At 61.5% G+C, this 103,912-nt stretch carries 163 protein-coding genes and 7 tRNA genes (2 of these 170 running past the window's edge); 111 read left to right on the top strand and 59 right to left on the bottom strand.

Features of this window, described 5'->3' with window-relative positions; all coding sequences use genetic code 11:
• The 52 genes from QW863_RS20005 to QW863_RS20260 form a co-directional block, all read right to left on the bottom strand.
• On the bottom strand, nt 1-1,268 hold the 5' portion of the coding sequence (locus tag QW863_RS20005; protein WP_315768353.1) for a phage tail sheath subtilisin-like domain-containing protein. 166 nt of this gene lie to the left of the window's left edge; only the first 1,268 of its 1,434 coding nucleotides appear in the window; the start codon lies at nt 1,266-1,268; the stop codon falls past the left edge of the window.
• 81 nt (nt 1,269-1,349) lie between these two features.
• Nucleotides 1,350-2,093 carry a hypothetical protein gene (locus QW863_RS20010; RefSeq protein WP_315768355.1) on the bottom strand — a complete coding sequence of 248 codons (744 nt, stop codon included), beginning with the start codon at nt 2,091-2,093 and terminating at the stop codon, nt 1,350-1,352.
• A complete protein-coding gene (locus QW863_RS20015; RefSeq protein ID WP_315768357.1) occupies nt 2,077-3,336 on the bottom strand; it encodes a radical SAM/SPASM domain-containing protein in 1,260 nt (419 codons plus the stop codon). The genes QW863_RS20010 and QW863_RS20015 overlap by 17 nt, the downstream gene beginning before the upstream one ends.
• A gap of 35 nt (nt 3,337-3,371) precedes the next feature.
• Nucleotides 3,372-3,980, bottom strand: coding sequence for a hypothetical protein (locus QW863_RS20020; RefSeq protein ID WP_315768359.1), 609 nt, complete (start codon nt 3,978-3,980; stop codon nt 3,372-3,374).
• A 10-nt stretch (nt 3,981-3,990) separates the two neighbouring features.
• Nucleotides 3,991-4,536 (bottom strand): hypothetical protein, encoded by a 546-nt coding sequence (locus tag QW863_RS20025; RefSeq protein WP_315768361.1) that lies wholly within the window; start codon nt 4,534-4,536, stop codon nt 3,991-3,993.
• A 2-nt stretch (nt 4,537-4,538) separates the two neighbouring features.
• Nucleotides 4,539-4,916, bottom strand: a complete 378-nt coding sequence (locus QW863_RS20030; protein ID WP_315768363.1) for a hypothetical protein — start codon at nt 4,914-4,916, stop codon at nt 4,539-4,541.
• Nucleotides 4,917-5,087: 171 nt separating this feature from the next.
• The gene (locus QW863_RS20035) at nt 5,088-6,854 is read right to left on the bottom strand and encodes a tail fiber domain-containing protein (protein WP_315768364.1); all 1,767 of its coding nucleotides are present in this window, start codon (nt 6,852-6,854) and stop codon (nt 5,088-5,090) included.
• A 5-nt stretch (nt 6,855-6,859) separates the two neighbouring features.
• Complete coding sequence (locus QW863_RS20040) at nt 6,860-7,090, bottom strand: hypothetical protein (protein ID WP_315740132.1); 231 nt, start codon at nt 7,088-7,090, stop codon at nt 6,860-6,862.
• 12 nt (nt 7,091-7,102) lie between these two features.
• Nucleotides 7,103-9,376 (bottom strand): hypothetical protein, encoded by a 2,274-nt coding sequence (locus QW863_RS20045; protein ID WP_315768366.1) that lies wholly within the window; start codon nt 9,374-9,376, stop codon nt 7,103-7,105.
• A gap of 76 nt (nt 9,377-9,452) precedes the next feature.
• Entirely contained in the window at nt 9,453-10,664 is a 1,212-nt protein-coding gene (locus QW863_RS20050; RefSeq protein WP_315768368.1) for a phage tail protein I, read from the bottom strand.
• 3 nt (nt 10,665-10,667) lie between these two features.
• Complete coding sequence (locus QW863_RS20055) at nt 10,668-11,543, bottom strand: baseplate J/gp47 family protein (protein WP_315768370.1); 876 nt, start codon at nt 11,541-11,543, stop codon at nt 10,668-10,670.
• A gap of 10 nt (nt 11,544-11,553) precedes the next feature.
• The gene (locus QW863_RS20060; RefSeq protein WP_315768372.1) at nt 11,554-11,913 is read right to left on the bottom strand and encodes a GPW/gp25 family protein; all 360 of its coding nucleotides are present in this window, start codon (nt 11,911-11,913) and stop codon (nt 11,554-11,556) included.
• Nucleotides 11,894-12,151: a hypothetical protein gene (locus tag QW863_RS20065; RefSeq protein WP_315768374.1), complete on the bottom strand. Its 258-nt coding sequence runs from the start codon at nt 12,149-12,151 to the stop codon at nt 11,894-11,896. Before QW863_RS20065 ends, QW863_RS20060 begins: the two co-directional genes overlap by 20 nt.
• A 15-nt stretch (nt 12,152-12,166) precedes the next feature.
• Complete coding sequence (locus tag QW863_RS20070; protein ID WP_315768376.1) at nt 12,167-13,615, bottom strand: hypothetical protein; 1,449 nt, start codon at nt 13,613-13,615, stop codon at nt 12,167-12,169.
• On the bottom strand, nt 13,615-14,199 hold the full coding sequence (locus tag QW863_RS20075) for a hypothetical protein (RefSeq protein WP_315768378.1): 585 nt from the start codon (nt 14,197-14,199) through the stop codon (nt 13,615-13,617). Before QW863_RS20075 ends, QW863_RS20070 begins: the two co-directional genes overlap by 1 nt.
• Nucleotides 14,200-14,201: 2 nt before the next feature.
• A complete protein-coding gene (locus QW863_RS20080) occupies nt 14,202-14,690 on the bottom strand; it encodes a phage virion morphogenesis protein (protein WP_315768380.1) in 489 nt (162 codons plus the stop codon).
• Nucleotides 14,690-15,130, bottom strand: a complete 441-nt coding sequence (locus QW863_RS20085; RefSeq protein WP_315740123.1) for a DUF1320 domain-containing protein — start codon at nt 15,128-15,130, stop codon at nt 14,690-14,692. Before QW863_RS20085 ends, QW863_RS20080 begins: the two co-directional genes overlap by 1 nt.
• Nucleotides 15,131-15,147: 17 nt before the next feature.
• Nucleotides 15,148-15,444: a hypothetical protein gene (locus tag QW863_RS20090; protein ID WP_315740122.1), complete on the bottom strand. Its 297-nt coding sequence runs from the start codon at nt 15,442-15,444 to the stop codon at nt 15,148-15,150.
• Nucleotides 15,445-15,528: 84 nt separating this feature from the next.
• Entirely contained in the window at nt 15,529-16,509 is a 981-nt protein-coding gene (locus tag QW863_RS20095; protein WP_315740121.1) for a major capsid protein, read from the bottom strand.
• A 105-nt stretch (nt 16,510-16,614) separates the two neighbouring features.
• Entirely contained in the window at nt 16,615-17,679 is a 1,065-nt protein-coding gene (locus QW863_RS20100) for a hypothetical protein (RefSeq protein WP_315768382.1), read from the bottom strand.
• Nucleotides 17,670-17,745, bottom strand: a tRNA-Asn gene (locus tag QW863_RS20105). Before QW863_RS20105 ends, QW863_RS20100 begins: the two co-directional genes overlap by 10 nt.
• 262 nt (nt 17,746-18,007) lie before the next feature.
• A complete protein-coding gene (locus QW863_RS20110; protein WP_315740119.1) occupies nt 18,008-18,289 on the bottom strand; it encodes a hypothetical protein in 282 nt (93 codons plus the stop codon).
• Nucleotides 18,290-18,522: 233 nt separating this feature from the next.
• On the bottom strand, nt 18,523-18,846 hold the full coding sequence (locus tag QW863_RS20115) for a hypothetical protein (RefSeq protein ID WP_315768384.1): 324 nt from the start codon (nt 18,844-18,846) through the stop codon (nt 18,523-18,525).
• A gap of 38 nt (nt 18,847-18,884) precedes the next feature.
• A complete protein-coding gene (locus tag QW863_RS20120; RefSeq protein WP_315768386.1) occupies nt 18,885-20,501 on the bottom strand; it encodes a DUF4055 domain-containing protein in 1,617 nt (538 codons plus the stop codon).
• Nucleotides 20,502-20,521: 20 nt separating this feature from the next.
• Entirely contained in the window at nt 20,522-21,988 is a 1,467-nt protein-coding gene (terL, locus tag QW863_RS20125; protein ID WP_315768388.1) for a phage terminase large subunit, read from the bottom strand.
• A 12-nt stretch (nt 21,989-22,000) separates the two neighbouring features.
• The gene (locus QW863_RS20130) at nt 22,001-22,222 is read right to left on the bottom strand and encodes a hypothetical protein (protein ID WP_315768390.1); all 222 of its coding nucleotides are present in this window, start codon (nt 22,220-22,222) and stop codon (nt 22,001-22,003) included.
• A gap of 69 nt (nt 22,223-22,291) precedes the next feature.
• Nucleotides 22,292-22,798 carry a hypothetical protein gene (locus tag QW863_RS20135; RefSeq protein WP_315768392.1) on the bottom strand — a complete coding sequence of 169 codons (507 nt, stop codon included), beginning with the start codon at nt 22,796-22,798 and terminating at the stop codon, nt 22,292-22,294.
• Between the two features lie 74 nt (nt 22,799-22,872).
• Entirely contained in the window at nt 22,873-23,568 is a 696-nt protein-coding gene (locus QW863_RS20140) for a hypothetical protein (protein WP_315768394.1), read from the bottom strand.
• Nucleotides 23,569-23,858: 290 nt separating this feature from the next.
• Entirely contained in the window at nt 23,859-24,398 is a 540-nt protein-coding gene (locus QW863_RS20145; protein WP_315740113.1) for a hypothetical protein, read from the bottom strand.
• A 15-nt stretch (nt 24,399-24,413) separates the two neighbouring features.
• On the bottom strand, nt 24,414-24,668 hold the full coding sequence (locus QW863_RS20150; protein ID WP_315768625.1) for a hypothetical protein: 255 nt from the start codon (nt 24,666-24,668) through the stop codon (nt 24,414-24,416).
• Nucleotides 24,632-24,961 carry a thioredoxin family protein gene (locus QW863_RS20155; protein WP_315768396.1) on the bottom strand — a complete coding sequence of 110 codons (330 nt, stop codon included), beginning with the start codon at nt 24,959-24,961 and terminating at the stop codon, nt 24,632-24,634. Before QW863_RS20155 ends, QW863_RS20150 begins: the two co-directional genes overlap by 37 nt.
• Complete coding sequence (locus QW863_RS20160) at nt 24,958-25,368, bottom strand: hypothetical protein (RefSeq protein ID WP_315768398.1); 411 nt, start codon at nt 25,366-25,368, stop codon at nt 24,958-24,960. Before QW863_RS20160 ends, QW863_RS20155 begins: the two co-directional genes overlap by 4 nt.
• 5 nt (nt 25,369-25,373) lie before the next feature.
• A complete protein-coding gene (locus QW863_RS20165; protein ID WP_315768400.1) occupies nt 25,374-27,743 on the bottom strand; it encodes a tail fiber domain-containing protein in 2,370 nt (789 codons plus the stop codon).
• Nucleotides 27,744-27,758: 15 nt separating this feature from the next.
• Nucleotides 27,759-27,832: transfer RNA gene (locus tag QW863_RS20170), tRNA-Trp, on the bottom strand.
• Nucleotides 27,833-28,131: 299 nt separating this feature from the next.
• Nucleotides 28,132-28,206 (bottom strand) — tRNA-Met (locus QW863_RS20175).
• A gap of 125 nt (nt 28,207-28,331) precedes the next feature.
• On the bottom strand, nt 28,332-28,472 hold the full coding sequence (locus QW863_RS20180) for a hypothetical protein (RefSeq protein WP_315768402.1): 141 nt from the start codon (nt 28,470-28,472) through the stop codon (nt 28,332-28,334).
• A 240-nt stretch (nt 28,473-28,712) separates the two neighbouring features.
• Nucleotides 28,713-28,916 carry a hypothetical protein gene (locus QW863_RS20185; protein WP_315740106.1) on the bottom strand — a complete coding sequence of 68 codons (204 nt, stop codon included), beginning with the start codon at nt 28,914-28,916 and terminating at the stop codon, nt 28,713-28,715.
• 330 nt (nt 28,917-29,246) lie between these two features.
• Complete coding sequence (locus QW863_RS20190) at nt 29,247-29,510, bottom strand: hypothetical protein (protein WP_315740105.1); 264 nt, start codon at nt 29,508-29,510, stop codon at nt 29,247-29,249.
• A 2-nt stretch (nt 29,511-29,512) separates the two neighbouring features.
• Nucleotides 29,513-29,866 carry a hypothetical protein gene (locus QW863_RS20195; protein ID WP_315740104.1) on the bottom strand — a complete coding sequence of 118 codons (354 nt, stop codon included), beginning with the start codon at nt 29,864-29,866 and terminating at the stop codon, nt 29,513-29,515.
• The gene (locus QW863_RS20200) at nt 29,863-30,342 is read right to left on the bottom strand and encodes a hypothetical protein (protein WP_315768404.1); all 480 of its coding nucleotides are present in this window, start codon (nt 30,340-30,342) and stop codon (nt 29,863-29,865) included. The genes QW863_RS20195 and QW863_RS20200 overlap by 4 nt, the downstream gene beginning before the upstream one ends.
• Nucleotides 30,343-30,477: 135 nt before the next feature.
• Entirely contained in the window at nt 30,478-30,648 is a 171-nt protein-coding gene (locus QW863_RS20205) for a hypothetical protein (RefSeq protein WP_315740102.1), read from the bottom strand.
• Entirely contained in the window at nt 30,645-30,782 is a 138-nt protein-coding gene (locus QW863_RS20210; protein ID WP_315768407.1) for a hypothetical protein, read from the bottom strand. The genes QW863_RS20205 and QW863_RS20210 overlap by 4 nt, the downstream gene beginning before the upstream one ends.
• Nucleotides 30,783-30,785: 3 nt before the next feature.
• Entirely contained in the window at nt 30,786-31,031 is a 246-nt protein-coding gene (locus tag QW863_RS20215) for a hypothetical protein (protein ID WP_315768409.1), read from the bottom strand.
• A gap of 16 nt (nt 31,032-31,047) precedes the next feature.
• Nucleotides 31,048-31,122, bottom strand: a tRNA-Gly gene (locus QW863_RS20220).
• A complete protein-coding gene (locus tag QW863_RS20225; protein WP_315768411.1) occupies nt 31,102-31,248 on the bottom strand; it encodes a hypothetical protein in 147 nt (48 codons plus the stop codon). The genes QW863_RS20220 and QW863_RS20225 overlap by 21 nt, the downstream gene beginning before the upstream one ends.
• 13 nt (nt 31,249-31,261) lie before the next feature.
• Nucleotides 31,262-31,447, bottom strand: a complete 186-nt coding sequence (locus QW863_RS20230; protein WP_315740098.1) for a hypothetical protein — start codon at nt 31,445-31,447, stop codon at nt 31,262-31,264.
• 19 nt (nt 31,448-31,466) lie between these two features.
• Nucleotides 31,467-31,530, bottom strand: a tRNA-OTHER gene (locus QW863_RS20235).
• A complete protein-coding gene (locus QW863_RS20240; protein WP_315768413.1) occupies nt 31,521-31,775 on the bottom strand; it encodes a hypothetical protein in 255 nt (84 codons plus the stop codon). Before QW863_RS20240 ends, QW863_RS20235 begins: the two co-directional genes overlap by 10 nt.
• Nucleotides 31,762-32,193 carry a hypothetical protein gene (locus QW863_RS20245; RefSeq protein ID WP_315768415.1) on the bottom strand — a complete coding sequence of 144 codons (432 nt, stop codon included), beginning with the start codon at nt 32,191-32,193 and terminating at the stop codon, nt 31,762-31,764. The genes QW863_RS20240 and QW863_RS20245 overlap by 14 nt, the downstream gene beginning before the upstream one ends.
• A complete protein-coding gene (locus tag QW863_RS20250) occupies nt 32,190-32,504 on the bottom strand; it encodes a hypothetical protein (RefSeq protein ID WP_315768417.1) in 315 nt (104 codons plus the stop codon). Before QW863_RS20250 ends, QW863_RS20245 begins: the two co-directional genes overlap by 4 nt.
• Before the next feature lie 97 nt (nt 32,505-32,601).
• On the bottom strand, nt 32,602-32,922 hold the full coding sequence (locus tag QW863_RS20255) for a hypothetical protein (protein ID WP_315768419.1): 321 nt from the start codon (nt 32,920-32,922) through the stop codon (nt 32,602-32,604).
• A gap of 109 nt (nt 32,923-33,031) precedes the next feature.
• Nucleotides 33,032-33,205, bottom strand: coding sequence for a hypothetical protein (locus QW863_RS20260; RefSeq protein WP_315768421.1), 174 nt, complete (start codon nt 33,203-33,205; stop codon nt 33,032-33,034).
• 609 nt (nt 33,206-33,814) lie between these two features.
• Between QW863_RS20260 and QW863_RS20265 the strand changes: the two genes are divergently transcribed.
• From QW863_RS20265 to QW863_RS20480, 44 genes are all read left to right on the top strand, one after another.
• A complete protein-coding gene (locus QW863_RS20265) occupies nt 33,815-34,255 on the top strand; it encodes a hypothetical protein (RefSeq protein ID WP_315768423.1) in 441 nt (146 codons plus the stop codon).
• On the top strand, nt 34,252-34,521 hold the full coding sequence (locus QW863_RS20270) for a hypothetical protein (RefSeq protein WP_315768425.1): 270 nt from the start codon (nt 34,252-34,254) through the stop codon (nt 34,519-34,521). The genes QW863_RS20265 and QW863_RS20270 overlap by 4 nt, the downstream gene beginning before the upstream one ends.
• A 677-nt stretch (nt 34,522-35,198) precedes the next feature.
• Entirely contained in the window at nt 35,199-35,474 is a 276-nt protein-coding gene (locus tag QW863_RS20275) for a hypothetical protein (RefSeq protein WP_315768427.1), read from the top strand.
• Between the two features lie 58 nt (nt 35,475-35,532).
• Entirely contained in the window at nt 35,533-35,772 is a 240-nt protein-coding gene (locus tag QW863_RS20280; RefSeq protein ID WP_315768429.1) for a hypothetical protein, read from the top strand.
• 131 nt (nt 35,773-35,903) lie between these two features.
• Nucleotides 35,904-36,146, top strand: coding sequence for a hypothetical protein (locus QW863_RS20285; protein WP_315768431.1), 243 nt, complete (start codon nt 35,904-35,906; stop codon nt 36,144-36,146).
• Nucleotides 36,143-36,367 (top strand): hypothetical protein, encoded by a 225-nt coding sequence (locus QW863_RS20290; RefSeq protein ID WP_315768433.1) that lies wholly within the window; start codon nt 36,143-36,145, stop codon nt 36,365-36,367. The genes QW863_RS20285 and QW863_RS20290 overlap by 4 nt, the downstream gene beginning before the upstream one ends.
• Complete coding sequence (locus QW863_RS20295) at nt 36,364-36,870, top strand: hypothetical protein (protein ID WP_315768435.1); 507 nt, start codon at nt 36,364-36,366, stop codon at nt 36,868-36,870. The genes QW863_RS20290 and QW863_RS20295 overlap by 4 nt, the downstream gene beginning before the upstream one ends.
• On the top strand, nt 36,867-37,028 hold the full coding sequence (locus tag QW863_RS20300) for a hypothetical protein (protein WP_315768437.1): 162 nt from the start codon (nt 36,867-36,869) through the stop codon (nt 37,026-37,028). The genes QW863_RS20295 and QW863_RS20300 overlap by 4 nt, the downstream gene beginning before the upstream one ends.
• Nucleotides 37,022-37,171 carry a hypothetical protein gene (locus QW863_RS20305; RefSeq protein WP_315768439.1) on the top strand — a complete coding sequence of 50 codons (150 nt, stop codon included), beginning with the start codon at nt 37,022-37,024 and terminating at the stop codon, nt 37,169-37,171. The genes QW863_RS20300 and QW863_RS20305 overlap by 7 nt, the downstream gene beginning before the upstream one ends.
• Nucleotides 37,165-37,362: a hypothetical protein gene (locus QW863_RS20310; RefSeq protein ID WP_315768441.1), complete on the top strand. Its 198-nt coding sequence runs from the start codon at nt 37,165-37,167 to the stop codon at nt 37,360-37,362. The genes QW863_RS20305 and QW863_RS20310 overlap by 7 nt, the downstream gene beginning before the upstream one ends.
• A gap of 90 nt (nt 37,363-37,452) precedes the next feature.
• The gene (locus tag QW863_RS20315; protein ID WP_315768443.1) at nt 37,453-38,358 is read left to right on the top strand and encodes a hypothetical protein; all 906 of its coding nucleotides are present in this window, start codon (nt 37,453-37,455) and stop codon (nt 38,356-38,358) included.
• A gap of 174 nt (nt 38,359-38,532) precedes the next feature.
• The gene (locus tag QW863_RS20320; protein WP_315768445.1) at nt 38,533-38,880 is read left to right on the top strand and encodes a hypothetical protein; all 348 of its coding nucleotides are present in this window, start codon (nt 38,533-38,535) and stop codon (nt 38,878-38,880) included.
• A 754-nt stretch (nt 38,881-39,634) separates the two neighbouring features.
• A complete protein-coding gene (locus tag QW863_RS20325; protein WP_315768446.1) occupies nt 39,635-40,414 on the top strand; it encodes a hypothetical protein in 780 nt (259 codons plus the stop codon).
• 196 nt (nt 40,415-40,610) lie between these two features.
• Nucleotides 40,611-41,087, top strand: coding sequence for a hypothetical protein (locus QW863_RS20330; RefSeq protein ID WP_315768448.1), 477 nt, complete (start codon nt 40,611-40,613; stop codon nt 41,085-41,087).
• Nucleotides 41,084-41,281, top strand: coding sequence for a hypothetical protein (locus QW863_RS20335; RefSeq protein ID WP_315768450.1), 198 nt, complete (start codon nt 41,084-41,086; stop codon nt 41,279-41,281). The genes QW863_RS20330 and QW863_RS20335 overlap by 4 nt, the downstream gene beginning before the upstream one ends.
• A 15-nt stretch (nt 41,282-41,296) precedes the next feature.
• Nucleotides 41,297-41,560 carry a hypothetical protein gene (locus QW863_RS20340; RefSeq protein ID WP_315768452.1) on the top strand — a complete coding sequence of 88 codons (264 nt, stop codon included), beginning with the start codon at nt 41,297-41,299 and terminating at the stop codon, nt 41,558-41,560.
• A 110-nt stretch (nt 41,561-41,670) separates the two neighbouring features.
• On the top strand, nt 41,671-41,955 hold the full coding sequence (locus QW863_RS20345; protein ID WP_315768454.1) for a hypothetical protein: 285 nt from the start codon (nt 41,671-41,673) through the stop codon (nt 41,953-41,955).
• Between the two features lie 516 nt (nt 41,956-42,471).
• Nucleotides 42,472-42,642, top strand: a complete 171-nt coding sequence (locus tag QW863_RS20350; protein ID WP_315768456.1) for a hypothetical protein — start codon at nt 42,472-42,474, stop codon at nt 42,640-42,642.
• A gap of 178 nt (nt 42,643-42,820) precedes the next feature.
• On the top strand, nt 42,821-43,018 hold the full coding sequence (locus tag QW863_RS20355) for a hypothetical protein (protein ID WP_315768458.1): 198 nt from the start codon (nt 42,821-42,823) through the stop codon (nt 43,016-43,018).
• A 91-nt stretch (nt 43,019-43,109) separates the two neighbouring features.
• Nucleotides 43,110-43,235 (top strand): hypothetical protein, encoded by a 126-nt coding sequence (locus tag QW863_RS20360; protein ID WP_315768460.1) that lies wholly within the window; start codon nt 43,110-43,112, stop codon nt 43,233-43,235.
• Nucleotides 43,232-43,567 carry a hypothetical protein gene (locus QW863_RS20365; protein WP_315768462.1) on the top strand — a complete coding sequence of 112 codons (336 nt, stop codon included), beginning with the start codon at nt 43,232-43,234 and terminating at the stop codon, nt 43,565-43,567. Before QW863_RS20360 ends, QW863_RS20365 begins: the two co-directional genes overlap by 4 nt.
• Nucleotides 43,564-43,773 carry a hypothetical protein gene (locus QW863_RS20370; protein WP_315768464.1) on the top strand — a complete coding sequence of 70 codons (210 nt, stop codon included), beginning with the start codon at nt 43,564-43,566 and terminating at the stop codon, nt 43,771-43,773. The genes QW863_RS20365 and QW863_RS20370 overlap by 4 nt, the downstream gene beginning before the upstream one ends.
• Nucleotides 43,766-43,942, top strand: coding sequence for a hypothetical protein (locus QW863_RS20375; RefSeq protein ID WP_315768466.1), 177 nt, complete (start codon nt 43,766-43,768; stop codon nt 43,940-43,942). Before QW863_RS20370 ends, QW863_RS20375 begins: the two co-directional genes overlap by 8 nt.
• A gap of 8 nt (nt 43,943-43,950) precedes the next feature.
• Entirely contained in the window at nt 43,951-44,160 is a 210-nt protein-coding gene (locus tag QW863_RS20380; RefSeq protein ID WP_315768468.1) for a hypothetical protein, read from the top strand.
• Nucleotides 44,161-44,370: 210 nt separating this feature from the next.
• Nucleotides 44,371-44,556, top strand: coding sequence for a hypothetical protein (locus QW863_RS20385; protein ID WP_315768469.1), 186 nt, complete (start codon nt 44,371-44,373; stop codon nt 44,554-44,556).
• 705 nt (nt 44,557-45,261) lie between these two features.
• Complete coding sequence (locus QW863_RS20390; protein ID WP_315768471.1) at nt 45,262-45,552, top strand: hypothetical protein; 291 nt, start codon at nt 45,262-45,264, stop codon at nt 45,550-45,552.
• Between the two features lie 124 nt (nt 45,553-45,676).
• Entirely contained in the window at nt 45,677-45,874 is a 198-nt protein-coding gene (locus QW863_RS20395; protein ID WP_315768473.1) for a hypothetical protein, read from the top strand.
• Nucleotides 45,874-46,023 (top strand): hypothetical protein, encoded by a 150-nt coding sequence (locus QW863_RS20400; protein WP_315768475.1) that lies wholly within the window; start codon nt 45,874-45,876, stop codon nt 46,021-46,023. Before QW863_RS20395 ends, QW863_RS20400 begins: the two co-directional genes overlap by 1 nt.
• Nucleotide 46,024: 1 nt before the next feature.
• Complete coding sequence (locus QW863_RS20405; protein WP_315768477.1) at nt 46,025-46,351, top strand: hypothetical protein; 327 nt, start codon at nt 46,025-46,027, stop codon at nt 46,349-46,351.
• A 4-nt stretch (nt 46,352-46,355) separates the two neighbouring features.
• Nucleotides 46,356-46,571, top strand: a complete 216-nt coding sequence (locus tag QW863_RS20410) for a hypothetical protein (protein WP_315768479.1) — start codon at nt 46,356-46,358, stop codon at nt 46,569-46,571.
• On the top strand, nt 46,571-46,831 hold the full coding sequence (locus tag QW863_RS20415; protein WP_315768480.1) for a hypothetical protein: 261 nt from the start codon (nt 46,571-46,573) through the stop codon (nt 46,829-46,831). The genes QW863_RS20410 and QW863_RS20415 overlap by 1 nt, the downstream gene beginning before the upstream one ends.
• On the top strand, nt 46,824-47,039 hold the full coding sequence (locus tag QW863_RS20420) for a hypothetical protein (protein ID WP_315768481.1): 216 nt from the start codon (nt 46,824-46,826) through the stop codon (nt 47,037-47,039). Before QW863_RS20415 ends, QW863_RS20420 begins: the two co-directional genes overlap by 8 nt.
• The gene (locus QW863_RS20425; protein WP_315768482.1) at nt 47,036-47,638 is read left to right on the top strand and encodes a DUF7007 domain-containing protein; all 603 of its coding nucleotides are present in this window, start codon (nt 47,036-47,038) and stop codon (nt 47,636-47,638) included. Before QW863_RS20420 ends, QW863_RS20425 begins: the two co-directional genes overlap by 4 nt.
• On the top strand, nt 47,638-47,928 hold the full coding sequence (locus tag QW863_RS20430; protein ID WP_315768483.1) for a hypothetical protein: 291 nt from the start codon (nt 47,638-47,640) through the stop codon (nt 47,926-47,928). The genes QW863_RS20425 and QW863_RS20430 overlap by 1 nt, the downstream gene beginning before the upstream one ends.
• Entirely contained in the window at nt 47,925-48,251 is a 327-nt protein-coding gene (locus QW863_RS20435; RefSeq protein ID WP_315768484.1) for a hypothetical protein, read from the top strand. The genes QW863_RS20430 and QW863_RS20435 overlap by 4 nt, the downstream gene beginning before the upstream one ends.
• On the top strand, nt 48,244-48,615 hold the full coding sequence (locus QW863_RS20440; protein WP_315768487.1) for a hypothetical protein: 372 nt from the start codon (nt 48,244-48,246) through the stop codon (nt 48,613-48,615). Before QW863_RS20435 ends, QW863_RS20440 begins: the two co-directional genes overlap by 8 nt.
• Before the next feature lie 55 nt (nt 48,616-48,670).
• Nucleotides 48,671-49,258 (top strand): hypothetical protein, encoded by a 588-nt coding sequence (locus tag QW863_RS20445; RefSeq protein ID WP_315740065.1) that lies wholly within the window; start codon nt 48,671-48,673, stop codon nt 49,256-49,258.
• Nucleotides 49,259-49,492: 234 nt separating this feature from the next.
• A tRNA-Glu gene (locus tag QW863_RS20450) sits at nt 49,493-49,567 on the top strand.
• Between the two features lie 243 nt (nt 49,568-49,810).
• Entirely contained in the window at nt 49,811-50,125 is a 315-nt protein-coding gene (locus QW863_RS20455) for a hypothetical protein (protein ID WP_315740064.1), read from the top strand.
• A 106-nt stretch (nt 50,126-50,231) separates the two neighbouring features.
• Complete coding sequence (locus tag QW863_RS20460) at nt 50,232-50,429, top strand: hypothetical protein (RefSeq protein WP_315740063.1); 198 nt, start codon at nt 50,232-50,234, stop codon at nt 50,427-50,429.
• The gene (locus tag QW863_RS20465) at nt 50,429-50,971 is read left to right on the top strand and encodes an HD domain-containing protein (protein WP_315768489.1); all 543 of its coding nucleotides are present in this window, start codon (nt 50,429-50,431) and stop codon (nt 50,969-50,971) included. Before QW863_RS20460 ends, QW863_RS20465 begins: the two co-directional genes overlap by 1 nt.
• Nucleotides 50,972-51,752: 781 nt before the next feature.
• Nucleotides 51,753-52,199: a hypothetical protein gene (locus tag QW863_RS20470; protein WP_315768491.1), complete on the top strand. Its 447-nt coding sequence runs from the start codon at nt 51,753-51,755 to the stop codon at nt 52,197-52,199.
• 24 nt (nt 52,200-52,223) lie between these two features.
• Complete coding sequence (locus tag QW863_RS20475; RefSeq protein ID WP_315768493.1) at nt 52,224-52,415, top strand: hypothetical protein; 192 nt, start codon at nt 52,224-52,226, stop codon at nt 52,413-52,415.
• Nucleotides 52,415-52,846, top strand: coding sequence for a hypothetical protein (locus QW863_RS20480; protein WP_315768495.1), 432 nt, complete (start codon nt 52,415-52,417; stop codon nt 52,844-52,846). Before QW863_RS20475 ends, QW863_RS20480 begins: the two co-directional genes overlap by 1 nt.
• Here QW863_RS20480 and QW863_RS20485 read toward each other — a convergent pair.
• Nucleotides 52,830-53,489 (bottom strand): hypothetical protein, encoded by a 660-nt coding sequence (locus tag QW863_RS20485; protein ID WP_315768497.1) that lies wholly within the window; start codon nt 53,487-53,489, stop codon nt 52,830-52,832. The two genes, QW863_RS20480 and QW863_RS20485, sit on opposite strands and share 17 nt — an antisense overlap.
• A gap of 3 nt (nt 53,490-53,492) precedes the next feature.
• On the opposite strand from QW863_RS20485, the gene QW863_RS20490 reads away from it, so the two are divergent.
• The 25 genes from QW863_RS20490 to QW863_RS20610 all read left to right on the top strand — a co-directional run bounded on the left by QW863_RS20490 (nt 53,493) and on the right by QW863_RS20610 (nt 71,045).
• Entirely contained in the window at nt 53,493-53,828 is a 336-nt protein-coding gene (locus QW863_RS20490) for a hypothetical protein (RefSeq protein ID WP_315740056.1), read from the top strand.
• Entirely contained in the window at nt 53,821-54,213 is a 393-nt protein-coding gene (locus QW863_RS20495; RefSeq protein ID WP_315768499.1) for a hypothetical protein, read from the top strand. Before QW863_RS20490 ends, QW863_RS20495 begins: the two co-directional genes overlap by 8 nt.
• Nucleotides 54,214-54,299: 86 nt before the next feature.
• On the top strand, nt 54,300-55,055 hold the full coding sequence (locus QW863_RS20500; protein ID WP_315768501.1) for a hypothetical protein: 756 nt from the start codon (nt 54,300-54,302) through the stop codon (nt 55,053-55,055).
• A gap of 74 nt (nt 55,056-55,129) precedes the next feature.
• Complete coding sequence (locus tag QW863_RS20505) at nt 55,130-55,504, top strand: hypothetical protein (protein WP_315768503.1); 375 nt, start codon at nt 55,130-55,132, stop codon at nt 55,502-55,504.
• Entirely contained in the window at nt 55,501-55,794 is a 294-nt protein-coding gene (locus tag QW863_RS20510; RefSeq protein WP_315768505.1) for a hypothetical protein, read from the top strand. The genes QW863_RS20505 and QW863_RS20510 overlap by 4 nt, the downstream gene beginning before the upstream one ends.
• Nucleotides 55,795-55,943: 149 nt before the next feature.
• Nucleotides 55,944-56,474, top strand: coding sequence for a hypothetical protein (locus tag QW863_RS20515; protein ID WP_315768506.1), 531 nt, complete (start codon nt 55,944-55,946; stop codon nt 56,472-56,474).
• Between the two features lie 484 nt (nt 56,475-56,958).
• Nucleotides 56,959-58,440, top strand: a complete 1,482-nt coding sequence (locus QW863_RS20520) for a hypothetical protein (protein ID WP_315768508.1) — start codon at nt 56,959-56,961, stop codon at nt 58,438-58,440.
• A gap of 18 nt (nt 58,441-58,458) precedes the next feature.
• A complete protein-coding gene (locus QW863_RS20525; protein ID WP_315768510.1) occupies nt 58,459-59,469 on the top strand; it encodes a M28 family peptidase in 1,011 nt (336 codons plus the stop codon).
• A gap of 39 nt (nt 59,470-59,508) precedes the next feature.
• The gene (locus QW863_RS20530; protein WP_315768512.1) at nt 59,509-61,656 is read left to right on the top strand and encodes an ATP-binding protein; all 2,148 of its coding nucleotides are present in this window, start codon (nt 59,509-59,511) and stop codon (nt 61,654-61,656) included.
• A 17-nt stretch (nt 61,657-61,673) separates the two neighbouring features.
• The gene (locus QW863_RS20535; RefSeq protein ID WP_315768514.1) at nt 61,674-62,138 is read left to right on the top strand and encodes a hypothetical protein; all 465 of its coding nucleotides are present in this window, start codon (nt 61,674-61,676) and stop codon (nt 62,136-62,138) included.
• A gap of 8 nt (nt 62,139-62,146) precedes the next feature.
• Nucleotides 62,147-64,159 carry a hypothetical protein gene (locus tag QW863_RS20540; protein WP_315768516.1) on the top strand — a complete coding sequence of 671 codons (2,013 nt, stop codon included), beginning with the start codon at nt 62,147-62,149 and terminating at the stop codon, nt 64,157-64,159.
• An 11-nt stretch (nt 64,160-64,170) separates the two neighbouring features.
• On the top strand, nt 64,171-64,587 hold the full coding sequence (locus QW863_RS20545) for a hypothetical protein (protein ID WP_315740045.1): 417 nt from the start codon (nt 64,171-64,173) through the stop codon (nt 64,585-64,587).
• Nucleotides 64,587-65,075 (top strand): hypothetical protein, encoded by a 489-nt coding sequence (locus QW863_RS20550; protein ID WP_315768518.1) that lies wholly within the window; start codon nt 64,587-64,589, stop codon nt 65,073-65,075. Before QW863_RS20545 ends, QW863_RS20550 begins: the two co-directional genes overlap by 1 nt.
• A 148-nt stretch (nt 65,076-65,223) precedes the next feature.
• Complete coding sequence (locus QW863_RS20555) at nt 65,224-65,595, top strand: hypothetical protein (RefSeq protein WP_315768520.1); 372 nt, start codon at nt 65,224-65,226, stop codon at nt 65,593-65,595.
• Complete coding sequence (locus tag QW863_RS20560; RefSeq protein ID WP_315768522.1) at nt 65,595-65,819, top strand: hypothetical protein; 225 nt, start codon at nt 65,595-65,597, stop codon at nt 65,817-65,819. Before QW863_RS20555 ends, QW863_RS20560 begins: the two co-directional genes overlap by 1 nt.
• Nucleotides 65,819-66,190, top strand: a complete 372-nt coding sequence (locus QW863_RS20565) for a hypothetical protein (RefSeq protein WP_315768524.1) — start codon at nt 65,819-65,821, stop codon at nt 66,188-66,190. The genes QW863_RS20560 and QW863_RS20565 overlap by 1 nt, the downstream gene beginning before the upstream one ends.
• A gap of 68 nt (nt 66,191-66,258) precedes the next feature.
• Nucleotides 66,259-67,875, top strand: coding sequence for an ATP-dependent helicase (locus QW863_RS20570; RefSeq protein ID WP_315768525.1), 1,617 nt, complete (start codon nt 66,259-66,261; stop codon nt 67,873-67,875).
• Entirely contained in the window at nt 67,875-68,243 is a 369-nt protein-coding gene (locus QW863_RS20575; RefSeq protein ID WP_315768527.1) for a hypothetical protein, read from the top strand. The genes QW863_RS20570 and QW863_RS20575 overlap by 1 nt, the downstream gene beginning before the upstream one ends.
• A gap of 20 nt (nt 68,244-68,263) precedes the next feature.
• The gene (locus QW863_RS20580) at nt 68,264-69,022 is read left to right on the top strand and encodes a hypothetical protein (RefSeq protein ID WP_315768529.1); all 759 of its coding nucleotides are present in this window, start codon (nt 68,264-68,266) and stop codon (nt 69,020-69,022) included.
• Entirely contained in the window at nt 69,022-69,207 is a 186-nt protein-coding gene (locus tag QW863_RS20585; protein WP_315768531.1) for a hypothetical protein, read from the top strand. The genes QW863_RS20580 and QW863_RS20585 overlap by 1 nt, the downstream gene beginning before the upstream one ends.
• A 9-nt stretch (nt 69,208-69,216) precedes the next feature.
• Complete coding sequence (locus QW863_RS20590) at nt 69,217-69,540, top strand: hypothetical protein (RefSeq protein WP_315768533.1); 324 nt, start codon at nt 69,217-69,219, stop codon at nt 69,538-69,540.
• Nucleotides 69,524-69,793, top strand: a complete 270-nt coding sequence (locus QW863_RS20595; protein ID WP_315740036.1) for a hypothetical protein — start codon at nt 69,524-69,526, stop codon at nt 69,791-69,793. Before QW863_RS20590 ends, QW863_RS20595 begins: the two co-directional genes overlap by 17 nt.
• Nucleotides 69,790-70,062 carry a hypothetical protein gene (locus tag QW863_RS20600; protein WP_315768536.1) on the top strand — a complete coding sequence of 91 codons (273 nt, stop codon included), beginning with the start codon at nt 69,790-69,792 and terminating at the stop codon, nt 70,060-70,062. Before QW863_RS20595 ends, QW863_RS20600 begins: the two co-directional genes overlap by 4 nt.
• A gap of 336 nt (nt 70,063-70,398) precedes the next feature.
• Nucleotides 70,399-70,656, top strand: a complete 258-nt coding sequence (locus QW863_RS20605; protein ID WP_315740033.1) for a hypothetical protein — start codon at nt 70,399-70,401, stop codon at nt 70,654-70,656.
• Nucleotides 70,653-71,045, top strand: coding sequence for a hypothetical protein (locus tag QW863_RS20610; RefSeq protein ID WP_315768538.1), 393 nt, complete (start codon nt 70,653-70,655; stop codon nt 71,043-71,045). Before QW863_RS20605 ends, QW863_RS20610 begins: the two co-directional genes overlap by 4 nt.
• A 1-nt stretch (nt 71,046) precedes the next feature.
• On the opposite strand, the gene QW863_RS20615 is transcribed toward QW863_RS20610, so the two are convergent.
• Together QW863_RS20615 and QW863_RS20620 are read right to left on the bottom strand one after the other, a co-directional pair.
• Nucleotides 71,047-71,772, bottom strand: coding sequence for a helix-turn-helix transcriptional regulator (locus QW863_RS20615; RefSeq protein WP_315740031.1), 726 nt, complete (start codon nt 71,770-71,772; stop codon nt 71,047-71,049).
• Between the two features lie 230 nt (nt 71,773-72,002).
• The gene (locus QW863_RS20620) at nt 72,003-72,626 is read right to left on the bottom strand and encodes a hypothetical protein (RefSeq protein ID WP_315768540.1); all 624 of its coding nucleotides are present in this window, start codon (nt 72,624-72,626) and stop codon (nt 72,003-72,005) included.
• Nucleotides 72,627-72,648: 22 nt separating this feature from the next.
• Between QW863_RS20620 and QW863_RS20625 the strand changes: the two genes are divergently transcribed.
• From QW863_RS20625 to QW863_RS20785, 33 genes are all read left to right on the top strand, one after another.
• On the top strand, nt 72,649-73,581 hold the full coding sequence (locus QW863_RS20625; protein WP_315768542.1) for a helix-turn-helix domain-containing protein: 933 nt from the start codon (nt 72,649-72,651) through the stop codon (nt 73,579-73,581).
• Nucleotides 73,582-73,785: 204 nt separating this feature from the next.
• Complete coding sequence (locus QW863_RS20630) at nt 73,786-75,363, top strand: DnaB-like helicase C-terminal domain-containing protein (RefSeq protein ID WP_315768544.1); 1,578 nt, start codon at nt 73,786-73,788, stop codon at nt 75,361-75,363.
• Between the two features lie 61 nt (nt 75,364-75,424).
• A complete protein-coding gene (locus QW863_RS20635) occupies nt 75,425-76,039 on the top strand; it encodes a single-stranded DNA-binding protein (protein ID WP_315768545.1) in 615 nt (204 codons plus the stop codon).
• A 169-nt stretch (nt 76,040-76,208) separates the two neighbouring features.
• On the top strand, nt 76,209-76,598 hold the full coding sequence (locus QW863_RS20640; RefSeq protein WP_315768547.1) for a hypothetical protein: 390 nt from the start codon (nt 76,209-76,211) through the stop codon (nt 76,596-76,598).
• A gap of 3 nt (nt 76,599-76,601) precedes the next feature.
• Entirely contained in the window at nt 76,602-76,958 is a 357-nt protein-coding gene (locus QW863_RS20645; RefSeq protein ID WP_315740025.1) for a hypothetical protein, read from the top strand.
• Nucleotides 76,939-77,529, top strand: a complete 591-nt coding sequence (locus QW863_RS20650; RefSeq protein ID WP_315768549.1) for a hypothetical protein — start codon at nt 76,939-76,941, stop codon at nt 77,527-77,529. The genes QW863_RS20645 and QW863_RS20650 overlap by 20 nt, the downstream gene beginning before the upstream one ends.
• Nucleotides 77,519-78,160: a hypothetical protein gene (locus QW863_RS20655; RefSeq protein WP_315768551.1), complete on the top strand. Its 642-nt coding sequence runs from the start codon at nt 77,519-77,521 to the stop codon at nt 78,158-78,160. The genes QW863_RS20650 and QW863_RS20655 overlap by 11 nt, the downstream gene beginning before the upstream one ends.
• Before the next feature lie 15 nt (nt 78,161-78,175).
• Nucleotides 78,176-78,874 (top strand): DNA polymerase III subunit epsilon, encoded by a 699-nt coding sequence (dnaQ, locus tag QW863_RS20660; protein WP_315768553.1) that lies wholly within the window; start codon nt 78,176-78,178, stop codon nt 78,872-78,874.
• A 17-nt stretch (nt 78,875-78,891) separates the two neighbouring features.
• Nucleotides 78,892-79,860: a YqaJ viral recombinase family protein gene (locus tag QW863_RS20665; protein ID WP_315768555.1), complete on the top strand. Its 969-nt coding sequence runs from the start codon at nt 78,892-78,894 to the stop codon at nt 79,858-79,860.
• A 36-nt stretch (nt 79,861-79,896) separates the two neighbouring features.
• A complete protein-coding gene (locus QW863_RS20670) occupies nt 79,897-80,691 on the top strand; it encodes a hypothetical protein (RefSeq protein ID WP_315768556.1) in 795 nt (264 codons plus the stop codon).
• Nucleotides 80,681-80,881: a hypothetical protein gene (locus QW863_RS20675; RefSeq protein WP_315740018.1), complete on the top strand. Its 201-nt coding sequence runs from the start codon at nt 80,681-80,683 to the stop codon at nt 80,879-80,881. Before QW863_RS20670 ends, QW863_RS20675 begins: the two co-directional genes overlap by 11 nt.
• A gap of 4 nt (nt 80,882-80,885) precedes the next feature.
• Nucleotides 80,886-81,392 (top strand): hypothetical protein, encoded by a 507-nt coding sequence (locus tag QW863_RS20680; RefSeq protein WP_315768559.1) that lies wholly within the window; start codon nt 80,886-80,888, stop codon nt 81,390-81,392.
• The gene (locus QW863_RS20685; protein WP_315768561.1) at nt 81,392-81,796 is read left to right on the top strand and encodes a hypothetical protein; all 405 of its coding nucleotides are present in this window, start codon (nt 81,392-81,394) and stop codon (nt 81,794-81,796) included. Before QW863_RS20680 ends, QW863_RS20685 begins: the two co-directional genes overlap by 1 nt.
• Nucleotides 81,793-81,945: a hypothetical protein gene (locus QW863_RS20690; RefSeq protein ID WP_315768563.1), complete on the top strand. Its 153-nt coding sequence runs from the start codon at nt 81,793-81,795 to the stop codon at nt 81,943-81,945. The genes QW863_RS20685 and QW863_RS20690 overlap by 4 nt, the downstream gene beginning before the upstream one ends.
• Entirely contained in the window at nt 81,932-82,198 is a 267-nt protein-coding gene (locus tag QW863_RS20695; RefSeq protein WP_315768565.1) for a hypothetical protein, read from the top strand. Before QW863_RS20690 ends, QW863_RS20695 begins: the two co-directional genes overlap by 14 nt.
• Nucleotides 82,199-82,280: 82 nt before the next feature.
• Nucleotides 82,281-82,460, top strand: a complete 180-nt coding sequence (locus tag QW863_RS20700) for a hypothetical protein (RefSeq protein WP_315768567.1) — start codon at nt 82,281-82,283, stop codon at nt 82,458-82,460.
• Nucleotides 82,453-83,001, top strand: coding sequence for a hypothetical protein (locus QW863_RS20705; protein WP_315768569.1), 549 nt, complete (start codon nt 82,453-82,455; stop codon nt 82,999-83,001). The genes QW863_RS20700 and QW863_RS20705 overlap by 8 nt, the downstream gene beginning before the upstream one ends.
• Before the next feature lie 196 nt (nt 83,002-83,197).
• A complete protein-coding gene (locus tag QW863_RS20710) occupies nt 83,198-83,539 on the top strand; it encodes a hypothetical protein (RefSeq protein ID WP_315768571.1) in 342 nt (113 codons plus the stop codon).
• The gene (locus QW863_RS20715) at nt 83,536-83,814 is read left to right on the top strand and encodes a hypothetical protein (RefSeq protein WP_315768573.1); all 279 of its coding nucleotides are present in this window, start codon (nt 83,536-83,538) and stop codon (nt 83,812-83,814) included. The genes QW863_RS20710 and QW863_RS20715 overlap by 4 nt, the downstream gene beginning before the upstream one ends.
• The gene (locus QW863_RS20720) at nt 83,811-87,248 is read left to right on the top strand and encodes an adenosylcobalamin-dependent ribonucleoside-diphosphate reductase (protein ID WP_315768574.1); all 3,438 of its coding nucleotides are present in this window, start codon (nt 83,811-83,813) and stop codon (nt 87,246-87,248) included. Before QW863_RS20715 ends, QW863_RS20720 begins: the two co-directional genes overlap by 4 nt.
• A complete protein-coding gene (locus tag QW863_RS20725; protein WP_315768576.1) occupies nt 87,245-87,379 on the top strand; it encodes a hypothetical protein in 135 nt (44 codons plus the stop codon). Before QW863_RS20720 ends, QW863_RS20725 begins: the two co-directional genes overlap by 4 nt.
• A gap of 127 nt (nt 87,380-87,506) precedes the next feature.
• Entirely contained in the window at nt 87,507-87,944 is a 438-nt protein-coding gene (locus tag QW863_RS20730; protein WP_315768578.1) for a Tellurite resistance protein TerB, read from the top strand.
• 65 nt (nt 87,945-88,009) lie between these two features.
• A complete protein-coding gene (locus QW863_RS20735) occupies nt 88,010-88,666 on the top strand; it encodes a TerC family protein (RefSeq protein WP_315768580.1) in 657 nt (218 codons plus the stop codon).
• Nucleotides 88,666-88,995, top strand: coding sequence for a hypothetical protein (locus QW863_RS20740; RefSeq protein ID WP_315768582.1), 330 nt, complete (start codon nt 88,666-88,668; stop codon nt 88,993-88,995). Before QW863_RS20735 ends, QW863_RS20740 begins: the two co-directional genes overlap by 1 nt.
• A complete protein-coding gene (locus tag QW863_RS20745) occupies nt 88,992-89,498 on the top strand; it encodes a hypothetical protein (RefSeq protein WP_315768584.1) in 507 nt (168 codons plus the stop codon). The genes QW863_RS20740 and QW863_RS20745 overlap by 4 nt, the downstream gene beginning before the upstream one ends.
• A 64-nt stretch (nt 89,499-89,562) precedes the next feature.
• Complete coding sequence (locus tag QW863_RS20750; RefSeq protein WP_315768586.1) at nt 89,563-89,928, top strand: hypothetical protein; 366 nt, start codon at nt 89,563-89,565, stop codon at nt 89,926-89,928.
• 164 nt (nt 89,929-90,092) lie between these two features.
• Nucleotides 90,093-90,974 (top strand): TAXI family TRAP transporter solute-binding subunit, encoded by an 882-nt coding sequence (locus QW863_RS20755; protein ID WP_315768587.1) that lies wholly within the window; start codon nt 90,093-90,095, stop codon nt 90,972-90,974.
• A 149-nt stretch (nt 90,975-91,123) separates the two neighbouring features.
• Nucleotides 91,124-91,516 (top strand): hypothetical protein, encoded by a 393-nt coding sequence (locus QW863_RS20760; RefSeq protein ID WP_315768589.1) that lies wholly within the window; start codon nt 91,124-91,126, stop codon nt 91,514-91,516.
• Nucleotides 91,510-91,713, top strand: coding sequence for a hypothetical protein (locus QW863_RS20765; protein WP_315768591.1), 204 nt, complete (start codon nt 91,510-91,512; stop codon nt 91,711-91,713). The genes QW863_RS20760 and QW863_RS20765 overlap by 7 nt, the downstream gene beginning before the upstream one ends.
• Nucleotides 91,710-91,910, top strand: a complete 201-nt coding sequence (locus QW863_RS20770; protein ID WP_315768593.1) for a hypothetical protein — start codon at nt 91,710-91,712, stop codon at nt 91,908-91,910. The genes QW863_RS20765 and QW863_RS20770 overlap by 4 nt, the downstream gene beginning before the upstream one ends.
• Nucleotides 91,907-92,749: a thymidylate synthase gene (locus QW863_RS20775; protein ID WP_315768595.1), complete on the top strand. Its 843-nt coding sequence runs from the start codon at nt 91,907-91,909 to the stop codon at nt 92,747-92,749. The genes QW863_RS20770 and QW863_RS20775 overlap by 4 nt, the downstream gene beginning before the upstream one ends.
• Entirely contained in the window at nt 92,746-93,063 is a 318-nt protein-coding gene (locus tag QW863_RS20780; protein WP_315768597.1) for a hypothetical protein, read from the top strand. The genes QW863_RS20775 and QW863_RS20780 overlap by 4 nt, the downstream gene beginning before the upstream one ends.
• A gap of 214 nt (nt 93,064-93,277) precedes the next feature.
• The gene (locus QW863_RS20785; protein WP_315768599.1) at nt 93,278-94,489 is read left to right on the top strand and encodes a tyrosine-type recombinase/integrase; all 1,212 of its coding nucleotides are present in this window, start codon (nt 93,278-93,280) and stop codon (nt 94,487-94,489) included.
• Nucleotides 94,490-94,519: 30 nt separating this feature from the next.
• On the opposite strand, the gene QW863_RS20790 is transcribed toward QW863_RS20785, so the two are convergent.
• Nucleotides 94,520-94,596: transfer RNA gene (locus QW863_RS20790), tRNA-Pro, on the bottom strand.
• A 229-nt stretch (nt 94,597-94,825) separates the two neighbouring features.
• On the opposite strand from QW863_RS20790, the gene QW863_RS20795 reads away from it, so the two are divergent.
• Genes QW863_RS20795 through QW863_RS20810 form a run of 4 tightly spaced genes read left to right on the top strand, consistent with a single transcriptional unit; the run spans nt 94,826 to nt 98,332 of the window.
• Nucleotides 94,826-95,824, top strand: coding sequence for an L-threonylcarbamoyladenylate synthase (locus QW863_RS20795; RefSeq protein ID WP_315717199.1), 999 nt, complete (start codon nt 94,826-94,828; stop codon nt 95,822-95,824).
• 18 nt (nt 95,825-95,842) lie between these two features.
• Nucleotides 95,843-97,270 carry an FAD-binding oxidoreductase gene (locus QW863_RS20800; RefSeq protein WP_315717200.1) on the top strand — a complete coding sequence of 476 codons (1,428 nt, stop codon included), beginning with the start codon at nt 95,843-95,845 and terminating at the stop codon, nt 97,268-97,270.
• A 15-nt stretch (nt 97,271-97,285) separates the two neighbouring features.
• Nucleotides 97,286-97,741, top strand: a complete 456-nt coding sequence (locus QW863_RS20805) for a GNAT family acetyltransferase (protein WP_315717201.1) — start codon at nt 97,286-97,288, stop codon at nt 97,739-97,741.
• A 9-nt stretch (nt 97,742-97,750) separates the two neighbouring features.
• Nucleotides 97,751-98,332, top strand: a complete 582-nt coding sequence (locus tag QW863_RS20810) for an NUDIX domain-containing protein (RefSeq protein WP_315717202.1) — start codon at nt 97,751-97,753, stop codon at nt 98,330-98,332.
• A 160-nt stretch (nt 98,333-98,492) separates the two neighbouring features.
• Here QW863_RS20810 and QW863_RS20815 read toward each other — a convergent pair whose 3' ends face one another.
• Entirely contained in the window at nt 98,493-99,263 is a 771-nt protein-coding gene (locus tag QW863_RS20815) for an SOS response-associated peptidase (protein WP_315717203.1), read from the bottom strand.
• A gap of 86 nt (nt 99,264-99,349) precedes the next feature.
• Between QW863_RS20815 and QW863_RS20820 the strand changes: the two genes are divergently transcribed.
• From QW863_RS20820 to QW863_RS20835, 4 genes are all read left to right on the top strand, one after another.
• On the top strand, nt 99,350-99,871 hold the full coding sequence (locus QW863_RS20820) for a hypothetical protein (RefSeq protein ID WP_315717204.1): 522 nt from the start codon (nt 99,350-99,352) through the stop codon (nt 99,869-99,871).
• Between the two features lie 65 nt (nt 99,872-99,936).
• Entirely contained in the window at nt 99,937-100,356 is a 420-nt protein-coding gene (locus QW863_RS20825; protein WP_315717205.1) for an NUDIX hydrolase, read from the top strand.
• 31 nt (nt 100,357-100,387) lie between these two features.
• Nucleotides 100,388-100,786, top strand: coding sequence for a TIGR02301 family protein (locus tag QW863_RS20830; RefSeq protein WP_315717206.1), 399 nt, complete (start codon nt 100,388-100,390; stop codon nt 100,784-100,786).
• Nucleotides 100,787-100,954: 168 nt separating this feature from the next.
• Entirely contained in the window at nt 100,955-101,221 is a 267-nt protein-coding gene (locus QW863_RS20835; protein ID WP_315717207.1) for a hypothetical protein, read from the top strand.
• Between the two features lie 851 nt (nt 101,222-102,072).
• Here QW863_RS20835 and QW863_RS20840 read toward each other — a convergent pair.
• Nucleotides 102,073-102,372: a hypothetical protein gene (locus QW863_RS20840; RefSeq protein ID WP_315717208.1), complete on the bottom strand. Its 300-nt coding sequence runs from the start codon at nt 102,370-102,372 to the stop codon at nt 102,073-102,075.
• 253 nt (nt 102,373-102,625) lie between these two features.
• Here QW863_RS20840 and QW863_RS20845 point away from each other — a divergent pair, with 253 nt between their 5' ends.
• Entirely contained in the window at nt 102,626-103,084 is a 459-nt protein-coding gene (locus QW863_RS20845) for a DUF4279 domain-containing protein (RefSeq protein ID WP_315717209.1), read from the top strand.
• Between the two features lie 53 nt (nt 103,085-103,137).
• On the opposite strand, the gene QW863_RS20850 is transcribed toward QW863_RS20845, so the two are convergent.
• A protein-coding gene (locus QW863_RS20850) for a DUF1254 domain-containing protein (protein ID WP_315717210.1) crosses the window boundary here: on the bottom strand, nt 103,138-103,912 show its 3' portion. 722 nt of this gene lie beyond the right edge of the window; 775 of the gene's 1,497 nt are visible here — the last part of the coding sequence; its start codon lies beyond the right edge, outside the window; it ends in the stop codon at nt 103,138-103,140.

Below are 103,912 nucleotides of genomic sequence, written 5' to 3' on the forward strand. Positions count from 1 at the left end.
TCGATCCAGCACTTGCCGCCGATCAGCGCGCCGCGCGAGCGGAGCAGACGGAGGTAAGCGTTGACGTCGCCCTGGATACCGGAGAGCAGCTGGTAGCTGAACGGCTTGTCGAGCCGGACGCGCTCGGCGCGCTCCAGGCTCTCGTACACCATGTCCGCGGTGCGGCGGACCGACAGCTGAGCCCAGAGCGGGTCGGTGCCGGTGTTGCGCAGACCCCAGAACCGGAAGCCATCATCGTGGATGATGGTCGTGACCTGGTTGGAGTTGAGCATGTTGGCTTCGCTGTCGCGGTCGTTCGGCATGAAGTCGACCGGACGTGCGGGGCCTCCGATGTTCTGGATCAGCTCGTTCGAGAACGAGTACCAGAAGCCCTTCTCCTCATCGACGCGGGCCTGGATGCCGGCCGCGTAGGCCGAAGCAGGCTTCTGCACGTAGACCGAGTTCTCGGTGTCCCAAGACAGGACGCCGGGGTCGACGATCGAGATGCGCTGGCTGCCGTAGTCACCGCGGTACTCGACAGCGTCCTCATACGAGGTGCCGGGACCGTCGAGGAATGCCACCGCGCGGAGGCGATCGACGATCGACGCAAAGGCAACGCCAACCGGATTGGCAACGTGGCCGAGGGTTGCGGTGAGGGTTGCGCCAGTGCCGGCGCCCGTCACGGTCACGCTGGGCACTGCGACGTAGCCATAGCCGGGGTCGGTGATGATCGCGCCGGTCAGCTTGCCCCCAACAACCTGGGGCACCGCCTTGGCCTGCCGGCCGCCGGCCGGAGGTGCGTCGATGATGATCGTGGTCGTGGAGAGCACGTAGTTCTGGCCGACGTCGCCGATGACCAGGTTCTTGACGCCATTGGTCGGGCGACCGGAGGTGAGGCCGGGTGCACAGAGCAGCTTCGGGATGACCTGCAGCGTCGGACGCGACTTCAGGAGCGACCAGATGCCGGTCTTGCCGGTCGGCGAGCCAACCGCGTTCGACCAGGTCCCTTCCATGCTCTGGCCTTCGGCCACGCGGGTCACCACGACCACTGCCGACTTCTGGCTGTAGATGGCGTCCACGGCGTCGAGCAGGGTGCCATCGCTCTTGAGCTGGCCTGCCTTCAGGGCGTCGGCGAACACCGGGACCGGAGTGTTGAGCGGGAAGATGTCCGGGTCGGCGTTCGGGGCGGTTCCGACCAAGCCGATCACGTTCGACTTGACGGTCTCAACCGGACCCGAGGGGCTATCGAGTTCGATCGTCTCGATGCCGTGGAGATATTGAACAGTCACGTATGGTTCTCCCAAACGAAGAAAGCCGCCCGGTGAGGGGCGGCCTGGTGGAGGGTGGTGTTGGTGTTTGGTGGGATGCGGCTACAGAGCCGGCATCAGTGGTCCTTCGCCGTTGGCTAGGTAACGCTCGACGGCAGCGGAGACGATATCGAAGGTCTTTCTCATCCTGATGTCGAGGGTGAGCATGATGGCGTACCTGTCATCCGTCCTCGATCGGTTGAAGACGTTATGATAGTGCGCGCCGTTGAAGGCCCAGGCCTCTCCAGCAGGATAGTTCTTCTGATGGATCTGAAGCTGGCCAGCCGAATAGTCGGCCAACTCGAAGATCCTGGTCTCGATGACCTCGTAGCTAAACTCCGTGTTGGTCCGGATCGGAACGTGGACGATCAGCTCGTACCAGTTTGGACGCTTGCCATTGACGCCCATGATCATCGACAGCTCGGACCCGTGGCGGTGCCAGGTCAGGCTTCCGCCTGCCTTGACGCGCATCAGCCTGACGCGCTGCCCCTCTCCGCCAAGCTCGGTGACCACCTGCTTGATGTAGGGGCTACCCTCCGCAACAGGCGTCCACACATATCCTGTCCTGCCTTGGTATGGCGCCTCGGTCAGGTCGTCGTGGATCGCCCCGTCAGGAGCAACCAACGAGAGGCCGCTCCAGAACTTTCCGATATGCTGTGCATTCCGGCTCTTGGACCTGAACGACGCGAACATCGTTGGGTCTATTTTCGACAGTTCCGACTGTAAGAGATTCGTGTCGCATTTCTTACCGAGGTCGAGGTGCGGGATTCTATCGAGCTTCTCGACGAGATCAGCGAACTTCGACATCTCGATCCTTCTTGAGCCTTGGCCTCACGATGTCCCCGCTGAAGCCGACCATCCAGCGCCCCGTCAGGATGAACAGTGCCGCCCTGAAGAAGGCCAGGTTGTAGTAGAACTCGGCGTTGCAGCTGTGGGTCCAGTTGTCGCCGCCCTGATACATGCACGCACCCTGGCACAGCTGCAGCACGGGACAGCTCTGGCACTCCGGGCGCTTGCTCCAGTGGCGAGAGGTGTTGAGCGCGATGTCTTCGAACTCGCTGACGTGCCCGATCTTGTGGTTGCCGTTGGCCCCCACATTCTGGCAGGTCATGACATTGCCCTTGAGGTCGACCGCCAGATATTCCGGCATGTCCATGCCGCACTTCTGGAAGAGAGACTCCGAGGAGCGCTCGTTGACCATCGACCTGACGGCACGCCGCAGTTTGTCGTGGAGCATGAACGAACGGAGCGCGGACCCATCGATCAGCTGCCTCGACAGAACGTCGCTGAATTGACCGAGCTTCTCTTCTGAGAAGATCGAGGCGGGATCGCCGGCATAGCTGTGAACCACGCCCTCAAAACCAACATTGCAACCCGGGATGCAATCCTGGAACCAATCGATGATGGCGTTGACATCGTTGCTTGCCGGCGTCAACACCGCGTTGAACGAGAAGCGCGGGTGAAACGTCTTCTGCGCATACTGGATCATCGCGAACTGGTGCGGATCCTCAAACGGGTCGCTCCCGCGCACCGCCTGGCCCGGTCCATCGTGGCTGATCGCCATCGAAAAGTTCCAGGCCTTCAGCTTGTCGACGATCTCCCGCGTCAGCAATTCGCCGTTCGTGATGATCGATAACCGCGCGTTCGGGAACTTCTTGATCAGCTCGGGTGCGAGGATCTCGATCTTCTTCCAGTAGAGTAGCGGCTCGCCGCCCCAGAACTCGACCTTCTCCATCCCCTCAGGAGCTTCGATCCAGCCATCGATGTTCGCCAAAAACTCGCTGGCATCGCGCGTCGACGACGCCGCGGCCTTGTTGATCTGGGCTGCCTGAAGGCAATAGGAGCAGGCCTTGTTGCATCCGAGACCGAGCTGAATCTTCAGCTTCTTCACTTGACGCACCTTGCGTCCAGGCTGGTCATAATCGACCGCGATGAACGGGCGAGCTTGCACAGGCTCACGCTCAAGCATCGGGTTATTGGAGAAATCGACGGCCCTGAAGCCATTATTGTCGAGCAGCCGTGAGGCGTGCTGATCGTAGAACAGAGGCACGACCTCTCCGTCGCTACTCAGCATTTCAAGTCGGATCATCTGGCACTTTGCAGGTATGCCGCCATGGGCAGCGGGTCATTGAACCGATAGATCGCCGTGGCGTCGTCGAACGATGACCACGTGACCCTCTGATATTCCTGCGGGGGCCGCTGGCCTCCCGGGATGTCGACGACCTTCTCCCGCGCGTACTGCGTCAGCATGCAGCTCGGATGCGCCGAGATGTGCCGATCCTCTCTGCCGGCGAACAGCCGGCTCCAGAAGGTCGAGATGCCATCGGTCCAGAAGAAGCCGATGCCCCAATTCACAAGATCGACCGCGGCGTCTGACCATGCGGCGCCGTCCTGCCTTGGCAGTGCTGCCTCTGGATCTTCGATGACGGATCGGATCGTGATGTTGTCGTTGTCGGCCCAGCGGGTGAAGTTGACCCAGGAGACAAGCTTTCCAGAGTCGTCAAAATACCCCCAGAAGCTCGACATCGCGTGCTCAAAGCAAAGGTCCACATGGTCCTTCGCGAGCTGGCGGAAGTTCTGCTTTGTGGGTGCCTCAGGGTCATTGCACCAGGCACCCATTCCGCTGCTGTGCTTGTCGATGATGTCGCACATGTCACCAAAGTCAGCCGGCGTCAGAAAGCGGATCTTGGGCATTTGGCTCCTTTCAGCGCCAGAGCCTGGCGCCCATCACAGGCTCGATGATCTTGGCCGTGAGCGACCTGGAGATCTCCAGCATCGTCGCGCCACGGAACTGGCTATGGGAGATTTCGATGAGGCCCTCGGCGAGGTAGATGAAGTTGCCTGGTTCCACATCGAACGTCTCGCCGGCCTGGCCGGACACGAAAGCGCGCTGCCAGAAGAACGGCACCTTGCTCTTCGGCGTTATGCAGTGGTACTCGCTGCCTTCCGCCGTGGCGCGGAGGCGATAGTTGTCAATGCCGCGCACGAACTGGGTCGCGCCGCTCCCAGCCGGCCGCGGGTCAGGCGCGTGATCGCCGCCGAGCGCCTCAAATCCGCCCTTCGTGTAGACCGGGATCGTGTAGAGCGGATGAGCATCAGGCTTGCCTTCGAGCAGATGGGCGATCGACGGAGCGTCTGCCCACGTCAATCCGCGCGTCAGCTCCACTGGAGGGCAGATGCGCTCTTCTCCGGCATGGGCCGTGAAGATCGTGATCGTGAAATTCTCAAAACGGATGCGCCTGAACTGCATCGTCACACCTTGTGCGTTTCCAGAGGCAGACCGACAGGGTCTTCCATCGGACGGTCAATTCGGTATGTGAACTGCCCTTCCATGGCCGCCGGGGCCAACGGCGAGCTGCGCGACAAGATCGACATCCACCGCGCAAGGAAGGGCTGTGACGGAAACTGCATCACGATGGCTCCCCGCTGCTCATCTGCGGAGAAGTGGAGAGGAACGAGGACGTTCTTGATCATGCTGCCGAGCAGCCCGTGCTTATACTCGACACGAGCCCAACCATCCTGGCTGACGTCCAATATCTTGTAGCTAAACGTGCTGCTCGGCACCTGATCCATCATGTCCTCACTTACCGCATGCGCCGCAATCGCAAGCGCACGCACAGTTCCATTCATCGTGTCCGGAAGTCCCGTAGAACGAAGACATTGGGAAGTTGGCCGTCGGGAACGTCCCGCCGCCCCCTGCCCTGTAGTACGTTCTTCCGGCGTACTGGCTCATTTGATTGCCCCAACCGAACACAGAGTTGACGGTCGAAAATCCGACCGCGCCTGTTGATGGTACGGCCATTATGCGCCCTCCAACCCTTCCACCCTGGTCGCCAGGCTCTTGATCGCCTCGACGAGGAGACCAGTGACCTGCTCATAGAAGATGTTCAGGAACTCGCTCCCTGACTTGCTGTTGCCGTCCTCGTCACGGTCAAACGGCGCGATGCCGACAGCCTCAGGAAGGACTTCACGCAGCTCCTGCGCAAGCAAACCAGCCTTGCGAAACTTCTGCTCAGGGGCCCCGACCTCTTTGGCAAGATCGCTCTGGATCCAGGTCACGCCTCTCAGCTTCTTGACCTTCTCCAGCGCGTCCTCGATCACCTGGATCTCGTCCTTCAGACGGATGTCAGAGGCGCCGTAGACGACATCGCCAGTAGCAACAATCGAACCGCTTTGCGTCGATGCGAAGGTTCCTACGCCGAGTGATCCTCGCAGGTAGCCGTCGCCAACGCCAGAAACGCCGAACCGCCAGTTCGCCCCATCCGACCATCCGCCGATACGCCACCAGTTATCGCCATCGAGGCCGGCCTGTACCGCATAGGCACCGCGGTGGTAGGTGACGAATGCGGCACCCAGGTCAGGCGCATAGACAGTCAGGCCACCGTAGGTGTTGTGGTTGAAGCCGTATGTCTGTCCAGAGCTGAACTGGTGAATGTGTTTGCCGGTCCACGTCGGCTGGATCGACATGTCGAGCTTGATGCTCGCATCCGACCGCATGTAGGTCGTTGCCGTTCCGGCCGAAGCATTCGTCGTTGCAGCCCCAGTCGGGGTCGCGAACGAGATGCCGAGGTTCGTCAGAGCCGCGGCCTTGTTCGGCACGTCCGCGAGGTTCTGATCCTTCTGCAATTTCCCAGCCACAGACGCTGTCAGTGCGCCGACAGCGCTCTCGTCGGACGCCAGCTGATCTGCGATCTCCTTAAGCGTGTCCAAGGTGCCGGGAGCACCATTGACCAGAGCGTCGATCGCGTTCTTGACGTAGGCGGTCGATGCCGCCTTCAGCGAGTTATCGCCAGCCGTGACTGTTGGGACGGTCGGGCTGACCGTGAAGTTGACGGAGGCGCTGAACGTGCCGCCGACGTCCTTCTTGATGTAGAATGACGGATCGAAGATCTGGGCGTTCGCCGCATAGGTCGCACACTGGTCGCGAGCTGCAAGAGCATCCGACTTCATCTGAGCGACCGCGGACTTGTCCTGACCGGTCTGGGTCGCGTACGTCGAAGCCGTGTCACGATAGCCCTTCGCTGCGTCGCGGGCTGCCTGAGCATCCATCAACGTCTGCGTCACCACCTGCGGCAGCGCGGTGCCAACGTAGATGATCCAGTCCGAGAACGGTCCGGCATTGCCGAACGTCTGGATAGGCTGCAGGGTCAACTGGCCGCTGCTGCGGTTCCAGTTGACGAGCTTTGCGAACGCATAGTCGGTGGTGTTGGCCTGCCTGACGATCGTGACGAACGGCGATGGCGCGAAGAGGTCACGCTCTGCCTCATCAGGAATCGCGAAGGTCTGGGTGGTCGCGACGTTCAGCGTCACCGAGTTGTTGGCGTGCGCCAGCAGGAAGCCCTGCTCGGACACCAGCGCGATCTTGTCGAGCGCGGGCGCTAGAACGAGATCGAGACGGTTGAGCGCGAGGCCCTCGACGTAAGAGGTCAAGCCGCCGATGGCAGCAAGACCGTCTTCGTTCGAGTTGATTCGGCGGTCGAGGTCTTCGAAGCGCTGGTTCCAATACTCGGGGTCACCGAGATTATCCCTCGCCTTGACCCGGTAGAGTTGATCGTACCTGCGCGCCATCTGGCTTAGACCTCTTCGTAGCCGATGACGGCGTCACCGAGGCCAGCGATCAGGTTGCCCTTGACGATCACCTCGTGCCCGGGACGCGCCCAGATCTTGGGAGCGACCTCGATGGCCCGCGCGAGCTTCAGGCGATAGCTCTTCGCCGGATCGACGGCGAGCTTCGGAGGAGTATTCGTCGGCACAGCAACGGGTGCAGCAGCCGCCGGAGCGGCTGCGTTTTCAGTGTCGGCCATGAGGTTGGTTCCTTACTTGCTGTAGAACGACCGCTCGGCAACGTGGTACGTGACCTGCGGCGAGTTGGTCGTTCCGGTCTGCTCGATCGTGAACTGTGTGGTTCCGGCCGGCAGACTGAAGGTGTAGGTCTTCTCGTATCGCTTCGCCTTCGCATCCTTCAGCACCGTGACGGTGGTGTCGGGCGAGTATTCCGTCGAGCCGACCCGAACCGTCATCGCGTAGGTGTGCGGCGTCGGATCGAACATTTCGAGCAGGTTGACGAAGGTCAGGTTGTGCGTGACGTTCGACAGAGCCGGCACCGTCATCGTCGTCGAGACGTGCTTGAAGGCCGCCTTCGGCCGCGAGACATGGACGCGCGATCCCGTGAGATGCAGGATCGGCATCATGTCCCTGGTGCCGACGAAGCGAGCCCGGAACTGAGCCAGCGGCGGAGCGACCGCGAGCACGCCGGAGTTATCCTGGGTCAGCGACTGCCACTCGCCGGTACCGTTCGGCCGCATCTCGTAGACCAGCTCGCACGAGCCCGGCACCCACTGCTCAGCGAGGATGTCGATGTCGCGGAAGCCGCCGTCGAGGTTGATCGGAGCGAACTCGATCGCGACCTGGGACGAAGCGAACTGAGCGCCATAGACCTGGATCATCATGTCCTTGGTCAGGTCACCCATGTAGTAGATGCCGTCCGTCGAGTAGAAAAACGTGCCGTCCAGATAAGACTGACCGTTGGTCATACCGATCTGATGGTTTGCGTTCGAGATGAACACGAAAGCATAGCGCTTGCCCTTCGCGAGGAAGGTCGGCTGGATCGGGCACAGGTTCCAACCCGTGACGATGTTCTGCTGCGCGTAGACCGTCTTTAGCACGACCTTTTCGAGGTCGGGCTGGCCTGCAGTCACCTCGCAGAGAGCGATGTGGATGTCCTCGTTCGCGGCCTTCTGGGTGATGTAGAAGCCCACCTGAGTCGCGATGATGTCGTTCGACACCAGGAAGGTCTGCGCAACCTGAGCACCAGTCACGGAGAGGTTCGTGGTGACCTCATACATGAACGGCTCTTCCCAGGTGTCGAGCCAGTAGTAGTCGGTCCGCTGTGACCAGGCGCCGTCACCGTTGCCGTGAACGTTGTAGTTGTTCGTGACCGTCGAGTATTCGATGGTGTTGAAGTCGTACAGATTGGTGGTGTCGACCGGGTTTCCGGGCGTGCTCCAGGCGTTGCCGTTGGTGCAGACCGTGTAGCTTCCGCCGTACCGGACGCGGGTGCGGGACATGTACCCGACCTTCATCGAATGCACCTGGTAGCCGTACTGCGCGATGCCAAGCGACTCGGTGTAATTGCCGGTCTGGATCTTCAGCACGTTGGTGTATTTCGGCATCAGGTAGCCGCCGGCCATCGCCGCGTTCGGATCGTTCGCCGAGAACAGCGAGATCTCGAACTGGTTCGCGTTGGCGTTGTTGAAGCGGATGCCCTCCTCGACCCTGGCGTCGAAGCCCAGCAGCTTGCTGTTGGTCATGTCCGACTTCGTTTGATCGAGGAAGAAGTCGGTATCAAAGCCGGAGGCGTCAGCCGGATAGCGCAGGCTCTCCTTGACCCGAGCCAGGTCGAGGTAGATGCGGGACAGGTCGGAGGCGCTGCTCAGGCCGGTCATGCGGTTCGCGAGGTCGGCGAGGTCCGACGCCAGCGATGTGACGCGCGGCTCGATGATCGACCGGAAGGTCTCCAGCAGGTCGGTCCGGATATCCAGTGCGTCGGTCGAGACGACCTTGTTCTGGTCCTGGATGTCGATCGAAACGATCTGCGTGGTGTCCAGCATCACATTCGCGATCACCACATGGGTGGCCGGGACAGCAGCCGGGACAGGGTCGGCAGCCTCGGCGCCGGCCGTGAAAACGATCTGGACGTTGCGGGAGCGGGTCATGGCGACCGAGCGCGGCTCCACGGTGCCCGTATCGACGTCCGTCAGATAGTCGCGCTGCTCGACGTCGGTCTCGACCTCCTGGCCATAGGCCGAGATCGTCACGATGCGCCGGGCCGCTGCGGCCACGTAGGTGGCGAGCGACTGGGTCAGGACCGAGCGGAGTGCATAGACGGCGCCCGTATCGTAGACGCGACCTGCGCCGACCGTGACCTCGACCTGCCCGGTCTTGGTGATCATCAGTCCGGAGTACTTCCGTGTCGCAGAAACGGCATCGGCGACAATATGGTCCATCGCCGTCTGAACGTATTCCTGGATGTTGTTGTGATCGGTCGCGGTCTGTTCCTGATAATCGCGAAAGATGACTTGCTGGTCCATCTAAGGGCCTCTTGCTGCGAACGCGAAAAGGCCCACCGTCCCCGCGGACGATGGGACCAATGCATTCTGGTTATTGTCAGATGATGATCGGGCTGCCCGCGAACCGCGGCAGGCCGGCGATGAAACCAGGCTTGGTGTCGGTATCGAGCAGGATCTTGTCGGTCATGCGCTTGGCCGCGATGATGGCCTGTCGGTTCTTGGTCATCAGCGTGCCGTCATGCGGCGTGAAGAAGCGCGTTTTCGGAGAGAATGGCTGCGCGAGACGTGCCTTGTATTTGCTCCACCGCGTCTGCATCTGGATCTTCAGCTCGGCCGAGCGCGGCTCGATGCCATACCGCCCGACGCCCATGAACTGGATCGATGGACGTTTGGCGTCTGCTGCGGACCCGTCATTGACCGCATACCGCTCGTAGGTGTGGTACGGCGCCATTGAGGGCACGAAGAACCGCTTGTGGATGGGGCGACCGGAATAGACGGCTTTGCCTTCCTTGCCGGAGATCGTGATCAGCTCCGGCGTGGTTGACACCGGCTCGATCTGCGGACCGACCGCTCGGCGCCATGGCGCGCTGACGATCGGGGCGATCGTGACGATCCTGCTGGCTGCCGTGGACGGCATCGGAAACTTCTTCTTCAGGCCAAGCGGCGTGTTGCAGAATGTCGAATACGGCCGGACAGCCTTGATGTAGAGCCTGAAGTAGGTACCTTCGTTGTCGATCTTGGTGTCGGTCTCGACACCATTGACGACCCAGGACGCTCGCTTCGAAAGCCGCGTGATCGCCTCATTCGGGGTCGGGAACTTCTTCTCCAGAAAGCTGCTGTAGCGGCTTCCGCCTGAGAAGATACGACGCCGGGCGGCGCCGCGCAGGTAATTCTGGTAGATCCGAACCTGCGGCAGCTTGGCGAGCCAGGCTTCCCGCTGCTCCTTGTTGAGCGAGGGGCCTGAGAACACCTTTGCCGGCGGCGTCGTGGCCTTCAGGACCTTGCTGTCGACGAGGTCGACGTAGGTCTCGATGGCTTTCAGCGTGCCCTTGATCTGGTGATGCTTGATCGCATTCGCGACCACGCTCCGGCGCTTCGTCAGCGGCCATTCCGAGTCCCACAGGTCTACCGAGAGAGCCCAGGCCAGGTAAGGCAGCAGATTCTCAGGGCAGGTCCACGGATTCCAGAGCTGCCGGATCGGGATGTCGATTTGGAGCAGGCGTTCGACCTGGGAGGCCAGCGTGCGCTCGTACTCCGTCGCATTCGGGGACAGGATGTGATCCATCCTGCGCGTCGGGAACGGGCCCATGGCTTACTCCAATCTAGTCGGGAGCGGCGTGACCTTTGCGGAATCGATGACGACGCACTGGTCATTGCCGGCCACGACATCGGCAGCCGGCGAGATCAGGTCGACGTTCTGGACGCCATTCTGGTTGAGCGCCGAAATGATTGCCGACCTGGTCAGATCGCGTCCGATCATGGAGACGTTGGTGCGGACCTTCGTCAGGGCCGTTCCGATGTCGCTCATGACCAGCGCGGCATCGGGTCCCGGATACAGCGTGACGTTGGCAACGATCTGCGTCCGCAGCGGCATGACCGGACAGACCGAGATGACGTCGGTCAGCGGCTTGATCCCTTTCTGGTTCAAGCGCTTCACGACGTTGGCGATGATGTCCTTGGTCGGTACCGGGTCGGTTCCGCTCTGCATGACGGCGACTTTGACGCCGCCGAATTTGTTGACCTTGGTCGCCGTTGCGTCGCGGATGCGGACGTCGGCGCTCAGGGCCTGGAAGATGTAGGCTCCCTCGGAGCCGGCCGTCGAATAGGCTTCTGGCGCCATCTGAGCGCGGCGCCGGAGGCTGTCATCCAGCTCGTCCGGCAGGCGCTCAACGCCGAAGAAGGCAGCCAGGTTTTCGAGGTCCGCGCCCTTGGCGAAGGCCAGCATGACGGCGCGTGCAGCGGCGTTGACCCGCGCTCGCACCAGGACCTCGCCGTAGGCCTGCGGCTCCAGGATGACGTTGGTCGGAGACTGCTCGAGGGCAAGCGCTGCCTTCAGCTTCGGGCTCTTTTCGAGAACCTCGTCCTTGTAGCGCTGGAGCAGAACCTCGTAATCAATGGTCTCGATGACGTCGGGTGGGGGAAGACGCGCGAAGTCGATATACAGCGCGGGCGACGTGTAATTGGGCATTCAACCCTCGCTAGATGGTGACCGAAGTTCTCCGCAGCACCTGCTCTACGAGGTCGATTCCATCGATGGTGATCGTGATCGCACCGGTCGCGTCGGCCTCGTCAATAGCAACTCGCGTGACCTTGAACTCCGGCTCGTAGGTGTTGATCGCGGCGATCGCGGCCATCATGCCGGACATCATCGTCTCCTCGTTGGAGGGCTTGTCCTGCATGTCCTGAAACTTCGACCCCCACCACGCCCGCATCAGGCGAACCTTGAGGCGGGTGGTGAGGATGACGAAGATGCTCTGCTTGATCCGGGGCCAGCCCTGGATCAGTTCGCCGGTCTCACGATCGATGTCGATCAGGTGCTCACTTGGAAGCGTTGCCATCGGCCGGCTTCTCCGAAGCAACGGCACCGAGCACCTTGGTCTCGACAGCCTTCGCCGCGGTCACCGCCTTGGTGACGGTCTCCTCGACCTTGGCCACGACGGCCTCGGCCTCTTCGACCTTCTCCTGCACGACGTGCTTGAGATACTTGACCTCAGCCTCGACCACGGTGACGACGGAGCCGGCCGGCACCAGGACGCCCTTGCGCCAGAAATCCTTGATAACTTCGTAGGTCTTCATTTTTCTTCTTTCTCGCTACGCGATCTTGGCCCAGACCACCTGAGATGGTCCAGCCTCTGTCATAACGCGCTGGTCAGCCTGCTCATTGGGTCCGGATACTCCGAGGTTGACGCGCTCCTTCGTGATGTTGACCCATCGGCCATCGACGCCGGCCGAGCAGCTGTTCGCGCCCTTCACCTCGACGTGGTCTTTGTGGAATGTGACTGTCGTCCCATCGCCGTGCTTCAGGACAATCGCGTCCTGGTCCAGCTTGACGTTGGCCTGGTTCTCACCGTAGGTGACGTTCAGGTCGTTCTCAGTCCACTTGACGCTGGCCTTCTTGTCCTTGAACTGGATCTTGACCTGGTTCTCGTCCATCAGGACGTCGCCCTTGGCTCCCTTTTCGCCATAGCGGACGTTGACCAGCTTCTCATCCTGCCTGTAGTAGGACTTATTCTTGCCGACCGTCTTGAGGATCTTCTCCTTGTCGGCCAGCTGCCGCGTGACGCCGTCATCGCCCTCTTCCGGCACTTCCGGAAGCTTGGGCGGCTGCGTCTGCTGTGACTGCTGCTGTTGATCGGACGATGAGGCATCCGAGCTGCTCGTGTCCGAGCTGCCAGATCCGCTTCCACCTCCACCGCCGCCTGCAAGGCTCGCCGGGATGCCGGCCGCTCCGCCCGCGCCGCCGCCGATCATCTGACCGACGACGCCCATGAGGTTGCCGGAGGCGACCTGGTTGGCGATGCCGGCGAGATTGCCGAGTTGGGACAGCCCTGGGAGGCCGGACAAGTTGGCGAGCTGGCCAACATTGGCGAGCTGGCCGAGGTTGAGGCCCGACAGCTGCGAAAGGCCCGCCATGTTGGCGATGTTCGAGATGTCGAGGTTGGCGAGGTTGCCCAGGTTGCCGAGATTGCTGAGGCCGCCGAGCATGCTGGAGAAGTCCATGCCGCTTAGGCCGGCCAACTGGCTGATGCCTGCGAGATCGCCGAGACCAGAGATATCGCCGAGTCCCGTGGGGGCGCCCTGCTGCTTCTTCTTGGTCTTGATGATCAGGTGGTTCGAATCCTTGGTCTGGTGGATCCAGTGCTGCTGATCCTCTTTCTCGTGGATCAGCCCGACCGTCTCATCCTGCTTGCCGTGTGGCGATGGCGTGTCCGGGCCGTAATGGAACGGCTCGACCGTCCCCAGCTCGGGGATGCCGCCGACCGAGCGCAGGATGCCGTGCATCCCGATCTTCGGCGGAACCGAATACTTGATCGTCGCATGCGAGTGGCTTTGCCAGGGCTGCCAGTCGCTCTTGAAGGTGTCCTGCTTCGAGTAGGTCTCATTCCCGCTCGGGGTCTGATCCTCGCCGTCGTTCATCTTGACGTACCAGCGATTCTTCTCGAACTTGACCGCGACGATCTTTCCGAGCCGCTCCTTGTTCTGGAACTTGCGCTCCAAATCCTGGAGCCGGCGCTCCATCGCGTGAATTGCACGCACCATTACGGCACCTCGGGTGTCACATCGACCGTCTCGTCGCCGGACAGACCCGCTGCAGTCTCCACATGACCGAGGATCTTTGCCTTGGTGCTCGGCACCTTGGTGACCATCTGGCCGTTATTCCAGACGAAGTCTCGCTGCAGCACCTTGTTGGTGCCGATCATGAGATCGCTGTGCCACTCGACCACGCCGACAGAGACGCCTTCGCGCCTCAAGACAGGCTGGCTAATGCGCTTGAACTGGACGTTCTGAGCAGGAGCGGCATCGGGATGTCCAAACTGATTTTGATGAGCCCAGGTGGCCACGGTCTCGACCATGTCCCAGGCCCGCGAGTCGCCATCGAGCGACACGTATTTGTTCTCGTCGATCAAGACCACGACAACCCGGAGCAGAGCATTCAGCTCGCCCGTAAAGGTCGGATCGCTCTTCGAGGCCATCACCGCGACGCGAGCGCATGGCGTCTTCAGCGTCCAGTCGGCGATGTCTTTCGCATCGAACAGGCCGTCGTACCATTCGACGTCCATCGTCGGGTACAGCGTCTTGATCCCGTCGATGATCTTCTGGCGGAAGTCGACGACTTTTCCCATCATCAACCTCCGTGCGCGATATGGTCGCGGAGCATTTTCGAGATGCGTTTGACGTTCTCTTCCGAGAAGCCCATGAACGGACGCGCCGGCACCTTGTCGGCCTTGCTGTAGCGCTTGCCGCCGCGCCGGGCCTTGCGGCCGGCATGGTTGAAGCCCTCCTGCATGAGCGATGCGTATTCGGTATCCGCCGTCAGCTCGAAGCCGTGGTCGTTCACGTCGGTGACCTCGATGCTGCGGGACAGCTCGCCGCTTTCGAACAGCGGCCTGTCATGCCCCTTCAGCGCGATGGTCACGTCGGACAGCGCAGCCCACAGCTCACCCTCTGGCGAGCGCTTGGTGCGAAGGATGCGGTTGATGGTGGCACGCTGCATGTACTCGGCAGCCTGCTCCATCACCGGATAGAGGTGCTCGGCGTCCTGCAGCAGCTTGGTGAGGCGGGCATTGAGGCGGGCGAGGTCTTCGGCATTCAGATCGACCGCAAAGGCGCCCATCAGGCCCTCCCGCAGTCGAACGACCGGCCACCTCGTGTGACGTTCGGGTTCGTTGTCGTGGTCACCGGGTTGCCATTGGCATCGGTGCCAGTCGTGGTGACCGGCGGCAGGCCGAGGCCGACCTTGCCGGAGGAAATCTTCTCGAGGATTGAAAGCGCGTCCTCGTAACGCACGCGCATCTCATCGGTCCGGCCAGTCCGGCCGAGTGCGATCTTATAGACCGCGATGTCGATGGCGCAGTTCTTGACGATGCCCGGCGTCGGGACAACCGGGACCGTGTATTGCGACGACAGATAGGCGTCGCAGATCTCGTCGGCGCCGTCGAGTCCACGCTGGACAACCAGCGGGTCTGGTATGCCGTCACGGTCATAATCGGCTATGCGAACGAGGAGATCGGTCCCATAGAGATCGTCGATGTCATCCTTGGTCGCGTAGCCCATTATGAACCTCTGTCAGGTTACTTCTTCTTGGTCTTGGTGGCCGCAGCAGCGGCTTCGGCAGCAGCCTTGTCTGCAGCTTCCTTCTCAGCGGCTTCCTTGGCAGCAGCTTCAGCAGCAGCCTTCTCAGCTGCTTCCTTGGCGGCGGCTTCGGCAGCGGCCTTTGCAGCAGCATCGGCTGCAGCGTCGTCGGCCGACGCATTGCCGTGGAGGTTGGCGAAGCGCGCGGCGCGCACCTCGGGCGATACGATCCGCTGCTTGCGCAGACGAATGTTCGCAGCCGCCTCACGGGCTCGGAAGCCAGTCGTTCCAATCATGGATGTCTCCAAATAGCGAAAAAGCCCTCCCCGGCTTTCACCGAGGAGGGTCGATTTCAGTTCCTACCGTCTGAGGTCAGACGATTAGGAGCCCAGCTTGTGCTTGAACGCGACGATCCGGATGACCTTCGGATCGTAGACGCGCTGCCAGTTGGCGACGTCGGCCAGCTCGGAGTTCGCGGGGGTGACGCCGACCTGGTTGGCGCCGAGCCACTTGATGCCGCGGGGATGCATGACCCACTGGCGGCGCTGCACGATGTACTCCTGGCCCATGCCCTTCAGAGCCTGGCGCTCGACCTCGACCGGGGTCTTCGGCGACTTCTCGCCGTAGCCGATCGCGCCGGGGCCAAAGATGTAGGTGGTGAACACGCGGTTCGCGCCGGAGCCAGTCACCGGCATGCTGTCGTCCACGATGACGGTCTTCCCCATGTAGGTCGGGATCGTCAGCTTGCCCTCGGAGTCCGGCATGAACTCGATGAGGTCGGCCTTGACCATCGCCTTCAGGGTCAGCGAGTGGACGGCGACGGCGTTCAGGCCGCCCTGCTCGTCACCGAGCAAGAACGCGGCGTCGATGAACGAGTCGGCGTCGAAGTTCTCGGCACCGCCGGTCAGGCCGGAGATGTCGTTGACGTTGGCTGCCATGCCGGCCGAGCCCATTGCGCCCGCCAGGGTCGCGAGCAGAGCGGTCTGCATGCGGCGATTCCACCACTCGGCGAACCGGTTGGCGATCAGTTGGATCGGGTCGGCGCCGGACAGGTCGGACGACAGGTCGGACGCACCGAACGCCTTGCCGCGCAGCAGCTTCACGGCCACGTCCTGGCCGGTCGAGGTCTTGCTGACGGTCAGGTCGCTGTTGTCGTCGAGCACCTGCTCGGCGTCCGCGGCGTCCAGATCGTTGAAGAACGGCATGTTGACGGTCTTGCCGCTGATCTCCGCGTCGATGACGCTGGTCAGGTCGGTGATGATGCCCGACTGGAACAGGGCCGACTTCTGCGTCGAGAGCACCTGCACGTAGTTGTTGAATTCGGTCGGGACGATCATGTCCGCGAGACGAGTCTCAGTCATTTCTCACTCTTGCTTTTGTTGAGACGGCGTTTGCGGCTGCTTGCATTCAAGCAAACGCCCGGACAGAATCCGGGCGCATGCAATTGTTCGGATGGGCGAGAAGGGTTACTTCACGCCGGCCGCTGCTTTCAGCTGCTTGGCCAGTTCGGGTTTTTGGTTCGACAGCAGCATCTGCTGCGTCATGTTCCAGGTGTCCTTCATCCAGGGGTTGGTCTGACCACCACCTGCCGGAGGATTGCCGTGGGTGCCGGGTTGCGTTCCCAGACCGCGCTTCTCTTCCGGCTTGAAGAGCGAGGCGCGGCTCTCGCGGATCTCGGCGACGAGATCGGCGACAGTGAAGGGGGTGCCATTCACGTCCTTGATGCGGGGGTTGCCGTTGGTGTCGAGCACCTGGACGGAGACCTGGCCGTCCTTCATGGACGTCTTGACGAACTTGGACACCAGCAGTTCGACGGCATCCCGCGCGTCGTCCAGTGGGTTTGCTTTTGCGACTTCAGACTTGATCTGGCTGTCGGCCATGATCGTCTGCAGTTGCCCCGTGAGGCTCTCGACCGTAGCGTTGGCGTTCTTGACCTGGGTGCTCAGCTCGGTCTCGCGCAGAGTCCACTGCGCGGTGAGCTGACCCTTCAGGGTCTCGAACTTCTCGCCTGCGATCCGATCCGCCTCTTTCGCGGGATCGAGCTTCGACAGTCGTTCTGCGGTTTCAACAGCCGTCCTGGCTGCGTCAGGGGTGATCTCTCCGAAGGCGGAGACACGCTCGATCGCGGTACGAGCCGCGCCGGCATCGAGGCCTTCGTAGGGCTTCAGCTGCTCTTTGAGGACTGCAACGTTGTTGCGCTCCGCTCCGAGAGCCGTCTTCAGGCCCTTGACGTCGTCGAGTTCGTAGCCTTCGGCCGGCGTGACGTTGAGGAAAAACTTCCCGTTCTTCTCGACGTAAAAGGCGCGATGGGCTTCATCGACGGTGTTGATATCGGTGACTACTGCTTTGAGCATTCCAATCCCTGGAAATGCGGGGCATCCCGCCCCTCGTGATAAAAGACCGCTCAAGCATCCCGCCTGAGGGTCGGTGATATCCCCGAGGATCCGGGGAATCGGAGATGCCAGCAGCGATCGTTCCGAGGCCGTCCCGGCGCTCGGTTGGTCATTGCGGGCGAATTGGATGGCTGGCACGGCAGGTCTCGAACCTGCGACCTCCTCGTTAACAGCGAGGCGCTCTACCGTCTGAGCTACATGCCAACGGAAAATGTTCAGCGGCGGCGCGGGCGTGCGGCACGCTCTTGGATATCTCTGCTCGTCTTGTGCGGGATGCGAGCTGAGACCGCTGAAGCCGCGCTCGACCATTCAAGGGAGCGCGGAACCGAAAGAGGTGGCCCGCCGGGCCAAAAAAATGCCCGCCAGGCGCGAACCGGGCGGGCAAGTGTGAGTGAGTGACCGATGCAGAAAAGCCGCCAGGGAGGTCCCGAGCGGCTTCTGGATGCTCTATGGAGAGAGCGTCGGATTACGCTGCGATCTGCAGCTCCTTGACGGGTTCGAGCTTGTCGAACTCCTCCGGTTTGGCGAACTGGATGGTGTCATCCTCGGTCAGGAGGACGACGTCGCCAGCGGCACAGGATTGCACGCCCCACGCCGACGACATGGTCAGACCCCCGAGGGAGTTGACCTTCAGCTCACCACTCTGCAGACGGCTGACGAGCCATTGCGGCGCGACCTCCTCGGCAGCCTGCCCCCAGAGGGGCAGTTTGAACGCTTGGACCAAGATCTTGCGGTGAAACAGGTTCATTTGCACACTATCTGCATTTCACCTGACTTGAACCACAATATACGCCCTTTGTCAAGCGTTCTGCAAACAGAAATGCAAATCGTGGAACTCAGCCATAGATCCAGACGTGGATGATGATGTAGAGGATGAAAATCCCCATCAGCGCCTTAAACGGGTGCATCAGGACCGGCTGCATCATGAGCCAGAAGTTGGTCTTCTCCTGCTCCCGAACCAGCCGCTCCAGCGCGAGCTGCTCAGGCGTCGGAGCTGGGGCCGGAGGTGGCGACGAGACGGGGGCCGGTGCCGCGCGTCGCGGCTGAACGCCTTCCTCGGGCAACCCCAGAAGCTTCTCCCACCACTTCAGATTGACTGGTTCCATTGACCGGCTTCCTCCCCTTGACCGTGAACTTCGGCTCGAAGCAGATCGGGCAGCACCAGTATTCGTCACCGATCAGCTTGCCGAAGGCCACGACCGAGCGAGGGATCATCCGCACCAGCTCGCGCACGGGCGTGCCCTGCCTGTTGGTGCAGGGCTCGCACACGTAGCCTTCGCATTTGAATGAAAGCTTCTCGGTCATGGGCTGAACCGCCTACAACTTGCACGAATGCAAGTCAATTAGAACTGCGGCGTCGGGCGCGTCGAACCATTCGGGAAGTTCGGCTTCGGCTGAGTTTGGTTACCCGCGGGTGGTGTGGAGGCATTGCCTCCGGCCGGCGCCGCGGTGCCGTTGCCTGCCTTCGCCGGATCTGCCTGGGTCCACCGACCCGGCAGCATGTTCTCGCCGGCCGCCTGCATGTTCTCGTCAACAGCCTGCCACAAAGCAAGTTCCGCCTTTAGGTCGAACTCGTCGCCGAGCAGGTTGCGATCCCTGATCTCCTGCAGCAGCACTTCGCGCGACAGGCCGCGCTGAGACCACAGAGTGACGAGCTGGGCGACCTCAGCCAGGCGGTCGGCTGTGTTCGAGAACTCGGTGTTCAGGACCACGTTGACGTTGGAGTAGTCGGCGCCGGTCCAGTTGCCCATCATGCAGATTGCGCGCTCTAACGCATCCTGACAGTTGATCGCCATGTCGTGGACAACCGAGTGGACTCTGGTCTCCTGGATGTCACGCTCGTTCTGCGGGACGTACTGACGGTGCGTGCCCGTGACCGGGTTCAGCGCCATCATGTCCATCTGCATTTCGAGCTTCTCCAGGTCCTTCATTCCGGAGTCGATCGCGGTGCCGCGGGGCTCGACGTAGTACCAGCGGCCGTTGGCCTCGGGTGCGTAGAGCACCTTGTAGGGTCCGATGGCGAACTGCGCCTCGTCTTCCGGGTCGATCTGGACGCCGGAACAGGCCAGCATCGGGAAGCGGGCGGCCGACAGGATCGACCGCTGATCCGAGCTGGAGATCCAGTGCTCGATCTGCTTGTAGGCGAGGTCGATGAAGACCGGCCGCACCTGGTAATCTGCTTCCTTCTCGCCGGCATAAAGGGTGACGAACGGCACCTCCGTCATGTTGGTGAGCGGGGTCTCTTCGACGAATGTCCAGTTCGAGCCGCCAGAGGTGGCGAGCTGTTCCCAGAGCTGCACGATGCCCTTGCCATTCGACGTCGGGTCGATCTCGATGACCCGCATCTGGTTGTAGAGCACCTCCTTGAAGCCATCGCGATCGGCTCGCTGGCCTCGGATGCGGACGTGGACGGTCTTGGTGTCGCCGCCGACATACGCATCGTAGGCCGCGGCCACGTCGTCGACCTTGTACATCTTCATGAATGGCCGTGCGCCGGAGGCCTTCTGGTCCGCCAGGCTCTTCATGTTGTAGGTGTCGGGATGGTCCACCAGAATATGGCACATGCCGTCCAGCATGGCATTGTTGAAGAACTGGTGGGCGAAGACGTGCAGGTGTGTGCCGATCAGGTCGATGTCCTGCACCCACAGATCGAGGTTCGGATCGCTGTGGATCACCTTCAGCAAGGTGCGGAAGGGCTTGGCCGATGCAGCATCCACCGCCTCGCGCAGCTTGTTGAGAGCGAACGTGGATGCCAAGCGCGACGCATAGCGGCTGTCGGATTCCTTCTCGTACTGAGGCAGGAATGTCGCACCCTGGGCGCGCATGGTCTCGGTTCCGCCATAGACGGCGCGGAGCATCCTCGTGCGCTGCTGCATGGTCGTCGCGGCTGACGACAGCAGTCCAGGGTTACCGTCCTTGGGAGACGGCGTATACTTGATCTGTTGGGTGGCGGTTGCCATGGTGGTGAGATGTCCTGACGTTACCAGTCAAGGACCGCTGCTCTCTTCGGACCGAGGAGTGAGTTGAATGCGTCGGCAGCAGCGTCGACCTGGTCGTCGTAGGTGCCGAGTGGGAAGGTCTCCAGCTCGTCCGTGAAGACGGTGTTCCAGGAGCCTGGGACCATCTTGACGTTGCCGGCTTCCGCCTGCGCAGCGAATGCGGCAGCACGGACTTCCTTCGATCCTGTGGGGCGGGCAGTCTTAACGATGTAGCCGGCGAGCCGGCGAATGAAGCCCTGGACCTGGCTCTTGCCGGCCTGGCCTGGGTCTTGCGGGAGAAAGATCTGGACCGAGCGACCGTCGTTCTTGGCGGTCTCCTGGATCTTCTTCTCGACTTCGAGCGGCGATCCACGGAAGCGGATGACATGCTCGATGTAGAAGACCCCGTTGGAGTCCTTCGACATCAGGACGCCAACCGTGTAGTCGCCGTCAGAAGATGCCGCCAAATCCCATGCGCGGACCTTTGCCCGGCGCGGGGGAAGCTCAGCAACGGCGACCGGAGCGAACCAGTCAGCGCGGAACATGCCACCGTCGTCAGACATCGGCTGCTGCTGGTACAGGGCAGAGAACGAGCGCTCGCCGAGAACGTCGAGACGATCCTGCAGGGCCGCGTAGGAGAAGCGGTTTGGAGCCAGCGGCTCGTTCGGCTTACGTCCGAGCGCGTCACCCGGGACAGTGCCATCCTCGTTGAGGATCAGCTGACCATCGGGGGTCTTCTTCACCCACGGCAGTGCCGGAAGATACAGGATCTCCCATGGGAGGCCCTTGCCATCTTCCATGGCCTCGATGATGCGGCCGGCGATGTCGTCGTAGTGCCAGCGGGTCAAAGTCAGAATGATCGGCGCGTCTTCTTCGAGACGGGTGTAGACGACGTCTCGGTACCAATCCCACTGGTCGTCTCGGAATGTTGCCGACTTGACCTCTTTGCGATCCTTGATCGGGTCGTCGATCAGGAAGAGATGGGCGCCCTTACCGGTGGTACCGGTGCCGACGCCGACCGCGTAATACTGGCCGCCGCCGGACTCGTCCGTGAGCTGCCATTCATCGGCAGCTCGAATGTCGGGCCTGATCTTGATGTGCGGGAAAAGTCGCTCGAACTCCTTGCCCTTGATGATGTCTCGGACGTTTCGGCCGAAGCCGGTGGCGAAGTCGCCGTTGTAGGATGCCGAGATGATGTTCTTCGACGGGTTCCGGGCCATGAACCAGGCGGGGAAGCGCCTGGTTGACAGCTCTGACTTTCCGTGCCGCGGCGGCGCGAAGATCATCAGTCGCTTGCACTCGCCGCGTTCGACACGCTCAAGGGCCTCTGCGACTTTGTAGTGGAACGGGTCGGCGTAGTATTTCGGGAGCGTGTAGGTGGTGAAATCGATGAGGTGCTCGCGGCCCCTCCTACGACGCAGGATCTCGGCCGCTGCCTCCTCGGGGGAGACATCGGTGACAAAATTCACGATGATGGCCTTTTAGAACTTGAAGCCAGGCGCCTGGATCGTCAGTTCGTCCTTGTTGGCGGAGCGCGACTGGACTTCGAACATTACGGTGGGAGAACCGTTGGCGAACGGGTCGCCATAGAAGCGAACGGTGCGGAGCCAATTTCCATCGGTGTCCTGGACCAGGTCCGACACGGTGATGAGACGAGCGTCCTCCAGGTTCACCTTCTGGAACAGGGTGGTGAGTGCGGACATCTTCTTGATTTTCTCGAGTTGGAACTCCGGCCGATGCATTGAGCACCGGCCAGAGCGACGACGTTCGTCTTAGATGTTGCGGTTCGCCGCGGGGGCGTCGACGGACAGCGCGGCGGCAACCGCAGCGGTGGCGTCAGCAGCCGGAGCAGCGTCCTCGACCACTTCATCGGCGGCAGGCGCGTCGACAGCGGCATCGGCGGCCGGCGCCGGAGCAACCGCAGCCTGGGCATCGGCGACCGTGGTCGCGATGTCGGCGGCGACGCCATTGATGGCGTCCAGGTCCTCGGCTGAGATGCCAGCGGCCGGGACAGCATCCAGGCGAGCCTGCAGGTCAGCGGCCTGGGCCGACACCGTGTCCAGCTTGCTCTTGAGCGCCTCGACGGCAGGCTTCAGCTGCGCGTTGGCGTCGACGAGGGCCTGGACTTCGGGGGAAAGTGCCATAAGCAGATCCTTCACATAGTTGAGGTGGCGTTCGATCGCGGTAAGGCGATCACTTCCCATCCGGTCGTGGACCTGATGGGATTGGAAGAGCTGCTGCAGCATCTGCTTGACGGAAAACTCATCGAAAAAGGACACTCAGCACCTCAGGTGTTCTTGTTGTTATTGGAGGCAGAGCCCCGCAACCGAAGCCGCGGGGGTGTCCTTGCTGATCAGACGATGTTGAGGCCTGCCACATCGAGCTGGGCGAAGACGTCCTTCTCCCACTTGCGGACCTTGCCGCGGTACATGAAGGAGTTCTTCGGATCCTTCTCGAACTCCCCGAACGGCACGCCGGCCGCATCCACTAGCTCCATCGCACGCGGGTCGAGCATCGGGATGTCGATCAGCGAGCTGCCGAGCGCGAGCGCCTGGCGGGTCACCTCGTCGATACCTTTGAAGAACTCGGCGCCGTTGTATCGGTTGAGCACGATGCAGTGCTTCGAGCCGGCAAGCAGCTTGGCCACCTGATCGATCTCGCCGAACGAGTCCATGGTCGAGCCGATCACGTGCATCACGGCGCTGTTGATCGCGCCCGAGCGGACCATCTCGTTGTAGCCGACATCCTCCAGCAGGGAGAGCGTGTCGGTCAGCAGGCCGGCGCGGATGTCGATCAGGGTGATCGAGGACGAGTCTATGTTGTCGAACACCTTGGCCTGATCATCCGAGTCGCGCAGGTTCACGATCTCGGTGATCTCGCTGAAGAAGCGCTTCAGGCTGCCCTTCGGGCTCTCGGTGTCGAATGCACGGACCGGCAGCCCCTGGGCGCCGAAGTAATCCAGCATAGCTCGAGACAGCGTGGTCTTACCGACGCCGCCCTTGTCTGCACCCACAACGACGACCGCGGGCTTCTCAGCAACGAAAGGCATTGTTCTATCCTTTTGGGGATCTGGAAGTCGCGCAACTTCCCTTGGGTGGACCGGCTCAGCCTTGATGGACACCGGTTCTGAAATGACGGCCGGAGCGTCCACGATGGGATCCGGCTCCGGCTCTGGTAGTGGCGTGGCGACGTGCGCCACAGGCTCGTGTATTGGTGCCGGCTCTGCCCGTATGGGCTCCGGCTTGTCGTGCGGAGCAGCCACAACGATCGGCGGCTGCCGCATGAGCACGGCGATGCGTTGCCGGCGCACATCTTCTTCGAGTGGACGCCGGCTTCCCATCAGTGAACGCTCTCTGGTTTCTCCTCCGCCTTCGGCTTCTTTGCGCGGCTCGCGAGTTCGAGCAGCTCGTCCTCCGACATCTCGGAGGCCTCCTTGCGGACGTTGAGGTTGGTGTGGTTCTCGTCCTTCTGGCCGAGGTAGTTCTTGCCGAGGAAGATGGAGGCCGGCGCGTTCTTGTCGGCCAGTGCCATCTGCTTGCGTCTCAGGGAGACCTTGGCGTGCTGCAGCCCGTCATCCCAAACCTCACGCGCCTCAGGATAGACGTTGAAGAAGTTGGTCAGGGTGCGAGGGCTTACGCCGAGGATTGCGGCAGCCTCGTCTTGTGTGCCGAAAAGGCGGGCGATCTCAGCCAGAGCACGAAGCGTGTCCTCATCAGGTTGAAGTTTCGTCTTGCGACGACCGATCGGTCGAGCGAGAAGCTCATCGAGAAACTCGGTCTCCTTGGCATCCTTCTCGGCGGCGGCTTTGGCTGCTGCCTCGCGGGCAGCCGCCTCCTCTTTCGTCGGCCGGCCGCGGCGACGCTTGGGCAGGTCGGTCATTTTTGTTCTTCTTGTTCAGTGGGGCTTGTCGTCGACCACCGCGGCGCCCTCGCTGACGAGGTCCTCGATCGCGATCGCGGTCACGAGTCCCTCTCCAGGCCATTCGACCAGGATGTATTCGGCTTCGTTGTGATCGTCGGTCTCGTCGTCGAAGCGATCGAACATGGCGATGATCGGGACGGCCAACCCGCCGTCATAGACGATCGACATCGTGTCGAAGTCGACCGTGGAGCCTATTCCTTGGCCCCGGGGATCGCCGTTCTGATCCATTGCAAAATCTCGGCCTTGGAGCCGGCGCCGACCCGGTTTGCGATCACGACACCCTTGTCGATCGCGACGAGGGCTGGGATCTGGTTGACGCGGTAGAGCTGAGCGGCATTCATGCACTGCTCGACGTCTGCGACGTAGAAATCCACCTTGCCGTCGAGTTGCTTCTCGATGTCATCCAGCATCGGCTTCATGGCCTTGCAGGGCTTACACCATCGCGCCTCGAACTTGATGACGACGGGATGCTTGGCCCCGTGGACCGTTTCGAGTGTGGTGCTATCCGTGATAGATTTCATCGGCTGAAGATCTTCTTGAAAGCTGATACTCCGCCGATACCGCAGACGGTCAGGATGATGTTGTTCTGCATGTTGGCGTACATGCCGGGCAGCGAAGCGACGTTCCAGCTACCGATTTCGTGGCCTAGCAGCGGCATAGAGTCGAAGACCACAGCTGCGGCGTGAGACAGGAAGACGCCGAACGCCACCGGCACCATCCAGGCCGTGAACCAGTGCTCACGATCTTCAGACCGCTGCTGGTTCACCATCTTGGCGAGTTCGATCCTCGCCCTAATCTCCTCGACGTTGAGCGTGGTGTCGGCGCCGACAGCAGCTTTGTATTTCTCAAGGTCGCTGTCGGTTTTCTTGTTGAGCCAGGTCAGGAAGCCGTTGGCCAGACCCGGGATGAGAGAGAGTAGAGCCCACATAATCGTTATCCGTTGAAGCCGTTCGATCGCGCCCAGCTCAACAGGGCCTCGATCTCCGCCTGCTGCGCCTTGATACCTTCGATGAGCACGGGAACGAGCTTGTCGTAGGCGACGGTGCGCCAGCGTTTTCCGTCGTTGCCATCGTCTGGGATTGAGAGATTGACGAGTTCGGGCAGGACAGCCTCGACCTGGTCGGCCAAGACGCCAATGTCACGCCCGCCGGGCCTTCCGATCAGCTTCGTCTTACCATTCCAGGTGAAGCGCACGCCGTCGAGCTGCCCGATGATGTCGAGTGCATCTGCGATCCTGACGACATCGTCCTTCAGGGCAGGATCCGAATAGGCCGTGATGTTGCCGCCCGCAGTGACGTTGCCTGACGGGTCCGAATAGAAGGACCACGGTGCACGAGACCAGCCACCGAACCCGAAATAGCCGTCGGCTCGGATACCGAGCTTCAGCGCGTACGAATCGTTCCAAAAGGTTATGCCGGCGAGGTTGCTGTCGCCGCTGCTGGGAGCGCGACAAACGAAGCTGCCCCTCGTCGCTCCGCCGTCTTGCGACATGGCCATGCTGGCCGAAGCGCCGGTCAGCGCCCCCGTCAACTGGATTGAGCCGTTGAGCGGCACATAGTTTGCCGGGTTGAAGTTCCCGCCGTGCCAGACGGCATTGCCGCTTACAGTCAGCGTCGTGAAGGCACCATTGGTAAAGCGAGAGTCGTCGCCCGCAGCGACAGTGCCCGAGGCAGTGCCGACGTTTCTTGTCGCCGCGCCACCGAGGCCGGAGATGTCGCTGTACGACAGCGTCACCGCACCGACGCGACCGGCAACGCTGGTCACTTCCGTCGCAAGGCCGTCGATCTTATCCCAGGTGGTACCGTTGAAGACGATGCAGTCGCCTTGATTCCACTGCGAGATGCCGTCGATCGCAGTCGTGCCGGCGACCGAGACCTTGTACAGGGTGCCCTTCTTGCCGGTGCCAGAGGCGAGAGCCGGCGTGTTCGTAGAGGCGTTCCAGGTACCTTGATAGTTCACAGAGCCGATGAGTGGCGCCACCGCGTTGGTGACGTAGGCCGTCGTGGCAATCGCCGTGCTGTTGTCGCTTGCGGCCGGCGTCGGAGCAGTCGGGGTGCCCGTGAAGGCCGGCGAGTTCAGCGGAGCCCGCGTCGTATCGACAGGGTGGACGTGATCCTCGTGTGCCCACCTCGCGCTCGAGCCGACCGTTCCGGAGCCACTGGGCGCGAGAGGTGTCGCTGTGCCGATCTTCGCGTCAACATAGGCCGTCGTCGCGATCTTGGCCGAGTTGTCGCCGGCCGCCGGCGTCGGCGCGGTCGGAGCGCCCGTAAAGGCCGGAGACGCAAGCGGCGCATAAGCTCCCAGAGTCGAGGTCAAGGTCGACGAGGTGACGTACAGGGCCAACGTGGTCGTCAGCGCGGTGGAAGTCACGTAGCTCGCCAGACTGGCGCTCACATAAGCCGTGGTGGCGATCTTGGTGCTGTTATCCCCGGTGGCCGGTGTTGGCGCGGTCGGATTTCCAGCGAATTCCGGCGAGTTCAGCGCGGCGCCGCCGAGATTGTGGAGCGCCGTCGAAGCATTCGCGACATCCGACAGGTTGTTGACCGACAGCATGTCGCCGAGACCAGGAACACCTTGATCTCCCTTCGGACCTTGCGGGCCGACATCGCCCTTGTCACCCTTTGGACCCTGGATGCCCTGAGGGCCTTGGTCGCCGGTATCGCCCTTCGGGCCCCTGATGCCCTGGATGCCTTGGGGACCCTGATCTCCGGTGGGGCCTTTGTCGCCTTTCGGTCCCTGAGGACCGATGGCGCCATTATCTCCTTTGTCGCCGTTATCGCCTTTGTCGCCCTTGGGACCATTCGGACCAATGTCACCTTTGAAGCCCTGAGGGCCGCGGAAAGGCCCGATGCCGATCCAGATGCCCTGGCTCCAAACCCATCCTGTGCCCGTCGCAGAGACGACATATGCGTCACCGTCTGGAGCATTAATCGGCAGATCCTCGTAGGCACCGACCTCGCCCTTCAGTAAAAAGCCACGGCCAGGCTCGCCCTTGTCGCCCTTGGGACCAGGTTGACCTGCGGGACCGGGGTCGCCCTTGATGCTGGGGAACATGTCCCTGAGCTGTGTGAGCGAGACGGTCCTGATCTGGTTGTTGACGAGGATGTCGATGGAGACATCATCCTCGTTCGGCCCTGATGGCGGACCGTTCGGCGCTTGCTGAGAGGCGAGAGCGATCTTCCGGTTGAGGAGGAAGTACTTCGCGCCCTCTGCCGTCAGCTTAACAATGGAGTTAGCAGGGTAGAAATCCGTGCCAATGTAGATACCGCTCGGTGCCAGCACCCGATAACGCAACGTGCTCATTGTTCTTCTGTTTGTTGGCACCAGGGGAGAGACTCGAACTCTCGCAGCGCAGTTTTGGAGACCGGCCGCCTACGCCGGAGGACCCTGATACGATCATTTGTTGTGTGGTGACGCCTGCCAGATGAAGTCGTGCCACTCGACAGGGCTGAGTTCGATGAATGCCTCGGAAGAACCCCGCACGGTCACACGCACAATTCCGGTCTCTGGCTCACGCTGCGCGTGGATCGAGCCGTCCGTCTTGGTGAGTGCTGCTATGCAGTCCATTGGCAATTCTCGTATTGAACGGCGCACCAGAGCCTGAGATTGAAACGTGGTTCGTGCTCTTGTCCGTACACTGCGACGCCCCGGAAGGGCCGTGCGCCGATAGGCCGTGAGGCCTCTTTGAAACTGGTGCCGAGGGCAGGACTCGAACCTGCGACACGCGGATTATGACCCCGCCGCTCTACCACTGAGCTACCCAGGCAAATGCCCGTCACACATGGGGGGGTGACGGGCGTGCTCGCACCGCGAGCGCTCGGCTTGACACATGGCATCATTTACCCCCCCACCCCTATGTCTTCAGGTGACAGTCGGCGGGCACCGAGAAACTCAGGTGTCGTAGCATCTATCCCAGTCGAACCATGAGTCGAAGATCTCGTCTTCGTCCGGGACCAGTTCGAGCGCGAGAAGCTTGGCGTCGGAGCGCTCTTGCAGCTTGCGACGCTCATCTCCCGTGGAGAGATGACACATGCATCGCCATCGTGTTCGTCGTCCCATGAAGAGCCTCAAATTCATGCCCATGAGCGACCCGACTCCTATCGTCTTTAGGGGCTTGTGGGTCAGCAACGCCACGGCGCGGTTCCCGCGCTGGATGCTTGATTGGCATCGTCGCTCGATGGGGCTTGTATGTCGGGATTTCCGCCCGATGTCCCTGAGCGCTCAGGGTCTGCCGGCACGCAGCGGGGGCGACCCGAGCCGTGCCGGCGGTGCTCACTTGTCCTTGCGATCCTCGAAGTGGATCATGGGCTGCAGCAGCGCGATGTAGAACGGCAGCAGGCCGATCACAACGGCCGCAAGCTCTGCGCTCATATACTGGGTCAGGAGCGGCTTCAGGTCGATGACCTGGAGCTGCTGCAGCAGAACCGGCGTGGCGCAGGTGAGAGCGGCGATGAAGGCATGCCAACGAATCCGCACTCGAGCCCGAAACTCTCGTACCTTGTCCATTGTTCTTCTTCTTGGTTGGCGTTTATGGGGCTCCGAGGTTTTGCAGCCGGTGGGCGCCGGCTGATTTGTTCTCGGAGCAGCACGGGGCGGGTAAAGGAGGCAAACCCCGCAGCCGTGCGGCCGGGCCGGGTCAGACGGTCTGCGCTATTTTTGGCGCAGCTCCCTGTTACACAACAGCTCCGGGTATTCGTGTTCGTCAGCCGGCGGCCTTGCGACGCGCCCGCGCTTTGCGCTCCAGGCGCAGGTCGGTGATGATCCTGGCCCTGGAGACCTTCTTCTTCTTTTTCTTCTTTGTGGCCATCAGGCGATATGCTCCTGCGGGAGCCGCCAGTGCTGCGGCAGCGCGTCGATCGCCATGCTGGTGCTCGGGATCAGTTGCTCCAGAACCCAGTCGCAGTGCTCGTCCGAGACGCCGCGGGCCGGGTAGACCAGCAGGGAGTTCGAATACAGCTTGGCGATCTTCTGCCCGTATGTGACGGGCTCCCAGTCCTTGGGGTCAAGTCGCAGCCAGGCGATCATCACCTCGGCGTGCTTCTTGGTGTCGGCAACCATTGCGTTGCGCATGGTCAGTCTTTCTGGGCAATGGCGCGATCGATCCAGGCATAGATCGCTGGATTGTCGCGGCGAGCCATGATCATGACCGGCGTCAGCCGGTTCACGACGGTCTCCTCCTGGGCGCGGCTCTTGAGCGAGGCGGCGTGCCAGCAGGCATGATTGATCTCGTGTTCGAGGACTTCAGCGAACGATGAGTCCGGAAGGTCGTCTCGAACGTGGATGATGAAGTTGAAGCGGTCGCATAGACCCATCAGGTCTTGCTCGTCCGCGACAGCGGGATCCCAGTGCTCCAACTGGTAGACGAAGATCCCGATCTTGATCGTCGACGGAAGCTGGCGGCGATCCGGCAGAACGCCGCGTGTCATCTCAGGTCGTCCTTCGTGCAGTCACGCGCGATCAGGCGAACCTTCGTTCCCTTGACCCAGATGACCTCGGGGTGCGGGATCTCCGGCCGGTCACCATTCCAGCCCATGCCCCTGACCATCTTGCGGACCCGCGGCGGATACATCCGCCACATCAGAGACGACATCTCGACGGCGTGCCCTTCCCTCATGACGCCATTCTCATCGCGCCATCGCGAGGTCGCGGTATGGAAGCCGAATGCTGCCGCCTGGGTGGCACAGAACTGAGCACTGGGAAGCATTCCGAGCATCATGATGCATGCGGAGGCGCAGTCGCCATCGACCACCACTGCCTCTCCTGAGGCCCGCAGACGGGAGTATTGGTCGATGAAGTCGACGATCTTCCCGCCGGGATCGTTCTTGATCACAACGGTGGCTTCGGCATGGGTAAAGACAAGCGCAAAGAGCCCGGCCAGAGCCAGGCGGACCAGGGCTTTCATGTCGGGGACTCCGGCTCGTCTCAACGGGCGGTTAAATGCTGGAGCGCATCTCGGCGAGGTTGAAGGTGAAGGCGCGCTCGATCGAGGTTTGCCAGACCACGTAGCTGAAGAGGAAGATCGACAGCGGGAACGGCATCAAAGATCCTCGTCCTCGTCTTCGATGTCCTCGAACATCGCTTCGAGCGTTTCGCTGATCCGGATTCCGGCCTGCTCGATGCCATCGCCGATATTGCAGATTCCTTGGCCGACACTGGCCAGGCCGAAATAGATCGCCAAGGCGATCATGAGGGTCTCGATGAAGCTCATTGTGCCTCGATGCAGAACAGGTTGTTGATTTTGTCAGTGGCCTCGTGTGCCTTGATGACGGCAGCCAGGTTCATGGCAGCGGAACGGGTCAGCAGAACCGCCATCGCGATGCCGAACAGCCCGGCGGTACGCATTGATCAGATGATCGTGAGATGTCCGCAGCGGACGAGCCGGGTCATCCAGGCCTTCACCTGGCCCTCGAAATCGATCATCTCGCCGCCGCTGGTCTGCCAGTGCGGGCGGATGATCACGATGCGATCGAACTGATAGCTGCGCGGGCTGTCGCCGTGCCGAAACACGCGCCAATGCCGGGTATCAAGATCAAACGCTGAGATGTATTTCTCGGCAATGTCCGTGCTCGCCGCGATGATGGCGTTCCTCATGGAACAGTCCTTGAATTGGAGCGAGGGGCGGGACTCGAACCCGCAACCTTCTGCTTGGAAGGCAGACGCTCTACCGTTGAGCTACCCCAGCAATGAGATCTTGCAGCCGCTTCTCTTCCTGGCGGCACAGGGCTTGGCCGAGATCGGTGCGACGCTTCGGGTCTGTCAGGCAGGCCTTTAGATGCTTGATCTCGATCGGGATCAGAGAGGTCTTCATGCCGATTTCCTTGTTACGGCCAAAAGCCGAGCCAGATGCCCCAGCCATGGATGACGCCAACAGGCCATGCGATGGTGCCGACGAGCAGCAGAAGTGTGCGACCATCCTTGATGGTGGTTACGCCATGCGTGATCCAGGCGCTGGCCGCGATGATCAGGCAGCCGAAATACCAGTAGAGTAGCGTTGGGCTCAGCCTCATGATTCCTCATACGTTGGGTTGCCGAAGACTGGGCTCGAACCAGCGCATCCCCTGCGGGCATTCTCCCACTGAACTACTTCGGCGGAGGTGGCAGGAAGGGCTCCTCGAAGAGCCCCCTTTCCATGGCGACGGCGCGCATGGCTTTGAGGACGTCGTCGATCCGACGTTCCTTGATGGCGCCGACCGGCGTCAGGCCGCCGAGCATCTCATTTCCGCGGGCCATCCAGGCCTGCGCTTCGACCGTTCCGACCACCTGGTCCAGATGCTTGATGACTTGGTAGGCCTGCATGGCGAGAGGCGATGTCGAGATCGGATCAGGCTTCGTCATGTCGAAGCACCGTTCGTGGTCCAGCCGATGCAGGATCGTAGATGCAGGCGATCTCGACCGCCTGTTCAGCATCCGCTCCGGCGCACATTGCGCCGAACGCATACTCCTTGCCAGATCCGATCGCAGTCCAATTCACCTTGCAGCGGTATGAACCGCCTTGCTCGAACACATCCACCTCCGGCTCACCATTCCTGGCGATGAGCCCGGTGTCGTATTCGCTCAGCTCCGGCGGATCTCCGATCTCACCAGCCAGAAACCAGCGGTGAAAGGCCTGAGCCCAGTTCAAGTTGCCAGAGCAGCCGCAAAGGGCTCCGTCGTCGCGCCTTACGATCTTGGTGACATGGCCAAACTTCGTCGACCCCTTGATGATGAGGGTGTCGGCCGCCATGACGCCGCTCTTGTAGGCAACTGTGGTCATGCGCCAGCCTTGATGAGCTGACAGCCGTAGTTCTGGCCGCGCTTGATGAACTTGAATGAGCCGGTCACCGAACCCTTGACGAGGTGCGGGATCATGGCCTCGAAGTCCTTCAGGAAGACGATGACGATCTTGCCGTTGTGGTCCTTGAAGTCGAAATAGGCGGCGGACCTGCCGCGGCTATAGCCGACATAGGTCAGCGTCGCCACGAACGGAGCGTTGTCGCGCCATTCGAGATCAGTCATCCAGCTGTCAGCCCAGTGCTGCTGGTTGCCATCCTTGTCGAATGGGATCTGGTATTGCCCCTTCGGCATCAGCGCTTCCCTGCCTCGACGTCTGCGACGAGAACCATGAAGGCAATCGCGATAGCGAATCCGATCAGGATCTGTGTGATCTCATGCGCGATCATGTTCACGCTGCCTCCTGCCGGCGGCGACGGCGGCGCCCGGGTACTGGCGCCTCAGCGGTCGTGACTGCATTGACCGCAGCGCTGGTGATGTCGTCCTGGACGGCTTCGAGCGCCTTCTCCATCGCGTGGAAGAGCAGGAACTGGTGAACTAGGTCGTCGGAGACGTCATGATGCTGGATGGTCATCTCCTCGTGAGGAACGATGTCCGGCCCGATGGTGAGCGGCATCAGCATGTTCCGCGACTCGTCCCGGCGCAGCTGGGTCATGCCCGGCCGCCAGGTGCCGTGGCGCGTCCACAGCTTCAACTCGTCGTCGAAAGCCATTTGCGCCTTCGAGATCAGTGCAGCACTCACGCCCATGAGGTCTGGCCTTCTCGCTTTGAAAGGGTGAGCCGGGCTGCCGTTGGCGAGCACCGGTCTCTGGGAAACTGGTTCAGAACGGCCGATGCCGTTTGGGCTGCTCTGGCTTGGAGCGCCCGTTGATCTTCTCGACGAGGTGAGTGCCGAGAGCGAGAATCGTGATGAGGATCATGGCGCAGAAGCCGAGGGTGACGAGTTTGAGGACCAGCTGGCAGAGGACGACGACGAACTCGATGTCAGCGAACATCACGACCGCGCTCCCGGAGGCATGCCCATCCACTGGGCGAGCCAGAACACTCCGAGCACGGCTGCACACACGGCCGGCGTCAGGACGAGGGAAACGAGGGGAGCCACAGGTGATCCTTTCCGCGCCGTCCCCCGGGGCTCGCCAGCGGTGGAGGCCGGCGTTCCCGGGATCGGAGCGAACTGTGAGGTTTCTTGAATTTGCAGGAATGCCAATCTAGCGCTTCTGTACCCCAATACACGACATTCGTCAAGGGGTGAATGCAAAAAAGCAAATACAGATGCAAATCACGGAACCTGATCGTCCCTGACCGGCTGCAGATGACGTGGCCGGCGCCCGCCGCCAGGCGGAAATGACATGGTTGGAGTGGGGGTTATAGTGAGGGTTCTAGTATACGGTTATTGGTGTCGGCCAGTTTGACAGGGGGTGTCGGCGTATTTGACAGGGGGTGTCGGCCGGTTTGACAGGGGGTGTCGGCCTGTTTGACACCCCCCTCACCGCCGCGGCGTCCTGTTTTGGTTCAGATCTGGGCGCGATAGCGCCCTCGCCCTATGCCCGGTTTTGACCCGGGCATAGTCGAGGGCAAACCTCAGCGTTCTTGGGACGGAAAGCATGGAGCTCACCCGCCGGCCCGATCGAAACCGGCAACATGAAGGTGGTTGGCACGTCTACTTTGGCGACGTTCGGGTCGGGCACATCGGCCGGCGATCCGGCGTTCCGACCGACCTCCAACAATGGGGATGGAGCTGCGGCTTCTACCCGGGTTGCGGCCCAAGCCAGACCGCCAACGGATCAGCCTCGAGTTTTGAGGAGGCCAAGGCTGGATTCGAAAACGCTTGGCAGAAGCTACTGCCGAACTTGAAGGACGCCGACTTCGAGGCCTGGCGGAAGGATCGAGACTTCTCTGCCTGGAAGCAGCGTATGTGGGACGAGAAGTGCCGGCTGCCGACGCAGAACCCGAACGGGATCTCGCGCTGCTTCTGCGGAGAGACCATCACGAACGCCGACTACAGCCGGCACATCCATACAGCTCACAAGGGGATTGGGGCATGAAGCTCACCGAGGATCGTCCGTACGCCAAGCCGGAAGCTGCCGCTCGCCGGCTGATGGAGATCGCGCGAACGGTCGTGCCGGTCCAGGACGGACGCATTCACATTGAGAAGATCAACGGCCCCTTCCTGCTGGTCGATGGAGGCAAGCCGGCTGAGTATCGCGCCGGCCTCGATCTCCTGCTCGCAAGAGGCATCCTGGAAATCCACGAGAGCGGCACTTACGTGAGGATCCTGGATCATTCGGATGCAAGTTTGCCTGCGCTGTAGCAACGCCCGTTGGGTCTGTGAGGCCCACCCAGATCTGCCGTGGGGCATCGCAGATCATGCGTGCGGTTGTGGAGCGCCTGGTGAGCCCTGCCCGCTCTGCAATGTGGGGGACGTCCCACTGATGCCGGACGGATTCGTCGCTGAATCGGTTGTGGATGGCCACCTGCTCGATCTTCAAGATATTGACGAGGTGGAGGAGCTTCTCGTAAATATTGAACGACTGAAAAAGCCAACGTGATCAACCAGATGGATGATCGCTATGACGGACATAGCGAACGAAGTCCTAAGACCAATTTTTACGGCAACATTTCATTAAGGCCATAGGTGCAGGATCAAAGGTAAGCCAGGTCGTTCAATGGCCCGGTGAAACGGGGAGAAGTGTTTCCACCACCTCTCCCCATTCCGTAACGCCTTTGGAGCACCTCAGATGCTTATTCCCAAAGACGACCCATGGCGGTTCATCGAGATACTTCTCGATCTCGCCAAGCTTATCCTGTTGATCTTCCGCAGGTAAGCCACTACTCGACACGAAGGCCCCGGACCCCCGGGGCCTTTTTCGTGAGCTTCGATAGAGTTAAGAATGGTCTATTAGGAGTTAACGAAGGGTCAATTCTGTGGCACCTAAATACCGTTGCAGCAATTTTCCGTTGGCGTTTGCTCCCGCGAGCTGACGCGGAATGCCCTGGTCCAGTGCCTTCGACGATCCAATCCCCCTCCCCAATGGCAAGCACGCGAAAACGTTGCGTGAGGCTGCTGACTACATCCTCAGCCTGCCAGAAGCTGAGCAGCAGCACCGTGCTTGGCAGCCGGCTATCGAGATCTTGATCGGCGCCGCAGAGGGGCGTGATTTCATGCTGCACGCCTGGATCGCGATGAAGCAGGCTCTTGGCAAAGACATGCCTGCTCCCGAGTCCCCGAAGAAAAGGGCGAAGAGCTATCGCATCATCCGGTAGCTCACACCGCTGACGGTGGATTTGGTAGCGGAGAAACAGCCGCTGGCCGAGGCCTGGAATGTCTCTGGCCACGACACCGATTTCCCCTGTGTCTTCCGCGGAACTCCTGCCGGCAACGGCGCTCCTGAAGCGGAGACCATGTCGGCCGCCCGGCAAGCAGGTCGTCGAGCACAAAGCTGATCACCTCGACCAGCTCGACGTTGGTCATAAGGTCGATCTCGGCGTTGGCCTCAACGCGGTTGTGAATGCGCTCGTCGATCAGGTGGGTGCGAATGCGTTGGACAAGGCTAGGCATTAATATCTCCAGTTCGGAATGTCAGAAATGTACCAGAAGAATTTCGTACCCGCAATGTTCTTTTTTGATCATAGGTAACATATTGCTGTTCGGCCACATTTGCATTTCATTTGCATTTATGCTAACCGGACGAGATGCAGCTTCACGACGTGCAAATTCACGACATCGAGATCATTGAAGTGAGCAAGGCCGCTCGCCTGGTCGACAAGTTCCATGGGGCCGCAATCTGCCCGATGCTCAAAGCGCAGGCGCTGTCGGAAAAGCAGATGATCCAGAACCTCATCATGGCGAGGCTCGGGGCGGCGACAGTCGATGAAGCTCAGGCGATCTACCTCTGCGACCGGGTGATCGCTGCTTGCGAGAGGGCGATGCCGTGACGGATGTCACCCAGCTGATTTCCGATGCCCTCGCCAATGCCGAGGCCGTCAAGTCGGCCAACATGATCGGCGTCCGCATGCGCGATGAGACGCGCCGCGAGGTCACGCTGACCACGATCATCCAGGGCAGCCCGCTCGCCTGGATCGCCTACAATGCCAACCAGCTCGACGAGCTGATCCGGCTGCTCATGGCATACCGTGCCGACATGGTGTCGGAATGACCGACGTCACCCGCGCCTGCGACACCTGCAAACACCTCAAGGTGCCGGCAAACCCAGACCACGCCAAGCACTATCGCGTCTGCACGGTCGTCACGCCGCTGCCGGCGAACATGCATGTCTGGAACAGGGCCTCGATGGAGGGCCGCGTGGAGGGCGCCGACCGCTGGATCACGACCCACTGCGTCGAGACCAAGCTCGGGCTCAAGGACTGCGAGCTGCACGCGCCACTGGACGGGAAGGATGAGCGCGAAGCGCTCGCCGGCTATGAGTTGCTCGCCCACCTGGGGAGCATGATCGCTGCCGAGGAACTGAAAGTGCGTGACCGGATCGCCAGTGCTCGCAATGAGCTGGCGGCCGAGCGCGCCTGGCACGAGTTTCATCAGGCCGTGGAGCCGATCCGCGCCGAGATCCGCCACCTCGTCAGCCAGCTCGCCGCGATCGAGGCCTGCAAGCCGCGGCCGGTCCTCATTCTGAAAGATCAGGCCGGAGCCCTCGCCACATGAGACCGACCCTGATCGTCTACGCACACCCCGACACGCTGCAGATCCTCGCCGAGACCGGCAAGCGCTTCGCCGGAGGGCGGCGCAGCTTCCGAGACCGTCTCCACGCAGCCTGGCTGGTATTCACCGGGCGGGCCGACGCGCTGATGTGGGATTGGTAGCTGTGGACGACTGGCAGTGGACCTACCGCATACTGAAATGGTTCGAGCGGCAGCGCGATGAGCACGGCGACAATCCCTGCCCCGGCTACTGGTCGAACTGCATCCTGAACTATGCCGAGGCCCTCGACATGGTGTGGTGTTGAGCGCGGCAAGGGCGTATTATCACTCCATGCCGATAGAGTTCCTGCATGGCCGTGTGCTTGATCCCGAGGAGCTGGAGGAGATCCGCCAGCAGATCGAGGAGTTCGATGCGATCGACCCAGAGGTCCGCGGCATCGTCGAGCGAAACTGGCCGCATCTGCTGGCGAAGCTAACGCCCGATGATGATTCATAGAGTAAGCGCTCGCTACACTTGCACGGCGACAGCTCACCTGCAAATGTGAGTTCCTGGGGGAAAGCGGGGGGGCTGGAAGTGGATTATCACTTGGAGCGCGAGCTGCGGCTGCACACTGGGCCGAAGCACAAGAATCTGTACAGCTGGGCGATCAACGAGTTCAACGACAAGGGGAATAGGGTCGGTGAAGATCAGATCCCATGGCCTTGGTCGCAGCATTTCATCGCCACCTCCGCCGCTTTTGCTGACAGCATCGACCTAAAGACCAAGTACGGGTCGCGGGACGCTGCGCCCCCCACACGCGAGATCACCGAGCGCCAGGTCATCTCCGTGGGGTTGCGCCCCCGAGATGATGGATGGATCTCTGGGACCAAGTTCTCGATGTTCGGCACGGACCGCGCTATCAAGTCCTTCGAACTCGCCATTGAGCCGCTCGCTGACCCGGCAGAACAGGAGAACTGCACGGCCTGGGGCACGGTGTCCTACACATCGGAGATCGACTTCAGAAACTCGACGACCGACGACTGTGTGGTTTTCTATCTCGCGGTCAAGCCGGAGACGTTCGCTCGCTACGCCGCAAAGCTCGCGGCCGGATCGGTTGATGAGATCGCCTTCCGTGTTAGCTCAGTGGCCGGCTTTTATGCCGAGTGGAGCCCGGGCATCTCGACCAGCCGCGTGAAGGTTCTAACGCGCGGCGACGAGCACCGGGTCCAGCTGCCTGAAGACGTGGACTTCGAACCGCCGCGGCTCGGTGAGGTCGGAGCGGCGGCGCTGCACATCAATCGGCGCCTCGAGTTTGCAAAGCAGGCCGCCGAGACGCACGATGATCAGGAGCCGGCCCGCCATGGCACGGTGCTGGTGGCGCCCGAGACGAAGCCGGCCGTCGTCGCGCCCGACCCGCAGACCCTGAAGGCGCTGAAATCACTCAAGCGCGCCGCGTGGTTCATCGTCAGCCTGCTCACGCTGATCTTCCTCGCCCTGGTGCTGAGGAGCTGAGCTGGCCTGGGCCGCCCTCGCCAGCCGCTGGGACGCGAACCCTTGCTCTCCTATAGTAGCGCGGAGCGCTCGCCGGAAATGGCCTTTTGGGGCGCCGCGTGCTACAATGAACCTCCAGAACAGGGTGTGGTCTTTTTTCAGGGCCGCTCCTCCAGCGGCTGGATATCTAGTGGCATGAGCAAGAACGTCTGGGTCAGTCGCCAGTTCGGCAAGTACCACGTCGGCATGTGGCTGCCGATCAAGAGGCTCCTCGGCCTGGGTTTCCTGGTCTATCTTGGCTTCGCCTTCGCCGGTCTGATCTCCGTAAGCAATAAGATCGACAACGACAAGGAGTTCTACGCCCAGAAGCCGGTCGTCATGGTGAACAAGTGGACCTGCACAGAGGACCGCGAACGCATGCCGGAAGGTCTTAAGCGAATGGGCATGGAGCAATGCTGGTCCACTGAGCGCAATGCTCGGGGCGACTACCGATACGAGGCAGTCGGCGCCACCTCCATCGTCAAGGCACGCATCAAAGACTAGGCTGGGTTAGCGCGAAGCGCTCGCTGCAAATGGCCTTTTAGGCGTGGCGGCGCTGGGATGAACCTCCCGAAAGGGGTGGGGTCTTTTTCGAGGCCCCCCATTTGCATTCCTGGGCCGCCCAGGCGCAGCGCGGGCCGTCTGTGAGCGATGCCAGCCAAGGCACCGGAGCAGCGACCAGCCCCGTTTGCGCTCTCCTGCCCCCGTTTCTGCAAGCCGACGAGCCATTTGGCGGGGAGGGTCCTCGGCCAGCGAAAAAGGCCCTTTTGGCGGTTCGAAGTGTGGGGGTGACGGCCATGCCAGCCCCCATGTTCAATAAAAAATTCTGAAAATCCGCACGCCGCACCTCGATCGAGGGAACCTACTATTTGCATACGAGGCATGCACATTTGCATAAATGCAGAATGCAAAAGCTATTAGTTATGTACTTTTCGATATCGTCTTGTTTTCACTGCGCTTTTTCGCGTGAGCTAATAGCTAAGCCAGGAAACTTCTGAATTAAAGAATCGTAAGTCATTGATTTTACTGCAAAATGTTTTTCTTGATCGATTTGCATTATCGACTATTGTCTATTTGTGAATGCAAACGGACTGAACAAACGGAGTTTTCGAACGGACTAAGGTTTCCCGCGCGATACGAGTCTCTCGACTCGGTTGGACTCAGGAAAGTGACCTTTCCAGAGCACGGGAGACCTTTGCCTGAACCTCGAAATTCTCCGGCACCCACCGGAAACAGCATTTAGCAAAGGACAACGGAAATGACTACCGCAACGAATACCACTCCCGCCCGCACCCTTGGCCAAATCGTTCTTGATGCGGCCGTCAGGGCTGTCAAGGCGGACGATGCCGCCGCGTTCACGGGCACCGTTTCGCTGGCCCTTGTCATGGCAAACAAGCAAGTGGAGCTCGCCGAGTCCGATAAGGGAATCGACGACAAGGAAAACAAGAAGGTGTTCCGCGCCTTCCTGAAGTATTTCGCCAGCAAGGGAAACCCGGTGTGGCGCGACACGGATCATTTGGTGTCCGGCTTCATGGCGCTTCGCGACAAGAAGGCGCGTGAGGCTGCCGTGTCCGAATATATCGACGGCGGAAAGAGCGTGAAAACGCAATTCGCCAAGCCGGAAGGCGCCAAGCTCAACGAAGGGCTGTCCAAGCTTCGCACGTGGTCTTTCCGCCTGATGACGGACGTCTGCACCAATCACGCGGACGTCATCCGGGACATGCTGGCAAAGCAGAAGGCCGGCGCATCGGGCGAAGCGCTGGTGCAGAATTTCACGGATTTCGTCAAGCGGACCTATGGCGGTTCCTTCGCCAAGATGACGGCCGCGCTGTCCGTCGACAAGCCGCAAAAGCAGGTTGACGCAATCGAGTCGATCGTCAAGCGGGCGGACGGCATGACGGACGGGGAACTCTCCGTTCTCATTCGGCGGCTCAATGAGATTGTCGCGAAGCGCGCCGCAACGGACGAAACCATCGAGTCGGTGTTCGGCGAAGCCCCGGCGGAAGCCCCGACTCTCATCCCGGCCCAAGCCGCCTAAGGGCAGCACGGCGAAACCAAATCCCGCGGAGTAGACCAAGCCCTGCCCGGCTCACCGGGCGGGGTTTCGGTGCGGTCTTTTTTTTGACTTTTTCCGGCAGGGGCCGGCGCTGACACACAGCGCGAGCTGGCCGGGTTTGGAAATTTTCCCTCAGCCGCAGCTGAGACCCCCACCCTCAAATCTCTGGAGACCTGCGATGGGCAAGCGCTTCATCGAACGCCCCACTGCGCGCCAAATCATCGACCGTGCCGAGCGCGAGGCTCAGTACGAGAGAGCGCTGGACCGCGATCGCGACTGGCTGGCCGCAAACTTCGGCCCACCCCCTGCCCCGCGCCTGCCGACCAAGGCCGAGCTGAAGGCGGCTGAGGAGAAGGCCACCTTCGATCGCTTCTACGACGAGTGGGAGCACAACGAGATCCCAGATCGCCTTGGTAAGACCGGCCAGTACGAGCCGAAGTCGATCTACTCGCCTGCCCCCGCCTCGCGCATCCGCCGTGAAGCGCCTCGCAAGCGTAAGATCGCCGAGCGCACCGAACGCGATTGCATGCTGCCGGACGACATGCGCCGGCACCGCACCTTCCACGTCACCGATGGCCGTGGCCGCGACACCGCGACCATCACCATCAACCCGTTCTCGAAACGGATCACCATCACCGGGGCTGGCTTCCGATGATGCATCCGCGCTTCGAGGAGGCGCAAGGCCGGCTGTCCCGGCTCGGGCGCCACATCCGCGGCCGCTTATCCCGCAAACAGAAGCGGACCTACGCGGCGATGTTCCACACCGCACTCGAGAAGGACGAGCGAGGGGACCAAGCGGTCCGTCTCATCGACGACCTGATCGAGCAGAACCGCCCCCTGAAATGGTGACCATGAGGAATGACTATGGCCTACGCCTTTGATACGCTCGGCTATTCGAAGCGGCTGCAGGATGGGGGTGTCCCCCGATCCCAGGCCGATGCCCAGGCGGAAGCCGCAAGGGACTTCATCATGGCCGAGCTTGTGACCAAGACTGACCTGGCTGCCACCAAGACCGAGCTGACCGCAGCAATCGACAACGCGGTGCTGCGCCTGACCGTCCGCCTCGGTGGAATGGTCGCAGCCGGCATCGCCGCCCTGGCGATCCTCGAGCGCATCCTGCGACCGTAAGGTCTGCCGCCCCTCCATCTCACCTGATCTGAGCAACGCGCTGCACCCTCCGCAGCGCGTTTTTCTTTGCGCCTCCCACGCCCCGCCAACTCGAACACATGGTGACTGCCATGACCATCATCCCTGCCCTCGACTGGCTCAAGCTGGTCTCCCAAGACGACGTACCCGTCCCCGGCCTGTTCAATATCCGCGATCGCTCCGGTCGCATCATGCTCAATCACGACGTGGAGCGCTTCGAGGCCGAGCAGTGGCTCGACTACATGCGAACCCGCTACGCCCCCGGCAAGCCCTTCGAGAACGGCAAGGGCATCCACCCCGATCACGGCTTCCACATCGTCGAGGTCACCGCTGACGGCGCCTACGAGGAGCCCCTCTCCGAGCCGTTTGCAGCGTGAGGCTCGCCATGGGTCTGTTCTCGTACCGCGTCGACCCGCTCTTGAGCGCCATCCTCATCCTCGCAGCCGCAAGCGCCGGCTGGATCACCGGAGGAATTTGGTGGTGAACACAACATCTGGTGCCTGAGGCCTCGAAAAGGGGTCTCAGACCCGGTTTTGGGACCATTTTGCCCCCTCAGCACACTAGATCTGGTGTTTCCAGGGTGCGTTGAGGCGTGAAAATGCAAATTTGTCTTTTATGGCGAGGGAAGGTTGAGATCGACGGACCTGCCGCTCTGGCTGCCGTTTGCATCGATTTGCCGGCTGAATGAGATCGTCGAGACCATGGGGTCCGGTTGGGTCGTAACGCCCTCCCCTCCTGCCTCTCCTGTCCCTGCTGCTTCCCCTTCTCCTGCTCCCTCTCCTGTGTCTGCGCCCTCTTGAGGGTGTGCATGTCCGGCGGCCCGCGAATGGGCAGCCCCTGGAAATTCGGCTGTTTCTTGGAAGTTTCGCCAACTCTAACGCACGGAGCCTATCATGCTCGACATGCTTCAGAAGCTCTATGAGGAGCTTCGCTTCGCCCCCTCGAAGACCCTGGAACAGTGCTACGCCCTGAACGAGGTAGCCTACCTTCTGGGGTCCGGTAACGCCTCTGCCGGCTTGGTCCGGATGGCGATCGAGTACCTTCGGGCGGCCTTCGGAAAATGAGGCCGAAATTCCCTCGCGGGAATTTCTGACGGGGTTTTTGGCGAATTATTTGGGGATTTTCCAGCCCCCGAAAACGCACCGTTCCCAGCCTCCTTTCTCTCACACAATCATGGCGGAAGTTTGCTCTTGCATTTGTTTTCGCCTTCGTGCAAATGCCAATGCCAACGGAGATTCGGCCATGGCCAGCAAGTTCTTCGACGCCACGATCTATCACACCGCCCCGGGCCACGGGGAAACCAAGGTCGGCATCACCTTCAAGCCGGCGCCGTCGCTAACGCAGGACGAGCTGCACGAGATGATCAGCGACCTGATCAAGCTGTCCGCCGACATGTTCGGCGACGACGCCCACCTCTCCAGCTGCGCTCCAGGAGCCTGACCATGCCCGGCCACATCGGCGAATACCTCATCACCGGCGGGATGGTCCTCTCCGCCCTGGCAGCCTTCCTCTACATCTGGAAGGCCTGACCATGCTCAAGTTCCTGATCATCTCCACCATGATCGGCGTCATCACGATCGGCCCGCTGGTCGCCATCGCGGCCACCTGCGCCGGCATCACGAAGGTCGGCGCCCTCATCGTTCTGGTGCTCGCATGAAATTTCCGGAAGGCTCTGCGCCACCGAGCGCCGAGACGATCGCCCGGGTCAACAATCCGGCCACCTTTGTCGTCGCCACCTGGAACCGCATCCCGGCTGACAACAGCGGCAAGCGCGAGGTCCGCTACCTCACGAGCCGTGTGTCCGCTGTCCGGGAAATCGAGCTGTGGAGCATCTGCCGCAGCAACGCGCGTCAGTTCGAAACCGAAGCCGAGGCCGAGGCGGCGATCGCCGCTCTCAAACTTCAACATCTCCACAGGTTGGCCAAGGTCTACCCCAACTGCGAAGCCCACGTGATGACCGGCGGCATCGCCGGCTGGGAGCTGACATGAAGCACGCTGTCCTGGTGGTCCTAGAAGTAAAGGGCAACATCGACGCGGCCGGCCTCGTGAGCCTCGCGATCGACAAGCTCATAGGCCCATGCCGTTCCGCTGACGACGTCATAGTTGGAGACCTTGAAGAGGTTTCAGGCGCAGGCATGGAACTCGCCGACTCCGACAGAGAGATCGACGAGGAGGATGACGATGGCGATGACTAACCAACTCCTCCGCGAGATCGAGCGCGTCCTGTCGCCCGGTCCGACCATCGAGGCCCGCTCCGCCGCATACGAGGCCGAGCTGGTCCGTCGCTATCACGCTGGCGAGTTCCTCACCACCGCTGACAAGCGCGAGGCTCGCCGGATCATCCGCCGCGACATTCGCCACTGAGGAAACCAATGCCCGCCCCTCGTTTCGCCATCGTCCTCGATGCCAGCGACGAAACCGGCTTCCCGTTGAATCGGCTTCCGCGTGACTTCGTCGAGCGCGCTGATCTCGTGGTCACATCCACCGGCAAGGTGCTGAAGCAGCGCTTCGGCAGCTCGACCAACGTCCGTAAAGCGCGCCGCGCCGCGCGCCTTCTCGGAGTGAAGGGAACGAAGCCATGACCACCGCAACATTCCGAGACGAGATCTGGGCGCCGGCCATGACCGCCTCCCGGGTGCTCGAGATCGACGGGTGAGCCATGAAGATCAGGACCTGCTTCCCCTTCTTCCGTCACTCCCTCGGCTGGCGCTGGGAGGGCAACGGCCAACAACTCCTCATCGAGCTGTGGCGTCTGCGCATCTCGGCACACCTCCAACCCAACTGGTGATCCGATGAAACGAACCAAAAGGCAGCAGAAGATCGATGCCGACCGCATCCAGCGCGCCATCACCGGCATGATCATCTCGATGATGGCGATCCCCCGCATCTACGCCCATGCCGAAAAGCTGATCGCCGAGGGCGCGACCGACGAGCAGCTCAAGGCCAGCATCCGCCAGCTCGTGGGAGAACCGGCATGATGGCTGGACTTCCCAACCCGATCCTTTTGGTAGTCGCCCTGATCCTGGATGCGCTCTTTGTGAGGAGGCGAAAATGAGCGGCGCGATGATGTTCGTCGGCACACCCACCGTGGTCGCATCCGGCCAAAACGTTGGGCGATGCACCACGTTAGAGAGATCCCGACAGGTCGGGGATTCCTGCAAGGTTCGTCCAGCAGAATGGTCCTTAACCGATCTGTCGTCCCTGCAATGGAAGTCGGTTGCAGGGAGTTCGGTCTTACGGCATCGGCAAGCGTGGCGGTGATGCCACGCATTACCCAGAGGCTGAGCTAAAGGCGCCCGTCGAGCGCCTGGCTATGAGGCCACCCGAGCAAGACGTGTGAAGTTCGCGACCCGGGAGAAATCGGGAGCGTATTTGGTTTCTGCTACCCGAAAGCAGTGGCGAGCCGGCGCAAACCGGCAACACAACAGGTGCTGACATGAAGCTCTAGCCCCCGCCTCCTCTTATCCCATAGCAGCCCCATCCGGTTAGGCCATCAAGGCATAGTCGCTGCAACAAAACCAAAGCCGGCACTCTCGTCAGACTCGACAAGCTAGATCCCACGCGAAGTGGGTGCCCCTCCGAGCGATACGTCAGATGCCAATCAAAGCCTGCTGATCGCAGCGTCAACCCGACGACGTTAAACCCGGTTCTGGCCAAAGAAGGCCTGCCAACCTCAAGCAAGCGTGATTGCTGAGGCGCTGACCACCGCCAGCGATATTGCGGTGGAGAATTTGCAAGGTGAAATCATGAGCGACGCGCTACTTCGCGGCAACGACCATATCTACCGCAACCTGTATCTGACACACGATGGCAGGGTCGAATCACTGGAAGATATCAACACCGACACTGCCCCAGGTCTGACGCCGGCACAGCGCAAGGCGATCGGCGCGATCAGCTCTGGCGAGGCCGACATCATCATTGCCGATGACGGCACGATCCGGCTGTGGATCCACGGAGAAACGGTCTCGCGGTGAATCGTTAGGCAAGCGGGTCTTAGTCGCGAGCGGCCCTGGCCTGGACCCAATTCTGCCTAGCAGGCCAGGCACCCCTGTTCACGCCCGAGGTGCGCCCCGGGCTTTGCTTGAAGGCAAAAAACAAATGACGCAGCCGCAGCTGCAGCACTACGAAAGATCCAGGCGACGGCTTGCTGATGCCGACATCGCCTTCATGGAAATGGTCGCACGCCCGACCAACCCGATGACGCGCGAGGATCTGCAGGCGCTGATCAAGCTGCGCCCGGATCACTACGGCCGGTTCTCCGGCTGGCTCGACGTTCTGCCGAGTAGAGCAGTCTGATGCTCGCTCTGCAGGTCGCGACATACGAGGCACTCGCCTTCCTCGGTCCGCAGTGGAGCGCGCTATTCGCGGGTTTCGCTGTCGTCATCTGGGGCGAGCTGCACATCACACCGGCCGGCATGGCCTATCTCGAGGCGCTGGAGCACTGACATGGGCACAGCACTGATCCGCCGCGTCCCCGATATCGGGGAAACGTTCGAGGATGGCGATCCTCCGTTCAGACACGGCTTCCGCGTCAGCTCATGGCTCAAGCGGGCAAAGCGCCAGCACGGACTGGCCCAGGACGTTGGGCCTGACAACTGCAAACTCGTGTTCTGCCTGCGAGACGAGGCCGAATACGTCAGCGCATCAGGCGTGTGCGGGATCATCCGCCGCGTCGAGGACGTCGTGATCACCGGCCGCGTGCCATGGAGCGGGGAGTGGATCCAGGAGTCCCGTTCGCGCGCAATCCGGCTCGTCGGCAATGTTGTTTGGTGAAGCCATGCCCAAATTCGAAATCAACGACTGGGTCCGATCTGTCGGGGTCGGCTCGAAAGAATCGTTCGTCGGCCAGATCACCGGCAATTGCAACGGTGGCCAGGATTACATCGTCCGCTGCGCCGAGAACAAGCGCTGGGGACGGTCCGAGGACCAGTTGGAGCTGGTCAGCAAGGGCGACGCCAAGCGCCTGGTCTACGGTTACAGAGGAGCTGCATGATGCCGCGCAAGTTCAAGCACGATTCGGCTGACCGCTACCACTGCAGCTACTGTGGCATCGCCGAGGATATCCATCTGCTCGATGGTGTCCTCAAGGATGAGCAGGACACCGGCAAGCTGTCCTGCATCCGCTGCTATCCGAATGACAGCTGGTGCTGCGGCGCCGTCGAGATGGTGGAGATGAGCATCGCTCCATCCCTCAAGCCCTTCTACGACCAATATGCCGCGAGCGAGCGGTGGAACGAGGCGCACCGTGGCTAAGCAGCGCCATCGCCGTCCGTATGGCCGGCATCGTCGTGACTACGGCTGCTGCCCAGGTCACGACCTCTATCCGTCCGAAACCTACAACAGCCGGCGATCGAAGAAAGCGCGTTCTCGTGACAATGCGAAGATGCACCGCGCATTCCGCCGCACGAGCAAGCAGGAGCTGGCCCATGGCCCGGAAGCCACCGACGAGAGGTTGTCATGAGCGCGTATGAACGCTGCCCCTGCCCGAAAACGTCGCCGTGGGGCGCCATCCAGGACAAGAAGGAGTTGGCGCCTGGCATCTGGCAGATCTCGACCGCCGGCCATGGCGGCATCAAGCTGTCCCGCGAGCGCAACGCCGCGGTGCCAAAATACATGCGGCGCGAGGGCGGCTGGTACGAGGAGGATTGCGAATGGGCGCTGGCCGCTGCCGTGCATCCGATCGGCTTCCAGCGCGTGATCAAGACCGATGGTAAGCCGGCTCGAACCGAGTTCGAGATGGCCATCGAGACATTCCGCCATTGGCATCCTGACGCTTATGAAAACTTTACCGGCGTTCCGCTGCTGCCGGGCGAGTCGCGCATCAAGGATGAGCGGCAGTTCGCGCTCGACAACGAGGGCAACTTCGTCGTCGCTGCAGCCTGGGGCGAGTGGGCGTCATGGGTTCCGGAAGGAAAGGTCGGCGTCATCGCTCGCCGTTCGTCGGACAAGGCCGAGAAGTGGTTCCTGGTCGATGCTGGACTCTATTCGAAGCGGACGGGTTGGGGCTTCGTCATTGATCTGGCTCGCGACACTGAGATCAGCAAGCCGGAGGGTCTGTGATGGAACGCATGCTCTATCTAGTCGCGCCGACCAACGACCAATGCCAATGGGACGAGAATGGCCCGATCATCCGCGACCTGTTCGTCTGGGCCGCGGACGCGAGCGAAGCTGTCAAGCTGTGGCGTGAGTTCAATGACATGGACGGACAGGGCGACACCGTGCTCGGTCTGTCGGAGAAGATCCGCGTGTTCGAAGTTCCGATTATGCCTGCTGGTGCGTCATCGGCTGCGGTCGGATGGGGCGACATTCATTCCTTTGGTGCAACCATCAGCGAACGGAGCGAGCTGTGAGCTACACCCCGCCTGACTACATGGACGACCTCAACCGAGCGCTTAACGTTTCGCTGGACACCGATGACTGCGAGCTGCAGGCGACGGCGGCCATCGCAGAAGTTGACCGACTGCAGGGCATCGAGAAGCTGCTGCGCGACAACCTTGTCCACATCATCGCAGCCCTGGAGCAGAAGCGGGATAGCGACGCCGATAACGACCGTGAAGGCGAAGCTGAAGAGGCCGGCACACTGATCAGGCTGCTGCGAAGCCTTCCCGATCAAGCTACAGCCGAGTCCTACATCGAGGACGAGGAAGAGGGGGACGAAGATGGGAGTGAGTGAGCACGCTTCCGGAACCAGCTCCGGCTGGCGCTATGACAATCCCGAGAACGACAGGATCATCCTGTCGATCTACGGTCCGAAAGGCGCGACCAAGTTCTGCGGCGTTCTTAGCACAATCGACGCCCGCAACCTGCGGGACCAGCTCGATATGGCGCTCAACAAGATCGTCGACGCCAGGGCGAGGACTACGGTCTATGTCGTGGTCGAGAATGCCGGCTACGACGGGGAGCGAGATGCGCAGCAATGCGCCAGCTATGGTGACGCCATCGAGTGGATGACCAGCAAGTATTCTCCAAAGGAGATCGAGGAGAAGCGGATGGCGATCTGTCGCGACATCGCCGGAGAGCGCAGCTACGATCTGTGAATTCTCTTGACTTTTGCTTTGCTTGAATGCAAATCTGCTGCAAACGGAGGGCGGAATGAAAATCTCACTGAAGCGAGCGTTGAAGCTCCGTAAGGAGCTGGAGGCGATGCTCGCCAAGATCGAGCTGCCGACCAACGTCAGCCTGTCGCTGCTGATCCAGCAGAATGTCGATGATCCGGCGGAAATGGTGATCCGACCCGGCGTCCGGACGCTGACGCAGCGCATCGACGAATACATGGCGCTCTCCCTGGTGCTGGCGAACCTGCGCCAGGCGATCGCCAAGGCCAACGTCGAGCAAGGCGTCGAGGCAGCCCTCGCCCAGGCGGCGCACCACAACCGCGTCATGGCGATCCTGAAGAAGCTGGCGTCCGCTGGTGTCACGCCGGCCGAGGAGCAGCTGAAGGCCGAGCTGGCTTTCAGCCTCAGCGCCCTGCAGAGCGCCGAGCGCAGCTATGGCGTGAACCGCGCTGTGAACGTGTCGGTGGTGTTGCCCGAGCTGCGGGACAAGGCCGCCGCGGGCTACATCGAAGCCAAGCGGTCGCTCGAAGCGATCGAAGATAATCGCGCCGGGCTGAACGCCGCGGTGCATCTGGAACTCGCAGAAGGTGATGCAAACCTGCTCCGGCAGACAGGCCTCATCTGACGCAAGTGGGCGGGAGACTTACCGAAGGCACACCGATCGAAAGATCATCATTGGCAAACAACGCCCTCACCCCGAGGTCACAACGCTCCTCGTTACCCGGCTGAACCCGCTCCCCATCGTGTGGAGCTTCGTCACTCGTCCGGTTTTATGAGCGCTCGTTGCTTGTGGTTTGTTCCTCGTTGATCGTCCCTCGTTCGTGCTCTGACGTTCGTCTCCCGCTTCTGACCTGAGCAAGCTCCCGTCGTCTATCGGCAAGGACACCGCCCTCTCAAGGCGGAAAGGAAGGTTCGATTCCTTCCGGGAGCGCCAGGACGCTTAGCAAGCGATTGCATCGGCCGAGGGGTGAATCTGATCGTCGAAGATCAGGCGAGTCCAATTGGGCTCGGTAGCAACAAGCGTGCGTGGGGACGTCGCCCCTCGCCCGATGCAATCCCTGCGATCCACCCAGACATCGCTGACCTTCCGCCCTGCGCTTCATCACGGAACGCAGCACGGAGCGACATGCGTTGCTCTGCCGGACAACCTCCGGCTTTATCACAAGGAGTCTGCTACATGATCAAGAAGTTCGCGTTGCTTGCCGCTGCCACCATGCTCGCTGCACTGTCCGTGATGTCGTCCCCGGCCGCTGCCGGCGACTATACGGTCTACAACTCGGCGACCGGCCAGGTCGGCACCGGCAACCTGCATCTCGAATACACGGCGCCGTCCACGATCGTCGAGAGCGACGTCAAGACCTGGCCGAGCATCGGCGCCGGTTCGATCGACAGCCGGCCGTCGCACAACTTCTCGAAGAAGGCCTACGCCAAGAGCACCATCGTCGAGAGCGATCCGTCGACCTGGTACATCTTCAGCGCATCGGCGCGCTGATCAGCTGAACGTGACTTTCGGGAGGGGAGCAATCTCCTCCCGGATTGCGTTTGCTTTGTGTTGCGTTTGCACGAATTGCGATGCAAATTCGGAGCAGGAGAAGCTCATGTTCGCCTTCGTAACCGGTCCGGAGTACCGCCTGCCCTTCGGCACATTCACCATCTGTCGCTTCCGGAAGAACCATGTGCATCGCGACTTCCAGAACCTCAGCTGGACCGAGCCGATGGACTTGAGCGTCAGCGTCCCGGCGCTGGACCTGGCCGCCATTCACCCCGCCAACAACGACAATGAGAGGGTCGCCTGATGGACCTGCACTGGATCCACAAAGCCAGAGACTTCGCCAAGCACGCCCACGGCTCGCAGCTCCGCAAGTATACCGGCGTGCCGTACTGGCACCATCTGGAAGAGGTGGCCGGGATCCTTTTGCGCCATTCGCAGAACCCACAGGTCGTCGCCGCTGGTTGGCTGCACGACACGCTCGAAGACACCTCGACCACATACGAGCAGCTGGTTGCGGAGTTCGACGCCACGATCGCCGAACTGGTGCTGGAGGTGACGGACGTGAGCCGCCCCGAGCACGGCAAGCGCCCGATGCGCAAGCGGCTCGATCGACAATACCTGGCCGGAGCCTCGGCCTTCGGCCAGATGATCAAATGCGCCGACACCATCAGCAACACCCGCGACATCGCCGAACACGATCATCGGTTCGCTCGCGAGGTCTACATCCCTGAGAAGGCAGCTCTGGTACCGGTCCTCGTGAACGCCAGGAACCTCTGCTACCCGCTGTGGCGCGCGGCGTTCGACGAGGTCGAGAAGGCGAAGTTCGAGCTGCAAATCGCAGCATGACGGAGCTGAACGGTCATGTCTGAACAGGACTTGCCGCGTAGACCTCGTGGTCGTCCTCGCAAAGACGATACGACGGTCTACGCCCCGCCGAAGCGGACAAGAACTAAACGTCTGAAGAAGGCCTTGCCAACCGTAGATCCTTTGACTGGCCTTCCTTTTCGTCCGCGCGGAAGGCCTAGATCAAACGACACGACAGTATATGCTCCGAATGCTAACAAAAAGCGACTTCTACTGTCAGTTGCGCCGACTGGCGGCATTCCTGAAAACCTAACCGGTAAGGTATTTGGGCATTGGAAGCCTCTATATCGCGGAACGCCACAAAAGCCATCAATTCCTGGGCGTCAGATTCCCTGGAAATGCGAGTGTATCAACTGCGGAAACGAGCAGTGGATACTTCCTATCATGTTCAAATGGGACCGTAATCGAGCCCGCTGCGCTCAGTGCCAGTACGCAAAGACGTGCATAGGTTGCGGTGAACCTATCAAGGATGGACGTCTTAGAAGACGAACGTGTTCTGAGCAATGCAGGCACAAAATTCGCCTGATACGTGCGTCTCATCACAGCCGAAGAAGCGCAATAGCCTTGCAGATCGCGCGATCTCACGGCTTCGAACCAAACCATGACGAAGCTCCAGCCTGGAGGCAGTGGGCAGAGTCCATGGGTATTGATTTAGATGCAATGGCAAGGGAGATAGCCAACGATGCCGACGCTTAGTTCTGATATATCGACCGCGACTTTGCCGGCGCGCAGACCACGTCGGAGACAGCAGCCTCAGACTCTGATGGAGCTTCTGGTCAAGCTGGAGTCGAAGAACCCAAGCCTCAACCGGGACGATATGCTCGAAGAGTATCGCGACGCGCTTCTCGACCCGCGTAATCACGATCTTCTTTTGAGCGCCATCGACCTCGCATTCTCCCTGAATTTCGGGAAGCTGCACTCCAAGAAGATCAAAAAGACTGACTCGGAGATTGCCGCCCAAAAGGCGAGAATGGCGAAGGTCGTCGAGAGCGCCAGGGACACGGTGACAAAGTATGTCGTCGAGGTCGGTTTCTGGGATTACCCGATGCCGAACGGCAAGCGCCTGCACGAATGCACCGTGAAGGAGGCCAAGCTGCTCAAGCCCAAGATCGGCGGTCTGCTCAAGATCATCGACAATCTGCGGGGCAAGCCAACCGACGTCATCGGCGAAATCTACACCAAATCCCAGCTGAAAAAACTGGCGACCTGATATCGGCCCGAGGAGGCTTCCAACATGTTCCGCACAATCCGTGCGCTCTTCCGCATCAGGCAGCTGACGCGGATTGAAAAGGCGGCCAGGCGTGCCGTCCGAAATGCACGGTTTCTCGACGATTATCTCAACGCTACCGAACGTCCCCCAACGGGGGACGACTATAACATCCTAATGGGCCACATCGCATATCTGGATGCGGCACTGGAGGACTGATGCCATTCGATCACGACGTCAAGCAGCTGGCCTACACGCTCGATCCTGCGTGCTGGGTCAGCTACAGCGGCAAGGGACGATGGTTCAAGGCGGCCCTGGATGATCGGCGCAACGCCGCATTGAGGCAGGCGCAAGCGCAGATCGATGCCGTGAAGGCGCGTCATGCTGCCCGGCAAGAGCAGAGGGATCGCGAGCGGCGCACCGGAGCGCATGTGCTGGAGACCGCCAAGTCTCTGGGTTGGCCGGACGATGGCGAGGGAGCGCTGGAGTTTCTGCTTCGGCGCACCCGGGAAGTTGCGATCGAGGATTGCAAGGGTGAGAGCGAGCCGGTTTGCGTCGCTTGCGGACAACCCTGGACTGGCGAAGCCTGCGGTCAGAAAGACAATGGCTGGCCGTTCGAGGTTTGCGCGCCGGTCAAGCCCGAGCGATAGCTTCCTCGATCTTCCGCTTCCGCACCGACCGAACTTGCTCCAGCATCTCGCCATGTGACAGGAACCTGATCCGGGACTTGTCCGTGGAGAGACGCATGGCCTGCACGGCGAACTCTGCCGTGACATCGAACCAGCTGCCAGCGAGGCGGCGATTGCCCTTGTCGAACACGCCGCAGACGTCGCCAGCGATCCGGTTGGCGAGCAGTTCCCCATCCACCCAGATGATGTGATGGACCTGCAGCTCCTTCCAGCAGCCGAGCTGCATGGTCTTCAGGCTGCTCTGCAAGTTCGCTGAGACGCCGATCCGCAGCGGCCGGCCGCCATCAGGCCCAACCGCATAGACGGAGCAGAAGCCCAGCTTCGTGAAGATCTCGCGCTCCTGCTTCGTCGAGAACCAGGGCAGGCCGTTTACGATTTCAGATTTCCCCATTCCACCAGTATGGGGTCTTATGCGCTTGAATGCAAATTTTGCTTGCGTCGGGCGCAAATGCAAATTACCCAGATCAAACCCACTCAGGAGGGATAGATGACCGATAGAAGACCAGTGCTTTCCGCTGACGCCCTTCAGATCATGCCAGCGGAACACAAGGCGTTGCTCGAAGTCCGTGAGCTGTTCGCCAACGGCGCTTTCCACCACGACCACGAGATGAATTTCGGCCAGCAGAACGGCTTCAACATGGAGTGCCTGTTCGACAAACGCGAGTGCGGGACGACCGCCTGCATCGGCGGCTGGATGTGGGCTGTCATGAAGCGAGATGGCGCCACCGAGAGCAAGAGCGGAGCCCGATACGTCAAGGACGATCGCAGCTATCGCCTTCAATTCCTGTTCTATCCGCCGCTCGATGACCTCAACGGCATGACCTACGACTACATCACGCCCGGCGCGGCCCTGGCGGCGATCGACAATTTCCTGTCCACGGGCGAGCCGAATTGGCCGCAGGCCTGCGGTATCGATCAGTCCTTCGAGGTCGAAGATGCTTGACTTCAGTAAGCCCATGCAGACCCGGGAGGGGCGCCCTGCCCGGTTCATCGGCCGTGGCTTCTGGAATGGCCCGGGCTGCGGACCACTGTTGTTTGCTGTTGATTGCGATGGCGTCGAGCGCCTCGCCTTCCGTGAGGAGGACGGCCGGTATCCGAAGTGTTACCGCGGCGGTGAAGAGCAGTCCATGTGGGACATCGTCAACGTCGGCCCTGACGTGGTCGTAATCGTGCTCGGCGGCAACGCACATGTGGCGCAGATGAAGCTCGGCATGTCGGTCGAGATCCGCGACTACGATGTCGAGGTCTTCTCCGAGGATCCTGAAAACGGAATCCTGAGGGACAACCACGGCCGACTGTATCAGTGCAGCCACTACAGCTGCTCCTAACCAACACCCCCGTTGAGCAAAGCGCGCCGCCCTCTGACGGGGGTGGGAATGCACGGCCGCACCAACCACCACCAAGGAGAGACTGAATGGACCCCACCATGGGCGAGACCACCTTCGACGTTTACGAGTCCGCTTCCACCCTCGCGAACGAAACTGCAGTCGTCACCACGGCGTCGCCGGCAACTGCTCCGGAGACCAGCTATCCGGTCGGCGCCGTCGACTTCAACAAGCCGTTCGAGGTGTTCGATTCCAACGACGATGACGATCGGCACAGCAACGCCCGCGTCCTGGCTGTCCTGGCCGGCAACAACTATCCCGTGGTCGTCGTCTCGAACGACGGCAGCGAGGAGGTTGTCACCCAGTTCGACACCGATGGCAACAGCCTCAACGGCGACCTGAGCGTCGAGAATGTCGGCCCTGCGGTCGAGCAGATCAAGTTCGTGATCATCTTCAAGGACCGTCGCGATTTCTCGCTCGGCGCCGAGCTGTATGACACCGAGCAGGCGGCGTTCGACGTGGCACGCAACGAAAGCGATGTCTTCGCAGTCCTGCCGGTCACGATCCCTGCCCTCAAGCAGGAGATCCCGCCGGTCCAGGTCGCCGCCACGTCCGATGACGACGAGGAGGACGAGGGCGAGGCAGTCGATGCCGGTCCGAAGTACGTCGCCGGCATGACGCTGAAGACCGGCGACAAGGTGCGTGCGTATCGCAAGAACCGCGGTTCGCGCACCTGCACCATCCTCAAGACCCGCCACTACCCGGCACACAAGCAGCTCTACATCCAGGCGGATGGCGAGAACCCCTACTGGGCACTGAACAAGAACATCAGCCGCAACTGGTGATGCGACCTGCCCGCTCTCTACGGAGGGCGGGCACCCCACCCATTTTCTTCGACCATCAACAACAAGGCCGTAGCATGAAAGAGCCAGTCCGCGTCATCGATGAGCCGACCTTCGCCGCTCGCCTTCGCGAGGTGCTGTCGAGCACCGATCTTTCCCAGGTGAATGCCGTCACCGGCCCCGGGCGATCCGGCGCTGTCGCCGCCGTCTATGCCTCGCATATCCTGCACATCCCGTATATTCCGTACGGAGCCCGCTGTCCGGCAGGCTTCAAGCTGCTGATCGTCGACACCGCACGTGAGAGCGGCCGAACGCTGCGCAAGGCAGCCCGGCGCTACACGGACTCCGATCCGACCGTCGTGGTCGCCTTCGAGGAACCGCCTCGCGTCATGTTCTGGTACGAGGCGCCGAAGCCGCAGTTCTACCGGCACGAAAACAAGGTGGCGGCATGAAGCGTGCCATCCTCATGGCAGCTCTGCTGCTCGCCGGCTGCGACGACGGCGACAACGACATCCCCAAGCCGCGCCTGACATGCACCCAGGTCACAGCTCAATACCCGTGCGGACGCGGTGGCACATGCGAGCAATGCGGCAACTGGCAGATCGGATGCCCAAAGCCGCTGGAGCTGCATCAACAAATCGCGACCGGCAAATACGGGAAGGATGAAACCCAGCTCGTCTGTCGATTGAAGGAGCATCGCGATGTTTCTGCGTGGTCGCCGATGGCGGCACCCCTGCGATAAGGACGATCCGGCGCAGCGCGCCATTGGAGCTGCGTTCCGCTTCCTGCTCGAAGAGCACACCTGGAAGCGCCATCCCGAACCATTCTCGAAGAGCAAACGAGGACGTGAACGTCGGGCCGTGAGGCGCTTCGTTCGCCGCGGAGACTGCTATGAAGCTGAAATACTGGTCTGATCGCGAGCAACAAATCCTGCGCGACAATCCGCAGATGCCAGTCAAAGAGCTGAAGAAGAAGCTCCCCGGCAGATCGGAACAGGCGATCAAACGAAAGCGAGACGATCTCGGGCTCGCCGCCATTCGCGAGTACAAGAACTGGTACCCATCCGACGATCGGCAGCTGATCGAGCACGCGAAGACCAAGGGCGCGATCGAGGTGGCGCGGTTGATGGGGCGCGGTGAAGGATCAGTCCGCACGCGAGCCGAAACCCTCGGCATCAGGTTCAAGAGCGAGGTTTCGAAGTATGCGACGACCGGCAACGCGCTCGTTGATGCGATCCGGCGTCGCTGCGAGGAGGATGGCATCGCAGTCCGAGACCTCGATCGCGAGCTAAAGACAGGGGCGTATTTCTCGAGTCATTGCCTGGGGTCGAAGGCCAGGCGCCGACTCCCGGTGATGAAGCACATCGCCAAGGCCGTCGACTTCTTCGGCGGTGAATTGGTCATCAACTGGAAAGACGAATAGAGGAGGGAACAATGGACGCAAGCCGGCCGCGATCTTGGGGCGGCCGGTGACTGAAAAGCGCGGTAACGAAGGGACATAAGCAACAGTGAGAACTCTTCTAGGACGGGCGGAGAAGAGTAGAAAGAACAGAGTATGCGTCACAACAGGACAGGCGGTCTCGCTCGGCGGGTCCGCCTTTTTCGTTCACGGGACAGACCGGATCGGACAACGACAACTCCAAATCCCGCACCCAGGAGACGTTGCCCGTGACCACTATTCGCTACCGATCAAGGGATAGACCACAAGAGGCGCTCAAGCGCCCAAACTTTTCGCTTGCTCTTTTGTTTGCTTGAATGCAACCCGCGAACGGGAGAGGACTCCTCGCCGGCAGACGTGTGTCAGCTCGTTTGCTTGAATGCAATTCGCATGCACACCGGAGAAATGCATGTCCTTCTACCTCGTCCGGCTTGAGCCGGATCCGAACCAGCCCGGCGTCTGCACCGATGTGCCGCTGCCGGAATACGGTCCCTACGAGAAGGGGAGTGAAGCCGCCAAGGAGGCCAAGCGCGTCGGCGACTACCTTGGCGTCCGTGTGCAGCCTCGGCGCATGAGCCAGGCTGGAGATTGGCGCGAACGCCATCGCAAGCGCCTCGCTGATGGCATCGAGCGCGGCATTCTCAAGGCACTGCCGGCAAAATGGGATCTTCCTCCGATTTCGGACCACTTCGCCCACATCCAGCTGGTGGGCGCCCCCACCATGATCACCTTCGTCGCAACCGAAGAGGATGCAATCCTAGACAAGTTCACCTCGGTCACCCCTGGCCGGTACATCAGCAGGTACTACGACACGGATGATCACAAAATCCCTGACGACCAGCGCCGCAAGCTGATCTCGTCGATCGACCCCAGCGGGGAGGTCTTCTTCGCGTTCGATCCCGACGAGATCGTCCGCGTCTACGCGGATGGCCCTTCTTCGTGCATGGACGGCGACCACAAGTTCTCGACTCCGGTACGTCCGGTCTCGGTGTATGGAGCCGGCGACCTAGCTGTCGCCTACACGGTGAACAGCCGTGGCCGCATCCAGTCCCGCGCGGTCTGCTGGCCCAAGAACAAGGTCTATGGCCGCTGCTACGGCGACGTGCAGCGTTTGGAGGCCGCGTTGGAAGCCGAAGGCTTCGAGACGCCGCGCGAGGGCCACTCCGCCGACGAGAACGGTCCCACCTTCGTCGGCGCCAGGATGATGAAGGTCTTCCTGAACAACGACAAGAACTACGTCGTGATGCCCTACTTCGACGACCTCAAGATCTGCGTCGATGCCGGCGATCACTGGATCACCGCGGATAAGGAGCCGCCACCCAGCGCCGAGCAGCATCCCGACATCGTCAAGAGCGGCGGTACCAACGGCTACGCGGAAATCCAGCGTTGGTGCCCGAAGATGCGCAACTACTACAGCAAGCGGTCTTTCAGGCAGGTCAATGGCGTCGACCAGCAGTGGTCGGTGTCCGGCTGCGAGCGATACGCCTTCCAGTGCTCGGAAACGCATGAATATTGGCCCGATGAGGACCAATACAAGGTCGTTCTCCCGAACGTCGGTCGTGTCGGCGACTGCTGGGTTTCCAAGAAGTGGTTCGATGAGAACGGTGCGATCTGCGAGGCGACTGGCAAGCCCTGCAAGAAGTCCGATCTCGTCGAGCACAAAGGCAAGATGGTCTCTCGTCACTGGCTGCGATGGGCGAATGAGAGGTCGCTCCGAGACGCCGATTACGGTCTCAGGCCGCTTCGCGGACGGACTTTCGACAGGGTCTGGGTCGACGACCCGATCTCTGCCGACGTCTCCATATCACTCAGCCGGATGCCGATCCCGCTCGGTGAAATCACCATGCGCGAGATGATCGAAGGTCGCTTCGACCCGACCCCAGCACGAGACGTCGAATACGTCACGACGACAACCATCGACGGTCGCGTGATCCGTCGCCGCGTCGCCTAATCACAAGAAAGCAGAGCAATGAGCAACAAAGACCTCGAAACCCTCACCGCGATGCTGACCTACCGGCGGCCGGCCGGCTCGCAGACGGAAGCGGAGTTCGTCGCCCGCTTCCTGCTGCCGCTGGGCGTCAAGAAGGACCAGTTCGACAACCACTTCCTCATCGTCGGTGAGGAGAGGCCGACAGTCCTGTGGTCGTCGCACACCGACAGCGTCCACAACCGCACCGGCTACCAGAAAGTGCAGTACGACGGAAAATTCCTCCGCCTGCCGGAGAAATCGAAGTCGAACTGCCTCGGCGCCGACTGTGCCTCGGGCGTGTGGATCATGATGGAGATGATCAAGGCCAATGTGCCTGGTCTCTACATGTTCCATGCTGCCGAGGAGATCGGCTGCATCGGCTCCAGCGCGATCGCCGAGAAGACGCCGCAGTTCCTGGACGGCATCCAGGTGGCTGTGGCGTTCGATCGTCGCCGCACGCACTCGGTGATCACTCATCAGGGTCCGCGCTGCTGTTCGGATACGTTCGGCAGGTCGATTGCTGCTCAGCTGCCCGAGGGCTACAGGCTCGACCCGACCGGCTTCCTGACCGACACCAAGAAATACATCAACCTGGTGCCGGAGTGCAGCAACCTGTCGGTCGGCTACTTCGAAGAGCACCATCCGACCGAGAAGCAGGATGTTGATCACCTGATCAAGCTGCGCGACCACATGGTCAAGATCGACCAGAGCAAGTTCGTGGTCGAGCGTGATCCGAAGAAGCCAGAGCTGCCCAGCCAGATCCTGAGCAAGCTGTCCAGCTACCGGCGCAAGCGGCCATCCACGGTCTACGACCTAGTCTATCACAACCCGGGTCCAATCGCTCGCTTCCTGCAGGATGAGGTCGGCCTCACCTTCAAGGAGGTGAACACGATCATCGAATGCCAGAACCAGAAGCCTGACATCGATCAAGGCGGCAATCTCTCGATCTCTGACCTGTTCGATGACGACGACGATTTCGGCTTCGGCTTGGGCTCGAAGATCGCCTCCTGATCCACACAACATCACCACTGACAACAGAAAGACCACGCCATGAAGCTTGGAATGCAGGATCACGTCGACGTCGCGTCCGGTGTGCAGTCGGAGATCAAGGTTACGTTCGACATGAACGCGGTCGCCTTCTACGCCCAGATGTCGGGCCTGGCGAAGGACAAGATCGGCTACCCGATCCGCGAGATCTCCACCAACGCCTGGGACGCCTCCCGCGGCAATTACGAGGTCCATCTGCCGACCGGTTTGAACCCGGTCTTCCGCGTCCGCGACTTCGGTCCTGGCATGACGCCTGAGCAGATGCAGGAGGTCTACGCCAAGATGTATGCGTCGACCAAGCGCGAGAGCAACAACGACGTTGGTGGCTGGGGTCTCGGCCGCTTCTCGCCCTTCGCCTACCTGATCGGCGAGAGCGGCGCTGGCTCCTACAACGTCGTTTCCTACACCGGCGGCATGATGCGGGCCTACGTGATGTCGCTGGCCGCTGGCGGCTTCCCGGTGCTGCGCCTGCTCGCCGAGGTTCCGTCCGACGAGCCGTCAGGCCTCGACGTGTCGTTCCCGGTCCGTCGTGAAGACGTCCACGCCTTCAACAACCGGGCCAGCCAGATCCTGTGGTCGTTCAATCCACGCCCCAGGATCACCCCGGCGCCGCAGTGGAATGAGGCTGAGGTGTCGTCATCCGGCGAGGGCTGGACCTGGTACAAGGACCATACGGTTCCGTTCTACGGTCCGCAGGTCCGCATGGGCTGCGTCATGTATCCCATCGATCTACGCCAGATCGAGACCACCGGCTTCCTGCATCACGACGATACCGTGCTGTTCGACGCTCCGATCGGCTCGCTGAAGGTCACCCTGTCCCGTGAGGAACTGGCCTACGACGAGAACACCAAGGGAACGCTGAAGAACCTGGTTGCGTCGTTCGAGCAGAATTTCATCAACCAGGTTCGCCGGAAGGTGGATGCAGCCAAGACTCTGTTCGAGGCCTGCAAGGTGTTCGAGACCGAACAGGAAGAGCTGGGCATGACCCGGCTGGAGAAGCTGCGAAACCTGATCGAGTGGAATGGCCGCCGGCTCCACCAGCACATCCTGAAGCAGGACTTCAAGACGGCGAAGCTGGGTAATGACTGGCGGACGTTCGACAAGTTCGAGGACGTCGAGGTTCGCTCGTCCTGGGCTGCCGACGCCACGGTCGTCATCGAGCATAATCCGAACTACTCGTTCAGCCGCTTCATGATGGCGGAGTTGGTCGGCAAGAAGGTGCTCTGGGTCCGCTGCAAGCGTATCAACCGCGATGCCACTCTCGCTCGCCTCGGTAATCCCGAGAATGTTGTCGATCTCGACAGCTTCAAGGTTCCGGTCGAGAAGCGTCGCGGCAAAACGGTCCGCAAGCGCCGCACCCTGGTGGTCAGCGCAAGCGGCCTGACCAAGATGACGCAGGACGTCGATCTGGCCGATGGCGGCGAGTACATCGAGGAGTCGACCGCGGGTTACGGCCGGCGGCGGCGCCACGACAGCTGGTTCTATGTCAACGGTCGCACGATCAGCCTCTACGACCTCGACAGCGTGGTTGCTGACTGCGTGAGGCTCGGCATTCTGGAAGTTGGTCAGATGTTCCTGATCAAGGGCCAGGACGCGGTAACTCCGGACAACTGGTCGGAGATGGATATCGTCTCCGACCTGAAGGCGAAGGTCGATCCGACGCATCTGACCGAGAAGGACAATCGCACCTCGCTCGATAGCAACCTCTCGGTCTGGGCCAAGAGCCGTCAGATCGAGCGGATGCCGGACGATGTGCAGGCCTTTTGGTCAAAGCTGCACCAGGTTCAGTCCAGCCTGTCGCGCCGCGGCGCCCGGGAGACCACGCCATCCGACATCGCTCACGGCGCCCTCAAGAAGCTCGGCATCTCCGTCGAGATCAAGAGGGCGGACGATCCCGTGGTTGTGGTCGAGAGGGAATATGCCGAATTGGGCCAAAAGTACCCGCTGCTCCGGTCGATCATCAATCGCTCCGGCTACTACAGTTTCGACGGCGAGACCTACCGACAGCTGACGCACTATCTCGGCCTCCTGGTTGACAGCCAGGAGTTCCGGAAGCTGGCGCCAGCCAAGGACGAGAAGGTCACCGTCGAAGATGACGAGGATGCAGACCTGTACGACGACCTCGACGAAGACCTCGACGAGGCGGCCTGAAACCAACGGAAACCGTCATGATCCCGAGCATCATCACTGACACTTCGATCACGTTCATCGCACAGGGCCGGCCGTGGGTCCTGGCGATGGACCATCCGAAGTTCGGCGAGGTCAAGGAGTTGCTGCAGGCCGGCGAGGCCGACGCGAACAAACTCGTTTGTCTCGCTGACGTTCGGGTGGCGGTCGAAGCGGCCACCGATGGAGCGGCCGTCCTCAATGAGGACGGTCTTTTCCTGAACGGCGAGAAGCTTTCGGAGGCATGGGAGCAAAAGGCTCAGGCGACTCCGGATGCGATGAAAGTTCTGCTCGTGAGCCCGGGAGACCGGGTTCGCGTCCAGGGCGATCCCGATGCGCCTGATGGCATCTACACGGTCGGCGATGTCGACAATGCCGATGCCGACAAGCGCGTCTACGTCGAGAGCGACGAGGATTTCTTCGGCTTCGTCGCCAATACCTCCATCATCGAGATCATCAAGGAGTGAGAAACCACATGGACTTCTCTCTGTTCAAGCACGCTGTCTCGGCACAGTTCAAGAAGATGCGCGACGGCCATCTGTTCTGCACGGCGGTCGACAAGGACCAGCTCTGGGACGCCTATCTCGAAAGCTTCCCGGCCGGGTCCAATCCGGTTTTCCGCGAGCGCAGGGAGCATGACTGCAGCTGCTGTCGTCAGTTCATCCGCGCGGTCGGCAACGTCGTCGCGATCGTCGACGGCAAGCTGGTCTCGATCTGGGACGGAAAGGTGTCCGATCCTGTCTACCAGGCAGTCGCCGATGCGATGTCGCGGCTCGTGAAGTCTCGGGCGATCGCTGACGAATTTTTCCACCACGAGGCGTCGGTTGGAACCGACAAGAACTTCGAGGACGTTCTCGGCAAGGTTCGGGCCTGGGAGCACTTCCACCTGCACCTGCCGGCAGGCCGGGTCATGCGTGGCGACATGCTGGCTACCAAGCGTTCCGAGATCCGCTCGGCGCACGACTTGTTCCATCGTGCCCTGACCACCATCTCCATGGACTCGATCGACACCGTTCTGGAACTGATCGGCCAGAACTCGCTCTACCGCGGCCACGAGCACAAGTTCGCCGTGGAGGCCTTCCGGAAGGCCAAGGTGGCGTTCGATCGGCTACCGCAAGATCAGCGCGACCCGTTCGTCTGGCTCGCTGTGAAGGCCAATCCGGGGTCTGTGACGGGCATCCGCAACACCTCGATCGGCACCCTGCTCATCGACCTGTCCGAGGGCATGGAGATGGAGAACGCGGTCCGCAAGTTCGAGGCCATGGTGGCCCCGGAGAATTACAAGCGGCCGACCGCCCTGGTGACCAAGGCCATGATCGAGAAGGCCAAGGCCACAATCACCGAGCTGGGTCTGACGGGTGCCCTGGAGCGGCGCTACGCCCGCACGACGGACATCTCGGCGGCCAACATCCTATTCGCGGACAACGCGACCCGGAAGGTGATCGACGGCGACGTGTTCGACTCGATCCCGGTCAAGTCGAGCACCCGGAAGATCGACAAGGTTGAAGAGCTGCCGATCGAGAAGTTCCTCTCGCAGGTCGTTCCGAGCGCCGAGTCAATCGAGGTGATGTTCGAGAACAAGCACATCTCGAACCTGGTAAGCCTGATCGCGCCGGTCGATCCAGGCGCCGCCCGGCTATTCAAGTGGGACAACAACTTCTCCTGGTCCTACAACGGCGACATGGCGGACGGCGTCCGTGAGCGCGTCAAGCAGGCCGGCGGAAACGTCAGCGGCGACCTGTGCTGCCGGCTCGCATGGTCGAACTACGACGATCTCGATTTCCACATGCGCGAGCCGGATGGGAACGAGATCTATTTCGGCAACAAGGGCCAGCGGTCTCGCTGCGGTGGCATGCTGGACGTCGACATGAATGCCGGCGGCGGCAAGAGCCGACATCCGGTGGAGAACATCTTCTATAGCTCGCAGTCGACGATGCGGGAGGGCGTCTACGAGCTGATCGTGGAGAACTTCTGCAAGCGAGAGTCGGTTGATGTCGGCTTCGAGGTCGAGATCGACTGGCTCGGCCAGATCACGCGGTTCGCCTATCCCAAGGCGGTCCGCCACAAGGAGAAGATCTCCGTCGCGAAGCTCAAATACTCCCGAGCCAAGGGCATCGAGATCATCTCCTCAATGCCATCCACGCAGTCGACCAAGACGGTCTGGAACATCGCGACCCAGGCCTTCCACCCCGTCAACCTGATGATGCTGTCCCCGAACTATTGGGACGGGCACGGCGTCGGCAACAAGCACTACTTCTTCATGCTCGAAGGCTGCCTGAACGACGGACAGGCGCGCGGGTTCTTCAACGAGTTCCTCCGCGAAGATCTCTCCAAGCATCGGAAAGTCATCGAGATCGTCGGCTCGAGGATGAGGACGGCCGAGTCGGCCGCGCAGATCAACGGCCTCGGCTTCTCCAGCACACAGCGCAACGAGATCCTGGCCAAAGTGAAGGGCAATTTCACCCGGACCGTCAAGGTCGTATTCTGAAGGAGAACTGAATGTCAGATTTGTTCGAGAAGGCCTCTCGCCTGAAGCTCCGCTTCCCCTCCCCGCTCGGCGGCGGCGGCCTGACGGTCGAGCAGCTGTGGGACCTGCAGATCAGCAGCAGGGCCAAGAACAGCGCGGACTTGACCAGCATCGCCCGCGAGCTGAACCGCCGGCTCAAGGACAGCAGCACCGACGATGACCTGCCCTGGCTCAGCAGCTCGTCCAAGGCTGACAACGAGCTGCAGCTCGCCTTCGACATCGTCAAGCACGTCGTCGAGACGAAGAAGGCCGAGGCCGAGAAGGCTGCCGAGACCGCGGCGAACCGGGAGAAGAAGCAGCAGATCCTGGCCCTGATCGCCGCCAAGGAGACCGAGGAGCTGGGCGGCAAGTCGCTCGACGATCTCCGCAAGCTCGCTGCAGAGTTGTGATGCGTCGGCCGGGCGGCTTCGTGCTGCCCGGCCATTTGCTTGAATGCAAACAAATAGAGGATCCGATGCCAGAGACGGCAAAATGCACCCTTTGCGCCGCGGTGGAATCACCTGGCTTCTACACCGGCTGCATGGTCAGGGACGGTGAGGTGACTGACTGGCGATGCGATGGAAAAGGGCACCTTACCCGCGCGACCTTCCGTGAGGCCCTCGACATCTTCTACCAGGGTTGCCAGCGGATCTCCGAGGAGCACCGCGCAGCGAAGTACTCGTCGATCCCCAAATACACCTGGCACATCGTGGAGCTGAACAAGCGTTGGAAGATCATCCAGGGGACCGGCGTCCACTGCTTCGTCGACAAGGCGACCGGTGACGTACTCAAGGCCGAAAGCTGGTCCAAGCCGGCCGAGCACGCCCGCGGCAACATATTCGACGAGCACAACGGGCTCGAGAAAATGGGACCGTACGGTCCGGCTTATCTCCGATGAGGCCCTACGGAGCCAAACGCACCTTTGCCAGGTGCCGCACCTTCATTCGCAGGATGGGCGGAAAGGTCCACGTGGTCATCACGGTCAAGAACCGCAAGCGAGACAGGGCTGCGGCAAAACTCACGACAAAACGGGAAGCGGAGGCGTCATGACTGAGAGCGAATTGAGGGCTGTCCGGCAAGTCGAGCAGACTCCGGTTATGATTGGACCGATTGACGGTCATGATCGGACGTTGCTCTACGGATACGACAGCGACGCCAACACCTGGCACGTCTATCAGGCGAACGGTGAGCTGCATCGCGTGATCTATATCGGATCGAATCCATCTCCCGAGTCGCACGATAACGGGCCGGAAATGATCCCGGCTGCGCTCATCCCGAACAAGCGCCTCTACCCCGAGGCCTGCGACTTCGACTTCTGTTTGAAGCTCGCCTCGCTCGGCGTCTACCTTCCATTCACCACCTACGGCACGCTTGGGGATCTCTCCGCTCGCGGCCCGTTCATTGGGAAGACATTCTGATGAAGGAATACGCATTCGACGTGAAGCTTTGGGCGGTATGCCGCGTCAAAGCCGAGGACGAGAAGCAGGCGCGCGAGGCAATGAAGATTGCCCTGGATTGCGTCGATGTTGGCTTCAAGTTCGGACCCGACATCGACGGCTGTGAGGTCTCGCTGACTGAGGCCAGCATCGAGGATGAAGGTGACAGTTCCGAGCTGATCGAAATCGATGGGGAGGCAGTCTGATGGCCAAGACATTCACTGACCTGCAGAACCGGATCATGGCGCGGGCCATCTCGCAGAGCGTCAGCGAGACCATCTACCTGCGCAAGGGACACTTTCCAGCGACGCGAAGCCTCATCGAGAAGGGCTTCCTCGATCCTAACTGCTACGGGATGGTCCAGACCCAGCACGTGACGCCGGAGGGCAAGACCGCCTTCTTCACGGAGCACGGCGACGTGTTCGCGATCGAGGACATCTACGACAACTGCTGGATCGTCTTCGAGGATCGCAAGGTGATCGCCAAGCCGCGCAGCGAGGAGAACGCCAGGCGCATCGTCGCCGCGCTGAAGGTGCTTCGCCAGGAGGAGCGCCTTGAGCAGAAAGCCGTAGCTTGATTTGCTTTTTTATTTGCATGAATGCATATAATTGCTAACGTGCCCGCACCCAACCAGACGAGGAACACATGTCCAGCACCGCGGCAGCGCCCGCAATCTACGTTCCGTCGCCGCAGCAGGCTGCCTTTCAGAATGAGGCCTGGAACGGGACCAGCTCGATCGTCCTGATCGCCGTGGCCGGCGCCGGCAAATCGACCACGATCGTCCATACGGTCAGCCGCATGCGAGGCAGCAGCGTCATCCTGGCGTTCGGAAAAAAGATCGCCACCGAGTTGAAGGAGAAGCTGAAGAAGCTGGGCATTGACTGGAAGAAGGCCGAGGCCTCGACCTGCCACGCCATCGCGCTTCGGAACTACCGCAAGCGCTTCTCCGGCGTGAGGATCGACGAGGAGAAGGTCGGCCGGATCACAGCCGGCTGGATCGACACCAACCGGATCGATGCGTCACTCGCACCGCACGTCGGTGTCGTGGTCCAGCTCGTGGGCCTTGCCAAGCAGTCAGGCGTCGGCATCGAGGGCTGCGGCGACATCGAGGATACCTCGGTCTGGGAGGATATCGCCGAGCACTTTGACCTGTTCGACGAGGAGGCCACGCAGAAGAAGGCCGACGATCTGATCGAGCTGGCGATCGACGTGCTGAAGGAGTCGAACAGCAATCCGGACGTCATCGACTTCAACGACATGATCTATCTCGCCCTGCTCTATCGGGTGAAGATGTGGCAGTACGACACGGTCATCATCGACGAGGCGCAGGACACCAACACGGTGCGCCGGCTGCTGGCTCGGGCGTTGATGAAGCCGAATGGCCGGCTGTTCGCGGTCGGCGACCCCCACCAGGCCATCTTCGGCTTCACCGGGGCCGACAACGACAGCCTGGACATCATCAAGCAGGAGTTTGGCGCCAAGGAGATGCCGCTCACGGTCACCTACCGGTGCCCGAAGACGGTGGTCAAGTTTGCCCAGACATGGGTCAATCACATCCAGGCTCACCCGAGCGCGCCGGAAGGCAGGATCAGCCTCGAAACCTTCGAGCAGATGATCCAGCAGCGTGACCGGCTGAACGGCGATTCGGCGATCCTGTGCCGCAACACCAGGCCGCTCGTGAATGCAGCCTTCGCCCTTATCCGGGAGAAGGTGCCGTGCCGGATCGAGGGCCGCGACATCGGCGAGCAGCTCAAGAAGCTGGCGACCCGCTGGAAATCCATCAACACCATCCCCGAGCTGGAGGAAAAGCTGGAGGACTGGCTGGAGAAGGAGAAAGAGCGCTGGCTGCCGAAGAAGAAGATGTCGAAGGTCCAGGAGGCCGAGGACAAGTTCGAAACCCTCAAGGTCATCATGGATGCGTGCCGTGAGGACAAGCACGACCTCATCTCTTCGGTCGTTAGCTATATCGACTGGATCTTCGCCGACAACGTCCAGGGCATCCTGACGCTCTGCACGATCCACCGCGCAAAGGGTCGTGAGTGGAAACGAGTCTACTGGCTGGACCGGTTCAGCACCTGCCCGTCCAAATACGCCAGCATGCCCTGGGAGAAGGAGCAGGAGATCAACCTGCAGTACGTGGCCGCCACGCGCGCCATGGACGAGCTGATCGACCTGATGCCGCCGCTGCCCAAGGTCAAGCCGGTCAACGATAACCAGCAGCCCGCCCAGGGCCAGCTGCCACTGACGCAGAAGGTGGCTTGATGCTGCCGAAGCTCGTCTACCCCTACGGCCGGCCTCCTGATGGGAGTTCGGTCCTCTGGCGGTGCGAAGCCCAGCGATATTCCGTGTGCATCGATCCTGACGCCGACCGCTACGGCGTCACGGATCCGCAGCTGGAAATGCGCTGGCATCGCATCATCAGCCGAACCCCGAAAGGGGCCTGGATCAGCGGACGCTTTATCCTGCTGACAGCAACCAAGCGATGGGCCTGTCCGACCGAGGAAGAGGCCCTCGAATCTTTCATCGCCAGGAAGCGTAAGCAGATCAACATCCTGAGCCACAAGCTCCATCGCGCGGAGCAGGACCTGGCGCTCGCCTTTCCCCATATGCACGTCCTGAGACTTGCTTGAATGCAAACAAAGGAGTTCCCATGAACGGATGTATCGTGTGGAAGGGTCCGTCCGAGGTGGACGGCAGCCCCATTATGCTGATCGCCACCGGCCTTGAGGATGGCGGCAGCAACTCCAAGACCGGTGCGATGGCGCAGCTCTACATCCTGCGCCAGGACATGAACCCGCTGAAGGCGAGCCAGACCGGCGATGACAAGGCGATCTGCGGCAGCTGCATTCACATGGGCAGGGTGGTCACCGACCTCAAGACAGGGCTTCGCCGAAACGAGGGCCGCTCCTGCTACGTGATGCTGTGGCGCGGTCCGCACGTTGTCTTCGACGCCTACCAGCGCGGCGTCTATCCCGAGGTCACGCTCGCCAAGGCCCGCAAGCTGCTCGCCGGCAAGCGCGTCCGTGCCGGCGCCTATGGCGATCCTGGCGCGATCCCGATGGCCGTCTGGGAGACGATCCTGGCGAAGGTCCACGACGTCACCGGCTTCACCCACATGTGGCGCGAGAAGCCTGAGCTGGCGGCGTTCTGCATGGCCTCCTGCGACACCGAGATCGACCGCGTGCTCGCCAAGGCGCTCGGCTTCCGAACCTACCGCGTGCGTCCTGAGGGCGCTCCGAAGCTCGCCGGTGAGGGTCACTGCCCCGCGTCCAAGGAGATGGGCAAGGCCACTCAGTGCGCCCAGTGCCTGCTCTGCGGCGGCCACAAGACCGCGGCGAAGGCCGACATCACCATCCAGGTCCACGGGCCCGGCCGAAACAACTTCCAACCAGTGCTGCAGGCTGCGTAATGGCCAAGAACGCTGAATATTTCGGCCGCGGCTCCGTTGGCCTGCTCGAATCGCTCGATGGCGAGGAGGACATCGCGAGCCTCATCAGAACCTCGCGCGGCAGCAGCCGCTCCACCCTGCGCACCACCGATCACCGCCGCCACGATGAGGCGGAGGATGGCTACGACGAATTGGACTTCGCATAGGAGACGACATTGGACGACGAAAAGATCGAGCGCCAGATCGCCGAGAAGATGGTCGATGACGCTCTTGCAGCCGGCTACACGATCGACGTGTGGGACGGCGGTGATTTCCCCCTGAAGCAGAGCAGCGACCGCGAGGCGATCCTCAAGGCAATGTTCTCGACCGACGAGGACAGGCTGTACCTGACCAAGGACGGCAAGACCGCCTGGGTGTGGCTGGTCTACGGCAACAGCTACCACCTGATCAGCGATTACACGATCAGCCTCGCAACGGTCCTGGCCGGCGCCGAGAAGCTCTCCGATGAGCTGGAGGACCAGTATGGCCAAGCTGCTTAAGGAGGCGTTTGGCTTCAAGGCCGAGCAGCGCGTGCGTCTCAAGATCGAGACCAAGGGCGCGGACCACGAGGACATCGAGCACACGATGCCGGCTGGCTCGATCGGCATCATCGACCACATCGAGGTCTACACCGGAAGCCAGGGGATCGTATTCCACGTCTGGATCCCCGTCGACGAGACCAACGAGCGCGGCATCGTCAATTCGTTCGACCAGCTCGATGGACCAATCACTAACTTCCTGGAGGCACTGTGAAGGAGAATCAGGAGCTTACGGAGGCGTTCGGCTTCAAGGTTGGCCAGAAGGTTCGGATCCTTGAAGAGACGATGGGTTCGGATCACGAGGACATTGAGCACGTCGTGGCGGCCGGCGCTACAGGAACGATCGAGATCATCGAGGTTCTGCGGGCGCAAGGCACTGCATTCCACGTCGCCATCCCGGTCGACGACACCAACGAACGTCACATCGTCAACGTCTTCGATGAGCGCGACGGTCCCATCACCAATTTCTTGGAGGCACTATGACGAAGCGTAATTTCCGATCACCGCCGTTGTTCTATGTCGCGCAACGGAAGGACGGAAAATGGGTACTGATGGCGACCGAGCCTGTGCTCAGGACGGCGGCCGTACGTCTCGTCGCGTCGGCGTGGAAGGAAGGCAACCTCGCCCGCATCCGGGATGCTGATTCGGTGAGGAAGGCTGCATGATCGTGGGTGCTGATTTGCATAAATACAACCGCGCGTGCTCTAAAAATCACAGGACCGGTGTTTACATGGCGGTAGGAACATTCCTTTGTTCGTGGTGTATAGGCCTGTTGGCCGCCGCCGTGACACAATCGGGACCACAGCAACGAGGTGGGAAATGCCATCGCAGGCACCCGACAACGAGAAGTTTCTGACCGGTGAGGAGACCAAGTTGTGGCGGATTTCCCGCGGGCTGAACCAGGCCGAAGTTGCCCAGTGGCTCGGCATCACGCCGCAGGCGGTCAGCAAGCAGGAGCGGCGCGGCGTCTCAAAGATTGTAGCATTGGCGCTGGCGGCGCTCGACCGTGGTCTACCGCCATTTCGTCCATCCCAGGAGGACTACGACGCCACCGAGAATAAGGGAAAACGGGAATGAAATCTTCCATCGTAGAGGATCCACCTAATCCGGTTCGTAGGGAGATCAACCCGCGCTTCAAGAGCCGGCTGCCCGTCATCATCGGACGGGCATGCGACTGCCTCGTCAGGATCGAGCCCGAGATCAAGAAACTCGAAGTCTTTCTGAGGGAGTTCGCAGAGTATCTCGACTTCGAAATCGAGAAGGTCCGTCTCGAGATTGCGAAGACGGAATGGCAGGATCGAGTCGATCGAGCCCAGCTGGATGATGCTAGGGAGTGGCTCGCAAAGCTTCGTCAGCTTCGGAAGGACTTCGACATCGACCTGATGACAGCCCCTTCAGGCTACATCAGGTCAACGGTCGCTAGGGTCGAGACGCTCTTTGGAGCTATCGACGTAAGTCAGTGCTGACTTACAAGCGCACGATCACGGCGACGATGGCGATCTCAGCGACATCGTCAAATGCCATCCGCTCTTCATCGCCGGCCGGCATCGTCTTCGTCATGACGAGGCCTCGCTCGTCGATGCTGGTCAGCAGTCGAACCTTCGACTTCCCGTCCTTGCCGGTCACCAGGATCATGTCACCGGCAACGGGATCACGGCGCTTCGTGCCGTAGCAGAGCGACCCTGCCTTCAGCCACAGACCAAACGAATCATCCGGCACATGGAACGCGAAGCCCGTCTCGTCTCCGTCAAGCTGAGGCGGAGCCGGAACGTAGCCATCCCTTCGGCTCGAAGCTGCAGCCTGCAACGAAGCCGGCAGAGCGGACACATGCTTGAACTCGACGGTCGCCGTCCTGGCGGCGATAGGACGCAGTCCAGCGCGCTTCGACATCCCTTCCGGGACTTCTGTGCCGTTCTCCTCCGTCTCAGCTCCGAGAGCCTCCATGACCTTCTTCGTGATCGGGATGCCCGAAGCGTCCGCGATCTTCGCAAGAGTCTTCTGAGTAGGAAGGAAAGGATGCTCGGGGTTGTTGAGGAGGCGCAGCAAAGTCGACGGAGCGAGTTCCGCCTTCCTTGCAAGCTCCGTAGCATTCCACCGCTTTCGATCGAGGATGTAGTCGATCCACTCGATCACGACCTGCTTCGGAGTTTGTGCTTTTGTTTTCGCTGCCACTTTTTCGAGAGCCAAGGTCATTGCAATGCGCCTTTTTCTATCAGTCTTTAGAAAATGAAACTAGGGTTGAACGGGATTTCCTCCCAGAATCGTTTTCGAGCTGTGATCTTCTGGTCAAGAATTCCGTTTGCATGCCGGCCCCATCCATTTGTTTGGATGCTAACACCTCTCCCCTAGTCTAGGTTTCAGGCGAATGCAACGAAATTTTCGTTCGTCATCCGTTCTTGTTTTTCCACAAATATATAATAAAATCAATAGCTTGCCGCTTGCGAGGCGGGCGCAGCAATTTTGAGCATTGCTAACAATTGCCTGAACTCCTGCAAATGCAGGCCTGCATGTACAATGGCGATCGCATCTGCAACATGCTCATTGTCCAGATGCAACTCGCCTTTCCGGTTCAGAATCTTACCGCCTTTCCCAGTTGTGTCGCGGTCGTAGAGCTTCCAGGGAGCCTCTGGATAGCGCCGCGCAGCCCAGGAGATGATCTCCGGCTTCTCGGCCTTTGGATTGCCCACGCTCCCCTTCTTCGTCTCCAGCGGCATGACCTGGAAGAGCGGGATCTGGATCGACGCGAGAACGCCAGCGGCAGCTCCAAAGCCGTAGGAGGCTCTTGCAGCCTTGGCGCCTGACGGGATCTCCGCAAAGGCCACCGTGCAGCCGGCAAGCTCCTCGTGGAGCCCGGCATGCAGCTCTCGGGCACGTCGCAGGTCATCCGAGTTCTGCCGGATCAGCTTCTTTTTGCCGGCCAGCTTCTCGGTCGAGATCGTTCGGAATCTATCGAGCTTCAGTTCCAGCGTGCTGAGGTCGAGCCACATTCGGGCGATCCCGAAATTGGCGAACGCCGGATCGAGGCCGGCTACGAGGATGGGGTTCATCGGTCCCTAGTGGGTGTCGGTGTTGCCGCATCACCACATCTCGTGGCTTGCCTTTGCATTTGCATTCGGGCAAATACATCACCCCTCGCCGGCCGTCAAGCTGGCGACAGCCAACAAGAAACATCGCATGAGCCTCAGAGCACTCACCTGGGCGTTCGACCTTGTCGACGCGGATCTCACACCCACCCTCAAGCTGGTCCTCATCACGCTGGCGAACTACGCCAACGAGAAGTTCGAGACCTATCCGAAGCAGAGCACGATCGCCGTCAAGTCCTGCTTGACCCGGCAGACGGTCTGCACCGCACTGACCAAGCTGGAAGATCTCAACCTCATCACCTCCACCCAGCGCTACTACGACAACGGCGGATTCCGCTCGAAGGTCTACCGGCTGAACGTGCCGGCGGCGCTGGAGGAGAGCATCAATGATGATGACCCCCTGTCAAATACGCCGACACCGGGGGTGTCAAATTCCCCGACACCGGGTGTCAGCGACGATGACAGGGGGTGTCCGCCTCCCCGACGAGCCCTGTCAAATACGCCGACAAGGGGTGTCGGCGAGGCCGACAACAATAACCGTGTACTAGAACCAGACTCAGAACCGAAACCAGAACCACGTCGCAAGCAGCGACGGACGGCGGAGTGGCCTTCGGATTACGAGGAGCAGTTCTGGGCGCTTGTTGCCAAGAAAGTCGGCAAGGAAGCTGCACTGGCCAAGCTCGCTCGGATCGAGAAGGCCGACAAGGTCGAGTTCAAGGACATCATCGAAGGCATGCGCCGGTACGCAAACAGTCCGGACGTGCGTCGAGACCTCCGTGATCCGGATCGTCGCCGGTTCGTCATGCATCCGACAACCTGGCTCAACCAGGGCCGGTGGTCGGACGAAGACGGTATGCCGCCGGAGTCATCCGATGATCGCCATCGCCGGGTCCTGGCACGACGCACGGTGGCGATCTGATGGCCGGCGTCGATGTCGGAAAGGTGCTGGCTGAGCACGGTATCAAGCTCAGGTCCCTGAAGTTCGGCAACCAGTACACGCTCTGTCCGATGTGCTCGCACACGAGGAAGGGGGCTCACAAGAAGATCCGATGCCTCAGCGTCAAGATCGACGACCGAGGCGTCGTCTGGAATTGCCACCATTGCGCATGGAGTGACGGAGAGAATGCTAAGCGAGAAGCACGCGAGAGGACTGGAGGACAGAGGCCTGTGCCCCGAACTGGCGGTGGTTATGGGGCTCTACAGCGGGACTCTCTCGCGCGATGGGCAGGACAAGGTCATCGTCGTTCCGGACCCGGACGGTAAGGTTCTGTGTTGGCCCTACTTCGAAGAGAGCGACGTCGAGGTCAACTGCAAGTACCGCTGGGCACAGGACGGCGAGCGCCGTTTCATGCAGAAGCGGAACGCTGCCAAGACCCTCTACAACGCGAGGATCTTCTGGGACGAGGCGATCATGAACCGGCTCGAAGCCGGAGCGGAATCGCTCATCTGGACGGAGGGCGAACCTGACTGCCACGCCGTGCTGCTGTCCGGCTACGACACCTGCGTCTCGGTGCCGGACGGAGCGCCGCCGGCTCGCGACAAGAACGGCAAGCTGATCCACGTTCCGGATGACGATCGGGACATCGACCCCGAGGACGATGACAAGTTCTCGTTCATGGGCCGGCTGATGGACGCGCTACAGCGGGTCAAGCACCACATCATCGCCGTCGATGGCGATGAGCCCGGCGGCCGGCTCGCGAAGGAGCTGGTGCGCCGGCTGGGCGCGGCCAAGTGCCTCTGGGTCGAATACCCGAAGGACGAAGTCGTTCCGGACAAGAAGCGCAGAGGCAAGAAGCGCGCTTGCAAGGACATGAACGAGGTCAAGCTGTACCTCGGCGCCGAGAAGGTGCGGGAGCTGATCGATAACGCCAAACCGTGGCCGGTCAAGGGCCTGTTCCGGCTGAGCGACTATCCCGAGGTTGAGATCCCGCCGATGGCTGAGGTCGGGATTTCGGACATCCTCGACAAGCACATGAAGTTCTACCCCGGCCAGTTCGTCGTTGCCACCGGCATCCCGAACGTCGGCAAATCGACCTTCATCAACCAGTGCGCCGTGCTGCTCGCCAAGCGGCACAAATGGCCGGTCGCGATCTTCTCAGGCGAGAAGGACGTCAAGCCGTTCCTGGCCCACGAGCTGATGACCGCCTTCCTCGACAAGCCTCGCGAGGACTGGTCGATGGAGGAGAAGCTGCGTGCGACGGCATTCGTTCAGCGCTACTTCCAGTTCATCGATTACGATGACTCGATGGAAGGCGATATCGACCTGAAGTTCGTCCTGGACACGGCGGCTGCCGCGGTTTTCCGGGACGGCGTGAAGCTGCTGATCATCGATCCCTGGAATGAGCTGGAGCATACCAGGCCGCCAAGCGTGTCGCTGACTGAATACGTTGGAAAGGCTATCAAGCAGATGAAGCGCTTCGCAAAGCAATTCGGCGTCTGCGTCATCGTCGTGGCTCACCCGACCAAGCTGGACCCGAAGGTCACGCCAGGTCTCTACAACATCTCAGACTCGGCGCACTGGGCCAACAAGGCGGACCTGGGCATCGTCGTCAACGCTGATCCCGAGCGCGCGGCAGAGGCGCCGAACGAACGTCAGATCATCATCCCAAAGGTGAGGCTGAAGCGGATCGCCGGCATGACCGGCACCGTGGATCTGACCTTCGACGATCGAGCGAGCCTGTTTCGCAAGTTCGATTTTTGAAAAAGTGTTTGCATGAATGCAAACGCCATGGTAGTGCAAACTGGAAAAGGAGAGACCATAGATGTCAGGTTCAGTGAACATGGTGATCCTCGCCGGCAATCTCGGCAAGGATCCTGAGGTGAAGAACCTCAGCAACGGCAAGTCGGTGTGCAACTTCTCGATTGCCACTTCCGAGACCTGGAAGGACCGGGACGGCGAGCGTCAGGAGAAGACCGAGTGGCACAACTGCCAGGTCTGGCAGGAAGGCCTGATCAAGGTCATCGAGCAGTATCTGTCCAAGGGCGACAAGGTTCACGTCGTCGGCAAGATCCAGACCCGCAAGTGGGAAGATCAAGATGGCAAGGATCGCTACTCGACCGAGATCGTGGTCGACAAGCTGACCATGCTGTCCACGAAGGGCAACGGCGGCGGACGTGATGACGACGACCGCGGTGGTCGCTCGCGCAGCCGCGATGATGATGGCGGTGGCCGCTCACGCGGTGCTGACGAGGATGGTCGAAGCCGCAGCCGCTCCCGCGACGATGACCGCGGTGGCGACGATCGCGGTGGCGGTCGTTCGGCGAGCCGCAGCTCGTCCCGGGACGATCGTGGTCGGGATGACGACAGGGGCTCCTCGCGCTCGTCGAGCCGCTCCTCGTCGCGCAACAACGACATGGACGACGACATCCCCTTTTGAGAGCCAGAAGGCCGTCGACATCCTCACCCGCCTGAGGTGCGGTGAGTTCTACTGAGCTTCCCCGTCGAGCGGGGAAAATGCGGGGGGGCGCCTCCTACTTGGTTGGCGTGCAGGGGGCGCCCCTCTGTCTTTCGATTTGCATGAATGCCAACGGGAGCACTAAAAGCAAATGAGAATCTTCCAGGTTTCGTCGGACGGCATGGCTTCGCTGTTCGACGCGCATCATGCCCAGGAAGCGGCCGAGCACGGCGAGTGCTCCTGTCCGCCTGGCATCTGCCTCGATGGCGCCACTCGTGCTGAACCCGGCATGTCCGGCTTCCCTCCGCTCGAAGAGGTTCTCGGTGAACTCATGACAATCCTCGCCGGGGACGATCTCGACGTCGAGGACGAGGATGGCGAGCTGACCATCGCGTTCGAGCCGGACTTCGAGCTGAGCGACGAGCCCGCCTCGCGAGCCCACCAGCTCGACCAGCTCGGCTCCATCGTCGAGGACGTGACGTCGCTCGCCGGCCTCTACGCCACCATGGTCCACGAGGACCGCAGCGAAGGCGAGGACTGAGCCATGGCTCGCACAGTCCTGGACGTCTCTCCCGGCGCCCTCTCGGACTACTACGACTGGCTCAAGGCAGCGCCTGCCGGCGACGTCCTGGTCTACTGGAGCGGTGACCTCCAGTACGACCGCCAGGTCGTGATCCCCGAGACCGACGTGCTGCGCGGCAACGAGCGGCTCCGTCTCGCAACCCTCAACGTTCTCGCCGACCGCGTCCTGGAGGACGCTAAGGATGGTCACCTCCTGCTCACGCAGAAGCGGATCGGCACGAACATCTTCGAATACCGAGCAACCCGCCGCCGGCAGCCCGCTTTCGGCAGCGACATCACGGGCAAGAAGATCACACCGCATGACCTCGTCCTCGCCTGAGGATCGCACGAATGCTCTGAGCTGGCTGGCGCACGGTGCCCAGCTGGCTTTCGAGCTGAGGGGCGATCAAGCAAAGCACAGTGACGTCATCTGGCAGCTTCTGGTCGAGGCGATCGAAGTGATCGACAAGACGCCAGACCAGGAACGCCGTTGGCTGACTTCCGGCAACCGCTCGGGCGGTTGGAACATGGTCGGCATGTCGCGTGCCGAGCTGCTCGTGATCGAGCGTATCCGCCTCCTCAGTGCGATGAAGCCCTATGACGGACAGACCAAGGTCTCCCCCCAGAGAGACGATGTTGAACGATCTCTTGGCGTTCTGTCGTGGATGCGGTGGTGCAACGCCGCAAGACTGGCAGATCGCCTTGTTAAGGCAGCTGTCGCGCTGGCACGCGGCGGGGAAGCCGAGATTGTGCATCGACTTTACTGCCCGACGCGGAAGTCTCGCAACCGGCAGGCCTCCTACGAAATCAGACAACGCACGGTCGGCTTCATTCTGACCGGCCTCAAGAACGATCTCGGCATCGTGCCGGGTCACGGCCTCTCATTTCAGGAGCTGAACCATGCTGCATGATCTGCCGCTGCCGAAGAGAATCGACGTCGATCAGATCGTCGAGCATTCGTTCAAGGACTACCACGTCAAGGGATTCGACTATCTCTGCCTCCAGCGATCGCCGGAGGAGACGGTGAAGCTGTACTTCTTCGACGGCGACATCTCCAAGCTGCCGGAGGTCGTCGCCCCGCACAATCACCGCTACGACTTCGAGACCTATGTCGCGGCCGGCCTCAGCGAGAACGTTTGGTTCACTCGCTCGGCAACGCGCCCGGAACATCAGGGTCAGATCTTCAACTGGTTCGAATATCGCACCAAGCTCAACGGCGGCAACGGGTTCACGTTTGCCGGCGAGGAGGAGCTGTTCGAGGCCAAGCGCGGCCGGTTCGGAACGGGCGAGTCCTACTTCATGCACGCCGAGGATCTGCACACCATCCGCATCGTCCAAAACGAGACGCTGCTGGTCCTGGTGCAGTTCGAGGACATCGTGCCGCTCGACAAGCCGACCTGGACCTATTGCAGGGGCACCGCGCCGTCTCTGGACGGTCTCTACACCAAATTCACGGCCGATGAGGTCATCAGCCGGCTCCGCAAATTCGAGGAGCGCACCGGCATCGCGTTCAGCTCGATCGGCGCACGCAGCGCCGCATAATCAACGGAGACCGCTTTGAAGCGCGAGATCATCCTCGACACAGAGACCACGGGACTAGATCGCAAGACCGATCGGATCGTCGAGATCGGCTGTGTCGAGGTGATCGACCTGATCCCGACCGGCAAGACGTTCCACAAATACATCAACCCGACGCTCCCGGTTCACAAGGAAGCGTTCAAGGTCCATGGTCTCAGCAACGAGTTCCTGAAGAAATTCCCGACGTTCCGCCGGCAGGTCAACCAGTTCCTCACCTTCATCGAGGGTGCGACGCTGGTCGCCCACAATGCCGGCTTCGACGTCGGCATGATCAACGCCGAACTTGATCGCCTCGATCTACCGCCGCTGCCGAACGAGATCGTCGACAGCTTGGCACTGGCCCGAGACAAGCGGCCAGGCTCACGGCATACGCTCGACGCTCTGTGCAAGGCGTTCGGCATCAACCTGAACAAGCGCGACAAGCACGGCGCACTTCTCGATGCCCAGTTGCTTGCGGAAGTCTACTGCGAGCTGCGCGGCGGCCGGCAGATGGGAATGTCCCTGGACCTGTCCGCAGAGTCCTCAGCAGCAGCTCCCGTCGCCATCAGACATCGGCCTGTGCCGCTTGCACCCAGGATCACAGACGAAGACCGAGCCATTCACGCGCAGTTCATCAGCGAGATGAAGGACGCAATCTGGCTCGACTATCGCGACCAGAAACTCGAGACCGCAGCTTAGCCAACAAGGAAAGATCAATGAACACACCCGCCCTTTACAGGCGCACGGGCAAGAACGGCATGTCCGATGAAGTCCGTGCTGCTCGCCGCTTCTCCGTTGGAGGATCGGACGCCAAGATCATCATGTCTGGCGATCAGCTCGCCATCGAACGCCTCTGGGCTGAGAAGCGCGGCGAGATGGCTCCGGAGGATCTGTCCGAGGTCATCTTGATCAACCTCGGCAACCTGACCGAGCCTCTGAACGCCGACCTGTTTGAGAAGGACACCGGACTGTGGGTGACCAACGAGCAGGACAAGGTCTTCTACGAGGACTGGGACAAGGCGCATGCCACGTTGGATGGACTCGTCCGCGAGACGGAGACCGGACCGGTCATCTCGATGGTCGAGTTCAAGTTCATGTTCCCGTTCGGCTTCTCGTTGGACAAGGCGATCGAGAAGTATTTCCCGCAGTGCCAGCACAACATGATGGTGACCGGTCTGCCGACCTCGCAGCTCTGCATCCTGACCGGTGCAGCGCAGTGGTACCGCGTCGAGATCGAGGCGGACATCTTCTACCAGGTCAAGCTGCTCCAGCACGAGAAGGACTTCTGGGAGTGCGTCGAGACCGGTCGGATCCCCGGAAACCCGGTGATCGAGGTGCCGCTGGTCGAGCGCGTCAAGGTCGTCGACATGAACGAGAGCAACGAGTGGGGCGCTCAGGCAGCGATCCTGCTGAAGACGTTCACCGCGGCTAAGAAGCATGAGTCTGCCAAGACCGCCATCAAGAAGCTGATGCCGGAAGACGCCATCCAGGCGGCTGGCAAGGGCGTGACGGTCAAGCTGTCGAAGGACGGCAAGAAGCTGATCGATTGCGACAAGGATCAGGTCGCGAAGATTGACGACGAGCAGGCCTGGTTCCCGCCGGATCCGAAGAAGGCCAAGGGCGGCGGCAAGAAGAAGGCCGCGAAGGCCGACAACGACAACAACGAGGAAGCAGAGGCGGCCTAACCGCCCCTGCCCTCACCTTTTACCAAGAGGAAGACCATGAGCAACGCATCCGAAAATCTCGCGATCTGGAACGAGGTCGAACAGACCGACCCCAACTTCACCAAGTCGTTCAATCGCGGCGGCGGCTTCAAGGGTACGGCGACCAATGCCACGTACCTGATCAAGAAGGCCACGAAGATGTTCGGCCCGATCGGCATCGGCTGGGGCTGGACCATCGTCGAGGACAAGTTCCAGCCGGGCCAGGACAAGGATGTGGTCCACATCCTGCGTCTGAAGCTCTGGTACATGTGGGGCGACAAGAAGGGCGAGATCGAGCACTTCGGTCAGACCACCTTCGTCGGCAAGAACAAGAACGGCTGGTACACCGACGAGGAGGCTCCGAAGAAGTCCCTCACGGACGCGCTTTCGAAGGCGCTCAGCACGCTCGGCTTCGCTGCCGACATCCACCTCGGCATGTACGACGACAACCGCTATGTCAGCGACCTGAAGCAGGACTTCCGCGGCTCTGACGAGTTCGACAGCGCCAACGACAACCAGGATCGCGGCGACCGCGGAGGCAAATCGTCTGACAAGGGCGGATCCTCGAAGGGCGGCAAGTCCAAGCGTGGACCTTCCGTCAGCGAGAAGGAACAGGATTCCATCCTCGACCACTGGGAGGATCAGATCGCCCAGGCCAACTCCGTCAAGGAGATCATGCAGATCATCGCCGAGAAGGCGTTCGCCGAGGATCTGGCGAAGCTCCACGAGGATGACGAGGCCCTCATCCGCAAGAAGGCCAGCGACCGCTCGCAGGAGCTGAAGTCGGCCAAGACCAAAGCGAATGCGGGCTAAGTCACGCGCATACGTCCAGCTCGCCTTGCAGGTCATCCCGCTCGCCAAGAGCACGGATGATCTGCGGGCCTGGTGGGCGGCCGAGAGAGATCACCGCTACGACTACGGCCTGACGGACGATCAGATCGAGCGGCTCAAGGAGGCGTGCAAGGAGCAGGTCCTTCGCCTCGGTGGAGAGCTACGGGAATGAGCAGATGAGCAAGACATCGAGCAAGTCGAGCAACCCCTGGATCTATGCCGTCAAGAACGAGGATGGGCACCTTGTTCCCTATGCGAACTATGACCGCGAGAAGTTCGACGAACTGCCGGTCAACAAGCTGCTGCGCGTCAACATCGTCCAGCAGCGCAATGCGCCGCGGCACCGGCTCTATCGGGTGATTCTGCGACTGGTGGTCCAGAACACAGACCTGTTCGTGTCGGAGGACAGTCTGCACAAGACCCTGTTGGTCGGATGCGGCGTCGTCGAGCCCATCATGACGGTCGCCGGCGAGATCATCATGGTCCCGTCGTCGACAGCCTACGACGCCATGGATGAGGATGTGTTCAAGGCCTACTTCGATCAGGCCATGAACATCATCGAGACCAACCTGCTCCCCGGGATCGACCTGGACGATCTGCTGAAAGAGGCCAGGAAGCAGGCGAATTACAAGGAACCGGCGAATGACAACGACGAGCGCCACAAGGACGAGGATGCAGCGTGATGGCAAACGTAGTGGAAGGCGAGGCGCGCAATAGCCAGGAATGGCACGGCTCCTATCTGGACGAGGACAGCATGGTTGCTGATGTTCTTGCCCGCGTGAGCGCAGATCCGGTCGCGGTGAAGCGCTGGCTCGACCCAGCGAGCTGGCACTTGCCGGATCCAAGGCTGTTCCGCTCCAAAGATGAATATCCTGCTCATGCTGGTTGCCTGACGTTCGCTGGCATGTCGATCCGCAACTTCTATGGCCTGTGGCATGCTGACAATCCGCACACGGCGTTCGATCTGCATGACGATGTCGAGATCACGGACGGCATCATCACGGACAAGCGGCATCCTGACAACTTCTCAGACCGCGTGATCCAGCGCGTGAAGGCAGAGCTGGCGAAGATCAAGTGGAAAGCATGAAGGTCTACCGGCCGATCATCAGCCTTCCAACTGGTTTCTGGGGCGGGGAATGGGTGTTCCTCGCCAAGTCAGAGGGCGATGCTTTCCGGATGCTCAGACGGCGGATCGAGACCGGAAGGGTGAAATGGACGCCGCATGAACAACGCTGACGAGCTGGCCGTGAGATGCGTGGAGAACATCAACTTCTCCACGGCGCACAATTGGCCTGTCGAACAGGCCGCGGTGCTGATCACGACTCCGAAGGGATGGAAGGCTCCACCGAAGTTCCCTCGGAGCGAGATCGTAAACGTCAACCCAAACACCGGCACACGGGTCCGCCGCATACCGGCGATGCGGCTGCTCGCCTATCTGGTCGGAAACAACCTCACCACCATCAAGATCGAGATGAGGGCACTCAAATGATCAAGCTTGATGACCAATCGCGCCGCAGCGGACAATGACAATGCCGAGATCGCCAAGACTGTCTAAAGCCCAGAAGCGGTTCATGGATGAGCATGCCCCTGCCTACCTGTGCTGGATGGACGACACCAGCTCGGCCCTTCCGATCTTGCCGATCAGACGGATGAAGCGCACCTTCGACGCGATGGTGCGTAAGGCGTTCCTCACGCCTGACGGCCACATCACCAATCTGGGACGCGAAATCTGGCGCAAAACATTTGCTTGACCGTTTGCTTGAATGCAAATACCACGAACGAATGCAAACCGTTCTCGATCTTGCTCCTCCGAAGGGCTTTCGGAAGGCCATTCCGGACAAGGTGAAGCTGCAGGTGATCCTGCAGCAGAACGCCGCCTGCACGAAGTGCGGTGAGCGGCTGGGCAAGATCGAGGACTGCGAGTTCGACCACATCCCCGCGCTGGGACTGCGGTGCTGGGACGCTGAGGCCAAGGATACGACGCCGAGGGCGAACGATCCTGCCTTCATCGAGGGCAAGCACAAGGACTGTCACGCGAAGAAGACGTTCGGCTCGCACGGCGAGCTGGCGCGCGGCGACGTCACCGAGATCGCCCGCACCAAGCGGATCGCGAAAGAGACCGAGGATTTCAGGCGTCGAATGCTGGCGAAGGTTGACCCTGATGCGGAGGTCGATCAGCCGCCGCGGCGCCCCAAGAAAGCATGGCCAAAGCGGCCTTTTCCGAAGCGGGGCAAGCAACATGAAAAGAGAGGTCCGAGAGGTCCAGCAGGAGGTTCAGATCCTGAAGGATAAGGGAGAGATCGAGGACTTCAGGCTTGGCCACAGCGCCAAGCATCGGACGGTCAACTTCCTTTTCCGCGGCGCCTGGTACTCGACCGTTTTTCCATCAACGCCTCGAACGCCATACGCCAACAATTTCGTTCGGCAGCAGATCAGACGCCAGATCCGGCGGCTCCAGACAATTTAGGTTCACCAAAGAGAGGACGACATGGACGCTCTACGAGTCGAAGACACATCGATGGGGCTGATGAAGGCGCTGCACTTCATCACCACGCAGCAGGATAGACGCAAGGTCAAGCCGAAGTTTCAATATGCCGCGGCTGGCAACACGACCCGCGCGACGCGGTGCCTGACCAAGTTCGAGCGCAGCCACATCACGGAACTGGTCCAGCAGCTCGTTCCTCTCGATCCGAAGACGCAGCAGGATCAGATCAAGGAGATCATGCAGCAGCTGTCGAAGCTGCCGGTCGCCTTCTTCCCGGTCAAGCGCGAGATGCGGATCGACTATTCGAAGACCTATCCCTACCGGTCGACGAAGCGCGGCGGATGACCGCGATCACAGCAAGCATCCGGAAGGCGCAGCGCGTCGCGATCGAGGCAGGCGGCTTCAACCTGCGTGGCGTGATCTACGGCGACACCAAGAACCGCTATCGCGATGGCTGGTTTTTCTACACCGCGAAGGTGGTGGCGGAAATCGAGCCGAACGTCTTCCGGACTGCAACGGGCAACGTCTACCAGGTCGAAACCTGGTCGGCACCGTCCAAACCCACCAACGAGTATGACCCCCTCCCGGCCGATTGGCCGTACTGCGCGAGTGCCGAATGAGAATTGAACGACGATACACGACTGCCGGAGTCGATCCGTACAGCCTGATCGAGTGGCGCAAAGGCGTCAGCGAGATCAAGAATCCGGACGGCTCCGTCGTCTTCCAGATGGAGGGCATCGAGGTCCCGGCCGCCTGGTCGCAGGTCGCCGTTGACGTCCTGGCGCAGAAGTACTTCCGCAAGGCCGGCGTGGCCTACAGGCTGACCAAGGTCTCCGAGGACGGTGTGCCGGCATGGCTGCAGCGGTCCATCGCCGACAAGACCGTGAGCGAGTTTGAGCAAAAGCACGGTTCCGAGACCTCTGCCAAGCAGGTGTTCGACCGCCTCGCCGGCTGCTGGACCTATTGGGGCTGGAAGGGCGGCTACTTCTCGCCCGGCACCATGAGCATGTTCATCAGCCGCAAGGATCTCGATGACTCCGCCGAGGAGAACGCCCGCGCGTTCTTCGACGAGCTGCGCTTCATGCTGGCCACCCAGATGTTCGCGCCGAACAGTCCGCAGTGGTTCAACACGGGTCTGCACTGGGCATACGGCATCGACGGTCCGGCACAGGGCCACTTCTATGTCGATGAGGCGATTTATACGGCGCATCAGAATGATGACCGCTATCCGGACTCGCTGGCGGTTGTCCCTTCGCGCTCGGCCTACGAGCGTCCGCAGCCGCATGCCTGCTTCATCCAGGGCATCTTGGACAACCTGATCCAGGACCGCGGCATCATGGACCTGTGGGTGCGCGAGGCGCGCCTGTTCAAATATGGCTCCGGCACGGGAACCAACTTCTCAAGCCTCCGCGGCAAGAACGAGAGGCTGTCCGGCGGCGGAAAATCATCGGGAATGATGTCGTTCCTCAAGATCGGCGACCGCGCTGCCGGCGCCATCAAGTCGGGCGGCACCACGCGCCGCGCGGCCAAGATGGTCGTCGTCGATGTGGACCATCCGGACATCGAGGAGTTCGTCACCTGGAAGGTCGAGGAGGAGCAGAAGGTTGCGGCGCTGGTGGCCGGCTCGAAGGCTGCCAAGAAGCTGTTGCAGGCCGTCTGGGAAGCGTGGGGCGACGGCGAGAGCCGCGATACCCCGTCTATGAAGGAGGCCATCCTCGCCGCCAAGCGAGCCTTCATCCCGGACACCTACATCAACCGGGTGATCCAGCTCGCAGAGCAGGGTGAGAACTTTTACGCCGAGGAGTTCGACGTTGACTGGCAGTCGAAGGCCTACGAGACCGTGTCTGGCCAGAATGCCAACAACACGGTGTCGGTGACCAACGACTTCCTGAAGGCGGTCGAGCAGGACACGAAATGGAATCTGATCGCTCGCACCACCGGCAAAACGGTGAAGACGGTCGATGCCACGTATCTATGGGACACCATCGCTCGCGCGGCGTGGGAGTCGGCCGATCCTGGCCTGCACTTCAACACCACGATGAACGAGTGGCATACGTGCCCGGCCGGCGGCGACATCCGGGCGTCGAACCCTTGCTCGGAGTACATGTTCCTCGACGACACCGCCTGCAACCTGGCGTCGGCGAACCTGCTCAAGTTCACGGCGAGCCATGGTGATGGTCCGATCGTGTTCGAGACGGAGAGCTTCATCCACGCCTGCCGTCTGATTCAGATCGTACTCGAGATCTCGATCTACATGGCGCAGTTTCCGTCAAAGGAGATTGCCAAGCTCTCATACGAATACCGCACCACGGGCCTCGGCTACGCCAACATCGGCGGCATGCTGATGACCATGGGCCTCCCCTACGACTCCGACGAGGCTCGGGCTTTGGCTGGAGCTGTCGCCGCGATCATGACAGGGACTGCCTACCTGACCTCCGCCGAGATGGCGCGGGAACGGGGTCCGTTCGTCAAGTTCGAGGAGAACCGGCATTCCATGCTGCGCGTGATCCGCAACCACTATGCGGCGGCGGAGAATGGCGATGCGGAGTTCGAGGGACTGACGATCAAGCCGGTGCCGCTGGATTGGGACAACTGTCCCCAAACCGATCTGCCGGCGCGGGCTTCTGCCATCTGGGCTGAGGCAGTCGAGTTGGGCGAGGCTTACGGCTTCCGCAACGCCCAGACCACGGTCATCGCGCCTACGGGCACGATCGGCTTGGTGATGGACTGCGACACCACGGGCGTTGAGCCCGACTTCGCTCTGGTGAAGTTCAAGAAGCTGGCCGGCGGCGGCTACTTCAAGATCATCAACCAGGCCGTGAAGCCGGCGTTGCAGCAGCTCGGCTACACGGCGAAGCAGATCGACGAGATGGTGACCTATGCTACGGGCACTGGCATCCTGCCAACCTACCTCCAGGGACTGCTCGATGACCAGGGGATCAAGGTCACTCCTGAGCAGGTCAAGTCGACCTTCGACGTTCGCTTTCTGGCTGACTGGGCATCTCTGGATCCCAAGCTGCCAGGGGTGATGGAGGAGATCAACCAGAAGGTCTGCGGAACCATGACTCTGGAAGGTGCCCCACACTTGAAGGAGGAGCACTACGCGATCTTCGACTGTGCCACCCCATGCGGCAAGCTGGGAACGCGGTCGATCTCCACTGAAGGCCACATCCGAATGATGGCGGCAGTGCAGCCGTTCATCTCTGGCGCTATCAGCAAGACCATCAACATGCCTGCGACGGCGACGATCGCGGACGTGAAGGCGGCCTACATGCTGTCGTGGAAGCTGGGTCTAAAGGCCAACGCTATCTATCGCGATGGCTCGAAGCTGTCCCAGCCGTTGTCTTCGGCCCTGGTCGAGGACGAGGCGATCGAGGATGAGGCTCCGAAGACGGTCATCCAGGTGATCGAGAAGATCGTCCGGAAGCGGGAGAAGCTGCCGCACAAGCGGGCCGGCTACACCCAGCGCTCGATCGTCGGCGGGCACAAGCTCTATCTCCGGACCGGCGAATACCCGGACGGGCGATTGGGCGAGATCTTCATCGACATGCACAAGGAAGGCGCTGCCTTCCGGTCGGTGATGAATGCCTTCGCCATCGCTGTGAGCCTCGGCTTGCAGTACGGCGTGCCGCTGGAGGAGTTCGTCGATGCGTTCACGTTCTTCCGGTTCGAGCCCTCCGGGTTCGTTCAGGAGCATGGTCGCATCAAGAACGCGACCTCGATCATCGACTTCGTGTTCCGGGACATCGCGATCAACTACCTCGATCGTGATGACCTGGCGCACGTCACCCCGGAAGAGAGCGGCCACACCGCGATTGGTGATGGGGTGAATGGGGCGCCTGCTGTCGTCGTCAACGTCGCTGCCGGTGCTGACGTCAAGAAGGTGATCGAAGCTACGTCGAAGGCCATCGACAAGGCGCTGGATAAGCGCTCCGTCGCCAAACTGAGCGGATACACCGGAGACACCTGCGGATCGTGCGGGAACGTCACCATGGTCCGCAACGGCACCTGTCTCAAATGTGACACGTGCGGCGAGACCACGGGGTGTTCATGACCTGGCTGAAGCGACTGCTCTGCCTGTTCATCGATCACAGGCGGGAAGCTGACGACGAAGGGGCTTACGGAAGCTACGGCTGGAAGTGCCCGCGCTGCGGGGAGACTGGCTTCGGCATTCACGACATGTGAGCCGTAGGCGACAAGAACGGAACGGATCTACGGGTCCGTTCGCTTTTTTGCTTGCTTGAATGCAAATCTTGCAGTAATGCAAACCCACGCAGGCGGGCAGCCTGCAACCGAACCAAAGGACTGAAACATGGGCTTCCTCTCCAATCTCCTGAAGCAGGCCGACAAGGCGATCAACAGCTACACGGGCGACAAGGCTTTCCTGGCCGGCGTCGCTGCAGCGGCTGCCAACGTCACCGCGGCGGATGGCTCGATCGATGACGCCGAGATCAATGCTGCGATCTCCGGCATGCTGGCGAACCCGATCGTGTCGGCTTCCTACTCCGCCTCGCAGATCGAGGAGGCTCTCAACGCCGCTCTCGCCCGCGCCAAGAGCCGCGCCGGCCGCATGGAGAACAAGCGCGCCATCGAGGCACTGATGACCCGCGACATCTCTGCTCGCCAGGACGTGTTCCTGATCGCTGCCGACGTGGCAGACCAGGACGGCATCGGTGACCAGGAGCGCGTCGTGCTCGCCGATATCGGCAAGGCGCTCAACGTCGACGACAACAAGCTGCTCGCTGCCTGATCCGGCGCTTCATCTTAACGGGGCGGTCCTTCGGGGCCGCCCTTTTTCTTGAACTGGAGATTTTCATGGACCACCTGTTCTGGGTCGCGCTGCTCGGCATCGTGTGGATCGACCTCTTGCTCTCCGGCGACAACGCGGTCGTCATCGCCCTCGTCAGCCGGCAACTGCCACCCAGCCAGCAGAAGTGGGGTATCATCGGTGGCACCGCTGCGGCAATCGGACTCCGTGTCGGCATGTCGTTCTTCGCAGGCCTCCTGCTGAACATCCCTGCCCTCAGCCTCATCGGCGGCGCCTATCTCCTCAAGGTGGCGGCTGACCTGCTGATCGGCGGTGACGAAGCCGGGGCGCCGGACGCAGCATCGACGCTGAAGGCTGCGATCATCACCATCGCCCTGGCCGACGCCAGCATGAGCCTCGACAACGTCATGGCGATCGCCGCTCTGTCACACGGCAACATGTTCCTGATGGCACTCGGTGTTCTGCTCTCGATCCCGCTCGTGATCGCCGGCAGCGCCATCATCTCGATGGTCATCGGTCGCTTCCCGATCCTGACCTGGGCGGGCGCCGCGCTGCTCGGCTGGGTTGCCGGCGGCATCATCGCCGCTGATCCTCTCGCAAGCCCCTACCTGAACCACTATGCGGCTTCGGCCGTGGGCCTGCTGATCGTGCTCGCTGTGGGCTGGTTCTACAGCGGACGAGAGGAAGCCGAAGCAGTCGCCTGATGCTCACCGAGCTGGAGATCATCGAGCGCTGTCTGCTGATGTTCTCCAAGCCTGGGCGCTGGACACAGAAGACGCTCGCGAGGGACCGGCAAGGCAAACCTGTCCCCGTATTCAGCGAGATGGCGCGGTCCTTTGACATCGAGGGCTGCATCAGAAGAGCAGCTGGCATCGAAGACCGAGGCGCGTACGCGCGCTTCGTTCCCCTCATCAAGAGCCAGGTTGGCAAGCAACCATTCGACTGGAACGACCAGCGAGGCCGTCTCCAGATGGAAGTGGTCCGGATGTTCGAAGACCTGGCGGACGAACTTAGATTCAAGGAGACATCATGAACGACAATTTTACCCAGGCCGACCTGGACGAGCTGAAGAGATCAGTCCAGTTCGTCGTCGATATCTGCCACAAGATGAATGCCCATTGGTGGATCGACCCCAAGACCGGCGCCGATCTGCGCGACAACCCTCTGATCGTCCCCACCAAGATCGCGCTGATCCACAGCGAGCTGTCCGAAGCTATGGAAGGTGACCGCAAGGACCTGATGGACGACAAGCTGCCCCACCGAAGCGCGATCGAAACCGAGCTGGCCGACGTCGTGATCCGCGAGGGAGATCTGTCAGGCGGCATGAAGTATCGCCTCGCCGAAGCCATCGTTGCCATCGCCGGCTTCGACCGGAAGGAGATCGCCCTCGCACTCGCGCTGCGATCGACGGCAGATCTCAGCGGTGCACTGGGCCTCGACCTCGCTGGAGCTGTAGCGGAGAAGAGTTCATTCAACCTGGTTCGCCCAGACCACAAGTTCGAGAACCGGACCCAAAAGGGCGGCAAGAAATACTGACTTTTCGCTTGACGATTCGTTTGCTTGAATGCAAACAATCGCCATGCAAACGAGGAGATGAGACTTGGACGCGCAACAGGCTGAAAGGAAGGCCTTCGAGCTGATCTTCGGCGAGATCAGCTTGCAAAACGAGATGCACGGCGAGGTAGGCACCCGCCCTGACGACCAGAACGGCGAGCTGTTCGAGGCCGGCATGGGTCAGCTGGACGCCGTGTTCGACCGACGCAATGGCGATGAGACGGCGTTCGACGAGCCCCCGATGATCTACCCGGAGAATTGGGGCAAGCGCTGGTTTCGCAGCTATGGCGGCGACATCCCCAACATGGTCGTCGGCGTGACGTTCATGATCCAAGAGATCAAGCGCCTGCTGATGAACGGCGAGGACCCCACACGCCTCGCTTGGCAACCCCACCAACTGATCGAGGCCTAACATGCCGGTATTCGGTGTCTTTCTCGCCAACCACGTTCTCGATGCCTGCGGCCTCTATTTGGTCGTGACCGCAGCCGTCAAGATCTCCCGCGGCTATCCGATCAGCCGCTGGTTTTTCTAACGTTCAAGCATTTGCTTGAATGCAATCCGCAAACGGAGGAAGTATGAAGAAGATCTATCTGCTCGCCGCTGTCGTGATGGGCGTCATGGCTGCCAGCTCTGCCCAGGCGACCGAGAAGTTCCGGCTCTGCACCGGAAACGCCAAGCTGAACTACTACGCCGCAGGTCAGTACCTGAAGCGCCACGTTCCCTCGGTCGACGTCATCGAATCCAAGGGCTCGCTCGACAACCTCGACAAGGTCACGGCCGGCGAGTGCGACGGTGCGTTCGTGCAGTCCGACGCTCTGCTCGTCTATTCGCAGCGCAACGCCAAGGCGATCTCGGCTCTGCAGCGCTCCGGCGTGCTCTACCAGGAGCAGGCCAACCTGATCTGCAACCGCAAGGCCTACACCTCGCCCCGCATGGTCGATCTGAACTCCAACTTCACCGTCGCAATCGGTCCCGAGGGCTCCGGTGCCAACACCACCTGGGCGGCGTTCGTGGCGGCTGACAGGGCCCGCTACGGCAAGGTGCGAACGTCCGATCTCACCAGCACGCTGGCTCTCAGCGCCGTCGCCGATGGCTCGGAAGTGCAGTGCGCGCTGATCATCACCGCGCTCAACGCTCCATTCCTCAAGAACGAGGCGCCGAAGTATGCGAGCAGCGTGACGCTGGTTGCGACCGACGACCGGGACATGACCAAGAACGCCAAGGATAACCGCGGCAACCCGGTCTACACCTACGGCGAGATCCCGTCCGGCACCTACAAGGGCATCCAGCCCACCGGCCTGCTCGGCGGCTCCAAGTCCGTCGACACCATCCAGGTCGATGCCGTGTTCGTCGCGAACCGCGACTGGATCGCTGCCCACCAGGGCGACTTCGAGAAGATCGTCGATGGCTTCGCCAACGCCAAGCCCGACATCGAGAAGCTCGTTCAGCCGAAGTAACTGCGCATTGCAATCGACGGTCGCCTACGGGCGGCCGTCCTCCTTTTCATTTTGTCCATTTTCAGAACGTGGAGCGAGGCATGAGCCGGTCTGGATACACCGAGGACTACGACTGCGAAGACCAATGGGGCTTCATCAGGTATCGCGGCATGGTGGCCAGTGCCATACGCGGAAAGCGCGGACAGTCCCTCTTCCGAGACATCCTGATCGGCATGAATGGGATGATCTGCAAGCGCCTGATCGCCGACGATCTGGAGACTGAAGGCGCTGTGTGCGCGATCGGAGCAGCCGGAAAGGTCCGCGGCGTCGACATGTCCAGCCTTGATCCAGAGGACGCTGAGACCGTGGCCGGAAAGTTCGACATCGCCGACTGCCTCGCCCGCGAGATCGTTTGGATGAACGACGAAAGCGGCATGACCGGCGAGTGGATCGAGAACGAGAAGCGCTGGCGCCCCGAGAGCCCGGAGGAGCGCTTCATCCGCATGCGCAAGTGGGTGCGATCGCAAATCACGGACCCACTGTTCGACGTGGTCTGGTGCTGATTTTCATCATGGAGGGTGATTTGAACAAGGAAGACGAGTTGGCTCAGCTGAAGCGAGAGCATTCAGCCAGAGTTTCCGAGCTGATCGAGCACAACACGAAGCAGCTGATGGAGAACCGGGCGCAACGGGCCATCATCGCTCAGCAGAAGGCTCAGATTTTGTGGCTGCTGAACCAGATCCCCGGAGTCCAGCCATGAGCAAGACGATCGTCAAACATCTGCCGGCAGAAGAGGTCGGCGAGGACCAGGCCGGGTGGTGGATCCTCCACCTGGACATGAACGAGGATGGCACCGAGGCAGGCTGCTACGACGCTGCCGGCCCCTACGACAGCAAGGCTGAGGCGGACCAGCTGGCTCTGCCGTGGACCACAGATCAGGAGGCGCACGCAGCATGAAGCAGTATCACGACCTGCTCCAAAAGATCCTCACAGAGGGCGTCCAGAAGGGAGACCGTACCGGCACCGGCACGCTGTCGATCTTCGGACATCAGATGCGCTTCGATCTGAGCCAAGGCTTCCCGCTACTGACCACAAAGCGGCTGCCGTTCAAGGCCATCGCTGTCGAGCTGCTGTGGTTTCTGCGCGGCGATACCAACATCAAGTTCCTGCACGACCACGGCGTCACCATCTGGGACGAGTGGGCGGACGAGAACGGAGATCTCGGCCCGGTCTATGGCAAGCAGTGGCGCAGCTGGCCCGGGAAGCTTCTGCACGCCGACATCGATCGCCAGACCGGCATGCCTTCCGCGGTTCACTACGAGTCGATCGACCAGATCGCAAACGTCGTCCAGCAGATCAAGACCACCCCCAACTCCCGCCGACTGATCGTCTCTGCATGGAATCCAACAGAGGTGGACGAGATGGCGCTGCCGCCGTGTCACTGCCTATTTCAGTTCTACGTGGCGAACGGCAAGCTGTCCTGCCAGCTCTACCAGCGATCGGCCGACGTCTTCCTAGGCGTCCCGTTCAACATCGCATCCTATGCGCTGCTGACAACGATGCTCGCTCAAGTCACGGGGCTACAGCCAGGTGATTTCGTCCACTCGTTCGGTGATACGCACCTTTATCTGAACCATCTGGATCAGGCGCGTGAGCAGCTGACACGAGAGCCGGGGAGGCTGCCGACGCTGCTACTCAGTCCGCACGTCACGGACATCTTCGACTTCACGTACAATTCCATGTCATTGGCCGGCTATAACCCGTACCCGCCAATCAAGGCGGACGTGGCCGTATGACGAAGGTGGCCAACTCATTCTACTCTGCGGCGGTCCCTCACCTCGAAATGGATGATCTCTATTTCGGAACCTTCGGGATACCTGGCGACCCGCCGCAGTGGGTCAATGGTCAGGACGGCAAGCGTGAAGTCTTCCGCAGCCACGATGCAGCTGTCCTGGCTGGCTTCAAGATCATGGTGGCGAAGCTCAACCGAGCGCGCCAGGAGCAGAACTTCCAGGTGAGGAGCTATGCTTCACCAAAGACCAGGAGCTGGACGGCACCGGTCGATACCCGGGAGCCGACCATCGAGCAGGTGTTCGGGAGCAAGAAATGAGCGCTCTACCAAAAATCGATGGGGTCGGTAATATCGACCTCATCGGACCCAACACGCCGCTGAGATTAGAGGTGGCAGCCAGACTCGCCTTTCCGGACGGGTCAATGAAGCTGGCCGGACTCCGTCGAGAGATCTCTCGCGGCCGACTTACCTACGAAGTGATTGCAGGCAAGCACTACACCACGCTCGCCGCCATTGAGGCTATGAGAGAGTTATGTCGCGTAACAGCAAAGGCCCCCGTCTCTACAAGCGACCTGCCCGACGTGAGGGAGGCAAACTCAAACCGGCAATGTGGGTCGTCCGAGACAAGCAAAAAGTTGTCTCCACAGGAATTGCTGCGCGAGCAGCTGAAACGACACCGCCAATTGAAGCGGAACAATTCCTGAGGACGTACCTTGCCGAGAAGTTTGACCCGACCCGGCGAGCCAAGGACATTGCGGTCATCACGATCAGCGACGTCCTTGGCATCTACTACCACGACAAGGGCGGGCTCAAATGCGAAGACCCCAATCTCATCGGCCACGTTAATCGCCTCAACGAATTTTGGGGCGAGAAGACGCTGATCCAGATCAATCCCAAGACCTGCCGTGATTACGTCGCCAGTCGTCCTGGCCAGGGCGGCGCGAGGCGCGATCTCGAAGTCCTGCGGGCGGCGATCAACAACCACTCAGCCCAGAACCTGCATTTTGGCACGGTCAACGTCACGCTGCCACCGAAGGGCGAGGCACGCCAGGAGTGGATTACACGCGACCAGGCCGCCGCCATTATCTGGGCCGCCTGGCGCTACCGCGAGCTGCAGACGATCCACCGCGGCGAACGGAAGGGAGAGGTGGTGGTCACCGACAAACGACCGCTGCGGCACGTCGCACGCTTCCTGCTGATCGGCTGCTACACTGGAACCCGAGCGGGCGCCATTGCCTCTGCCTCGATCAAGAAGGAAGCCGGCAAGTCTTATGTCGACCTGGAGGCCGGCCTGTTTCACCGGCTTGCGGTCGGCAAACGCAAGACCAAGAAGCAGCAGCCGACCGTGCCACTGCCTCCGCGCCTGCTCGCTCACATGAGGCGCTGGGTGGCCAAAGGCATCGTGTCCGAGAACTTCGTCGAGTACCGAGGCTTGCCGGTCAAGCGGGTGAAGAAGGGGTTCGCATCTGCGGTGCGGCTCGCCAAGGTCGACATCAAGGTCACGCCGCACACCCTTCGGCACACGGCCGCGACCTGGCTGATGCAGGCGGGAGTCGATGAGTGGGAGGCTGCCGGCTATCTCGGGATGTCAGTTGAAGTGCTGCGCGAGGTCTACGGACATCATCATCCGGACCACATGAAGGGCGCGGTCGAAGGCATCACGGCGAAGAAGGTGAAGGCGCCGAAACAGGCTCAATCTGTACCCCAATCTGTACCCCAGAAGAAATCGAGGAAGACGGGATGATCAGAAGATACTGTATTTGCAGGGGGAAAATGGTCGGAGCGGCAGGATTCGAACCTGCGACCCCTGCGTCCCGAACGCAGTGCTCTACCGGGCTGAGCCACGCTCCGACTTGGGAAGCCGGCTTATAGCGTCGGGTTTCCGTCTTCGCAAGGACACAAGGCAGGAAATCGCATCGAAATCGTCGATCGTCGGCGGAGGGGTTAACTGCTTGAGGCCGTGGGGCTTTGTCCGGCGGCCATGGCGCGAGCGCAAGGCGACAGGCGATTTGCGCGCTTCATTCGGACGTCCGCGCCCGCTATAGCCGAGCGCGGAAGCCACCGCCGTCCCGTACCATCGATGCCCGCCCCAGACATGCAAGCGATCGAGACCAGGATCCTGCCCGCCGACGCGGCTGGAATCGCGCAAGCCGCGGCGACGTTCGCGCGCGGCGGACTGGTCGCGTTCCCGACCGAGACCGTCTACGGCCTCGGCGCCGATGCGGCCAATGCCGCGGCCATCGCACGCCTCTATCAGGCCAAGGGCCGGCCCGCCTTCAATCCGTTGATCGCCCATGTCGCCGATATCGCAGCGGCGCAGCGTATCGGCCGCTTCAATGCCACCGCCGAGCGTCTGGCCGCTGCGTTCTGGCCGGGACCGCTGACCCTCGTGGTGCCGCAGAGCGACGGCTGTCCCGTCGCCGACCTCGCCACCGCCGGCCTCGATACGGTGGCGATCCGCGTGCCGGCGCATCCGACCGCACAAGCTCTGCTCATGGCGTTCGGCGGCGCCGTCGTGGCGCCCTCCGCCAACATCTCCGGCCACGTGTCGCCGACCACGGCGGCGCATGTCGCGGCCGATCTCACCGGGCGAATCGACCTCATCCTGGACGGCGGGCCGGTCGAGGTCGGCGTCGAATCGACCATCGTCGGCTGCTTCGATGCGCCGACGCTGCTGCGCCCGGGCGGAGTTCCGAGCGAGGCGATCGAGGCCGTGCTCGGCCGTGTGCTGGCGCGGCCCGCCGCAGAGACCGAGACGTCCGAGCAGCCTCTGGCACCGGGCATGCTGGCCTCCCACTATGCCCCGCGCGCCCGCGTGCGCCTCGATGCCAGCGAGGTCGCGCCCGGCGAGGCGTTGCTCGCCTTCGGACCCACCACCCTGCCCGGAGCCCACGAGGCCGCCGCGATCCTGAACCTGTCGCCCTCTGGCGATCCGGCAGAGGCGGCGACGCATCTTTTCGGCTATCTTCGCAGCCTCGATGCCAAGGGAGCGCGCAGCATCGCGGTGATGCCGATCCCGAACGACGGACTGGGCGAGGCCATCAACGACCGGCTGCGCCGCGCCGCCGCGCCGAGATAACACTGGAAGCGACTAAGCATGAACATCAGCCAGCCTGCCCTGCCGCCGCTGCCGCCCGATTTGATCGCGCAATTCGCTGCCATCGTCGGCGAGCGCCAGGCGCTGACCGCGGAGACCGACGTCGCGCCTTACGTCACCGAGGAGCGCAACCTGTTCCACGGCCGCTCGCCGCTGGTGCTGCGCCCAGGCTCGACGGCCGAGGTCGCCGCAATCTGCAAGCTTGCCAGCCAGCATCGCATCGCGCTGGTGCCGCAAGGCGGCAACACCGGCCTCGTCGGCGGCCAGACGCCGCACAATGGCGAGGTGGTGGTGTCGCTGAGGCGCATGGACAAGATCCGCGACGTCGACACCGCCTCCAACACGATGATCGCCGAGGCCGGCGTCGTGCTGCAGGTGGCGCAGCAGAAGGCTGCCGAGGTCGACCGCCTGTTTCCGCTGTCGCTCGGCGCCGAGGGCAGTTGCACCATCGGCGGCAATCTCTCGACCAACGCCGGCGGCACCGCCGCGCTCGCCTATGGCGTGGCGCGTGAGATGGCGTTGGGGGTCGAGGTGGTGCTGGCCGACGGGCGGGTGCTCAATGCGCTGTCGAAACTGAAGAAGGACAACACCGGTTACGATCTGCGCAATCTGTTCATCGGCGCCGAGGGCACGCTCGGCATCATCACCGCGGCGAGCCTGAAGCTGTTCCCGAAGCCACGCGCGATCGAGACCGCCTTCGTCGGCCTCAAGTCGCCGGAGGACGCGCTCAAGCTGCTGGCGATCGCGCAACGCGAGGCCGCCGGCAGCCTCACGAGCTTCGAGCTGATCGCCGCGATCGCGCTCGACTTCTCGATCCGCCACGCCGCTGGCAACCGCGCGCCGCTGTCGGGCGTCCATCCCTGGTTCGTGCTGATGGAACTGTCGTCGTCGCGCGAGGATGCCCGCGCCACGCTCGAGACCATTCTGGAGCAAGGCCTCGAAGACGGCATCGTCGACGACGCCGCGATCGCCGACAGCCTCGCCCAGCGCATGGCGTTCTGGAAGCTGCGCGAGGACATCTCTGCGGCGCAGAAGCCGGAGGGTGGCTCGATCAAGCACGACATCTCGGTGCCGGTCGCCGCGGTGCCCGCCTTCATTGCCGAGGCCAATGCCGCCGTGGTGAAGCTGATGCCCGGCGCGCGTCCGGTGCCGTTCGGCCATCTCGGCGACGGCAACATCCACTACAACGTCAGCCAGCCGATCGGCGCCAACACCGCCGACTATCTCGCGCGCTGGCACGAGGTCAACGCGGTCGTGTTCGAGATCGTGCTGCGCATGGGCGGCTCGATCTCGGCCGAGCACGGCATCGGCGTGCTCAAGCGCGACGAGCTGCCTGACGTCAAGGATCCGACCGCCATCGCGCTGATGCGCGCGATCAAGGCACAATTCGATCCGCTCGGGATCATGAATCCCGGCAAGGTGCTCTAGGCTGTCGACGCTCCCATGGATTCTGCTCCCGCTCTCGCCATTTCCGACATCACCGATGCCGACGTGCCCGCGATCATTTCGCTGTGGCAGCGCTGCGGCCTGACGCGGCCCTGGAACGATCCGGCCGCCGACATCGCGCTCGCGCGCCGCGGCGACAGCTCCACCGTGCTGGTCGGCCGCAGCGGCGGCGCCATCGCAGCCTCCGTCATGGTGGGCCATGACGGCCATCGCGGCTGGGTCTACTATGTCAGCGTCGATCCCGAGCATCGCGGCCGCGACCATGGCCGCGGCATCATGGCCGCCGCCGAGGACTGGCTGCGGGCGCGCGGCATCGCCAAGCTGATGCTGATGGTGCGCGGCGACAACACCAAGGTGCAGGAATTCTACCAGGCGCTCGACTATGCCGTGCAGGACAGCGTCGTGTTCTCGAAATGGCTCGACGGCCGCCCGCCGACGCCCGGAATGAAATAGAGGCGAGCGATGAGCATCTCCGACCGCATCCGCGTCCACGAGACGCGCGTGCTCTCCGACCATTACGGCACGCTGACCTCGACGAAGTTCGAGTGGCGGCGCGACGACGGCACGTGGCAGATGCAGAGCCGCGACGTGTTCGACCGCGGCAACGCGGCGGCGATCCTGCCCTACAACCTCGCCCAGCGCAGCGTCATCCTGGTCAAGCAGTTCCGCTATCCCGCGTTCGTCAACGGCCATGACGATCTGCTGATCGAGGCGGCGGCCGGCCTGCTCGACGACGCCTCGCCGGAGGAGCGCATCCGGCTCGAAGCCGAGGAGGAGACCGGGTTCCGGCTGCACGACGTCAAGTTCGTGTTCGAGGCGTTCATGAGCCCGGGCATCGTCACCGAGAAGATCCACTTCTTCGTCGCCGAGTACGAGCCTCACATGCGCGTCGGCGCCGGCGGCGGGCTCGCGCATGAGGGCGAGGAGATCGAGGTGCTGGAAGTCTCGATCGACGACGCGCTGGCGATGATCGCCGACGGCCGCATCCAGGACGCCAAGACCATCATGCTGCTGCAGCACGCCGCGCTGAGGATCTTTGGCTGAGCGCGGCCAACGCTCGGTCGCGGGTCTTGCTCCTTTGTCGTCCTCCGCGAAGGCGGGGGACCCAGTATTCCACCGGCAGCCGTTTCGGCACGAGAGGCCCCGGCGCACTGGATCCCGCTTTCGCGGGGGATGACGATCTTCTCTGTCGAGATATCCCGCCTCAGAACAAACTCCCCTGCCCGTCATCCGCAGGCGCAGGCGAAACTTTGCGGGATGCAACCTTCTTCGCCGGCTTGCGCTGCGCGTCCTCGGCGGCGCGCAGCTCCGCGGTCATCGGCAGCAGCAGCTGCTCGTCGTCGTTGGCCACCGCGTTGACGCGCGTGGACACCTCGTACCACGCGAATTCGCCCTCGCGAGGCGCGACCAGCAGCCTCATGGCCTCCTCAGGATCATCGGAACGGCAGTCGAGCCACAGCGCGAAATCATCCGGCCTGATCGTCACGGGAACACGATGATGCAGCGTGGCGAGATCGGGGCTCGCAGCCGCGGTGACGATCGCCACCGTATCGACCTCCTCGCCGTTCGGCCCGCACCAGGTCTCGGCGAGGGCCGCGAAGCCGAGCGGCGCGCCGTCACTGCGGTGGATGAAGAACGGCCGCTTGCGACCATCGATCACCTGCCACTCGTAATATCCATCAGCGGGCACCAGCACGCGGCGCCGCCGGATCGCATTCTTGAACGCCGGCTTCTCGTGTACGGACTCCGAACGCGCATTGATCAGCAGCGTGAAATTACGGGGATCCTTGACCCAGGCCGGAATGAATCCCCAGCGCATGAGCCGAAAATGCCTGATGTCCTGATCCAGAAGAACTACGGGAATCGGCTGCGTCGGAGCAATATTGTGCCGCGGCGGAAAGTTCGGCTGTTCCTCGTAGCCGAAAATCTGCCTGAGAGCCGCGGGTGGTGAAGTGATCACGAAGCGTCCACACATAATCTCACTCAAATCGTCGTGTGTTCAGCACCTTTTAACTTGGGTTGCCAACACTGCAGCGGATGACCGCAGCGGCGACCCATTCCGTGCCTACCGATCGCACGACCCAACGACCGGCGGGCAGCGCCATTGACCCGGCGCGGGCCGCGATGCTGCGCGCCGCCAACATCAATCCGCGCACCGGGCTCGCCACCGACTATCTGAATCATTTCAACGAAGCCGTGATGCTGCTCGAAATGATTCCCGATATTCCGGAATGCGCCGAGGATTTTCTGGCGTGGTCGCCGCTGACCTATCCAGAACATTTCACGCACACCAATTTCAAGGCCCGCGATCTCGTCATCGAGGCCTATGAGCAGGCCGACCCCGCGATTCGCGACAAGTTCGATCATCTCACGAAGACCATGACCGACATCCTGCTCGCGGTCGGCAGCGCGATGCGCGCAGCCAAGCAGGACGCCACCAAGGCCAAGCTCGCCGAGCAGGCCGCGGCGTGGGTCAAGCCGCTGGTGACGCAGGCCGGCGGCATCATCAATGGCGACATCGAGGTCGACCCTGACCCGGTCGACGAGGTCGACGCCGTCGATGCCATCATGGCAAGCTTCTGAGCGGCACGGGCTGCCGGCCCGGTCGTCTTCACGCTACGGTGCAGACCACGCCTGGAGCCATTGGCATGACCGCCCCGACGCCGCCCCGCCACCCCCAGCTCGCCGTCAGCGCCGCCATCTTCCGCGACGGCAAGCTCCTGCTGGTACGCCGGGCGCGTTCCCCCGCCAAAGGCGTCTACACGCTGCCCGGCGGCCGGGTGGAGCTCGGCGAGACCCTGCACGAGGCCGTCGCGCGCGAGGTCATGGAGGAAACCGCACTCTCGATCGCAATTGTCGGGCTGGCCGGCTGGCGCGAGGTCCTGCCGGCCCAGGGCGGCGGCGGCCACTATGTGATCCTTCCCTTTGCGGCCCGCTGGCAGGCCGGAGAGCCCCGGCTCAACCCGGAACTGGACGACTTTCAGTGGCGCCTCCCCGATGCGCTCGAGAGCCTCACGCTGACTGACGGACTGCCGGAGATCATCGCCGCCGCACGGACCCTGGTGTAGGCGCCTTGCGTCCGCCGTCCGGCAAAGGCATATGACGTCGGTGTTCCCCATGATCCCCAAGCGCCTCCTGGCCGTCCTCATGCTCGTTGCCGCCTGCGCCATTGTGCCCGCGCGCGCGCAGGATGCGGCCGCGCCGTTCGATGGCGATCTGCAGCGGCTGGCCGAGATCCTCGGAACCCTGCATTACCTCCGCGGCATCTGCGGCAGCAATGAAGGCGCCAAATGGCGCAACCAGATGCAGGCTCTGATCGATGCCGAGACGCCGTCGGGCGAACGCCGCGCCCGGATGATCGCCGGCTTCAACCGCGGCTATAACGGCTTTCAGCAGACCTATCGGACCTGCACGCCGGCGGCGATGGTGGCGATCCGCCGCTACATCGACGAGGGCTCGAAGATCTCGCGCGACCTCACGGCGCGCTACGCCAACTGATGGCCCATGGTTGACGGCGCGCGGGCGTTATCCACGTTTGCGTTAACCTTGTTAACCTTTCCTAAAGAACTGGCCTAGGCGTCTGCCGCCTGCGTGGTAAACCTCACTGGTCCGGCGCGTCCGCGTTCGGAATTCAACGCGCCTCGCGGCCTCGCCAGACTGAATTCAATGAGCTTTCCCGTCACTTTCAGCGCCCTCCCCGCCGTCCTGCCCGACCACGAGCAGAAGCAGGCCGCGCTCAGCTACCTCAACGAAGCCTGGGCGGAAGCGCGCCATGACGGCGTCGACGGCGACTGCCTGGCGCAGGCCAGCCTGTTCGCGGCGCTGGCCGAACTCGTCACCACCTATGGCGAGGACGCGGTGGCGACCTTCGTCGAAGGCCTGCCGGAGCGCGTCCGCAACGGCGAGTTCTCGCTGTCGCGCGCGACGCAGTAGGGTCTCCCGCTCCTCGCGCGTAGCCCGGATGCGCGCAGCGACATCCGGGGTCTCATCCGCAGCCTCGTTGAACCCGGATATCGCTGCGCTCGTCCAGGCTACGACAACTACGTCGACAAACTCCGCGTCATTGCGAGCGCAATGACGGAGCCAAAACGGAGAGCGCCCATCGGGCCGAGATCCGTCTCCACATCTCAAACAGCATCGAGACACGCCTCATCGTCCTCGCGGCGCGATGCGTCCGAGCGATGACCAACGTTCGGCCCTCATTCAATCGAGGGCGCAGGGAAGGCTGGGCGTCGGCTGACGCCCATGGCCCCCGTGCGAACAAAAGTGCACGGGGCAGGAACCACAGGTGCAGCCGGATGAGCCCAGCCTTCCCTGCGCGATGGTTTTAACGCTTCTTTCGCGCTCTCCCTGGGGACCGGCTTGATTGCCCCCATCGCCTGCGCCGATGCTCTCGCATCACGCTCAGGCTTGACCTCGGCATCGGGAGGCCAGGACCACGCGACTTCACGTCCGCATCGGGATTGTTCGTCCGCGCAGCCAAAGCCACGCTGCAACCCGACGCGTCCACCGCCTGCCCGCCTCGCGTCTCGTGACGACCGCGCGTACGCCCCTCTCGTTGAGGCGGGATGGGTGGAGGATAGACACGTATTCTGGAAAAACGAAAGTGAAATCTTTCGCCCGGAAGAGGCTGCGGGCGCGATCACGTTGAGACAATACGCAAAATTGCCGTTTCGGCACAGGCGTTTCGTGTAGTTGCGGCGAGCCAGAACGACGGCGTTGCAGACAAGATCGCGCGACTGATTCGCCCGACGGGCTTTTTGCTTTGCATTTCTTGCGGCGCTTCAGTCCCAATCCATTCCGCCAATGACGCCAAGAAACCAGCCGCCGATAAAAGCGGCCGTAAGCGCCATGAGATGGATCGTCGCGGAGGGACCAAGTTCCTGGTTGTCTTGAACATGACTAAGTCCAATCAGCCCAAGCTCAAAAATTGCCGCGCAGAATACAGGCCAAAGCGCCCGCCGCCGCGCTGCCAGCCGCTGGGCCGGGCCAGCCCCCCGAGCGTTCCGTGATAGAGTCATGGATCGGCGAAGCGACACCACGGCAGTCAAGACGACCACGATCATAAACGCGATGAAGTACACCGGACATTATCCTTGGGGCCAACCTTACCGTCTTGAAGGTCACAGGCGAATAGCGCGAACCGGTTTCCTCAACCCTAAGAAGACAGCAAAATACAGCCGAGTCGGAGCGCTGTTCCCGGGCCCCTGCTTCCGGTTGAGCATCAGAAGCAGACCCTCACGCGAGCCGGCGACCAGATCCGTTATGGGCCGAAGCGGAAATTGACACTTCCAGCTACATACGACTATGCAGGCCGCACTGCCCGTGGAGCTTGCCGTGGCCGACCAATCATCCAACCTCCCAAACTACCGATTCTTTCTGGGACTATTCATTGTGCATCCAACTTTGACTCCGGAAGAAATCAGTAAAGCCCTTGGAATGGAGGCTGACGTCGCTCACTGCGTCGGTGCTCTTCGAAGAACACCAAAGGGCACGCCTCTTTCCGGGACTTATGCTGACACGCGATGGCGACATAGCACGGAACATGTCATTGAAGATCAATGGTTTGCGTCTGAAGTATCGAGGCTGATCGATAAGCTGCAGGCTCACAAAACCTTCTTTGGTGACGTCAAATCAGCCGGCGGAAAGGCAAGTATCGTCATCCAATTCATGGATGGTTTTCTCGCGGATGAATTACCTACCGGGACCCTCGCGCGGCTTGTGGACCTCGACTTGTCCCTGGGGCTGGAATGTTTCGCAGGTATTCGGCAGGAGCTACCGGGGCATCCGCAATGACCGCTTCGGGGCCATAAGCGGAAATGAAGAGGCGAGCTCGGACCTCCTTCTTGCTATATCGGCTCAATCTCGCCGGGACGCCAAGTTTTGTCGAACCACGGCTGAAGCGGGCCGTAGAGGCGCAGGAGCGTGTTCCATCCTTTGCCGGGGATGGTCTGCACCCAGTTGTTCTCCTTCCCAGCCGGCGCCTTGGGCCCGAAATAGATGTCCACTGACCCGTCCGCGTTCGGCAAGAGTTTCGGGTTCTGGCTGGTTGCGGCTGGCCAGCGCTGGTCGGTCTGCAGCATGGAGCGGGTCTGATTGTCGTAGAGGATGACCGACCAAAATTGCTTGACCGGGATATTTGGTGGCAGGTGCAGCTTGTAGTTCTTTCCGCCATCGAGCGGCTTGTTTTGGCTATCGACGAACGCGGCCATATATTGCGATCCCTCGCCAACCGACTTGGAATCCATCGCCGGTGTCACGCCGGTCGCGTAGAAGAAGAATGCCGAGTAGGCATCGAGAATACGCGCGCCGTTTTCCTCGAACTTGTAGCCGCCGAAGAAACCCGTGCGCCATGCGCTGTTGGGATAATAGTAGCTCTCCTTGATCCGCAACCGGCCATTGATTGCACGCGCGGTGGCGTCACCTACCAAGGCGGCTTCGGTCAGAATTTTTTTCATCCGTGTATCGGGCGCGAAGGGCTTACCCTTGCGGATGCCGACCGATGCGTAGAGGCCGAGTGTGACCGGGTCGACTGTATCGGTCGGCTCCTCCTGCACAACCTGATTCAGATACTCCCAGAAGGGATAATCTCCCGGAGCCAGCGTGCTAAATGCTTTGCCGGAA

It is taken from the genome of Bradyrhizobium sp. SZCCHNR1017, from assembly GCF_032381375.1.
Lineage (GTDB): Bacteria > Pseudomonadota > Alphaproteobacteria > Rhizobiales > Xanthobacteraceae > Bradyrhizobium.

Coding starts and splice junctions, on each gene's coding strand:
- QW863_RS20010 (WP_315768355.1), bottom strand. CDS start 2,093: ATGTCGAAGTTCGCTGATCTCGTCGAGAAGCTCGATAGAATCCCGCAC.
- QW863_RS20020 (WP_315768359.1), bottom strand. CDS start 3,980: ATGCCCAAGATCCGCTTTCTGACGCCGGCTGACTTTGGTGACATGTGC.
- QW863_RS20025 (WP_315768361.1), bottom strand. CDS start 4,536: ATGCAGTTCAGGCGCATCCGTTTTGAGAATTTCACGATCACGATCTTC.
- QW863_RS20030 (WP_315768363.1), bottom strand. CDS start 4,916: ATGAATGGAACTGTGCGTGCGCTTGCGATTGCGGCGCATGCGGTAAGT.
- QW863_RS20035 (WP_315768364.1), bottom strand. CDS start 6,854: ATGGCGCGCAGGTACGATCAACTCTACCGGGTCAAGGCGAGGGATAAT.
- QW863_RS20040 (WP_315740132.1), bottom strand. CDS start 7,090: ATGGCCGACACTGAAAACGCAGCCGCTCCGGCGGCTGCTGCACCCGTT.
- QW863_RS20045 (WP_315768366.1), bottom strand. CDS start 9,376: ATGGACCAGCAAGTCATCTTTCGCGATTATCAGGAACAGACCGCGACC.
- QW863_RS20050 (WP_315768368.1), bottom strand. CDS start 10,664: ATGGGCCCGTTCCCGACGCGCAGGATGGATCACATCCTGTCCCCGAAT.
- QW863_RS20055 (WP_315768370.1), bottom strand. CDS start 11,543: ATGCCCAATTACACGTCGCCCGCGCTGTATATCGACTTCGCGCGTCTT.
- QW863_RS20060 (WP_315768372.1), bottom strand. CDS start 11,913: ATGGCAACGCTTCCAAGTGAGCACCTGATCGACATCGATCGTGAGACC.
- QW863_RS20065 (WP_315768374.1), bottom strand. CDS start 12,151: ATGAAGACCTACGAAGTTATCAAGGATTTCTGGCGCAAGGGCGTCCTG.
- QW863_RS20070 (WP_315768376.1), bottom strand. CDS start 13,615: ATGGTGCGTGCAATTCACGCGATGGAGCGCCGGCTCCAGGATTTGGAG.
- QW863_RS20075 (WP_315768378.1), bottom strand. CDS start 14,199: ATGGGAAAAGTCGTCGACTTCCGCCAGAAGATCATCGACGGGATCAAG.
- QW863_RS20080 (WP_315768380.1), bottom strand. CDS start 14,690: ATGGGCGCCTTTGCGGTCGATCTGAATGCCGAAGACCTCGCCCGCCTC.
- QW863_RS20085 (WP_315740123.1), bottom strand. CDS start 15,130: ATGGGCTACGCGACCAAGGATGACATCGACGATCTCTATGGGACCGAT.
- QW863_RS20090 (WP_315740122.1), bottom strand. CDS start 15,444: ATGATTGGAACGACTGGCTTCCGAGCCCGTGAGGCGGCTGCGAACATT.
- QW863_RS20095 (WP_315740121.1), bottom strand. CDS start 16,509: ATGACTGAGACTCGTCTCGCGGACATGATCGTCCCGACCGAATTCAAC.
- QW863_RS20110 (WP_315740119.1), bottom strand. CDS start 18,289: ATGAACCTGTTTCACCGCAAGATCTTGGTCCAAGCGTTCAAACTGCCC.
- QW863_RS20115 (WP_315768384.1), bottom strand. CDS start 18,846: ATGACCGAGAAGCTTTCATTCAAATGCGAAGGCTACGTGTGCGAGCCC.
- QW863_RS20120 (WP_315768386.1), bottom strand. CDS start 20,501: ATGGCAACCGCCACCCAACAGATCAAGTATACGCCGTCTCCCAAGGAC.
- QW863_RS20130 (WP_315768390.1), bottom strand. CDS start 22,222: ATGTCCGCACTCACCACCCTGTTCCAGAAGGTGAACCTGGAGGACGCT.
- QW863_RS20140 (WP_315768394.1), bottom strand. CDS start 23,568: ATGCCTTTCGTTGCTGAGAAGCCCGCGGTCGTCGTTGTGGGTGCAGAC.
- QW863_RS20145 (WP_315740113.1), bottom strand. CDS start 24,398: ATGACCGACCTGCCCAAGCGTCGCCGCGGCCGGCCGACGAAAGAGGAG.
- QW863_RS20150 (WP_315768625.1), bottom strand. CDS start 24,668: ATGGATCAGAACGGCGATCCCCGGGGCCAAGGAATAGGCTCCACGGTC.
- QW863_RS20155 (WP_315768396.1), bottom strand. CDS start 24,961: ATGAAATCTATCACGGATAGCACCACACTCGAAACGGTCCACGGGGCC.
- QW863_RS20160 (WP_315768398.1), bottom strand. CDS start 25,368: ATGTGGGCTCTACTCTCTCTCATCCCGGGTCTGGCCAACGGCTTCCTG.
- QW863_RS20165 (WP_315768400.1), bottom strand. CDS start 27,743: ATGAGCACGTTGCGTTATCGGGTGCTGGCACCGAGCGGTATCTACATT.
- QW863_RS20180 (WP_315768402.1), bottom strand. CDS start 28,472: ATGTGTCATCTCTCCACGGGAGATGAGCGTCGCAAGCTGCAAGAGCGC.
- QW863_RS20190 (WP_315740105.1), bottom strand. CDS start 29,510: ATGCGCAACGCAATGGTTGCCGACACCAAGAAGCACGCCGAGGTGATG.
- QW863_RS20195 (WP_315740104.1), bottom strand. CDS start 29,866: ATGACACGCGGCGTTCTGCCGGATCGCCGCCAGCTTCCGTCGACGATC.
- QW863_RS20200 (WP_315768404.1), bottom strand. CDS start 30,342: ATGAAAGCCCTGGTCCGCCTGGCTCTGGCCGGGCTCTTTGCGCTTGTC.
- QW863_RS20205 (WP_315740102.1), bottom strand. CDS start 30,648: ATGAGCTTCATCGAGACCCTCATGATCGCCTTGGCGATCTATTTCGGC.
- QW863_RS20210 (WP_315768407.1), bottom strand. CDS start 30,782: ATGCGTACCGCCGGGCTGTTCGGCATCGCGATGGCGGTTCTGCTGACC.
- QW863_RS20215 (WP_315768409.1), bottom strand. CDS start 31,031: ATGAGGAACGCCATCATCGCGGCGAGCACGGACATTGCCGAGAAATAC.
- QW863_RS20225 (WP_315768411.1), bottom strand. CDS start 31,248: ATGAAGACCTCTCTGATCCCGATCGAGATCAAGCATCTAAAGGCCTGC.
- QW863_RS20230 (WP_315740098.1), bottom strand. CDS start 31,447: ATGAGGCTGAGCCCAACGCTACTCTACTGGTATTTCGGCTGCCTGATC.
- QW863_RS20240 (WP_315768413.1), bottom strand. CDS start 31,775: ATGACGAAGCCTGATCCGATCTCGACATCGCCTCTCGCCATGCAGGCC.
- QW863_RS20245 (WP_315768415.1), bottom strand. CDS start 32,193: ATGACCACAGTTGCCTACAAGAGCGGCGTCATGGCGGCCGACACCCTC.
- QW863_RS20250 (WP_315768417.1), bottom strand. CDS start 32,504: ATGCCGAAGGGGCAATACCAGATCCCATTCGACAAGGATGGCAACCAG.
- QW863_RS20255 (WP_315768419.1), bottom strand. CDS start 32,922: ATGGCTTTCGACGACGAGTTGAAGCTGTGGACGCGCCACGGCACCTGG.
- QW863_RS20260 (WP_315768421.1), bottom strand. CDS start 33,205: ATGTTCGCTGACATCGAGTTCGTCGTCGTCCTCTGCCAGCTGGTCCTC.
- QW863_RS20265 (WP_315768423.1), top strand. CDS start 33,815: ATGGAGCTCACCCGCCGGCCCGATCGAAACCGGCAACATGAAGGTGGT.
- QW863_RS20270 (WP_315768425.1), top strand. CDS start 34,252: ATGAAGCTCACCGAGGATCGTCCGTACGCCAAGCCGGAAGCTGCCGCT.
- QW863_RS20275 (WP_315768427.1), top strand. CDS start 35,199: ATGCCCTGGTCCAGTGCCTTCGACGATCCAATCCCCCTCCCCAATGGC.
- QW863_RS20280 (WP_315768429.1), top strand. CDS start 35,533: ATGTCTCTGGCCACGACACCGATTTCCCCTGTGTCTTCCGCGGAACTC.
- QW863_RS20285 (WP_315768431.1), top strand. CDS start 35,904: ATGCAGCTTCACGACGTGCAAATTCACGACATCGAGATCATTGAAGTG.
- QW863_RS20295 (WP_315768435.1), top strand. CDS start 36,364: ATGACCGACGTCACCCGCGCCTGCGACACCTGCAAACACCTCAAGGTG.
- QW863_RS20300 (WP_315768437.1), top strand. CDS start 36,867: ATGAGACCGACCCTGATCGTCTACGCACACCCCGACACGCTGCAGATC.
- QW863_RS20320 (WP_315768445.1), top strand. CDS start 38,533: ATGAGCAAGAACGTCTGGGTCAGTCGCCAGTTCGGCAAGTACCACGTC.
- QW863_RS20325 (WP_315768446.1), top strand. CDS start 39,635: ATGACTACCGCAACGAATACCACTCCCGCCCGCACCCTTGGCCAAATC.
- QW863_RS20330 (WP_315768448.1), top strand. CDS start 40,611: ATGGGCAAGCGCTTCATCGAACGCCCCACTGCGCGCCAAATCATCGAC.
- QW863_RS20335 (WP_315768450.1), top strand. CDS start 41,084: ATGATGCATCCGCGCTTCGAGGAGGCGCAAGGCCGGCTGTCCCGGCTC.
- QW863_RS20340 (WP_315768452.1), top strand. CDS start 41,297: ATGGCCTACGCCTTTGATACGCTCGGCTATTCGAAGCGGCTGCAGGAT.
- QW863_RS20345 (WP_315768454.1), top strand. CDS start 41,671: ATGACCATCATCCCTGCCCTCGACTGGCTCAAGCTGGTCTCCCAAGAC.
- QW863_RS20350 (WP_315768456.1), top strand. CDS start 42,472: ATGCTCGACATGCTTCAGAAGCTCTATGAGGAGCTTCGCTTCGCCCCC.
- QW863_RS20355 (WP_315768458.1), top strand. CDS start 42,821: ATGGCCAGCAAGTTCTTCGACGCCACGATCTATCACACCGCCCCGGGC.
- QW863_RS20360 (WP_315768460.1), top strand. CDS start 43,110: ATGCTCAAGTTCCTGATCATCTCCACCATGATCGGCGTCATCACGATC.
- QW863_RS20365 (WP_315768462.1), top strand. CDS start 43,232: ATGAAATTTCCGGAAGGCTCTGCGCCACCGAGCGCCGAGACGATCGCC.
- QW863_RS20370 (WP_315768464.1), top strand. CDS start 43,564: ATGAAGCACGCTGTCCTGGTGGTCCTAGAAGTAAAGGGCAACATCGAC.
- QW863_RS20375 (WP_315768466.1), top strand. CDS start 43,766: ATGACTAACCAACTCCTCCGCGAGATCGAGCGCGTCCTGTCGCCCGGT.
- QW863_RS20380 (WP_315768468.1), top strand. CDS start 43,951: ATGCCCGCCCCTCGTTTCGCCATCGTCCTCGATGCCAGCGACGAAACC.
- QW863_RS20385 (WP_315768469.1), top strand. CDS start 44,371: ATGAAACGAACCAAAAGGCAGCAGAAGATCGATGCCGACCGCATCCAG.
- QW863_RS20395 (WP_315768473.1), top strand. CDS start 45,677: ATGACGCAGCCGCAGCTGCAGCACTACGAAAGATCCAGGCGACGGCTT.
- QW863_RS20400 (WP_315768475.1), top strand. CDS start 45,874: ATGCTCGCTCTGCAGGTCGCGACATACGAGGCACTCGCCTTCCTCGGT.
- QW863_RS20405 (WP_315768477.1), top strand. CDS start 46,025: ATGGGCACAGCACTGATCCGCCGCGTCCCCGATATCGGGGAAACGTTC.
- QW863_RS20410 (WP_315768479.1), top strand. CDS start 46,356: ATGCCCAAATTCGAAATCAACGACTGGGTCCGATCTGTCGGGGTCGGC.
- QW863_RS20415 (WP_315768480.1), top strand. CDS start 46,571: ATGCCGCGCAAGTTCAAGCACGATTCGGCTGACCGCTACCACTGCAGC.
- QW863_RS20425 (WP_315768482.1), top strand. CDS start 47,036: ATGAGCGCGTATGAACGCTGCCCCTGCCCGAAAACGTCGCCGTGGGGC.
- QW863_RS20430 (WP_315768483.1), top strand. CDS start 47,638: ATGGAACGCATGCTCTATCTAGTCGCGCCGACCAACGACCAATGCCAA.
- QW863_RS20445 (WP_315740065.1), top strand. CDS start 48,671: ATGAAAATCTCACTGAAGCGAGCGTTGAAGCTCCGTAAGGAGCTGGAG.
- QW863_RS20455 (WP_315740064.1), top strand. CDS start 49,811: ATGATCAAGAAGTTCGCGTTGCTTGCCGCTGCCACCATGCTCGCTGCA.
- QW863_RS20460 (WP_315740063.1), top strand. CDS start 50,232: ATGTTCGCCTTCGTAACCGGTCCGGAGTACCGCCTGCCCTTCGGCACA.
- QW863_RS20465 (WP_315768489.1), top strand. CDS start 50,429: ATGGACCTGCACTGGATCCACAAAGCCAGAGACTTCGCCAAGCACGCC.
- QW863_RS20470 (WP_315768491.1), top strand. CDS start 51,753: ATGGAGCTTCTGGTCAAGCTGGAGTCGAAGAACCCAAGCCTCAACCGG.
- QW863_RS20475 (WP_315768493.1), top strand. CDS start 52,224: ATGTTCCGCACAATCCGTGCGCTCTTCCGCATCAGGCAGCTGACGCGG.
- QW863_RS20480 (WP_315768495.1), top strand. CDS start 52,415: ATGCCATTCGATCACGACGTCAAGCAGCTGGCCTACACGCTCGATCCT.
- QW863_RS20490 (WP_315740056.1), top strand. CDS start 53,493: ATGAATTTCGGCCAGCAGAACGGCTTCAACATGGAGTGCCTGTTCGAC.
- QW863_RS20495 (WP_315768499.1), top strand. CDS start 53,821: ATGCTTGACTTCAGTAAGCCCATGCAGACCCGGGAGGGGCGCCCTGCC.
- QW863_RS20500 (WP_315768501.1), top strand. CDS start 54,300: ATGGACCCCACCATGGGCGAGACCACCTTCGACGTTTACGAGTCCGCT.
- QW863_RS20505 (WP_315768503.1), top strand. CDS start 55,130: ATGAAAGAGCCAGTCCGCGTCATCGATGAGCCGACCTTCGCCGCTCGC.
- QW863_RS20510 (WP_315768505.1), top strand. CDS start 55,501: ATGAAGCGTGCCATCCTCATGGCAGCTCTGCTGCTCGCCGGCTGCGAC.
- QW863_RS20515 (WP_315768506.1), top strand. CDS start 55,944: ATGAAGCTGAAATACTGGTCTGATCGCGAGCAACAAATCCTGCGCGAC.
- QW863_RS20525 (WP_315768510.1), top strand. CDS start 58,459: ATGAGCAACAAAGACCTCGAAACCCTCACCGCGATGCTGACCTACCGG.
- QW863_RS20530 (WP_315768512.1), top strand. CDS start 59,509: ATGAAGCTTGGAATGCAGGATCACGTCGACGTCGCGTCCGGTGTGCAG.
- QW863_RS20535 (WP_315768514.1), top strand. CDS start 61,674: ATGATCCCGAGCATCATCACTGACACTTCGATCACGTTCATCGCACAG.
- QW863_RS20540 (WP_315768516.1), top strand. CDS start 62,147: ATGGACTTCTCTCTGTTCAAGCACGCTGTCTCGGCACAGTTCAAGAAG.
- QW863_RS20545 (WP_315740045.1), top strand. CDS start 64,171: ATGTCAGATTTGTTCGAGAAGGCCTCTCGCCTGAAGCTCCGCTTCCCC.
- QW863_RS20550 (WP_315768518.1), top strand. CDS start 64,587: ATGCGTCGGCCGGGCGGCTTCGTGCTGCCCGGCCATTTGCTTGAATGC.
- QW863_RS20555 (WP_315768520.1), top strand. CDS start 65,224: ATGACTGAGAGCGAATTGAGGGCTGTCCGGCAAGTCGAGCAGACTCCG.
- QW863_RS20560 (WP_315768522.1), top strand. CDS start 65,595: ATGAAGGAATACGCATTCGACGTGAAGCTTTGGGCGGTATGCCGCGTC.
- QW863_RS20565 (WP_315768524.1), top strand. CDS start 65,819: ATGGCCAAGACATTCACTGACCTGCAGAACCGGATCATGGCGCGGGCC.
- QW863_RS20570 (WP_315768525.1), top strand. CDS start 66,259: ATGTCCAGCACCGCGGCAGCGCCCGCAATCTACGTTCCGTCGCCGCAG.
- QW863_RS20575 (WP_315768527.1), top strand. CDS start 67,875: ATGCTGCCGAAGCTCGTCTACCCCTACGGCCGGCCTCCTGATGGGAGT.
- QW863_RS20580 (WP_315768529.1), top strand. CDS start 68,264: ATGAACGGATGTATCGTGTGGAAGGGTCCGTCCGAGGTGGACGGCAGC.
- QW863_RS20585 (WP_315768531.1), top strand. CDS start 69,022: ATGGCCAAGAACGCTGAATATTTCGGCCGCGGCTCCGTTGGCCTGCTC.
- QW863_RS20595 (WP_315740036.1), top strand. CDS start 69,524: ATGGCCAAGCTGCTTAAGGAGGCGTTTGGCTTCAAGGCCGAGCAGCGC.
- QW863_RS20605 (WP_315740033.1), top strand. CDS start 70,399: ATGCCATCGCAGGCACCCGACAACGAGAAGTTTCTGACCGGTGAGGAG.
- QW863_RS20610 (WP_315768538.1), top strand. CDS start 70,653: ATGAAATCTTCCATCGTAGAGGATCCACCTAATCCGGTTCGTAGGGAG.
- QW863_RS20615 (WP_315740031.1), bottom strand. CDS start 71,772: ATGACCTTGGCTCTCGAAAAAGTGGCAGCGAAAACAAAAGCACAAACT.
- QW863_RS20620 (WP_315768540.1), bottom strand. CDS start 72,626: ATGAACCCCATCCTCGTAGCCGGCCTCGATCCGGCGTTCGCCAATTTC.
- QW863_RS20630 (WP_315768544.1), top strand. CDS start 73,786: ATGCTAAGCGAGAAGCACGCGAGAGGACTGGAGGACAGAGGCCTGTGC.
- QW863_RS20635 (WP_315768545.1), top strand. CDS start 75,425: ATGTCAGGTTCAGTGAACATGGTGATCCTCGCCGGCAATCTCGGCAAG.
- QW863_RS20640 (WP_315768547.1), top strand. CDS start 76,209: ATGAGAATCTTCCAGGTTTCGTCGGACGGCATGGCTTCGCTGTTCGAC.
- QW863_RS20645 (WP_315740025.1), top strand. CDS start 76,602: ATGGCTCGCACAGTCCTGGACGTCTCTCCCGGCGCCCTCTCGGACTAC.
- QW863_RS20650 (WP_315768549.1), top strand. CDS start 76,939: ATGACCTCGTCCTCGCCTGAGGATCGCACGAATGCTCTGAGCTGGCTG.
- QW863_RS20655 (WP_315768551.1), top strand. CDS start 77,519: ATGCTGCATGATCTGCCGCTGCCGAAGAGAATCGACGTCGATCAGATC.
- QW863_RS20665 (WP_315768555.1), top strand. CDS start 78,892: ATGAACACACCCGCCCTTTACAGGCGCACGGGCAAGAACGGCATGTCC.
- QW863_RS20670 (WP_315768556.1), top strand. CDS start 79,897: ATGAGCAACGCATCCGAAAATCTCGCGATCTGGAACGAGGTCGAACAG.
- QW863_RS20675 (WP_315740018.1), top strand. CDS start 80,681: ATGCGGGCTAAGTCACGCGCATACGTCCAGCTCGCCTTGCAGGTCATC.
- QW863_RS20680 (WP_315768559.1), top strand. CDS start 80,886: ATGAGCAAGACATCGAGCAAGTCGAGCAACCCCTGGATCTATGCCGTC.
- QW863_RS20685 (WP_315768561.1), top strand. CDS start 81,392: ATGGCAAACGTAGTGGAAGGCGAGGCGCGCAATAGCCAGGAATGGCAC.
- QW863_RS20690 (WP_315768563.1), top strand. CDS start 81,793: ATGAAGGTCTACCGGCCGATCATCAGCCTTCCAACTGGTTTCTGGGGC.
- QW863_RS20695 (WP_315768565.1), top strand. CDS start 81,932: ATGAACAACGCTGACGAGCTGGCCGTGAGATGCGTGGAGAACATCAAC.
- QW863_RS20700 (WP_315768567.1), top strand. CDS start 82,281: ATGGATGAGCATGCCCCTGCCTACCTGTGCTGGATGGACGACACCAGC.
- QW863_RS20710 (WP_315768571.1), top strand. CDS start 83,198: ATGGACGCTCTACGAGTCGAAGACACATCGATGGGGCTGATGAAGGCG.
- QW863_RS20715 (WP_315768573.1), top strand. CDS start 83,536: ATGACCGCGATCACAGCAAGCATCCGGAAGGCGCAGCGCGTCGCGATC.
- QW863_RS20720 (WP_315768574.1), top strand. CDS start 83,811: ATGAGAATTGAACGACGATACACGACTGCCGGAGTCGATCCGTACAGC.
- QW863_RS20725 (WP_315768576.1), top strand. CDS start 87,245: ATGACCTGGCTGAAGCGACTGCTCTGCCTGTTCATCGATCACAGGCGG.
- QW863_RS20730 (WP_315768578.1), top strand. CDS start 87,507: ATGGGCTTCCTCTCCAATCTCCTGAAGCAGGCCGACAAGGCGATCAAC.
- QW863_RS20735 (WP_315768580.1), top strand. CDS start 88,010: ATGGACCACCTGTTCTGGGTCGCGCTGCTCGGCATCGTGTGGATCGAC.
- QW863_RS20740 (WP_315768582.1), top strand. CDS start 88,666: ATGCTCACCGAGCTGGAGATCATCGAGCGCTGTCTGCTGATGTTCTCC.
- QW863_RS20745 (WP_315768584.1), top strand. CDS start 88,992: ATGAACGACAATTTTACCCAGGCCGACCTGGACGAGCTGAAGAGATCA.
- QW863_RS20755 (WP_315768587.1), top strand. CDS start 90,093: ATGAAGAAGATCTATCTGCTCGCCGCTGTCGTGATGGGCGTCATGGCT.
- QW863_RS20760 (WP_315768589.1), top strand. CDS start 91,124: ATGGTGGCCAGTGCCATACGCGGAAAGCGCGGACAGTCCCTCTTCCGA.
- QW863_RS20770 (WP_315768593.1), top strand. CDS start 91,710: ATGAGCAAGACGATCGTCAAACATCTGCCGGCAGAAGAGGTCGGCGAG.
- QW863_RS20775 (WP_315768595.1), top strand. CDS start 91,907: ATGAAGCAGTATCACGACCTGCTCCAAAAGATCCTCACAGAGGGCGTC.
- QW863_RS20780 (WP_315768597.1), top strand. CDS start 92,746: ATGACGAAGGTGGCCAACTCATTCTACTCTGCGGCGGTCCCTCACCTC.
- QW863_RS20785 (WP_315768599.1), top strand. CDS start 93,278: ATGTCGCGTAACAGCAAAGGCCCCCGTCTCTACAAGCGACCTGCCCGA.
- QW863_RS20795 (WP_315717199.1), top strand. CDS start 94,826: ATGCCCGCCCCAGACATGCAAGCGATCGAGACCAGGATCCTGCCCGCC.
- QW863_RS20800 (WP_315717200.1), top strand. CDS start 95,843: ATGAACATCAGCCAGCCTGCCCTGCCGCCGCTGCCGCCCGATTTGATC.
- QW863_RS20805 (WP_315717201.1), top strand. CDS start 97,286: ATGGATTCTGCTCCCGCTCTCGCCATTTCCGACATCACCGATGCCGAC.
- QW863_RS20810 (WP_315717202.1), top strand. CDS start 97,751: ATGAGCATCTCCGACCGCATCCGCGTCCACGAGACGCGCGTGCTCTCC.
- QW863_RS20815 (WP_315717203.1), bottom strand. CDS start 99,263: ATGTGTGGACGCTTCGTGATCACTTCACCACCCGCGGCTCTCAGGCAG.
- QW863_RS20825 (WP_315717205.1), top strand. CDS start 99,937: ATGACCGCCCCGACGCCGCCCCGCCACCCCCAGCTCGCCGTCAGCGCC.
- QW863_RS20830 (WP_315717206.1), top strand. CDS start 100,388: ATGACGTCGGTGTTCCCCATGATCCCCAAGCGCCTCCTGGCCGTCCTC.
- QW863_RS20835 (WP_315717207.1), top strand. CDS start 100,955: ATGAGCTTTCCCGTCACTTTCAGCGCCCTCCCCGCCGTCCTGCCCGAC.